89 protein-coding genes (1 of these 89 running past the window's edge) are annotated in these 115343 nt (G+C 62.6%); 44 read left to right on the top strand and 45 right to left on the bottom strand.

All coding sequences use genetic code 11. The annotated features are described in order from the left end of the window. On the top strand, window positions 1–1176 hold the 3' portion of the coding sequence (locus AWB72_RS06620) for an MFS transporter (RefSeq protein ID WP_040053345.1). It extends 132 nt beyond the left edge of the window; only the last 1176 of its 1308 coding nucleotides appear in the window; its start codon lies off the left edge, out of view; the stop codon is at window positions 1174–1176. A 10-nt stretch (window positions 1177–1186) separates the two neighbouring features. Continuing rightward, window positions 1187–2113, top strand: a complete 927-nt coding sequence (locus AWB72_RS06615; protein ID WP_040053346.1) for a 2-hydroxyacid dehydrogenase — start codon at window positions 1187–1189, stop codon at window positions 2111–2113. 241 nt (window positions 2114–2354) lie between these two features. Here AWB72_RS06615 and AWB72_RS06610 read toward each other — a convergent pair whose 3' ends face one another. Beyond that, window positions 2355–3902, bottom strand: a complete 1548-nt coding sequence (locus AWB72_RS06610) for a D-arabinonate dehydratase (RefSeq protein WP_040053347.1) — start codon at window positions 3900–3902, stop codon at window positions 2355–2357. Between the two features lie 565 nt (window positions 3903–4467). Between AWB72_RS06610 and AWB72_RS06605 the strand changes: the two genes are divergently transcribed. Continuing rightward, window positions 4468–5373, top strand: coding sequence for a glutamate/aspartate ABC transporter substrate-binding protein (locus tag AWB72_RS06605; protein ID WP_040053348.1), 906 nt, complete (start codon window positions 4468–4470; stop codon window positions 5371–5373). Window positions 5374–5382: 9 nt separating this feature from the next. Here AWB72_RS06605 and AWB72_RS06600 read toward each other — a convergent pair whose 3' ends face one another. From AWB72_RS06600 to AWB72_RS06590, 3 genes are all read right to left on the bottom strand, one after another. Then, the gene (locus AWB72_RS06600) at window positions 5383–5937 is read right to left on the bottom strand and encodes a carboxymuconolactone decarboxylase family protein (protein ID WP_040053349.1); all 555 of its coding nucleotides are present in this window, start codon (window positions 5935–5937) and stop codon (window positions 5383–5385) included. 49 nt (window positions 5938–5986) lie between these two features. Further along, window positions 5987–7330 (bottom strand): aspartate aminotransferase family protein, encoded by a 1344-nt coding sequence (locus AWB72_RS06595; protein ID WP_040053350.1) that lies wholly within the window; start codon window positions 7328–7330, stop codon window positions 5987–5989. A 93-nt stretch (window positions 7331–7423) separates the two neighbouring features. Continuing rightward, the gene (locus tag AWB72_RS06590) at window positions 7424–8284 is read right to left on the bottom strand and encodes a MurR/RpiR family transcriptional regulator (RefSeq protein WP_040053351.1); all 861 of its coding nucleotides are present in this window, start codon (window positions 8282–8284) and stop codon (window positions 7424–7426) included. A gap of 214 nt (window positions 8285–8498) precedes the next feature. Here AWB72_RS06590 and AWB72_RS06585 point away from each other — a divergent pair, with 214 nt between their 5' ends. From AWB72_RS06585 to AWB72_RS06575, 3 genes are all read left to right on the top strand, one after another. Continuing rightward, entirely contained in the window at window positions 8499–9602 is a 1104-nt protein-coding gene (locus AWB72_RS06585; protein WP_084593133.1) for a purine-nucleoside phosphorylase, read from the top strand. A 201-nt stretch (window positions 9603–9803) separates the two neighbouring features. Continuing rightward, a complete protein-coding gene (locus AWB72_RS06580; RefSeq protein ID WP_040053352.1) occupies window positions 9804–11468 on the top strand; it encodes an alpha-amylase family protein in 1665 nt (554 codons plus the stop codon). A gap of 653 nt (window positions 11469–12121) precedes the next feature. Then, a complete protein-coding gene (locus AWB72_RS06575) occupies window positions 12122–13267 on the top strand; it encodes an NHL repeat-containing protein (RefSeq protein ID WP_052450137.1) in 1146 nt (381 codons plus the stop codon). 81 nt (window positions 13268–13348) lie between these two features. Here AWB72_RS06575 and AWB72_RS06570 read toward each other — a convergent pair whose 3' ends face one another. Next, window positions 13349–14509: an L-talarate/galactarate dehydratase gene (locus tag AWB72_RS06570; protein ID WP_040053353.1), complete on the bottom strand. Its 1161-nt coding sequence runs from the start codon at window positions 14507–14509 to the stop codon at window positions 13349–13351. A gap of 35 nt (window positions 14510–14544) precedes the next feature. Beyond that, the gene (locus AWB72_RS06565) at window positions 14545–15915 is read right to left on the bottom strand and encodes an MFS transporter (protein WP_040053354.1); all 1371 of its coding nucleotides are present in this window, start codon (window positions 15913–15915) and stop codon (window positions 14545–14547) included. Window positions 15916–16105: 190 nt separating this feature from the next. Here AWB72_RS06565 and AWB72_RS06560 point away from each other — a divergent pair, with 190 nt between their 5' ends. Then, the gene (locus AWB72_RS06560; protein ID WP_040053355.1) at window positions 16106–17149 is read left to right on the top strand and encodes a LacI family DNA-binding transcriptional regulator; all 1044 of its coding nucleotides are present in this window, start codon (window positions 16106–16108) and stop codon (window positions 17147–17149) included. A 57-nt stretch (window positions 17150–17206) separates the two neighbouring features. Here AWB72_RS06560 and AWB72_RS06555 read toward each other — a convergent pair whose 3' ends face one another. Continuing rightward, window positions 17207–18100 (bottom strand): LysR family transcriptional regulator, encoded by an 894-nt coding sequence (locus tag AWB72_RS06555; RefSeq protein WP_040053356.1) that lies wholly within the window; start codon window positions 18098–18100, stop codon window positions 17207–17209. Between the two features lie 100 nt (window positions 18101–18200). On the opposite strand from AWB72_RS06555, the gene AWB72_RS06550 reads away from it, so the two are divergent. The 3 genes from AWB72_RS06550 to AWB72_RS06540 are packed head-to-tail and all read left to right on the top strand — an operon-like array spanning window position 18201 to window position 21180. Then, window positions 18201–19505 carry a CitMHS family transporter gene (locus tag AWB72_RS06550; RefSeq protein ID WP_040053357.1) on the top strand — a complete coding sequence of 435 codons (1305 nt, stop codon included), beginning with the start codon at window positions 18201–18203 and terminating at the stop codon, window positions 19503–19505. A 12-nt stretch (window positions 19506–19517) separates the two neighbouring features. Continuing rightward, a complete protein-coding gene (locus AWB72_RS06545; protein WP_040053358.1) occupies window positions 19518–20876 on the top strand; it encodes an acyclic terpene utilization AtuA family protein in 1359 nt (452 codons plus the stop codon). Further along, entirely contained in the window at window positions 20863–21180 is a 318-nt protein-coding gene (locus AWB72_RS06540) for an AtuA-related protein (protein WP_040053359.1), read from the top strand. Before AWB72_RS06545 ends, AWB72_RS06540 begins: the two co-directional genes overlap by 14 nt. Window positions 21181–21263: 83 nt before the next feature. Here the strand turns inward: AWB72_RS06540 and AWB72_RS06535 are convergent, their stop codons facing one another. The 3 genes from AWB72_RS06535 to AWB72_RS06525 all read right to left on the bottom strand — a co-directional run bounded on the left by AWB72_RS06535 (window position 21264) and on the right by AWB72_RS06525 (window position 25875). Further along, window positions 21264–22814: a methyl-accepting chemotaxis protein gene (locus AWB72_RS06535; protein WP_084593136.1), complete on the bottom strand. Its 1551-nt coding sequence runs from the start codon at window positions 22812–22814 to the stop codon at window positions 21264–21266. Between the two features lie 219 nt (window positions 22815–23033). Further along, complete coding sequence (locus tag AWB72_RS06530; protein ID WP_052450140.1) at window positions 23034–24974, bottom strand: alkaline phosphatase family protein; 1941 nt, start codon at window positions 24972–24974, stop codon at window positions 23034–23036. A gap of 529 nt (window positions 24975–25503) precedes the next feature. Continuing rightward, the gene (locus AWB72_RS06525; RefSeq protein ID WP_244285538.1) at window positions 25504–25875 is read right to left on the bottom strand and encodes a hypothetical protein; all 372 of its coding nucleotides are present in this window, start codon (window positions 25873–25875) and stop codon (window positions 25504–25506) included. A 262-nt stretch (window positions 25876–26137) separates the two neighbouring features. Between AWB72_RS06525 and AWB72_RS06520 the strand changes: the two genes are divergently transcribed. Then, window positions 26138–27295, top strand: a complete 1158-nt coding sequence (locus tag AWB72_RS06520) for a hypothetical protein (RefSeq protein ID WP_040053361.1) — start codon at window positions 26138–26140, stop codon at window positions 27293–27295. Between the two features lie 233 nt (window positions 27296–27528). Beyond that, a complete protein-coding gene (locus tag AWB72_RS06515) occupies window positions 27529–32394 on the top strand; it encodes an NAD-glutamate dehydrogenase (protein ID WP_040053362.1) in 4866 nt (1621 codons plus the stop codon). Between the two features lie 126 nt (window positions 32395–32520). Here the strand turns inward: AWB72_RS06515 and AWB72_RS06510 are convergent, their stop codons facing one another. Then, the gene (locus AWB72_RS06510; RefSeq protein ID WP_087127969.1) at window positions 32521–33033 is read right to left on the bottom strand and encodes a DUF3455 domain-containing protein; all 513 of its coding nucleotides are present in this window, start codon (window positions 33031–33033) and stop codon (window positions 32521–32523) included. A 723-nt stretch (window positions 33034–33756) separates the two neighbouring features. Here AWB72_RS06510 and AWB72_RS06505 point away from each other — a divergent pair. Then, window positions 33757–34302, top strand: a complete 546-nt coding sequence (locus AWB72_RS06505) for a Cache 3/Cache 2 fusion domain-containing protein (protein ID WP_040053397.1) — start codon at window positions 33757–33759, stop codon at window positions 34300–34302. 248 nt (window positions 34303–34550) lie between these two features. On the opposite strand, the gene AWB72_RS06500 is transcribed toward AWB72_RS06505, so the two are convergent. The 6 genes from AWB72_RS06500 to AWB72_RS06475 all read right to left on the bottom strand — a co-directional run bounded on the left by AWB72_RS06500 (window position 34551) and on the right by AWB72_RS06475 (window position 40654). Next, complete coding sequence (locus tag AWB72_RS06500) at window positions 34551–34871, bottom strand: DUF4148 domain-containing protein (protein ID WP_040053363.1); 321 nt, start codon at window positions 34869–34871, stop codon at window positions 34551–34553. Between the two features lie 236 nt (window positions 34872–35107). Then, window positions 35108–35677 (bottom strand): hypothetical protein, encoded by a 570-nt coding sequence (locus AWB72_RS06495; protein WP_040053364.1) that lies wholly within the window; start codon window positions 35675–35677, stop codon window positions 35108–35110. 549 nt (window positions 35678–36226) lie between these two features. Then, entirely contained in the window at window positions 36227–37612 is a 1386-nt protein-coding gene (locus tag AWB72_RS06490; RefSeq protein ID WP_040053365.1) for a GntP family permease, read from the bottom strand. Window positions 37613–37669: 57 nt separating this feature from the next. Further along, window positions 37670–38524 (bottom strand): amidohydrolase family protein, encoded by an 855-nt coding sequence (locus AWB72_RS06485; RefSeq protein WP_040053366.1) that lies wholly within the window; start codon window positions 38522–38524, stop codon window positions 37670–37672. Window positions 38525–38578: 54 nt separating this feature from the next. Next, entirely contained in the window at window positions 38579–39874 is a 1296-nt protein-coding gene (locus AWB72_RS06480) for an MFS transporter (protein ID WP_040053367.1), read from the bottom strand. Window positions 39875–39931: 57 nt separating this feature from the next. Further along, window positions 39932–40654, bottom strand: a complete 723-nt coding sequence (locus AWB72_RS06475; RefSeq protein WP_040053368.1) for a GntR family transcriptional regulator — start codon at window positions 40652–40654, stop codon at window positions 39932–39934. A gap of 217 nt (window positions 40655–40871) precedes the next feature. On the opposite strand from AWB72_RS06475, the gene AWB72_RS06470 reads away from it, so the two are divergent. Further along, window positions 40872–41579, top strand: a complete 708-nt coding sequence (locus tag AWB72_RS06470) for a cupin domain-containing protein (protein ID WP_087127966.1) — start codon at window positions 40872–40874, stop codon at window positions 41577–41579. A gap of 44 nt (window positions 41580–41623) precedes the next feature. Here AWB72_RS06470 and AWB72_RS06465 read toward each other — a convergent pair whose 3' ends face one another. Continuing rightward, window positions 41624–41869, bottom strand: a complete 246-nt coding sequence (locus AWB72_RS06465; RefSeq protein ID WP_040053370.1) for a DUF6723 family protein — start codon at window positions 41867–41869, stop codon at window positions 41624–41626. A gap of 460 nt (window positions 41870–42329) precedes the next feature. Between AWB72_RS06465 and AWB72_RS06460 the strand changes: the two genes are divergently transcribed. The 8 genes from AWB72_RS06460 (at window position 42330) to AWB72_RS06425 (ending at window position 51554) form a co-directional block, all read left to right on the top strand. After that, complete coding sequence (locus AWB72_RS06460) at window positions 42330–44126, top strand: thiamine pyrophosphate-requiring protein (protein WP_087127964.1); 1797 nt, start codon at window positions 42330–42332, stop codon at window positions 44124–44126. A gap of 13 nt (window positions 44127–44139) precedes the next feature. After that, entirely contained in the window at window positions 44140–45246 is a 1107-nt protein-coding gene (locus AWB72_RS06455; RefSeq protein ID WP_040049031.1) for an enolase C-terminal domain-like protein, read from the top strand. A 22-nt stretch (window positions 45247–45268) separates the two neighbouring features. Then, a complete protein-coding gene (locus AWB72_RS06450; protein WP_040049040.1) occupies window positions 45269–46186 on the top strand; it encodes a membrane protein in 918 nt (305 codons plus the stop codon). After that, a complete protein-coding gene (locus AWB72_RS06445; RefSeq protein WP_040049030.1) occupies window positions 46183–46830 on the top strand; it encodes a gluconate 2-dehydrogenase subunit 3 family protein in 648 nt (215 codons plus the stop codon). The genes AWB72_RS06450 and AWB72_RS06445 overlap by 4 nt, the downstream gene beginning before the upstream one ends. After that, the gene (locus AWB72_RS06440; protein ID WP_040049029.1) at window positions 46820–48478 is read left to right on the top strand and encodes a GMC family oxidoreductase; all 1659 of its coding nucleotides are present in this window, start codon (window positions 46820–46822) and stop codon (window positions 48476–48478) included. Before AWB72_RS06445 ends, AWB72_RS06440 begins: the two co-directional genes overlap by 11 nt. After that, window positions 48475–49476 (top strand): SDR family oxidoreductase, encoded by a 1002-nt coding sequence (locus AWB72_RS06435; protein WP_040049028.1) that lies wholly within the window; start codon window positions 48475–48477, stop codon window positions 49474–49476. The genes AWB72_RS06440 and AWB72_RS06435 overlap by 4 nt, the downstream gene beginning before the upstream one ends. Before the next feature lie 5 nt (window positions 49477–49481). Beyond that, window positions 49482–51257 carry a glycoside hydrolase family 15 protein gene (locus AWB72_RS06430; RefSeq protein ID WP_040049027.1) on the top strand — a complete coding sequence of 592 codons (1776 nt, stop codon included), beginning with the start codon at window positions 49482–49484 and terminating at the stop codon, window positions 51255–51257. A gap of 111 nt (window positions 51258–51368) precedes the next feature. Further along, window positions 51369–51554 (top strand): hypothetical protein, encoded by a 186-nt coding sequence (locus AWB72_RS06425; protein WP_040049026.1) that lies wholly within the window; start codon window positions 51369–51371, stop codon window positions 51552–51554. A 24-nt stretch (window positions 51555–51578) separates the two neighbouring features. On the opposite strand, the gene AWB72_RS06420 is transcribed toward AWB72_RS06425, so the two are convergent. Both AWB72_RS06420 and AWB72_RS06415 read right to left on the bottom strand, forming a co-directional pair. Continuing rightward, entirely contained in the window at window positions 51579–51899 is a 321-nt protein-coding gene (locus AWB72_RS06420; protein WP_040049025.1) for a DUF1840 domain-containing protein, read from the bottom strand. A 15-nt stretch (window positions 51900–51914) separates the two neighbouring features. After that, entirely contained in the window at window positions 51915–52358 is a 444-nt protein-coding gene (locus tag AWB72_RS06415; protein ID WP_040049024.1) for a universal stress protein, read from the bottom strand. Between the two features lie 217 nt (window positions 52359–52575). Here AWB72_RS06415 and AWB72_RS06410 point away from each other — a divergent pair, with 217 nt between their 5' ends. From AWB72_RS06410 to AWB72_RS06385, 6 genes are read left to right on the top strand one after another with little or no spacing between them, the layout of a single operon-like run. Further along, the gene (locus AWB72_RS06410) at window positions 52576–53427 is read left to right on the top strand and encodes an ABC transporter substrate-binding protein (RefSeq protein ID WP_040049023.1); all 852 of its coding nucleotides are present in this window, start codon (window positions 52576–52578) and stop codon (window positions 53425–53427) included. Window positions 53428–53440: 13 nt separating this feature from the next. Next, a complete protein-coding gene (locus AWB72_RS06405) occupies window positions 53441–54157 on the top strand; it encodes an amino acid ABC transporter permease (protein WP_040049022.1) in 717 nt (238 codons plus the stop codon). 11 nt (window positions 54158–54168) lie between these two features. Next, entirely contained in the window at window positions 54169–54813 is a 645-nt protein-coding gene (locus AWB72_RS06400; RefSeq protein WP_040049021.1) for an amino acid ABC transporter permease, read from the top strand. Further along, on the top strand, window positions 54810–55562 hold the full coding sequence (locus AWB72_RS06395; RefSeq protein WP_040049020.1) for an amino acid ABC transporter ATP-binding protein: 753 nt from the start codon (window positions 54810–54812) through the stop codon (window positions 55560–55562). The genes AWB72_RS06400 and AWB72_RS06395 overlap by 4 nt, the downstream gene beginning before the upstream one ends. Window positions 55563–55573: 11 nt before the next feature. Continuing rightward, complete coding sequence (locus tag AWB72_RS06390) at window positions 55574–56323, top strand: IclR family transcriptional regulator (RefSeq protein WP_040049019.1); 750 nt, start codon at window positions 55574–55576, stop codon at window positions 56321–56323. Between the two features lies 1 nt (window position 56324). Next, entirely contained in the window at window positions 56325–56504 is a 180-nt protein-coding gene (locus AWB72_RS06385; RefSeq protein WP_040049018.1) for a hypothetical protein, read from the top strand. 92 nt (window positions 56505–56596) lie between these two features. On the opposite strand, the gene AWB72_RS06380 is transcribed toward AWB72_RS06385, so the two are convergent. Further along, window positions 56597–57040 (bottom strand): MarR family winged helix-turn-helix transcriptional regulator, encoded by a 444-nt coding sequence (locus tag AWB72_RS06380; RefSeq protein WP_040049017.1) that lies wholly within the window; start codon window positions 57038–57040, stop codon window positions 56597–56599. An 87-nt stretch (window positions 57041–57127) separates the two neighbouring features. On the opposite strand from AWB72_RS06380, the gene AWB72_RS06375 reads away from it, so the two are divergent. From AWB72_RS06375 to AWB72_RS06350, 6 genes are all read left to right on the top strand, one after another. Beyond that, window positions 57128–58660, top strand: coding sequence for a DHA2 family efflux MFS transporter permease subunit (locus tag AWB72_RS06375; RefSeq protein WP_040049016.1), 1533 nt, complete (start codon window positions 57128–57130; stop codon window positions 58658–58660). A 147-nt stretch (window positions 58661–58807) separates the two neighbouring features. After that, entirely contained in the window at window positions 58808–59173 is a 366-nt protein-coding gene (locus AWB72_RS06370) for a BON domain-containing protein (RefSeq protein ID WP_040049015.1), read from the top strand. A 474-nt stretch (window positions 59174–59647) separates the two neighbouring features. Further along, window positions 59648–61588 (top strand): putative bifunctional diguanylate cyclase/phosphodiesterase, encoded by a 1941-nt coding sequence (locus AWB72_RS06365; protein WP_052449724.1) that lies wholly within the window; start codon window positions 59648–59650, stop codon window positions 61586–61588. Window positions 61589–61915: 327 nt separating this feature from the next. Beyond that, window positions 61916–62716 (top strand): DUF4118 domain-containing protein, encoded by an 801-nt coding sequence (locus AWB72_RS06360; RefSeq protein WP_040049014.1) that lies wholly within the window; start codon window positions 61916–61918, stop codon window positions 62714–62716. A 17-nt stretch (window positions 62717–62733) separates the two neighbouring features. Then, entirely contained in the window at window positions 62734–63600 is an 867-nt protein-coding gene (locus AWB72_RS06355; protein WP_040049013.1) for an alpha/beta hydrolase, read from the top strand. Then, window positions 63597–64373: a MipA/OmpV family protein gene (locus tag AWB72_RS06350; RefSeq protein ID WP_087127963.1), complete on the top strand. Its 777-nt coding sequence runs from the start codon at window positions 63597–63599 to the stop codon at window positions 64371–64373. Before AWB72_RS06355 ends, AWB72_RS06350 begins: the two co-directional genes overlap by 4 nt. A gap of 424 nt (window positions 64374–64797) precedes the next feature. Here the strand turns inward: AWB72_RS06350 and AWB72_RS06345 are convergent, their stop codons facing one another. Continuing rightward, on the bottom strand, window positions 64798–66450 hold the full coding sequence (locus AWB72_RS06345) for a right-handed parallel beta-helix repeat-containing protein (protein WP_040049011.1): 1653 nt from the start codon (window positions 66448–66450) through the stop codon (window positions 64798–64800). A 566-nt stretch (window positions 66451–67016) separates the two neighbouring features. Here AWB72_RS06345 and AWB72_RS06340 point away from each other — a divergent pair. Then, window positions 67017–68225, top strand: coding sequence for a carboxylate--amine ligase (locus AWB72_RS06340; RefSeq protein ID WP_040049010.1), 1209 nt, complete (start codon window positions 67017–67019; stop codon window positions 68223–68225). Window positions 68226–68664: 439 nt separating this feature from the next. Here the strand turns inward: AWB72_RS06340 and AWB72_RS06330 are convergent, their stop codons facing one another. The 5 genes from AWB72_RS06330 to AWB72_RS06310 form a co-directional block, all read right to left on the bottom strand. Then, window positions 68665–70131, bottom strand: coding sequence for an oligosaccharide flippase family protein (locus AWB72_RS06330; RefSeq protein ID WP_040049038.1), 1467 nt, complete (start codon window positions 70129–70131; stop codon window positions 68665–68667). A 67-nt stretch (window positions 70132–70198) separates the two neighbouring features. Further along, a complete protein-coding gene (locus AWB72_RS06325; RefSeq protein ID WP_143754586.1) occupies window positions 70199–71227 on the bottom strand; it encodes a glycosyltransferase family 4 protein in 1029 nt (342 codons plus the stop codon). Next, window positions 71220–72413: an O-antigen ligase family protein gene (locus AWB72_RS06320; RefSeq protein ID WP_143754585.1), complete on the bottom strand. Its 1194-nt coding sequence runs from the start codon at window positions 72411–72413 to the stop codon at window positions 71220–71222. Before AWB72_RS06320 ends, AWB72_RS06325 begins: the two co-directional genes overlap by 8 nt. Window positions 72414–72416: 3 nt before the next feature. Further along, window positions 72417–73634, bottom strand: coding sequence for a glycosyltransferase family 4 protein (locus AWB72_RS06315; RefSeq protein WP_040049007.1), 1218 nt, complete (start codon window positions 73632–73634; stop codon window positions 72417–72419). Between the two features lie 49 nt (window positions 73635–73683). Further along, window positions 73684–75906: a GNVR domain-containing protein gene (locus AWB72_RS06310; RefSeq protein WP_040049006.1), complete on the bottom strand. Its 2223-nt coding sequence runs from the start codon at window positions 75904–75906 to the stop codon at window positions 73684–73686. 310 nt (window positions 75907–76216) lie between these two features. On the opposite strand from AWB72_RS06310, the gene AWB72_RS06305 reads away from it, so the two are divergent. Beyond that, the gene (locus tag AWB72_RS06305; protein ID WP_208863119.1) at window positions 76217–77095 is read left to right on the top strand and encodes a polysaccharide deacetylase family protein; all 879 of its coding nucleotides are present in this window, start codon (window positions 76217–76219) and stop codon (window positions 77093–77095) included. A 1388-nt stretch (window positions 77096–78483) separates the two neighbouring features. Here AWB72_RS06305 and AWB72_RS06295 read toward each other — a convergent pair. Further along, window positions 78484–79599 (bottom strand): acyltransferase family protein, encoded by a 1116-nt coding sequence (locus AWB72_RS06295; protein ID WP_084592735.1) that lies wholly within the window; start codon window positions 79597–79599, stop codon window positions 78484–78486. A gap of 670 nt (window positions 79600–80269) precedes the next feature. Between AWB72_RS06295 and AWB72_RS06285 the strand changes: the two genes are divergently transcribed. Further along, on the top strand, window positions 80270–81658 hold the full coding sequence (locus AWB72_RS06285; RefSeq protein ID WP_087128024.1) for a 3-deoxy-D-arabino-heptulosonate 7-phosphate synthase: 1389 nt from the start codon (window positions 80270–80272) through the stop codon (window positions 81656–81658). A gap of 3 nt (window positions 81659–81661) precedes the next feature. Here AWB72_RS06285 and AWB72_RS06280 read toward each other — a convergent pair whose 3' ends face one another. Both AWB72_RS06280 and AWB72_RS06275 read right to left on the bottom strand, forming a co-directional pair. Next, window positions 81662–82015 (bottom strand): response regulator, encoded by a 354-nt coding sequence (locus tag AWB72_RS06280; RefSeq protein ID WP_040049002.1) that lies wholly within the window; start codon window positions 82013–82015, stop codon window positions 81662–81664. An 83-nt stretch (window positions 82016–82098) separates the two neighbouring features. After that, window positions 82099–83355, bottom strand: coding sequence for a PAS domain-containing protein (locus AWB72_RS06275; protein ID WP_084592734.1), 1257 nt, complete (start codon window positions 83353–83355; stop codon window positions 82099–82101). Between the two features lie 606 nt (window positions 83356–83961). Here AWB72_RS06275 and AWB72_RS06270 point away from each other — a divergent pair. After that, window positions 83962–86352 (top strand): beta strand repeat-containing protein, encoded by a 2391-nt coding sequence (locus AWB72_RS06270; protein ID WP_342065419.1) that lies wholly within the window; start codon window positions 83962–83964, stop codon window positions 86350–86352. Window positions 86353–86410: 58 nt separating this feature from the next. Here the strand turns inward: AWB72_RS06270 and AWB72_RS06265 are convergent, their stop codons facing one another. Then, complete coding sequence (locus AWB72_RS06265; protein WP_040049034.1) at window positions 86411–87982, bottom strand: FAD-dependent oxidoreductase; 1572 nt, start codon at window positions 87980–87982, stop codon at window positions 86411–86413. A 164-nt stretch (window positions 87983–88146) separates the two neighbouring features. On the opposite strand from AWB72_RS06265, the gene AWB72_RS06260 reads away from it, so the two are divergent. The 3 genes from AWB72_RS06260 to AWB72_RS06250 all read left to right on the top strand — a co-directional run bounded on the left by AWB72_RS06260 (window position 88147) and on the right by AWB72_RS06250 (window position 90639). After that, window positions 88147–89244 (top strand): acyl-CoA dehydrogenase family protein, encoded by a 1098-nt coding sequence (locus tag AWB72_RS06260; RefSeq protein WP_244285570.1) that lies wholly within the window; start codon window positions 88147–88149, stop codon window positions 89242–89244. Between the two features lie 82 nt (window positions 89245–89326). Then, window positions 89327–89929: an SAM-dependent methyltransferase gene (locus AWB72_RS06255; RefSeq protein WP_040049001.1), complete on the top strand. Its 603-nt coding sequence runs from the start codon at window positions 89327–89329 to the stop codon at window positions 89927–89929. Then, complete coding sequence (locus AWB72_RS06250) at window positions 89926–90639, top strand: glycosyltransferase family 2 protein (RefSeq protein WP_087127955.1); 714 nt, start codon at window positions 89926–89928, stop codon at window positions 90637–90639. The genes AWB72_RS06255 and AWB72_RS06250 overlap by 4 nt, the downstream gene beginning before the upstream one ends. Window positions 90640–90674: 35 nt before the next feature. Here the strand turns inward: AWB72_RS06250 and AWB72_RS06245 are convergent, their stop codons facing one another. The 10 genes from AWB72_RS06245 to bcsB form a co-directional block, all read right to left on the bottom strand. Beyond that, on the bottom strand, window positions 90675–90818 hold the full coding sequence (locus AWB72_RS06245; protein ID WP_208863117.1) for a hypothetical protein: 144 nt from the start codon (window positions 90816–90818) through the stop codon (window positions 90675–90677). Window positions 90819–90903: 85 nt separating this feature from the next. Next, a complete protein-coding gene (gene bcsR, locus AWB72_RS06240; protein ID WP_040048999.1) occupies window positions 90904–91140 on the bottom strand; it encodes a BcsR/BcsP family cellulose biosynthesis protein in 237 nt (78 codons plus the stop codon). Continuing rightward, window positions 91137–92705: a cellulose biosynthesis protein BcsG gene (gene bcsG / locus AWB72_RS06235; protein ID WP_040048998.1), complete on the bottom strand. Its 1569-nt coding sequence runs from the start codon at window positions 92703–92705 to the stop codon at window positions 91137–91139. Before bcsG ends, bcsR begins: the two co-directional genes overlap by 4 nt. A 56-nt stretch (window positions 92706–92761) precedes the next feature. Beyond that, window positions 92762–95281, bottom strand: coding sequence for a UDP-forming cellulose synthase catalytic subunit (gene bcsA, locus AWB72_RS06230; RefSeq protein ID WP_040048997.1), 2520 nt, complete (start codon window positions 95279–95281; stop codon window positions 92762–92764). Beyond that, entirely contained in the window at window positions 95278–96045 is a 768-nt protein-coding gene (gene bcsQ, locus AWB72_RS06225; protein ID WP_040048996.1) for a cellulose biosynthesis protein BcsQ, read from the bottom strand. Before bcsQ ends, bcsA begins: the two co-directional genes overlap by 4 nt. Next, window positions 96042–96254 carry a hypothetical protein gene (locus AWB72_RS06220; protein ID WP_040048995.1) on the bottom strand — a complete coding sequence of 71 codons (213 nt, stop codon included), beginning with the start codon at window positions 96252–96254 and terminating at the stop codon, window positions 96042–96044. The genes bcsQ and AWB72_RS06220 overlap by 4 nt, the downstream gene beginning before the upstream one ends. 2 nt (window positions 96255–96256) lie before the next feature. Continuing rightward, window positions 96257–98146: a cellulose biosynthesis protein BcsE gene (bcsE, locus tag AWB72_RS06215; protein ID WP_087127953.1), complete on the bottom strand. Its 1890-nt coding sequence runs from the start codon at window positions 98144–98146 to the stop codon at window positions 96257–96259. Window positions 98147–98164: 18 nt separating this feature from the next. Beyond that, complete coding sequence (locus tag AWB72_RS06210; protein WP_208863116.1) at window positions 98165–102160, bottom strand: cellulose synthase subunit BcsC-related outer membrane protein; 3996 nt, start codon at window positions 102158–102160, stop codon at window positions 98165–98167. Next, on the bottom strand, window positions 102157–103329 hold the full coding sequence (gene bcsZ, locus AWB72_RS06205; RefSeq protein WP_052449845.1) for a cellulose synthase complex periplasmic endoglucanase BcsZ: 1173 nt from the start codon (window positions 103327–103329) through the stop codon (window positions 102157–102159). Before bcsZ ends, AWB72_RS06210 begins: the two co-directional genes overlap by 4 nt. A 3-nt stretch (window positions 103330–103332) precedes the next feature. Further along, window positions 103333–105615 (bottom strand): cellulose biosynthesis cyclic di-GMP-binding regulatory protein BcsB, encoded by a 2283-nt coding sequence (gene bcsB / locus AWB72_RS06200; protein ID WP_040050226.1) that lies wholly within the window; start codon window positions 105613–105615, stop codon window positions 103333–103335. A 180-nt stretch (window positions 105616–105795) separates the two neighbouring features. Between bcsB and AWB72_RS06195 the strand changes: the two genes are divergently transcribed. Next, window positions 105796–106236 (top strand): diacylglycerol kinase, encoded by a 441-nt coding sequence (locus tag AWB72_RS06195; RefSeq protein WP_040050220.1) that lies wholly within the window; start codon window positions 105796–105798, stop codon window positions 106234–106236. A 284-nt stretch (window positions 106237–106520) separates the two neighbouring features. On the opposite strand, the gene AWB72_RS06190 is transcribed toward AWB72_RS06195, so the two are convergent. Beyond that, on the bottom strand, window positions 106521–109298 hold the full coding sequence (locus tag AWB72_RS06190) for a type VI secretion system Vgr family protein (protein ID WP_087127951.1): 2778 nt from the start codon (window positions 109296–109298) through the stop codon (window positions 106521–106523). 553 nt (window positions 109299–109851) lie between these two features. Here AWB72_RS06190 and AWB72_RS06185 point away from each other — a divergent pair. Further along, entirely contained in the window at window positions 109852–110346 is a 495-nt protein-coding gene (locus AWB72_RS06185; RefSeq protein ID WP_040050221.1) for a hypothetical protein, read from the top strand. Between the two features lie 6 nt (window positions 110347–110352). Further along, entirely contained in the window at window positions 110353–112668 is a 2316-nt protein-coding gene (locus AWB72_RS06180; RefSeq protein ID WP_087127949.1) for a M48 family metalloprotease, read from the top strand. 529 nt (window positions 112669–113197) lie between these two features. Here the strand turns inward: AWB72_RS06180 and AWB72_RS06170 are convergent. The 3 genes from AWB72_RS06170 to AWB72_RS06160 form a co-directional block, all read right to left on the bottom strand. Further along, window positions 113198–113611: a DoxX family protein gene (locus AWB72_RS06170; protein WP_040050224.1), complete on the bottom strand. Its 414-nt coding sequence runs from the start codon at window positions 113609–113611 to the stop codon at window positions 113198–113200. A gap of 28 nt (window positions 113612–113639) precedes the next feature. Continuing rightward, window positions 113640–114242 carry an NAD(P)H:quinone oxidoreductase gene (wrbA, locus tag AWB72_RS06165; RefSeq protein ID WP_040050228.1) on the bottom strand — a complete coding sequence of 201 codons (603 nt, stop codon included), beginning with the start codon at window positions 114240–114242 and terminating at the stop codon, window positions 113640–113642. Between the two features lie 451 nt (window positions 114243–114693). Beyond that, a partial coding sequence (locus tag AWB72_RS06160) for a hypothetical protein (protein WP_208863115.1) occupies window positions 114694–115343 on the bottom strand: 650 nt, incomplete at its 5' end.

Here is a 115343-nt window from a genome sequence, read left to right as displayed (position 1 = left end):
GTCGGCTTCGCGAAGCTGCAGATGCTCAATTCGCTGCATCTGAGCGAAGCCGTGTATGGCCTCGGCGCGGGACTGTTCTTCGTCGGCTATTTCTTCTTCGAGGTGCCGAGCAATCTGCTGTTGCACCGGATCGGCGCGCGGCGCTGGATCGCGCGGATCATGATTACATGGGCGATCCTCTCGATGGCGACCGCCTGGGTCTCGACGCCGATGCAGTTCTACGTCGTGCGCTTCATGCTGGGCGTCGCGGAAGCGGGCTTCTTTCCGGGCATGGTGCTTTATCTGACGTACTGGTTTCCCTCGCATCGGCGCGGCAAGATGGTGGCGCTGCTGATGGCGGGCAATCCCGTCTCGGGGCTCGTGGGCGGTCCGGCTTCCGGATGGATCATGCATTCGATGGGCGGCATGGCCGGACTCGCGGGCTGGCAGTGGCTCTTCATCATCGAGGCGCTGCCGTCGATCCTGCTGGGCATCGTGATCCTGAAGCATCTCGACGATCGCGTCGCGGATGCGGCGTGGCTCTCCCCGCACGAGAAGCGCGTAATCCAGGACGAGATCGCCGCCGACGCCGCGACGCAGACGCACGGCTCGGTGCGCGCCGTGTTCACGTCCGCGCGCGTGTACCTGATGTGCCTGATCCTCTTCGGCATCGTGATGGGCTCGTACGCGATCGGCTTCTGGCAGCCGACCATCCTGCGTTCGACGGGCATCGAGGACGCGTTCGTGATCGGCCTTCTGACGATGATTCCCTACTCGGTCGCGCTCGTCTCGATGATCGTCGTGGGCAAGCACGCGGACCGCACGCGCGAGCGGCGCTGGCACGTCGCGCTGCCTGCGTTGCTCGCGGGCGCGGGCTTCGTGCTGTGCGCGCTGTTCGGCTCGTCATCGGCGATTTCGGTCGCGGGACTCACGCTGGCCACGGCGGGCGTCATCACCGCGTTGCCGATGTTCTGGGCGCTGCCGACCGCGTTTCTCGGCGGCACGGGCGCGGCGGCGGGCATCGCGCTCATCAACTGCACGGGGAATCTCGCGGGCTTCATCAGCCCTGCCGTGATCGGCTGGCTCAAGACGCTCACGCATTCGCTGTCGTCGGGGTTGTTCGTGGTGGCGGCGTCGCTGGCGGTGTCGGCGTTGCTGATTCTCGTCTTCGTGCCGGCGAAGCTCGTCAACAAGTGAGCATCCGACGATGACCATGCCTCCCGTATTGCAGATCGGCGAGTTTCCCGCCGCCGTCCAGACGATGATCGGCGAGCGCTTCGCGCTTCGTACGCTCGCCGAAGTCGATGCCGACGATGCGCTGCGCGCGCGTATCGGCGCGATCGTCACGCGATCGAATTACGACATCGACGAAGCGCTGATCGCGCGCTTGCCGTCGCTGCGGATCGTCGCGACGAGCGGCGTCGGCTTCGACCGGATACCGGTGGCGTACGCGCGCGAGCGTGGCGTCGTCGTCACGAACACGCCGGACCTGCTGAACGCGGCGGTCGCTGAGCTGACCATCGGCCTGATGCTCGCGCTGCTGCGCCGGTTGCCGATGGCGGACCGCTTCACGCGTTCGGGCGCATGGACCAGGGGCGCGTTTCCGCTCGGATCGAGTCTTGCGGGCAAGCGTGTCGGCATCGTCGGAATGGGGCGTATCGGGCGCGAGATCGCGCGGCGGCTGATGCCGTTCGATGTGTCCATTGCGTACTTCGGGCGCTCGCGGCAGGCGCTCGACTTCCCCTACTTCTCCGATGTGATCGAACTTGCGGGATGGTCGGACGTGCTGATCGCGAGTTGTCCGGGCGGACGCGAGACGCGTCATCTGATCGATGCCGCGGTGCTCGATGCGCTCGGTCCGAACGGAATGCTCGTGAACATCGCGCGCGGCTCGGTGGTCGATGAAGCGGCGCTGGTGACGGCGCTCGCGCGCAACGCGATTGCAGGCGCCGCGCTCGACGTATTCGAGCATGAGCCGCTCGCGGATTCGCCGTTATGCGGCTTCGAGCAGGTCGTGCTGAGTCCGCATATCGGCAGCGCGACGCACGAGACGCGCCTCGCGATGGCGCGACTCATGATCGACAATGTCCTGGCCGTGTTTGAAACGGGAAAAGGGATAACCGTGGTCGAGTAAGTGCAGACGGCGTGCGTGCTGGAATTCCAGAGACAACGCATTTCACTCGATCTTCTTTAGCGCCGCGCGGTCCATGTAGCTGATCGCGCCCGCGGTGAATAGCGGGCCGTCACGGACATAGCGGTATTTGCCGGTCTTCGTATCTCTTCTTGACACTTCTATGAAGCGGCCTCGATACCGTTCGAGCCATCGGCCGCGGACGATCGCCTGCCGTGTACGGATGCGTCGAACCTGTTCTCGCTCAACTCATGATGCCGATCTGCCACGGCACGAATTCGTGGTCGCCCAGCCCGAGGAGTTCGCTCTTGCTGCGCTGGCCCGATGCGGTTGCGAGCAACGCATCGAAGATCGCCTGCCCCATGCTCTCGATGCTCGCCTCGCCGTCGAGGATCGCGCCGCAGTTCAGGTCCATGTCCTCGGCAAGACGACGGTACATCGGCGTATTGGTCGCGAGCTTGATCGAGGGCACGGGCTTCGCGCCGAACATCGAGCCGCGTCCCGTGGTGAAGGCGATGAGATTCGCGCCGCCCGCGATCTGACCGGTCGCGGACACCGGATCGAAGCCCGGCGTATCCATGAACACGAGGCCGCGCTGCGTCACCGGTTCGGCGTACCGATACACCTCCATCAACGGCGTGGTGCCGCCTTTCATCGACGAGCCGATCGACTTCTCGAAGATGTTCGCGAGACCGCCGGCCTGATTGCCGGGACTGACCTTTCCATTGATCTGCACGTCGCGCCCGACCGAATACTCTTCCTTCCACCAGCGGATGCGTTCGACGAGCTTCTCGCCCACCGCACGGCTTTGCGCGCGGCGCGTCAGCGTGTGTTCGACGCCATAGACCTCGGGCGTCTCCGACAGAATCGCGGTGCCGCCGTGGCGCACGAGGATATCCATCGCCGCGCCGAGCGCGGGATTCGCGCTGATCGACGAGAATCCGTCCGAGCCGCCGCATTGCAGGCCGATCTTCAGATGGCTTGCATCGACGGTGCTGCGCGTCACGTCGTTCGCGCGCGGCAGCAGCGCCTTCACGGCCTCGATGCCCGCCTCGATCGTCTTGCGCGTGCCGCCGGTGTCCTGCATGGTGAAGGTATGCAGCCGCGAACTTTCGCTCAGGCCTTCCTGATCGAGCAGCCCTTGCAGTTGATTGCGCTCGCAGCCGAGTCCGACGATCAGCGCCGCCGCGAGATTCGCGTGCCGCGCATAGCCCGCCATCGTGCGGCGCAGAAGCTGCATCGGCTCGCCGCTCATCTCCATGCCGCAGCCGATCGAATGACTGAACGCAACCACGCCATCGACGTTCGGATAATCCGCGAGACGCTCGGGCGTGAACCATTCCGCGATCCTGTGCACGACCGTGGCCGAGCAATTCACCGTCGACAGAATGCCGATGTAGTTGCGCGTCGCCACCGCGCCGTCCGCGCGCACGATGCCCTGAAACGTCGCGCGCTTCTCGGCGGGAAGCAACTCGACCGGGCGATAGTCCGCGCCATGCGCATAGTCGCGATCGAAGTCGCGAAATTCGACGTTGTGTCCGTGAACGAGCGTGCCCGCCGGGATATCCGTCGCGGCAAAGCCGATGACCACGTTGTATTTGCGAATCGGCTCGCCCTGGCTGATCGGGCGCGCCGCGATCTTGTAGCCGGCGCTCACCTGGCTGCGGCTGACGAAATCTTCGGCGTCCACGCGCGTGCCGATCCCCACATCCATGCGGGCGATGACGACGTTATCGTTCGAATGCAAACGGATCACCGGGCCGGCTACACGCTTTTCGGACTGCTCGATCATGTGAGTTTTCGCTTGAGACAAAGGCGCAGCGAGTGCGCGCCGTGAGATGTGTGGGAATCGAATGGAGATCGCTCGATGCGCCCATCATACGGATCGGGGAACTGCTATGGCTTGCTTGAGAAGCAAGGATTTTTATCGTTTGAGCGCTTGATCCGCGGGCTTAAGCATGGACAGCAACGCAGGAGACAGACCCATTGGCAGCAGACCGAACGCTATCTCGGCGATCGAGCGGCTTGCAACCGGCTTTCGTTTCACCGAAGGTCCGGTGTGATTCGGCGATGGCCGCTTTCTTCTGTCTGGCGACATCCCCAGTAATCGCATGTTGCGCCGGGTTCGATCTATCGCATCGACGGGGAAACGGGCGCGGCGCGCCTCGTCACCGACGGAGCGATCTCCGGATGTATCGCTGGATCACGCTCCTGCACGGATCGCCCGCCTGCGCGAGTCGTCCCTCACTGGCGCGCCGATGCAACGCGCCGGCGTTCGCCCTAGGGTGATTACATATGTTGCGATTAATATTGGCGTGGCAACATTTGTATCACTCAACCGGAGAATAAAGGACGTCATGAAGACCACATCGCTGTTCGCATCGTCTGTCGCGCTTGCCGCGCTGTCGCTCGTCACGGGAGCAAGCTACGGCCAGGACGGCCAGCCGACGCTCGCGAAGATTCAGAGCGCCAACATGATTGCAATCGGGCATCGCGAGACATCGGTGCCGTTCTCGTACGTCGGCGCGAACAACGAAGTCATCGGCTTTTCGCAGGACCTGTGCAACAAGATCATCGACGCGGTCAAAGCCAGAACGAAGCATCCGGACCTGCGCGTGCGCTTCATTCCGGTGACGTCGCAAAACCGCATTCCGCTCGTGCAGAACGGCACCGTCGATCTCGAATGCGGCGTGACCACCAATCTCACGTCGCGTCAGAATCAGGTCGCGTTCTCCGATACCTTCTTCGTCGCCACGACGCGCCTCTTGACGAAGAAGGATTCCGGCATCAAGGACTTCCCCGATCTCGCGGGCAAGACGGTCGTGACGAATCAGGGCACGACGTCCGAGCGCATTCTTCGCAAGATGAACGAAGAGAAGAAGATGAACATGAGCATCATCAGCGCGAAGGACTACGGCGAAGGCCGCGTGACGCTGGAAACCGGCCGCGCGGTGGCCTACATGATGGACGACGTGCTGCTCGCGGGAACGCGTTCGCTCACCGCGAAGCCTTCGGACTGGGTGCTGGTCGGCACGCCGCAATCGTCGGAGGCGTACGGCTTCATGCTGAGAAAGGACGATCCGGAGTTCAAGAAGCTCGTGGACGATGCGATGAGTCAGGCGATGAAAAGCGGCGAAATCAACGCGATGTACGACAAGTGGTTCATGAAACCCGTGCCGCCGAAGAACATCAACTTCGAGTTCCCGATGAGCGACACGGTGAAGAAGCTCTACGCCGACCCGAACGACAAGGCGCTCGAATGACGACGTAACTTACTCGTCGAAGGGCAGATCGGTCTGCCCTTCCGCGCGCATATCGAACGTATTGAGCGTCATGGCAACGAGCGCGTAATAGCCCAGCAGCCCGACGAGATTCACCACGACCGTATGGCCGAAGCGCGCGACGGCGGCGCCGTAGGTGGCATCGCTGACGCGCTTCGTTTCGTATAGCTCGGTCGCGAAATCGACGATGAGCTTGTCGTCGGCATCGGCGAAAGTTGGCGTCTGGCCCGTGCGCAGCGCTTCGGCGACATCGGCGGGCACGCCGGCATCGAGCGCGATGGGATGATGGATATGCCACTCCGCCTGCGAGCGCCAGCGCGCCGCCGTCACGAGAATGGCGAGTTCCGAAAGCCGCAGCGGCAGGCCCGTTTGGTAGCGGCAGAACGCGCCGAGCTTTTGCGCGTTCTGCGCGAGTTCCGGACTGAAAATCCAGCCGAGAAACGGGCCATTGAGATTGCCGCGCGGGCCGCTCAGAATGTCCTGCAACACGGCTTTCTGTTCATCGGATGCGGTGGCGGCGTTGAAGTCGGGAAGTCGCTTGCTCATGTCGGAATCGATGTTCGTTGAGTGTTGGTGAAGCGTCGCGTCGCCTCGCTCATGCCGCCTTCGCGCCGATGGCCGACAGCGCACCGTCGATGGCATCGGAAAGCCGCTCGACGATGGTTTCGATCTGCGCGCTCGTCGTGATGAACGGCGGTGCGATGAGCACATGATCGCCGATGCGGCCATCGACGGTGCCGCCCATCGGATAGACCATGAGGCCGCGCTTCATCGCCTCGCTCTTGATGACCGCGTGCAGCTTGTGCTTCGGATCGAACGGCGTCTTGCTCGCGCGATCCTGCACCAGCTCGACGCCGGTGAAGAGACCGCGCCCGCGAACGTTGCCGATGAACGGATGATCCGCGTGCCGCTCGCGCAACGCCGCGCGCAGTTGCTCGCCGCGCGCCTTCACGTTGTCGAGCAGCTTGTCTTCTGCGATGACCTTCTGCACTTCGAGCGCCGCCGCGCACGCCGTCGCGTGACCGATATAGGTGTGGCCGTGCTGGAAGAAGCCCGAACCGCCGACGATCGTATCGAATATCTCGTTGCTGACGAGCGTCGCGCCGATCGGCTGATAGCCCGCGCCGAGGCCCTTCGCGATCGCGAGAATGTCGGGCTCAACGCCGTCTTCCTCGCACGCGAAGAGATAGCCCGTGCGGCCCATGCCGGACATGACTTCGTCGAGGATCAGCAGCACGCCGTACTTGTCGCAGACCGCGCGAATCTTGCGAAAATAGTCGCGCACGGGCGGCACCGCGCCCGCCGTCGCGCCGACGACCGTTTCGGCGACGAACGCCGCCACCGACTCCGCGCCGAGTTCGAGAATCTTCGCTTCGAGTTCGTCCGCGAGACGTTGCGCGAAGGCTTCGTCGGTTTCGCCCGCCTGCTGCTCGCGATACGCGAAGCACGGCGAGACATGATGCGCTTCGATCAGAATCGGCAGGAACGGCTCGCGCCGCCATGCGTTGCCACCGATAGCCAGCGCGCCGAGCGTGTTGCCGTGATAGCTCTGCCGGCGCGCGATGAAATGCCGGCGCCCGGGCTGCCCTTTCTCGACGAAGTACTGGCGCGCGAGCTTGAGCGCGGCTTCCATCGCTTCGGAGCCGCCGGACACGAAGTACACGTGACCGAGGTTCTTCGGCGCGGCATCGACGAGCAGGTTCGCGAGATCTTCCGCGGGTTCCGTGGTGAAGAACGATGTGTGCGCGTAGGGCAGCTGCTGGACTTGTCGCTGGATGGCTTCGATCACGCGCGGATGGCTGTGTCCGAGACACGAGACGGCCGCGCCACCGCACGCGTCGATATAGCGCTTGCCGGTGGAATCGACGATTTCGATGCCGTCGCCGAGCACGGCGACAGGAAGCCTCGCGCGCGGCGCGCGATGAAATACCGTGGTCATGGTCACTGCCCGTTGAGTGCGTGCAACACGCGATGTTCGATATTAGCATCGAAACAACATTTGTTGTTGCACTCCTGCGCCGTGATGCGATGTTCAGCTCGCCGCGTAGGCGCCGTTCGAATGAAGCGCGGCTTCGGCTTGTTCCAGATTCGCGATCGCGTCCTTGCCTTCGAGCGCGAGCAGGTGCGCGACGAGCATTTCCGCGAGCGCGGAAGCCGCCACGAGCGACGGGAAGAACGACGGCGATTCATGCGAGAAGACGAGCGTGTGATCCGCGTTCAGCGCAATGGGCGACACGGCGCTATCGGTCAGCGCGATGAGTTTCGCGCCGCGCTCGACGGCCGCCTGCGCGACGCGCACCGCTTCGACGGAATACGGCGCGAAGCTGACGACCACCACGGCGTGCTTTTTTTCGATGCAGCGCAACTGCATTTCCAGCGTGCCGGCCTCGCCGCTGACGAGACTCACCGACGGACGAAAGAGGCGATATCCGTAGAGCAAACCGAACGCAACCGGATAGCACGACCGGAAACCGGCGACGTGGACTTGCGGCGCCTTTTTCAACGTCTTCGCCGTGTCGACGACGCTCGCAGCGTTCTGCGCGAGCGTGAGTTCGAGATTGTGCAATTGAGCCTGCGCGAGATCGCGGCTCAGATGATTGTCGGCACCGCCTTTCACGAGCGAGCGGGCGCGCGTCGTCAGCGGTTCGGGACGCGTGCGCACCCGGCTCACGAAAACATCGCGCAACTCGTTCCAGCCGGGGAAACCGAGCTGCTGCGAAAGACGCACCATCGCGGCGGGCTGGACCTTCGCGCGCTCGGCGACCTTGCGCATCGAGAGGACGGCGACTTCGTCGGGATAGTCGAGAAGGAACGCGGCGCCGGCCTGGAACTGCGGGCTCAGATCGGGGAAGCGGTCGCGAATGGCGGCGGCGAGTTGGTCGAAGGTGGGCACGTTGCGATCGGAAGGAAGGCGGACGCGTTATTTAAGCATGAGTCAGGCGCGACTTCGCGATGGAAAAGGCAAAAAGCCGTGCCATCACGGATGCGCGCCGGCATCATCGACGCCCGTCTCGTGGCCACTATAATCGGTCTCGGTGGCCGCACGGGTCGTCCGACGCGTGCGGCCTTCCTTCGAGGTTCGAACCTTTACGAGGATGATGCCTGCCATGACCAAAGCTGCCGCGTCTCGACCGAATTCCGCTGCCCGCATCTTCTATCCACGCGTTTTGGCCGCCGCCCTGGCGAGCGTCTCACTGTTCACTGCTTGCGCGTATGCGCAGGACGACAACGACCACGACTCCGGGCGGCACGGCGATGGCGGCCGGCACGTCAAAGTGATGATCATTTCGATGTTCGGCCCCGAAGGCCAGGTCTGGCTGGACAATCTCGGCCCGTGGCAAACCGTGAAGGTGCCGGGGCTGTCACCGGACTATCCCAATGTCAATTGCAATCGCGACGACGTCTGCGTGATGACCACCGGCATGGGCCACGCGAACGCGGCGGCGTCCATCATGGCGCTGGGCTTCTCCGAGCAGTTCGATCTGCGGCACACCTATTTCCTGGTCGCGGGAATCGCGGGGATCGATCCGGCTCGCGGGACGCTCGGTTCGGCGGCATGGGCGAAGTATCTCGTCGATTTCGGCATCCAGTGGGAACTCGACGCGCGCGAGAAGCCCGCCGACTGGCCCACCGGGTTCCTCGGCATCAATACGAAAAACCCAACGGAGAAGCCGCCGCTCGATTACCGCACGGAGGTTTTCGCGCTGAACGCATCGCTCGCGGATGCCGCGTACAGCATCTCCCGCAACGTCAAGTTGTCCGACAGTGACGAGGCGAAAGTCGCGCGCGCGAAGTTCAACTATGCGCCGGCGAATCAGCCGCCCGCTGTCATCCAGTGCGACACGCTTGCAGGCGACACCTGGTGGTCCGGCAAATTCATCGGCGAACGCGCGCGTGACTGGACGCGTCTTTTGACCGACGGCAAAGGCGTCTATTGCACGACGCAGCAGGAAGACAATGCGACATACGAAGCGCTCAAGCGTGCGGCGAGCGCGAAGCGGGTGGATCTGTCGCGCGTCGCCGTGCTCCGGGCCGGCTCGGACTTCGACCGGCCGTATCAGGGGCAGACGGCCGCGGACAATCTCTTGAACTATTCCGCACAGGGCGGCTTCGCGCCCGCCATTCAGAACCTGTACTTGACCGGCGGCCCGGTCGTGAAGGAAATCGTCACGCACTGGGGCGCGTGGCGCAAAGGCGTTCCCGCGCATTGACGACGCCCGGCAGGGAGAGACGTCGGCAGTGAACGACGCACTACGGCGCTCTCCCGCGCGGCCGACATTCGCCGCAAACGATCCGCTAGGGACTTGCCTCAAGTTGTCGTGCCCGGCGGTTGACGATTACACTGAATCTTCCGCGCCGGACGGCCTGCCAGCGCGATCGTCCGCTCACCAACCGGCCTTCGATCAACGCGCATGGTCAACGACCTCTGGTACAAGAACGCCGTCATCTACTGCCTGTCCGTGGGCGTATTCATGGACGCGAACGGCGACGGCATCGGCGATTTCCAGGGTCTCGTGCGCCGTCTCGACTATCTTCAAGGTCTCGGCATCACCACCCTATGGCTGATGCCTTTTCAGCCATCGCCGGGCCGCGACAACGGCTACGACATCTCCGATTACTACAACGTCGATCCGCGCTACGGCACGCTCGGCGACTTCACGGAGTTCACGCACGCGTGCCGCCAGCGCGGACTTCGCGTCATGATCGATCTCGTCGTCAACCACACCTCGGACCAGCATCCGTGGTTCAAGGAGGCGCGGCGGGACCCGGCATCGAAATATCGCGACTGGTATGTGTGGTCGAAGAAACGGCCGGCCCGCGCGGATGACGGCGTCGTGTTTCCCGGCGTGCAGAAGTCGACCTGGACGTACGACAAGGAAGCGCGCATGTGGTACTTCCACCGCTTCTACGACTTCCAGCCCGACCTGAACACGGCCAACCCTTTCGTGCAGGCCGAGTTGCTGAAGATCATGGGCTTCTGGACCCAGCTCGGCGTCTCGGGATTTCGCATGGATGCCGTGCCATTCGTCATCGCGACCAAGGGCGCTCAGGTAAAACGGCCGGTCGAGCAGTACGACATGCTGCGCATGTTCCGCGAGTTTCTGCAATGGCGCGAAGGCGACGCGATCATTCTCGCCGAAGCCAACGTGCTGCCCGACGCCGACATGAAGTACTTCGGCGATGCAGGGGAGCGGCTGCAGATGATGTTCAACTTCCAGGTCAATCAGAACACGTTCTATGCGCTCGCAAGCGCGGACACGGCTCCGCTGAAGAAAGCCCTGGAGGCGACCAAGGCGCGAGCGGCATCGGCTCAGTGGGGCGTGTTCCTGAGAAACCACGATGAACTCGATCTCGGCCGGCTGACGCTCAAGCAGCGCGAAACCGTATTCGCCGCGTTCGCCCCCGAACCGGACATGCAGCTTTACGAGCGCGGCATTCGCCGGCGTCTTGCGCCGATGCTCGATGGCGACCGTCATCGGCTGGAACTGGCGTACAGCCTGATGCTGACGCTGCCGGGCACGCCCGTCGTGCGCTACGGCGATGAGATCGGCATGGGCGACGACCTGCGCCTGCCCGAGCGCGAAAGCGTCCGCACGCCGATGCAATGGTCCACCGAGCCGCACGCCGGCTTCACGAAACATGCGCGTCCGGTGTGTCCGGTGATTTCGGGCGGACCATATGGCTTCGAGCGCGTGAACGTCGCGAGTCAGCGGCGCGAGCCGAACTCGCTGCTGAACTGGATGGAGCGCATGATCCGCATGCGCAAGGAAGTGCCGGAAATAAGCTGGGGCGACTTCGACATCCTGCGCACCTCGCGCGACGACGTGCTCGCGCTGCGCTACGCGTGGCGCAACAACTCGGTCGTCTGCCTGCACAACTTCAGCGCGACCGCCTGCACGGTGAAGTTTCAGGTCCGCCCGGATACCGGCGAGAGCGCCACGCTCGTGAACCTGCTGTCGGACGATCACAGCCAGGGCAACGCGAAAGGACAGCACACCGTCGTGCTGGAGCCGTACGGGTATCGGTGGTTCCGGTCCGGCGGTCTCGACTATCTGCTCAAGCGAAGCGAAGTGTGAGCGGCGCTGGAACAGTCGGTTCGACGCGAAAAGCACGACGTATCCGCGATGCACGACCCGCTCGCATCGCGCGATGCTCCTCGCTCTGCCTGTAACTGCCGGACCGTAACTCGCCCGATTACCCCGGTATCCACGCTCGTCGCGCACGTACATCTTGCGGATTGATCAGGCAAAAGCGTCCGGTCGCGTTCAGCGTTCCGTCGATGAGGGAGCGTTTGCACTACTCACACGCCCGAGCGTGGCCCCAGCGCTGAAATGAACGAAACGGTCGTGCGACAACTTGCACCAATCGGTTTGCTCAACCGATGTGAATCCACGGCAAAATCGAATCACTCGATTTGGAGTGCAAACGACACAAATTCCATCTACATTGGTGAGTGCAATGTCTCATCCCGCAAGAGGTAACTCGCGAAACGCGCGACTTCACGCGGCGCTTCATTCACTTCACAGTCCGGAGGATCGTATGCCTGCCCAACAAGCGCGGCGCGCGAGTCGTATTCTCCAGGCCTTCTCGTCCGGCCCCGGCCCGCCATCCTCATGCCGCACGTCGGTCCATCATTTGATTCGTCGGATGGACGGCGTTCGAGCGGCACATATCGTCGAATAGCGTCGTCCGAGTGATTTCTGAAGTTCAGATCAATCAGGAGTCCGTTATGAAGAAGAACACGAGTCAGATCCGGATGTTCACGAGCGTCGCGTTATGCGCGGCTGCCCTTCTTTCAGCTTTCCACGCGCGATCGGACGACAAGAACGCGCAATACGCTCATCAGGCAGGCAACGACGTGCTCGCGATCGGCGACGCCGGACCGTCCGACGATCCGAACGCGCCGCCGCAGCACTCCACGGTCAAGTTCTTCGACGCGCGCTCGGGCAAGCTTCTTTATCAATTGCCGGACGCGAGCGGCGGCCTGGCGGGCCCGACAGGCATTGTCTTCGATGATGGCCGGATGATCGTCGCCAATCAGAACGTCAATCTGCCCTTCAATGGCGAAGTGCTGCAGTACGGACGGGGTATCGAACCCGGCACGCCGCTGGTTTCTCGCGACGATCCCCATGCGCCGCTCGCCCCGCGGGGCATCGTGCTCGTGCAGCGCGGCAGTGGCAAGCGGCTGTTCATCGCCGATATGGGCGATCCGAACAACAACGTCAACGGCAAGCTGCTGGTCTTCGATGTCAGGCACGGCAAAGCCACATTCGTGGCTGACATGAATCCGAAGACCGATGCCCTTGGCACGCAATTCCGGCCGCGCGGGCTGGTGATTGGACCGGATGGCTATCTCTGGGTCACACTCGCGTATCTTCCCGGCGGTTGCGGCGGCAAGGTCGTGCGGTTCAACCCAGCGACACTCGCGTACAAGGACACCGTGTTGTCGAACTCGCCCGATTGCAGCAAGGACGCCAACCATTTGAACCGGCCCGAGGGGCTCGCGTTCGCACCGAATGGCGACCTGTTCGTCACGAGCTTCAAGAACTCCACCGTGGACGCCGACATCGACCGGATACTGATCCTTCGCGCTGAAGATCGCATTTATCGACGTTCCGCGCCGCAGCTCGACTTCATTCCACTCGATGCCCCGGGTCAGCCGCGCACGTCGACGCAGGCGCTCGTGTTCGGTCCGGGCGGTTATCTCTACGTCGCGATTCTGCAGAACGGCGAGGTGCGCAAATACGATGTCGTAACCAAAGGCTATTGGACGATCGTTCAGCCATTGGGCAAGCTCACGGCGCCGTTCTACCTCAGCTTCTTCAGGACCGATCCCGCGACGCTGGCTTACGAAGGGGATGATGGTCGGCGCTAGGAAGCGGCCTATCCGGTTACGCCGCCTTGTTCGAGCCGTTGAAGGTCGCCTTCCGAATGCCATCGGCGGGTTCGCCAGCCCTCAAGCCCGCACGCCGCACTCCGCCTCCTGCGCGGTCCATCCGGCGACCCGATCGCTGAGCGTCAGCCCCAGGCCCGGACGCGTCGGCACGATCATCCGTCCATTGCTCGTCTCGAGCCGCTCGTTGAAAAGCGGCTCCAGCCATTCGAAGTGCTCCACCCACGGCTCGCGCGAATAACAGGCGGCAAGATGGACATGCAGCTCCATCGCGAAGTGAGGCGCCAGCATCAGGCCGGCGTGATCGGCGAGCGTCGCCACCTTGAGGAACGGCGTGATGCCGCCGACGCGCGGCGCGTCCGGCATCAGATAGTCCGCCCCGCGCTGACGAATGAATTCCCAATGCTCCGATACGCTCGTCAGCATTTCGCCCGTCGCGATGGGCGTATCGAACTGCGCGGCGAGCGCCGCGTGGCCCTCGGCGTCGTAGCAATCGAGCGGCTCTTCGATCCACACGAGATTGAACTGCTCGAAGGTGCGGCACATGCGCTGCGCAGTCGGGCGATCCCATTGCTGGTTTGCATCGACCATCAGCGGGAAGCTGTCGCCGAGATGCTTGCGCACCGTCTCGACGCGATGGATGTCCAGCGCGCAATCCGGCTGCCCGACCTTGAGCTTGATCCCGCCGATGCCCTTCTCGCGCGATGCATCCGTGTTCACGAGCAGTTGATCGAGCGGCGTATGCAGGAAGCCGCCGGACGTGTTGTAGCAACGCACCGAGTCCCGTTGCGCGCCGATCAGCTTCGCCAGCGACAGGTTCGCCCGCTTCGCCTTCAGATCCCAGAGCGCGACATCGAACGCGCCGATCGCCTGCGCCGCCATCCCGCTGCGCCCCACCGACGCGCCGGCCCACGCGAGTTTGTCCCACAGGCGCGCGATGTCGCTCGGGTCTTCGCCGATCAGCACCGGCGCAATCTCCTTCGCATGCGCGAACTGGCCGGGGCCGCCCGCGCGCTTCGAATAGCTGAATCCCAGCCCACGATGACCGTCCGCCGTTTCGATCTCGACGAACAGAATGGCGATCTCGGTCATCGGCTTCTGACGGCCGGTCAGGACCTTCGCGTCGCTGATCGGATTGGCGAGCGGCAGAAAGGTCGAGGCGACGCGCACCCATTTGATCGAATCGTTCGATGTTCCGGCGATGAGCGATGACGTTGCTTGCATGATGGACTTCCTTGAATGAACGGTCTGGGCGGCAGTCAGTTGCCGTGACGCGGTTTCAGATGCGGTGAGGTTTCTTCTCGCGGCGCGCTGCCGGGATCATCGAGATCGAGGCGCTGCAGTTTTCCGACGATCAGCAGATACGCGGCCGCGCCCAGCAGCGACAGCCCGCCGATATACGTCAGCGCGATTTCGAAGGAGCCGGTGCTCTTGATCATCCAGCCGATGGCGAGCGGCGTCACGATGCTGGCGAGATTCCCGCACAGATTGAAGATGCCGCCGCTGATGCCCATCGCGTGCTTCGGCGACACATCGCCGACGATGCACCAGCCGAGATTGCCGACGCCCTTCGCGAAGAACGCGACCGACATCACCAGAATGACGACGGCGGTCGAATGAACATAGTTCGCGACGACGATGGTGCTCGACAGCACGAGCCCGCAGATGATCGGCGTCTTGCGCGCCGCCGTCAGGCTGAAGCCGCGCTTGAGCATCCAGTCGGACCACAGGCCGCCGATGAGCCCGCCGACGCAGCCGGCCACCGCAGGCACCGCCGCCACCAGCCCGACCTTCAGGATCGACATGCCCTTCGCTTCGATCAGGTAAGTCGGGAACCAGGTAAGAAAGAACCAGGTGATCGACGTGAGACAGAACTGGCCGATGTAGATGCCGATCATCATGCGGTTGGCCGCGATCGCGCCGACCTGGCTCCAGCGGAACGGCTGAGGGCTGTCGCCCATCGTGGGCAGTCCGCCGCCCGACGCGATGTAGTCCAGTTCGGCCCGGCTCACGCGATGGTCGCGCTGCGGTTCGCGCACCGACCGCAGCCACAGGAAGCCGAGCACGATCCCGACCGCGCCCGTCGTGAAGAACACGTAATGCCAGCCCCACGCGCTGACGGTGAACGTCATGATCGGCGTGAAGACGGCCAGCGCGAAGTACTGCGCCAGTTGAAAGACCGAAGTGGCAAGCCCGCGCTCGGCGCTCGGGAACCACATCACCGTGAGGCGGCTGTTGCAGGGAAACGCGGGCGATTCCGCAATGCCCATCAGAAAGCGCAGCGCGAAGAGCGCAATGAATGCGGACGCGAACAGATGCACGAAGCCCTGCAAAAACGTGAGCGCGGACCACAGGATGAGGCTCACGCCGAGCACCATGCGCGCGCCGAAACGATCGAGCACGAGGCCGCCCGGTATTTGCATCGCGGTGTACGCCCAGCCGAAGGCGGAAAACGCGATGCCCATCGTCAGCGCATCGAAGCCGAGTTCGTGCCGCATGCTGGGCGCGGCGATGGAAAGCGTCGCGCGGTCCACATAGTTGAAGACCGTGACGATGAAGATCATCGCCAGGATGAACCAGCGGACGTTCGTGCGCTTGCCGCCTGTTTGTGAATCCGGTTTTAGAACCATCGATGTCTCCTGTCGCGTGACTCGATCATACAATGATTGCGCAATCATTCAAGCGCTTCGTGCCGGAGCCGATGCTGTGGTTTACACCGATTGGACGAGCGGCCGCGTGCCGCTGACGTCGCCGCCGTTCATGGTCTAATTCGGATGTCGCGAACGACGACGATCACCCCGGCACCCAGATTTCAGCGATATGGCAAAGAAGAACGGCGGCACTTCCTCATCCGAAGCTGGCGAGACGCAGAGCGTCACGCTGATCGACGTTGCACGCGTGGCGGGCGTTGCGCCGATGACCGTGTCGCGCGCCCTGAACCGCCCCGATCTCGTGCGCAGCGCGACACAGAAGAAAGTGCTGGAGGCCGTGCGCGCCACGGGCTATGTGCCGAACATGCTGGCCGGCGGGCTTGCGAGCAGCAAGAGCCGGCTCGTGGCCATTCTCCTTCCGACCATCGCCAATTCGATCTTCGCCGATACCGTGCAGGCGCTCGTCGACCGGCTCACGGCATCGGGCTATCAGACCCTGCTCGGCTTGACCGCTTATTCGGCCGCGCGGGAGGAGGCGCTCGTCGAAGCGATTCTCGGTCGCCGTCCGGACGGCATCGTGCTTGCGGGCGCCACGCATGCGAAGCCGACGATCGACCGGCTCCAGCGCGCGAACATTCCTGTCATCGAAATCTGGGATTTGACCAACAAGCCCATCGACACGGTCATCGGCTTCTCGCACGAAGAGGTCGGCAAGCGCGTCGCGCAGCATCTCGTCGAAAAGGGATACCGCGACTTCGGCGTACTGTCCGTCGACGATCCGCGCGGCCTGCGCCGCTGCAAGAGTCTCATCGCGGAGCTGGGCCGTCAGGGCATCGACGACGTGCCGTTCGAAGTGCTTCCCGCCCCGGCGACCTTGCAGGCGGGCCGCGAAGGCGTCGCCCGTCTTCTGAAGGCCCGCTGGCCGCGCGTCGTCGTATGCAGTTCCGATACGCTGGCGCAAGGCGTTCTCGCCGAAGCCGCGAGCCGGAAGATGAAGGTTCCAGGCGATATCGCGGTAATGGGATTCGGCGATCTCAGCACGGCCGCGCACGTGTACCCCGCGCTCTCGACGGTGCGAGTCGATGGCGCGACCATCGGCATGAAGGCCGCCGACGCACTTCTCTCACGCTTTTCGCAAGACCGCGGCAGTCAAAAACCGGCACGCGTGAAGATCGATACAGGTTTCACGATCATCGACCGGGAAAGCACCTGAGGCTGGCAAAAATGATTCCGCAATCATTTTGCGGTCCATTTCGTACCCGCGCCAGGCTCACCGCGTCCTGACGCCCTGACGCATCCGCTGTACGAACTTGTCGGTGATCGCCGGCAAGGTCCTGCCCCTTTTCTTCACGATCGCGATCGACCGCACGAACGCCGGATGGTCGATCTTCTTCACGACGAGTCCCGGTTCTGCGCCCACCTCGCGCGCGGTCTCCGGCAGGATGGTCACGCCCAGACCGGCGCGCACCATCGCCACGGCGGTCATCATGTACGTGGGTTCGCACGCGATATCGAGCGGCCCGCTCGACTGGCTGAGCGCCGCATCGACGACCGCCCGCACGCTCGTTCCCGGCGCGGTGAGCACGAGCGGCAGCCGCGCCAGATCGCTCAGGCCGATGCGACGCTTCCTCGCAAGCGGATGTTCCTTCGGACAGACCGCAACGAGCCGGTCCACGCCCGCATGCAGCACTTCGAGCATCGGGTCGAGCACTTCGCCGCCGGTGAGGCCGATGTCCGCTTCCTCGTCGCGCACGAGCGCATTGACGGTGCTCGCCACGACATCGCGAATCTGGAACACCACGCGCGGCACGTCGCGTTTCATGTCGATGATCAGTTCGGGCAACACGCTCGCCGCGAACGTCGGCAGGCACGCGATGCGAATCGTGCCGCTCTCGCCGATGCCCAACGCGCGCGCATCGCGCAGCACGCTTTCCATGTCGCGCAGCGATTTGCGCAGGAGCGGCAGCAGCTCGCGGCCCGTCGGCGTCAGCGCGACATTGCGGCTGTTGCGATCGAAAAGCCGTGCGCCGACCGCCTCCTCCAGCCGGCGTATCTGCACCGTGAGCGCCGGCTGCGACAGATGCAGCCGCTCGGCCGCGCGCGTGAAGCTGCCCGCCTCGGCCACGGCGACGAGCGCGCGAATATCGCGAAGATTCAGATCCATTATGGTTCGTGATAGCTGCGATCAAATCATTTCAATTGTGTTATCGCCGCATCGAACTTACTCTCGGCTACATCAAAAAACAAGATTCGGAGACAGACTCATGCTGCCGTTGCTCGGCTTGGCCACCATCGTCGTCCTGCTCGGGGCGATCCTTTCGAAGCGCATGTCGCCGCTCGTCGCGCTCATCATCGTGCCGATCGCGGCGTCGCTGATCGGCGGCTTCGGCTTGCACACGAGCAAGTTCGTCATTGACGGACTGAAGAGTCTCGCGCCCGTCGTCGGCATGTTCGTGTTCGCGATTCTCTATTTCGGCACGATCACGGACGCGGGCACGCTCGATCCGATCATCGACCGCATCCTGCGCGCGGTCGGCACGAAACCGACGCGCATCGTGATGGGCACGACGCTGCTCGCGCTGCTCATCCATCTCGACGGCTCCGGCGCCGTGTGCTTTCTCGTGACGATTCCCGCGATGCTGCCGCTCTACGATCGCCTCAAGATGGACAAGCGCGTGCTCGCGGCGGCCGTTTCGATGGCGGCGGGCATCAACTTCCTGCCGTGGACCGGGCCGATGATCCGCGCGTCTGCCTCGCTGCATCTGCCGATTTCATCGCTGTTCAATCCGCTGATTCCGGTGCAGGCCATCGGCCTCGTGTTCGTGTTCGGCATGGCGTGGAGGCTCGGCCGCCGCGAGGAAAAGCGCCTCGGTTATTCGAGCGCGAGCGGCGCGATTCCCGTTCCGAAGCGCGAACTCACGCCGGAGGAACAGGCGCTGCGCCGCCCGCAGAACTTCTGGTTCAACATCGTGCTGACGATCGTCGTGCTCGGCACGATGGTCGTGATGGGCGAGAAGATTCCGCCCGCGATCATGTTCATGGTCGGATTGTGCATCGCGCTGATGGTGAATTACCCGAACGTCGACATGCAGCGCAAGCGCATCGACGCCCACGCGCGCGCCGCGCTGATGATGGCCGGCATTCTGCTCGCGGCGGGCGTGTTCACCGGCATCATGCAAGGCAGCGGCATGCTGAAGGCGATGGCGCAGGCGGCCGTCGGCTTCGTGCCGCCCGCGATGGCGGGCCACATTCCGGTTGCGCTCGGCCTTCTGTCGATGCCGCTCTCCATGCTCTTCGATCCCGATTCGTTCTATTTCGGCGTGCTGCCGGTCATTGCCGAAGTGGCGTCGCAACTGGGCGTGCCGGCGGTGCATGTCGGCCAGGCCGCACTGCTCGGCCAGATGACGACCGGCTTCCCCGTGAGTCCGCTCACGCCCGCGACGTTTCTCGTCGTCGGCCTATGCGGCATCGATCTCGCGGATCATCAGAAGTTCACGTTCCCGCTGCTGTTCGGCGCGTCGATCGTCATGACGATTGCGTGCGTCGTGCTGGGCGTGTTTCCGTTGTAAAGGAAAAGCATCATGAAAGACACCATCAGAATCGGCGCGGGCGCGGGTTATTCGGGCGATCGCATCGAGCCTGCCGTCGAACTCGCCGAGCACGGCGCGCTCGACTATCTCGTGTTCGAGTGCCTCGCCGAACGCACGATCGCCATCGCGCAGCAGGCGCGGCGCGGCGATCCTTCGCTTGGTTACGATCCTCTGCTCGAAGCGCGCATGCGTGCCGTGCTGCCGGTCGCGGCGAAGAACGGCGTGCGGATCATATCGAACATGGGCGCGGCCAATCCGCGGGCGGCGGCCAGAAAGACGGCGCAGATCGCGCGAGAACTGGGCCTGCACGGATTGAAGATCGCAGCCGTGACGGGCGACGACGTGCTCGATGTCGTCCTGCGCTCGGCCATGCGTTTCGAGGAATCCGGCGACGACGTGGCCGCATATGCGGATCGGATCGTGTCCGCGAATGCGTATCTCGGCGCGACGCCCATCGTCGATGCGCTCGCGGCCGGCGCGGATATCGTGCTGACCGGACGCGTCGCGGACCCGTCGCTGTTCACGGCGCCGCTCATCCACGAATTCGGCTGGCGCATGGACGACTGGAACACGCTCGGGCAAGCGACCGTCGTCGGTCATTTGCTCGAGTGCGCGGGACAGGTGACGGGCGGCTATTTCGCCGATCCCGGATACAAGGACGTCGGCAATCTCGCGCGCTTAGGTTTTCCTATCGGCGAGGTGAGCGCGAACGGCGCGGTCGTCGTGACGAAGGTGCCGCATGCGGGCGGCTCTGTGACCGAGGCGACGTGCAAGGAACAACTGCTCTACGAAATTCACGATCCGGCGCGTTACTACCAGCCCGATGTGGTGGCGGACTTCTCGCAGGTGCGCGTGATGCAGGAGGCGCATGACCGCGTGCGCGTGTCAGGCGGACGCGGCCATGCGCGCACGAATACGCTGAAAGTTTCGGTCGCGTATGCCGACGGCTATATCGGCGAAGGACAGATTTCCTATGGCGGACCGGGCGCGGTGGCGCGTGCGCGGCTCGCGCTCGATATCGTGCGTGAACGTCTCGCGATAACGGGCGTCGATACGAGCGAGTTGCGCTTCGATCTGATCGGCGTGAATGCGCTTTATGGCGATGCGCTCGCTTCCCGCAGCAACGAGCCTTCGGAAGTCCGCGTGCGCGTGACGGGGCGCACATCGAATGCGAAGGAGGCGGCGCGCATCGGCAATGAAGTCGAAACGCTCTATACCAACGGCCCGGCGGGCGGCGGCGGCGTGAGCAGGACGACGCGCGAAGTCATCGCCGTGCAATCCGTGCTGCTCGCGCGCGAGCATGTAAAGCCCGTTTTCGAATTCGTGGAGGTCAACGATGAAACTGCGTGAACTGGCGCACGGCCGCACCGGCGACAAGGGCAACACGCTGAATGTCTCGGTGATCTGCTTCGACGCGAAGCACTACGCGCATTTGCGCGCGCAACTGACGCCCGAACGCGTGAAGGCGCATCTCGCCGATGTCGTGAAAGGCGATGTCGTGCGTTACGAGTTGCCGCTGCTCGATGCTTTCAACTTCGTGCTCGGTCATGCGCTCGGCGGCGGCGTCACGCGCTCGCTCGCGCTCGACGCGCACGGCAAGTCGATGAGCTCGGCGCTGCTCGATATCGACATCGAGGCGCCGGTCGCGGATTGAGTCGCGTGAGCCGTCGCAAAACGGGCCACGCCATGCAAAAGTCCGCGACATGCGCGGACTTTTGCGGTGGTCGCTGCTACTTCTTACTGGACCTTGAATCGCTTCACCTTCGAACTCAGTTCGTCGGCCTGAGACTTCATCGAAAACGCGGCAGCCGATACCTGCTCCACGAGCGCCGCGTTCTGCTGGGTGACCGCGTCCATCTGGGTGACAGCCAGATTGACTTCGCCGATGCCCTTGCTTTGCTCGGCGGAGGCGGCGGCGATCTCGCTTACGATATCCGTCACGCGCTTGACCGATTGCAGGATCTCTTCCATGGTCGCACCGGCGACATCCACGTAGCCGGAGCCCGCCTTCACGCGGTTCACCGAATCGTCGATCAATGCCTTGATTTCCTTCGATGCCGCCGCGCTGCGTTGCGCGAGCGACCGGACCTCAGAGGCGACCACCGCGAAGCCGCGCCCTTCTTCACCGGCGCGCGCCGCTTCGACGGCGGCATTCAGCGCGAGGATATTCGTCTGGAACGCAATGCTCTCGATGGTGCCGACGATCTCGGCGATACGGTCCGAACTCGCGTTGATGCCGTCCATCGTTTCGACCACCTGCTGCACGACGCCGCCGCCGCGCTGCGCGGTCTCCATCGCCGTCGTGGCGATATGGCTCGCCTGCTTGGCGCTTTCCGCGTTGTTCTTCACGGTCGAGGTCAGTTCTTCCATGCTCGAAGCGGTTTCCTCGAGCGATGCCGCCTGCTCTTCGGTGCGCTGCGACAGGTCCTGATTGCCCGCCGCAATCTGCGATACCGCCGAGACGATGGACTCGCTCGACACATGGATTTCGCGGATCATCGCTTGCAATTGCTGCTGCATGCGTTTCATCGAATGCAAGAGGCTGCTTTGATCGGTCGAAGCCGTTTCGACCACCACGGTCAGGTCGTTATCCGCAATGCGGCTGGCGATCTGCGCTGCGTATGCCGGATCGCCGCCCAGCGAACGCAGGATGCCGCGATTGATCCACACGACGATGGCGGCCATCGCGGCAGCCGCGAGCAGCAGCACGGCCACGCTCTGATACAGCGACGTGCGGAATGCAGCGTCGATGTCATCGACATAAGCGCCCGTTTGCAGAATCCAGCCCCACGGTGCGTAGCTCGCGGCGTAGGCCGTTTTCGGGAACACGCCGGAGAGTCCGGGCTTGGTGAACGAGTAGTTCACGAATCCGCCGCCGTCGTTTTTCACGCGGGCGACCGTGTCGTGATAAAGCGCGACGCCGTTGGGGTCGGTATAGCTATCCTGGTTCTTGCCCACCAGTTCCGGATGGAACGGGTGCATCAGGATCACAGGCTCGAAGTTCATCACCGTGAAATAGCCCGTGCCGCCTTGTCCGTAGCGCGTGCCTTTGATCGCATCGAGGGCGCGGGCCTTGGCCTCGTCTTCAGTGATCTTTCCCGCAGCGGCTTGGTCCGCGAAGGCCTTCACGGTCGAGAGGCCGACTTGCGTGGCGTGAACGAGGTCGTTCTTGCGCTCATCGAAGCGCACTTGCCGAAGGCGGTATGCGTCGATCAAAGTGACTGAAGCGGCGAGCACGATGCTCAGGATAAGGGGAAGCCAGAGTTTCTGGCTGAAGGTCAGTTTCACGGTGTCTCCGGTCATGTCGTTGCGTCTCTCGGCTTTTAACGACGTACTGCAGAAATTCTTGAGTGCCGTTATTCAAAGCCGCTCTATCGCGGACGTATTTGCGCGCGAAATCGCCCGAATCCCGAAGAACCGAGGACTACCATTCATCTCCTTTCAGAACCGTAAGTAACGCATGCGGCGAATCAGGGCCACCGAAGCGGCCCCGACCGGTTGCGCGACTCAGAACGGCATCATGCCCTTGCTGCCCGGCGCGTCGTCATCGTCCTTCGAATCATGGCCGTGGCCGTGGCCGTGGTCGTCGTCGTCGTGACGGTGGTCATGGTCGAATCGGAAGGACTGGAACAGATCGCCTATTGCGGGGGCATTGACCGGAACATAAGGACTATCCGGCTGCTGCACGGGATTCGGCAGGTTGTCGCGGCTGCGCGATGTGATCGGCGAAAGCTTCCAGTTGCGGTCGATGAACTTCACGATCGACGCATGATCCGCATACTCGTGAACCACCCGCCCGCCGCGCGAATAGGGCGACACGACGATCAACGGAATGCGCGGGCCGTCGCCGAAGAAATCGACCGGCTGGATGTAGCCCGAGTCGTAGTAGCCGCCGCCCTCGTCCGTCGTGATGAAAATCGCCGTGGATGCCCACAACGCCGGGTTGCTCTTCACGGCATCGACGAGCTTGTGCGTGAAGGCTTCGAAGAGACCGAACTTGGACGATTCCGGATGGCCGTCGAGCAAACCGCCGGGTTTCACGAACGACACCGCGGGCAAGACGCCCTTCGAGATGTCCGCATAGAGATCGCTCGTGTCCTGAAGATGCGCCTTCACGATATCGGGCTTCGTCATGATCGCCGATTCATACAGGAACGGATTGCAGATGTTGCAATACACGCTGGTCGGCGATTGCGCGGCGAACGTCTGCCATCCTTCACCGTAGTACTTCCAGGAGATGCTCTTTTCGAGCAGCGTATCGCCGATGGTGCGCACAGGCGACGGCGGGATCGTGAATTCGCTCGTGTTCACGCTGCCGTTGCCGTTATAGCCCGGGTTGTAGTTGTTGAGCAGATACCACTTGCCCGGCGAGCAATTCGCATCCGGATGATACGGCAGCGAATCCAGATAGCGACGCACCGCGCCGACGCCCGGCTGGCCCCTGTCGGAGCAGTTGCTGTACGAGCCGCCGGAATAGCCGTCTTGCGTGTACCAGTTGTTGGTATTCGCCTGCGGGCGCGGATTCTCGATCTGAAGCTGCGGTGGCCGCGCGGCGTTCCCTTTTCCGTCGGTGTAGTAGAGCGCGTCCGCCGTGCCGATCATGATGCTGTTCGCGCCCGTGCCGCCCATCACCGGTTGATGGTAGTTGTCGCTGATCGTGTATTCACGCGCGAGTTGATAGAAGTACGGCATGTCGCCCGTATTCACGTTGTAGTAGCCGAGCGCGGTCGCGCCCTCGCCCGTCGACTGATCCGTGAAGTTGGCCGGTATCGGGCGGCCGTTCGATCCCGCGCCTGCCGACGTTTCGACCCACGCGAAGAGATCCATCTTGCATCCGCTCGGGTTGTCGCGGGTCGCATGCGCCACGTTGCAATCCGACTGCTGCCAGTTCTGATAGAAGCGGTGCACGGGGCTGTTCATGTACTGGTTGTAGTCAGGACCGACACGGGAGATCTGATACGGCCCATTGGGAAGCGCGAACGTGTTGGCGCCGAAACGCGTGTCCGGAACCTTCTGCGGCAACCCTGTCGCCCCGTAGGTCAATTGCTTGATGTCGTCCGGATAGAGCACGGCGCCTTCCCGCTGCTGCGCCGCCGCGTAGGTCGCGAAGGGCGGCGGGCTCGTGTCGGCGGTGGTGGGCGTATCGCTTGCCCTGGTCGCCGTCGAGCCGGTATTCGGCGCGGGCAGCACGCTGTAAAGGCGCTTATCGCGCGGGCTCAGATCGAAGCGATTCGGGTTTTGCGCAACCGCCGTGTACTGCGCGGCGAGCGAGAAGTTGGGGCCGGGCTTGCCGTCTTCCGTGACGATGCCCTTGGACAGCAGATTGGACACGCTCTGACCGTGGCGCGGCTTGTATGCACCGAATACATGGTCGAAGGTCCGGTTCTCTCCGACGATGACGATCACGTGCTTGATGGGCGATGCCGTGTCCATCGACGCATCGGGCATCGGCGACTGACTGCTTGCGAGGCCCGGGTGGACCGCGAGTGCGATCGTCGAGGCAAGGCCGGCGACGCTCAATGCGCAGCGGCCCAGCGAAAGCCTGTCTCTTTCTACGTTCATGGGAGCTCCTTGCGAACTTGCCGTTTGATTTCGCTTGTAATGCGGCTTTCATTCGTTACCGCGCATTACCGGGAGCACCTTAGAAACAGACGATGACGCTGGTTGGAAGATTCGATTGCGAAACGCCTGCGCTTCGCTGACGCACGAGAACGAGTTGCGTTCAGGCCGCGTTGCACGGCGTTTCGTTTTGACCGCGTCGCGCGCGCGGCGGTGAATAGCGGCGGTAAGCGCTTCTTATGAAACGCTTAACGGCATTGGAATGGTGTAATGAACCGGAGAAATGAGACCGGATTGGATATCGAATGCCATCGGCAATCGTGAGCTTGCCGTAAGGCATTTCGCATATCGATGACAGGCAAGCATCGCCGAAAGCCAGCGCTTTCTTTTCGTCGAAGGCAGGCGAAGCACTTCCGGTTCAATACCCGTAGTAGGCGCGCCGACGCTCGTACTCCTGGCGCTCACGCCATTCCCTTCGCTCGCGCCACTCGTGCTCTCGCCACGCGCGCTCGCGCCAGTCCTCGCCATAGACGACGGGCGCGGGCACCGTTTCATACACGACGGCGGGCGGCGGAGGCGGCGCATAGTAGACCGGCGGCGGAGGCGGCGGCGCGACATACACAGGCGCCGGCGCATACACCGGCGGCGCGAAACCGAACCCGATACCCACGCTCACGTGAGCGGACGCATCGGCGTGCGCGAAAGAGAGACCGACCGCGAGTGCGACGGCAAGCGAACCGGAGATGCGTTTTGCGCGGGATGTCGAGTGCGCGTTTTCAATGTTGGCCATGTCGGCTCCTTTGACAGTGAGCACATAACGCGGCTAACCCACGGCTCGTGCACAAGGAATGTGTGACTTATGTAACTCCGCGGTCGACACCCGGCTCCAAGGCGGCAGCCGTCCCATACGCACGAAGGCGGATTTCGAAACATTAGACAAATTCACCGCGATAAGTTGACCATCGCACACTCGCTTCGCGTCCCATTCGATAACCTCAGGCCTCATCGCCTCGACAGCAGGCGAGTCACGGCCAAAAACTACGGGGAAAGACATGAAATCACGGATGGCGGTTGCATTGAGCGTTGTGCTGGCTGCATGCGGCGGCGGCGGTGGCGGCGGCACGAGTTCGACGTCCGCGGCATCGGCCGCGCCCGCGTCGAGTTCGGCGCCCGCAGCGTCGGCTACGCCGGCATCGGCCACGCCCGCATCGGGTTCGACTGCCGTCGTATGTTCGGGCGGTCCCTTCACGACGGACGCGACGAAGGTCTGCTCCGACGCATCCGGCAAGGTCGTCACCGCCTACGTCTACGCGCAACCGCAGACGGTGATTCCCGATGGCACCGTCATCTCGTCCGACACGACGTGGCCGGCCAGCGGTTCGCCGTATTACCTTGCCGGCACCGTGCAGGTCGCCAAGGGCGCTACCCTCACGATTCCGGACGGCGTCACCGTGGAGGGATTGAAGCCCGTGCCGTGCACGTCCGACTGCATCGGGAAGATTCCGACCACCGGCATCATCGACGTCGCCGGGCAACTGAACGTGGGCGGCACCGATCAGGTCCAGCTCCTCGGGGTGACGGTCAGCAACGTGGACGCCAACGTGGGCGGCGGCACGGTGAGCATCCAGCATGCGCATCTGGAAGACGCGTTCGTGCAGATCAGTCCCGCCGCGCCGTTCTCGATGACCTACAGCCAGGCTTACCGTCTCAACGTGACGCCCATCGTTCGCGCCGGCGTGACCACGTACCAGGCGGGAACGAACGGCTATCCGAGCTTCAAGAACTCGACGCTCAAGTTCAACACGTTCGTCGATTCGGCTTCTTTCGCCTTCGATCCTTCGGTGGTCATGCAGAACAATCTGTTCGTCAACATGGTCGATTCGCTCGTGCTCATCGACGATTTCCCGGCCAGCGGCGCGCCGACCGGCATCGCGAAGAACAATTCTTTCCTGTTCAAGCAGAATTCGCCCAATACGAACCGCATGGTGATCGCGGCTCACGGCATCTACTCGGCTTCGACCCTCCACACGCTCGACTTCTCGAACAATTTCTGGGGCGTGACCGACAACACGACGATCCAGTCGCGCATTCTCGACAGCACGGATACGAGCAATCCGCAACTGCCGAACGTGATCAGCTACGCGCCGGCTGCCGCGAGTGCGGACCCGGCGACGCCCGCCGATCCGCAAGGCAACGTGCCGAACGAGTAACAGCAACAGCGTTGGAACGGATGGGCGCGGCGGATACGTCCGCTGCGTTCATCGCGCGAATCATCTATCCGCATCAATACGCGAATTCGCCGGCACGGACAGCATTCGCGACGCCCTCCCGTTGTGCAAACGCACATGGCCATCGCAAGGCCAAACGCGCCGCGCGGCGCATAATCAGCATGCACTCGAAGCACGCAAGGCCCTAATGAAGCGCCAAGCCTCGGGAGGACATCATGCTGGTCAGGAACGAAGCGCGAGTCGAACACCTCATCAACGATCTCCTGGACTTCGCACGCGGGCGATTGCCCGAGCCGGCCTTCCAGGTCATCGAGCCGCTGCTGCGCTATTACTACGAACAGGTCGATGTCGAAGACATCGCGAGCCGCGATGTCGCCGATCTCTACGGCGCCGCCATGGCGCACTGGCAGACGGCGCAGAAGTTCGTGCGCGGGCGCGAGGTGCTGCGCGTCTATAACCCGAATCTGGAGCAGCACGGCTGGCATTCGGATCACACGGTGGTGGAAATCGTCAACGACGACATGCCGTTTCTCGTCGATTCGGTGACGATGGAGCTGAACCGCCTCGGACTCGCGCTGCATTCGGCGATTCATCCGGTGTTCCGCGTGTGGCGTTCAGCCAAGGGCGCGCATGCGGGCGAGATCGAGCGCATCGGGCAAGGCCACGCCGAAGCGGGCGACGGCAATTCCGAACTCGAATCGTTCATTCATTTCGAAGTGGATCGATGCAGCGACGCCGAGCGCCTCGACGAAGTGCGCGACAACATCGCGCGCGTGCTGGGCGATGTGCGCGCGGCGGTCGAGGACTGGCCGAAGGTGATCGACGCCGCGCGCGCCGCCATCGGCGAACTGAAGGCGCGCGATACCACGCCCGACGGCATCGAATCGCGCGCGTTCCTCGAATGGATGGTCGCGGACCATTTCACCTTCCTCGGCAGCCGCGATTACGATCTCGTCGAACACGAAGGCGGCTTTGCGCTGCGCGGCGTGCCCGGCTCCGGAACCGGCATCCTGCGCGAGAATTTGCGGCCGACGCCGCCCGGCGATCTCACGCCGCTGCCCGCGGGCGCGGCCTCGATCATTGAAAGCGCGTCGCCGATCTTTCTGACCAAGGCCAATTCGCGCGCAACGGTGCATCGGCCGGGCTATCTCGACTATGTCGGCGTGAAGCGCACGTCGCCGGACGGCAAGGTGACAGGCGAGCGGCGCTTTCTCGGGCTATACACCTCGACTGCGTATCTCGTGCCGACATCGGAAATACCGATCGTGCGGCGCAAGTGCGCGAACATCGTGCGGCGCGCGGGCTTCCTCGAAAAAGGCCATCTCGCGAAATCGCTGATCACGGTGCTGGAGCAATATCCGCGCGACGAACTCTTTCAGGCCGACGAAGACGTGCTCTTCGAAATCGCGCTCGGCGTGCTGCGTTTGCAGGAACACCAACGCACGCGCCTGTTCGTGCGGCGCGACCGCTTCGACCGCTTCGTGTCCTGTCTCGTCTTCGTGCCGCGCGACAAGTTCAACACCGACCTGCGGCGGCGCATCAGCAAGGTGTTGATGGACGCGTTCAATGGCAAGAGCATCGAGTTCACGCCGCTGCTGTCCGAGTCGCCGCTCGCGCGCATTCATATCGTCGTGCGCGCGGATCGCGGCACCATGCCCGAAGTCGATACGCGCGAACTCGAAACGCGCATCGTGCAGGTGGCGCGCCGCTGGCAGGACGATCTCGCCGATGCGCTCATCGACAGTCACGGCGAAGAAGCGGGCAATCGCCTGCTGCAACGCTACGCCGATTCATTCCCGGCAGGTTACCGCGAGGATTATCCGGCGCGCACGGCGGTGCGCGACATCGAATTGATCGAGGCGGCGCACACGCGGCCCGGCGGCTTGTCGATGAGTCTGTATCGCCCGATCGAAGCGGGACGGCGCGCGTTTCGCTTCAAGGTGTATCGCGCGGGCGATCCGATCGCGCTGTCGCACAGCCTGCCGATGCTCGAACATCTCGGCGTGCGCGTGGACGAAGAGCGGCCGTATCTGATTGAGCCGACCGGCGCGCCGAACGCCTGGATTCACGACTTCGGCCTCGAATTGCAGGACGATGTCGATTTCGATATCGACCGCGTGAAGCCGCTGTTCGAAAACGCCTTCGCGAGCGTGTGGTCGGGCGAGATAGAGAACGACGATTTCAACCGGCTCGTGCTGCGCGCGGAGTTCGGCTCGCGCGACGTGACCATCATGCGCGCGTACGCGAAGTATCTGCGCCAGGTCGGCTCCACGTTCAGCGACGCGTATATCGAACGCGCGCTGATCGGCAATCCGCTGATCGCGAAGAAGCTGCTGCAATTGTTCATGATGCGCTTCGATCCTGCGCGCGGCGGGTCCGCCGAAGATCGCGACAAGGCCGCCGAACGCGTGCTCGCGGATATCGAAGCGGCGCTCGATCAGGTGCCGAACCTCGACGAGGACCGCATCCTGCGGCAGTTTCTCGGCGTCATCACGGCGACGGTGCGCACGAATCATTTTCATCGCGATGCGAACGGGCAGCCGCTTCCGTATGTGTCGTTCAAGCTCGATCCGTCGAAAGTGCCGGGCCTGCCCGAACCGAAGCCGATGTTCGAGATCTGGGTCTACGCGCCGCGCGTGGAAGGCGTGCATTTGCGCGGCGGGCGCGTGGCGCGCGGCGGGCTGCGCTGGTCGGACCGGCGCGAGGATTTCCGCACGGAAGTGCTCGGCCTGATGAAGGCGCAAATGGTGAAGAACACGGTGATCGTGCCGGTGGGATCGAAAGGCGGCTTCGTCGTGAAGAATCCGCCGCCCGTGACGGACCGCGAAGCGTTTCTCGCCGAAGGCGTCGCGTGCTATCGGATGTTCCTGCGCGGCCTGCTCGACGTGACCGACAACCGCACGCCCGACGGCATCGTGCCGCCGCCCGATGTCGTGCGCCACGATCCCGACGATCCGTATCTCGTGGTCGCCGCGGACAAGGGGACGGCCACGTTCTCCGACTACGCCAACGCGATCGCGCATGAATACGGCTTCTGGCTCGACGATGCCTTCGCGTCCGGCGGTTCGGTGGGCTACGACCACAAGAAGATGGGCATCACCGCGCGCGGCGCGTGGGAGTCCGTGAAGCGCCACTTCCGCGAGATGAACTTCGATACGCAGACCACCGACTTCACCGTGGTCGGCATAGGCGACATGTCCGGCGACGTGTTCGGCAACGGCATGCTGCTTTCGCGCCATATCAGGCTGATCGCGGCGTTCGATCATCGGCATGTGTTTCTCGATCCGACGCCCGATGCGGCGACGAGCTTCGAGGAACGCGCGCGCCTCTTCGCATTGCCGCGCTCCAGCTGGGCCGATTACGACGCCGCGCTCATTTCGACGGGCGGCGGCGTGTATCCGCGCACCGCGAAGTCCATTCCGGTGTCGCCGCAAGTGCAGGCGGCGCTGGGCATCAACGCATCCGTGCTCGCGCCGAACGAACTGATTCGCGCGATCCTGCTCGCGCAAGCGGACCTGCTCTATAACGGCGGTGTCGGCACGTATGTGAAGTCGAGCGCGGAGACGCATCAGCAAGTCGGCGACCGCACGAACGACGGCGTGCGCGTGAACGGCGCGGAACTGCGCGTGAAGGTCGTCGCGGAAGGCGGCAATCTCGGCCTGACGCAACTGGGGCGCATCGAGTTCGCGCAGCACGGCGGGCGCATCAACACGGACGCGATCGATAACTCGGCAGGCGTCGACTGTTCGGATCACGAGGTCAACATCAAGATTCTGCTCGGCCTCGTGCTGGCGGACGGCGAGATGACCGAGAAGCAACGCAACGCGCTGCTCGCCGAGATGACCGATGAAGTCGGCCTGCTGGTGCTGAAGGACAACTACGCGCAGACGCAGGCGCTTTCCATCGCGAAGCGCCATGTCGCCGAAACGCTCGATGCCGAAGCGCGCATGATGCGCTATCTCGAACGCGCGGGGCGGCTCAAGCGGCGCATCGAGTTTCTGCCGAACGACGATGAGATCGCCGAGCGCGCGGCGGCGAAGTCGGGGCTGACATCGCCCGAACGCGCGGTGCTGCTCGCCTACGGAAAGATGTGGCTCTACGACGAACTGCTGGAATCCGACGTGCCGGAAGACGCGCTCGTCGCCGACATGCTGCCCGATTACTTTCCGAAGCCCTTGCAGCAGCGCTATAGCCAGGCGATGCAGCGGCATCCGCTCAAGCGCGAGATTCTCGCGACGCATCTGACCAATGCGCTCGTGAATCGCGTGGGCTGCACGTTCGTGCATCGGCTGATGGAAGAAACGGATGCGCGCCCGAGCGATATCGTGCGTGCCGCGCTGATGTCACGCGATGTCTTCGATCTCGACGACCTGTGGCGCTCTATCGACGCGCTGGACAATATCGTCGCGGACGAAGTGCAGGCCCGCATGTTCGTCGATGTCGTGCGTCTGCTCGATGAAACGTCGCTGTGGTTCCTGCGGCAACCCAAGCGCGGCGGCGCCGGCGCACAGGAAGCGAAGGGCCTGCTCGCGCGTTGCCGCGAGGCGGCGCAGCGGCTCACGCCGCAATTGCCGGCGCTTCTGCCTGCGGCGCAACTCGACGCATGGTATGGACGGCGGCGCGAGCTGGAGGATGCGGGCGTCGAAAGCGGCATCGCGGCGCGCGTGGCGAGCGGCGAGATCGCGACGGCGGTGCTGGACAGCGCGGAAGTCGCGGCATGCTCCGGGCGCAGTCTGGAGCTTGTGGCGAGCGTGTACTTCGGCATCGGCACGCTGCTGGATTATCGCGGCATCGCCGAGCGCGCGATGGCGCTGCCGATCTCGACGCACTGGGACCTGCTGGCGCGTGCTGCGGCGCTCGAAGAACTGGCGCGTCTCAAACGCGCGTTGACGGTGAATGCGCTCGAAGAATCGCGCGGCATCGATGCGGCGGATGTGATCGTCGAAAGCTGGCGCGCCAAGCGGCAAGATGCGCTCGATCGCTATACGCGCCTGCTTGCGGAACTGCGCGCAAGCGGCGCTGCGAGTCTTTCGATGCTGCTGGTGGTGGTGCGCGAGATGGCCGTGCTGGAACGGGCCTAGGCGGTTCAGCGACCACGCGCGCCGCCGTCGCTGAAGTCCGTTCGAATAGTGGTGATCTGATGCACTCAGCGCTTGAGTGACAGGCCGACGCCATCGCGGCTCGATGCCTGCAGAAAGCGCGTGCCGCTACCGATAGAAAACATAATCGGCAAAATAAGGCGAGCTACCGTTTTCGTGCTCAGTCAGACACGGCGCGGTCGGCATCAATCCACCAACGGTGTGCACTCGCTGAACATACCGGACAACGGACAGCATGCCCATGCCCGACGTGCTATGAGCTTCGAGCAAGAGCTGCGGTATGCTCGCCGGCGTTTCGCTGGCACGCTGCGCGACCACCTGCCCTACGATCCGGCTTCCATCTTGCGCTCCCCAGGTCGGTCCAGCGATGTGCCAGACTGCCGCGCGGCCGCTCGCATCGTACAGCGTCGCCTGCGGGCTTCTGAACACCCAACCCAGTTGATGCTGCGCGTCGAACTCACACGAATAAGTCTGTACGCCAGTCGCTACCAGCGTCATGACGCGCTCGGCCTGAGGCGGGTCGATGGAAGAATTCGCTGGGCCTTCTGGCCCCGTCGCACAAGCCGCCAGCATCGATGACACGAAGATAGAGAAGTAAGCGTGCAAGCGATTCATTAACATGGCTCTCTCCTTCGAGGCCTTGGTGCTCAGGGCGCCATTTATTTCGTGGGAGGTTGCGACACAGCCTTGCCATCGAAATCAGCGCGCGATACGTGAACGTTCGTTTCGACTGGATAGGTGTTCGAGCGATTCGGTGGGATTTGAAGCGAGCGGGCGTATCAGACAAACGCTCGTTGCATAGGGAAGTCAATGCGAATCCGTCGCGTATTGTGCTGAGCGTGCCTTTCTCATCCCGCGGAATCAGCGGCCGCCAACAATTTAGCCGAGCAGACGGCGCATGAGCACACGAGGGCGAGAACATGATGAACTCTTTTCAGAGCGCTTCCATGCAGGTTCTCACTGACATTACACGCCCCTTCGACACGTCGATTGATCCACGTCAACCAGGTTGCGTTCGATGCTTCGCGGCGGGCGGATGAGTCTAACGCACGCCTCGTCACGCGGCTGCCGGACCTGCCCTTCTCTGCATGAAAGCGGCGTACAAGATCTAGTTGCACAGTTGGGTCAGTGAGCTAAACCGAACCTCTACCAGCGGTCGCGCCATCACAATCTCATGCGCAGAAACAAAACCCATTTGCACCGCGAAGTAAATTTCGATTGAGGCTCGCATCGACTGATAAAGATCAAAGCCTTTGGAAAACTTCGAGCACTCAATAGATTGACTGCCCGGCATGGGCAGGTCTCCGCCTCACGGATCCGTAACTCCAATTGGAGAACGACATCATGGAAACCAGGACAGGTAGAACGTTTCTTTTGCGCATGCTTCTTGTGGCCATGTACTTAATGGCAACATCCGTTTTCTTATTCCATACGGGTAGTCGTGCGCAATCACCAGAGTCCGTTAAGCAAGCCATGGCTTTGCTCAAGAGTAAGACGGCAGAATTGGGCGCACCGGTCGTAAAGGGCGAGGACGCGGTTGCCGGAAAGCCGGCTCCCGCGTTGTACTTCGGTGCAACGAAGATGAATAACAACTTCACTGTGGTCGATGAGGTCAAGCAAGCGGTGGGCGGCACTGCGACGTTGTTCGTGAAAAGCGGCGATGACTTCGTTCGCGTGGCAACCAACGTGCAGAAAAGCGACGGCGCGAGGGCCATCGGGACCGTCCTCGATCCGAAGGGCAAGGCGATTGCCGCCATTCGCAGCGGCGGCGCCTACTATGGCGATGCTGACATTCTGGGCAAACCCTACGTGACGGGCTATGAACCGATACACGATTCGAGCGGAGCCGTCATCGGTATCTACTACGTAGGCTACCCAAGAATGCAGTGAGCGCGGGCTGACTGTGACGCTTCGCGGTATGAGCCGCCTGCAAATATGCCGGGCGGCCCGTTCCGTCGAAAGTGCATGTCTTCAAAGAAGCTCAACGCTACGAAACACATCGGGAGGCCACGCTTCAACAATATCCGTCGATTCGTGGTGCAGGTAACACGCTACATAAGTGGCGCTGCCCACACGGGTATATCGAATGCACCGGCCATTACTTCCGCTTCGGCAAACGAGCGAGCATCGTCACGCTGCTACTGTCCGCCGAAATAGAGTTGCTTCATTTCCTCTGGCGAGGCCGCACGTGTGATGACGCGAGAGCCGGATTGCGTTGCACCCGACGGCACGCCGCCATAGGAAGTCGCGCCACTCGAGGCGCTCACGCGTGCTTCCGCAGCCTGGATGTCCTGCGGATAATACGGATCCTCTCCTTTGGACGGTGCATAGCCGGCCCGTTCCAGCTGCTGCAAATCGGCGCGTACTTGAGCACGCGTCAGTGGGGAATCCGTCTGGGCGAGCGCGGCAAGCGGTAAAGACAGCGCCGCCGTAGCGAGCATCATCGCAAATGATTTCATGACGACCTCCTAAAGAATGCCAGGTCGGTTCTCTGATTCGAGGCTCGGCTGCTGGCAATGGAAGTCTATGCGCCCAACCCTTCAACTTCGATACGGTAGAGAATGAAAGTCGATCGGCGCGACGCACAATGGAACGCATGCATCGCGCCATGACAGCTTCTGCTTGAAGATACCCGAAAGTGCTGGACATGCGCGGTCGTTTATATTGTCGAGCGGACCGGGCGCAGTAAGGCTGACTAACGATAACCGTAGAAAGAAACCTTCCTTCCCTCAAAGCTCTCTTGGACGCCTTGCTCACAATGCGGCGGGCACGATACCTTCCCATCCGCACTCGACCCTCCTGCGGTCACGGCCCGGTACACGACCGACTCGACGAGCGTGCCTTCGGCTGCCACGACGATGTTGAGGTCCGTCTCGACGCCGGCAGGCACCGCTCCGCCGGCTTCATAAACAATTCGCATCGTGCCGGTGCAGTCGGGGTTCACGGCGTACGTGCCGCTCTGGAAAGGATTGAATGTCGTCTTTCCTCCTTTCGGTAGCCCGCCGATCATACCGAAGTCGGTACGCAAGAAATGACCCATTCCGTCGAACGTCACCAGTGCAACGTCGTCGAGGATCGATGGAGCCGGGTACGGATGCAACTTGCCATCGGGGCCAATGAGTCCGAGGATTTCCCCGTGACCGATAAAAGCAAACGGACCCCTTAGTGTTTCGTTCGAACAATGCCCACCTGCCTGCGCGACATCACTGAACGCGAGAAGCGCAACGACTGCTGCCGACGCAATGCTTAAATGCTTGGTGTTCATGGTCGTCTCCTTGCCAGCGAATCGAGTGCGCGACTGGGTACGTCCGAGCGGGTTCCTGCCCGGCTCTCCGGCACCCGACCCAGATTGAAAGCGACGAGGCGGCAATGCAGCTCGACTGCCGCCGCGTGACTGAGCAAATGCGAGATGGTGATGGCCGTCAGGAAGCCTGCGTTTTATGCAGTGCCAGACGAGAAACAAGCGTGCAGGCCATGACGAACGGCGAAACACTTTCGCCAGGCAGTGGGTTGTGGCCTGGCGTTGGCGGACGCGCGCAGAAGCGCTGCACGAACGTCCGACGAGAATGACTTGATAGGTCTGCTACGCATAAAGGTCGCATAGCAAACACAGTGTAATTCACGAACTCCGAAGGTCCAAATGGAGTACGTTGCGCTTCGTGATGACATGCTGCCGTTGATCGGCGATATACAGCGCACGCTGCTGAAACGTAGCCGCTTCGAAGACGCTCGCAGTGCCGGACGATGCGCACCGCTCGCCTTCGCTCGTCGTTCGGAACGCAAGACGATTGGTGCTTCGTTTCAGAAGTCGGACTCAGTGAACGTGGATCGCCGCGTTGAAAACAAGCGCCATGATCAGCCCAACCACAGCCACGATGGATTGAACTACCGAGATGGTCTTCGTGGCTTCGCCCATCGTCATGCCGAACGATTCCTTGACCATCCAGAAGCCGGCATGGTTTGCATAGTTGAAGAACAGCGACCCGCAGCCAATCGACAAGGCCAGCAACGGCAAGTTGAGGCTGGGATCGGCACCGGCCAGCGGGGCCAGCAAACCCGCCGCGCCCACGATGCCCACAGTGGCCGATCCGGTCGAGACCGACAGCAACATGGCGATCAGCCATCCCAGGATCAGCGGGGGAAAGGCAAAGTGCTGCGTCAGATGCACGATGGCCTCGCCCACCTTTGCACTCGTCAGCATTTCCTGGAAGGCGCCGCCCCCGGCGATGATCATGATGATGGAGGCGATCGGCTTGAGACTGGTGCCAAGCGCGTGACGCAGCCTCTCGGCATCGCCGCCACGGGCGAGGACCAACGCGACAACGGCAAACAACACGCCCAGCAGCATGGCGATCAGCGGATTGCCCAGGAAGCTCGCGACATGCAGCATCGGTGCGCCCTTCGGCAACACCATCTCCGCGACAGCATGAACCAGCATCAGGATGGCGGGCAGCAAGGCCGCGAGCACACCGAGACCGACGCCCGGTCGCGGGCCACTATCGGCCTGTTCGACGACGGTGAATTGATCGAGTAAGTTTTGGTCAGGTCTGGTGCTCATACGCGGCGCAATGAACGCGCCATAGAGCGGACCGCCGAGAATCATTGCCGGAATGGCCGCCAGAAAGCCATACAGCATGGTAGGACCAACCGAAGTCTTGAGCGTGGCGATCGCCGTCAAAGGACCCGGATGCGGCGGCACCATGCCGTGCATCGCGGCGAGCGCCGAAATCACGGGCACCCCGACGTACACATAAGCCGAGCCTTTGAAGCGCGCGTGGCTTTCCAGCTTGCGCGCCACGCTGAAGATGAGAGGCAGCATGACGACCAGCCCCACTTCGAAGAACATCGGAATGCCCACGACAAACGCCACGAGCGTCATGGCCCATGGGATCATCCGGTCAGAGGCACGCTTTAGAATGGCTTCGGCGATTTGCTCGGTGATACCCGCATCGGCGAGTATCTTGCCGAGCATCGCACCAAGAGCGATAACCACTCCCACCGCGCCCAACGTCTTGCCCGCGCCGTTGGTCAGGTGCTTGACGATACTGCCCGGCTCCATGCCGGTTGCGAAACCCACGCCAATGGAAACGACGAGCAAGGCGAGCAGCGGATGCATCTTGATGCGCGACACGATGAGCGCGACTAGCACCAACACGCTGATCAGCGCGGTCAGCAACAAATCAATATCTAGAGTGGTCATGAAAGGTATCTTTGGTTTGAAATACTTTGCTGCGGGTACTTGTCGATGCGTTGCCGCTTAATCATCGAACATATAGAGGCTCGCTGGCGTGTCCGCCATGACGACGTCGCGTTCTTTCTGGTCTGAAACTAGCGCGTGCAACAGTTCCAGCGATCTCGTGAATTGATCGGATCTCTCGAACTGCGTATGAGGCCAGTCACTGCCCCACATGAGTCGATGCATGCCGAAGGCTTCCTTCAAAAGATCGAATGCCTTGCGGGCCTCGTCGTCACGCACGCGGTTATCCGGCCAGTTCCGATATGCCCCGGATATCTTGACCCAGACGCGCTCTGATCGACCAAACTCGAGAAGGCGGCGAAAGCCTGGGTCGCTCGCACCGAGAGCGGGATCGGGCCTGCCGAAATGATCGACGACGACATTGACTCCCGCATCCACAAGCGGCGCGACAATGCCGTGCAGTCTCGTTGCTTCCGCGTGCACTTCAACATGCCATCCGAGTTCGCGAACATGAGCCAGCGTGCGGGCGCTTACCCAGTGGTCGAGCGGGTGATCGGCCCTTCCGATCAGATTTAGCCGGATTCCCACGATGCCCGCTTCAGCCATGTCGCTCAGCATGTCCTGCCCGCAATCGCGCTCGATCACGGCAACGCCACGCAACCTGTCACGCGCGCCGCTCAACGCATCCAGCAGATAGCCGCAATCGGTGCCGAGAAAGCTGGGCTGCACGAGCACGCCGCGTGCTATCCGGTGCGCATCGAGTTGCGCGAAGTATGCATCGAGCGGCGCGTCGTAATCCGGCGCATACCGGCGATACTTCGCAAGCGGAAGGCCACGCCTGAACACATGAGCATGCGTATCGATACGACGCGCATCCTTCTGACTACTCGCGTCTGTCCCCGGCTCAGAGAGCATTGAATCATTTCTCCATCAATGGTTGCACCGGGCCGCAAGCGAAGCGCCGGCCCGTCAATGCCTTCGCGCGTGAGCAAGCGGGCCTGCGTCCGCTGTATCGGGGGCAGCTTCGCCCAGCACGCGGCCTCTTGTTTCCGGCAGCATCAGCACGGACAGCACGACGATTGCGTATGCGAGACCCGCATCGATGCCGATTGCCGTTCCAAGCGACATATTCGTGGACATATGCCCGACCAGCACCGGAAATCCTGCTGATACGACGCGACCGAAGTTGTAGCAAAACCCGACACCCGTGCCGCGCATCCCGCGCGGATACAGTTCGTTGAACAACGCCCCCATGCTCGCCGGAATGCCCGCCGCAAAGAAACCTAGCGGAAAGCCGAAGAACAGCATTGCGGTATCGCCGAGCGGAAGAAACAGGTACGCGACCACCGTTATCACGCAACAGATCGCAAACGTGAGGATGGTTTTACGACGACCGATACGGTCGAGTAATTGCGCGCTCACGAGACATCCGCAAAAGAACGCGACGATCACGACAGCGAGATAGCCGCCGGTACTCAGCACGGAAAGATGTCGCTCGCTTTTCAGGAACGTCGGCAGCCAGGTCATTAGCGCGTAGTAACCGCCGTGCGCACCGACGCCCAGCAGCGCGCCGATCAACGTCATGCGAAGCATGCCCGCTGAAAAGATGCCGGCCACCACGCCAGGCGCTGTCTCAGTGCGACGCACTCGCGCCGAATGCGCCGATTGCGCCGACGGGCCCGGTTCCTGCACGCCGCGTCGAACATAAAGAATGAGAAGCGCGGGCACGATTCCGATTGCGAACATCACGCGCCATGCCGTGGCCGCGGGCATCAGGGAGAACATCAACGCATAGAGCAACACGGCTGCGCCCCAGCCGACCGACCATGCGCTCTGCACGCTGCCCATTGCCTTGCCGCGATGCTCGTTGCGGATGGTCTCGGCCATCAGCACGGCGCCTGCGGCCCATTCCCCACCGAAGCCGAAACCCTGCAACGTCTTCAGCACGAGAAACTGCGGATAGTTCTGCGCGAACGCGCACAGGAAGGTGAACACGGAGAAGCACGCGACCGTCCATTGCAGCGTCTTGACGCGTCCGAAGCGGTCCGACAGCATGCCCGCGATCCATCCGCCCAGCGCCGACGCAACCAGCGTGACGCCGCTGACCAGACCCGCTTGCGTGCGGCTAATCGACCACTCGGCGATGATCGCGGGAATCACGAGGCTGAACATCTGCACGTCGAGCGAATCGAGCGCCCATCCGCCGAAGCACGCCCAGAACGTCCGGCGTTCATTGCCCGAAATTTCCCTGAACCAGTTGAACATGCCGTCTCCCGTCGCGGTTCTAAATTCGAATCGAGTGTTTCCGTTAGCGTTCAGTGGCTACCGGATCTCCGCTTGATAGATGAATTCGCTGGCGGGACCGCGCGAACGGCGCCATTCGAGCGGCTGGCGATCGTAGCCGAATGCGAGACGCTCGATGACGACCGCCGGCGTGCCCGGTTCGATGTTCAAGAGCCTCGCGTGCCGTGCGCCGATGGCTTCGACGGTGAGCGTTTCCGTGGCGGACGCCACGATCTGATTGCAATGCGTCTCGTACACCGGATAAAGGAGGTCACCGACCTCATCCAGGTCCATCTTCGCGAAGGCAGCAAACCGCGCGTAGGGCAGCCAGATCTCCTCGGCGAGCATCGGAACGCCGTCGATCAGCCGCAGACGCGACATCTGGATCACGCGCGCCGTGCGCGATATCTGCAGTGTTGCCGCGACCGCCGAGGGCGCGTCGACCACCTCGCGCCGCAATATGCGGCTCTCCGGAATGCGCCGTTCGCCTTGCCGCGTCTGAAAGCGGAAGAAGCGAAACAGGGAAGCGTCGAAGTTCGCGCGGCGCACGAACGTCCCTCTTCCCTGAAAGCGCTCGAGCAGGCCTTCCGCGACGAGCAGATCGACCGCCTTTCGGACCGTGCCGACAGCCAGGCCGTAGCTTTGGGAAAGCGCTTGCTCGGTGGGAATCGCTTCGCCCGGACGCCAATGACGAGCCGCGATGAGGGCGACCATTTCATCGCGCAGGCGCTGATAACGGGGTAACCGGCCATCTGCCTGCATGATCGTCTCTCCATCAAATTCATATATATGATTACATGTTTTCGTTCGAAATGGATGGGGGATAACCCTGCCGACGAGACGGTGACAGAGGAACTACTCTGCGCATCGTTTATCGCGCGTCGCCATGCACGCACGTTCGAGTAACTTGCGAAAGCCACATCGCCGTCTATGATTCAAACGGCAAGCGAGCACGCGGTTTTCTTCGATGGGGGCCTCGATGGAAGCATTCGTGTCTTTCCGAAAAAGGGTTGGCAAAGCGTTTGCAGCCGCAACGAGCATCGCGTTCGTCGTACTAGTAGGTTTCGCCGCGCCGCGTGAGTTGCTCGCGCAAACAGGCGGCGCCTGCATTCCCGTGAGCGAACGGACAACGGAATTCGGCTGCTTCGTGCATGCCGAAGAGCATCTTCAGGAAGCGCCTGCCGGGCCGGTCTATTGGCACATCGATCGGTTCCCGGATCGCGCGTCGGCGCAAGCAGCGAAAAGCGCGAATGGAACGGTCGTCGAAATTCTCGGACACGTATGGCTCTTCACGATCGCAGAAGAGTCCTGGCGACCATCGGCGGGAGAACATGTTGCGGATGTCGGCCCATTGGCGCTTCCCCGGGCCAGTTCCTTGATGGCCACCTACATGGAAGGCAACTTCAAACCCGGGATGCAGTCCACCGTTCACCGGCATCCCGGCACGGAAGCGTGGTTCGTTCTCAGCGGCGCGCAGTGCCTAGAAACGCCGCACGGCCAGCAGATCGGTCGACCGGGCGCCGCGCCGGTCATCGTTCCTCCGGATGAACCGATGCTGCTCACCGGAATCGGCGAGCAGCAAGGGCACTGGCTGGTGCTTATCCTGATGGATGCGACGATGCCCCGTGGATTGCCTGCAGACGACTGGACGCCGAAGCATACATGTGAACGCATCAATGCCGGCTGATGGTTCATGACGCACCGTCTCCCCTGAGCGGGTTACGTGCGCGACTACAACTCCGGATGCCGGAGGTCGCCAGCAACGATTCCCTCGCCGAGCGCCTGCGCTGCGGTGACCGCTTCGTCGATAGTCGAGAAGGGGCCGATCTTCTCCGCTCCGTCGTACGGAAATAACATGCGTCCGTCCGTGGTCCTGACGACCTTCAGATTGCCGAAGAACCCGGCCGCCCTCGAACCGTAATACGACGCATAGATTTGAAAGTCGTCCGGTGTCTCGCCGGGCGACGGCGATACCATTCGCGCCGGGAAGAAAACCAGTTTGGGGCGTTTTCCGTTGCTTGGCTTCTTCACAACAACCTCCGGCGAATAGCGACAGTTTCATCGAGACGTACGGGTGTGTATTCGAATAGACCAGGCATCGGCCCGTGCGAACTTGTATCACGTCGTGATATTTTTTTCAAACGTTTGAAAAGCTTGCCAAGCGGACGTTGCACCGAAACGCGAATCGCTCCTTTGCTCGCGCATTACGACTGCGCGAGTTGAAATCACCCGAGTGAAAAGGCGAACGACGTATGGACAAGCCCAATTTCATGCATCTGAACGAAATCAGGACGTCCGTGTCTTGCAGACATCTGACATTCCTCACGCCGAGCTTTCGCAACGAATAAGGGCGTGGGCGCGGCACGAGCGTTGCGTCACGGTGTGACATATCCGTAGCTTGTCTGGAGTTCTCGTCGAAGCATTCGAGGAGCAAACCATGTCTACCACTGTCGGCGACTTTCTGGTCGACCGTCTCCACGCCTGGGGCGTGCGCCGCATTTACGGCTATCCCGGCGATGGCATCAACGGCATCCTGGGCGCGTTGAATCGCGCGAAGGGCAAGATCGAATTCATACAGACGCGGCACGAGGAAATGGCCGCGTTCATGGCGTCCGCGCATGCGAAGTTCACCGGCGAACTCGGCGTGTGCATCGCGACGTCCGGCCCTGGTGCCGCGCATCTCATCACCGGTCTCTACGATGCACGGCTCGATCACATGCCCGTGCTCGCCATCGCGGGTCAACAGGCGCGCGCGGCGCTCGGCGGGCATTACCAGCAGGAAGTCGATCTACAGTCGATGTTCAAGGACGTCGCCGGCGCTTTCGTGGAACAGGCGAGCGTGCCGTCGCAGGTGCGTCATCTGGTCGATCGCGCGGTGCGCACGGCGATCGGCGAACGCAAGGTCACGGCGCTCGTGTTTCCCAACGACTTGCAGGAGCTTGAGTACGAGCCGCCGCCGCGCAAGCATGGCACGCTGCATTCGGGCGTCGGTTATCGTGAGCCGAAGATCGTGCCTTACGCCGATGATTTGCAACGCGCAGCCGATGTGCTGAACGCAGGCAAGAAGGTCGCGGTTCTCGTCGGCGCGGGCGCGCTTCAGGCGACTGACGAAGTCATCGCCGTCGCCGAAAAGTTGGGCGCGGGCGTCGCGAAGGCGCTGCTCGGCAAGGCCGCGTTGCCCGACGATCTTCCATACGTGACGGGATCGATCGGCCTGCTCGGCACGGAGCCGAGCTACAAGCTGATGACCGAATGCGACACGCTATTGATGATCGGCTCGGCCTTTCCGTACTCCGAGTTTCTGCCGAAGGAAGGACAAGCGCGCGGCGTGCAGATAGATATCAAGCCGGACATGTTGTCCATCCGTTATCCGATGGAAGTGAATCTCGTCGGCGATAGCGCCGAGACCTTGCGTGCGCTTCTTCCGCTGCTCGAGGAAAAGACCGATCACGCATGGCGCAAGGACATCGAAGGCTGGATGGGTGACTGGTGGAAGAAGCTCGAAAAACGCGCGCTGGAATCGGGAACGACCGGCGTGAATCCGCAACGCACGGTATGGGAACTGTCGCCGCGCGTGCCGTCGAACGCAATCGTCACCAGTGATTCGGGATCATGCGCCAATTGGTATGCACGCGATCTCAAAGTGAAGCGCGGCATGATGTGCTCTTTGTCGGGCGGTCTTGCGTCGATGGGCGCGGCGGTGCCGTATGCGATCGCGGCAAAGTTCGCACATCCCGAGCGGCCCGTGATCGCGCTCGTCGGCGATGGCGCCATGCAAATGAACAACATGGCCGAACTCATCACCGTATCGAAGTACTGGAAACAATGGTCCGATCCGCGATGGATCTGCATGGTGCTCTATAACGAAGACCTGAATCAGGTCACGTGGGAGCAGCGCGTGATGAACGGCGATCCCAAGTTCGAAGCGTCGCAGGACATTCCGTCGGTGCCGTATCACCGGTTCGCGGAAATGATCGGACTGCGCGGCTTCTATGTCGACGATGCCGAGCGCATGGCCGCCGTGTGGGGCGAAGCGCTGGCGTCGGATCGCCCTGTGGTGATCGAGGTGAAGGCCGATCCGAACGTGCCGCCGCTGCCGCCGCATATCACGCTGCAACAGGCGAAGGCGTTCGCGACGACGCTGTTCGAAGGCGATCCAAACGAAGGCAACGTGATCGTCGATACCGCGAAGCAAGTGCTCGGCGCATTATTGCCGGTACATAAAGACAAATGAACGAAGCCGCGCCATGCATCTGACCAAACGCGAAGCGCCGGTCGAAGCCATTCGGGCACGCGCCTACACCATCCCGACCGACCGTCCCGAAGCCGACGGCACTTACTCCTGGACGTCCACCACGCTCGTCGTCGCGGAAGTCACGGCGGCGGGCAAGACGGGCATCGGCTATACATACAACGACGCAGTCACCGCGCGTTTCATCGAATCGACGCTCGCGCCGACGCTCATCGATGAAGACGCATGGAATATCGATGCGCTCTGGATGCGCATGCAGCAGCGCGTGCGAAACATCGGCCGCTCGGGCATCGCCGCGTGTGCGATATCGGCGCTGGATTGCGCGTTGTGGGACGTCAAGGCGCGGCTGCTCGACATCCCTCTCGCGCGTCTGCTCGGCGCCGTGCGCAGCCGCGTGCCGCTCTATGGCAGTGGCGGCTTCACCACGTACACCGACGACGAAATCCGTGACCAGCTCTCGAGCTGGGTGCATGAAGACGGATGCCGCTGGGTCAAGATCAAGATCGGCACGGAGCCGTCGCGCGATCCGCATCGCGTGGCCGTCGCGCGCGAAGCTATTGGCCATGATGCCGGCCTTTTCGTCGATGCCAACGGCGCGCTCGATCGCAAGCGGGCGCTCTTTTACGCGCAACGGTTCGCGCAATACGGTGCCGAGTGGTTCGAGGAGCCGGTGTCGTCGGACGATATCGCCGGCCTCGCATCGTTGCGCGACGCGCTGCCCGCGCATATCGAACTGGCGGCGGGCGAGTACGGCTTCACGATCGACGACTTCCGCGCGCTGCTCGCGAACCAGGCCGTCGATGTGCTCCAGGCCGATGTCACGCGCTGCGGCGGCATCACGGGCTTTCTGCGCGCAGCCACGCTGTGCGACGCGTTTCATGTGCCGCTGTCCGCGCACTGCGCGCCCGCGCTGCATCTGCATGTGGCGTGCGCCGCGCCGCGTTTGCGGCATCAGGAATGGTTTCACGATCACGTCCGCATCGAGTCGATGCTCTTCGACGGCGCACCGCATGCGCGCGACGGCGCGATCTCGCCGGACTGGTCACGGCCCGGTTGCGGACTGGATTTCAAACATGCGGATGCCCACCGGTATGCGGTCTGAGACGCGCGGAAAATTGGACGACATGACGCAAACCAGAACCATCGACATCGCCATCGGCTGCGGAATCGCTGCGGCGGGACTCGCGCTCGTGCGTCTTGGCGGACGCAACGCGCATCGCCCGGCGCTGCAGACGCATATCGATACGGCGCGCACGTTCAATCGCAGCTCGGCGCTGCTCGCGCTTTCCGTGCTGACGGACAGCGCAATGGAGCACTATCGCGGCTCCTTCGACAATCCCGCGATGTACACGCCGCTCGTCGTCTCGACGCTATCGCTGTTCGCCGGCCTGCACGGCGGCTCCGATCACGAGCCCGCGCGTCATCCGGTGCGCGATGCGGTATATGTCGGCGCGGCGCTCGCGGGCGTCGCCGGGACGGGGTTTCATCTGTACAACATCACGAAGCGCCCCGGTGGATGGAGCTGGCACAACCTCTTCTATGCGGCGCCCATCGGCGCGCCGATGGCCTTGCTGCTCTCCGGCGCGCTCGGCGCGGTATCCGAACGGCTGCGCGACGAACCCGCGCACGAGCCGCGTCTTTTCGGCATGCCGGCGGGACAGGCGCTCGCGCTCGTCACGAGCGCCGGACTGCTCGGCACGCTCGGTGAAGTCGCGCTGCTGCATTTTCGCGGCGCGTTCCAGAACCCGGCCATGTACGCGCCGATCGTCATTCCGCCGGTCGCATCGGCGCTGCTCGTCGATGCCGCCCTCGCCCGTCCGCGCGAACACGGGTTCACGCGGCTATGGCTGCGCGTGACGACGGCGCTCGGGTTCATCGGTGTCGGCTTTCATGCACGCGGCGTCGCGCGCGCGCGCGGCGGCTGGCGCAACTGGAGCCAGAATCTGTTCAACGGACCGCCGCTGCCCGCACCGCCGAGTTTTTCGGCGCTCGCACTCGCGGGACTCGCGGCGCTGCGTCTTCGGGAGACCGAGAAGAAATGAAGCACCTGCCCCGCTATCCCGACTATGACGTGATGAACAAGCGCGACACGCCCTCATGGGACGACGTCACGCGCCATGTCATCGACGAACGGCTCGCGACGCCCGACGGCCCGCGCTTTCTCGATGCCGTCGAATGGCGCGCGCTCTGCGCGCTGTGCGCGTGCATCGTGCCGCAGGACAGGCAGCGCCCAGCGGTGCCCGTCGCCGCGCTCGTCGATGCGCGCCTCGCGAAGAACACCGGCGACGGCTATCGCGATGCGCGTCTGCCGCCCATGCGCGATGCGTGGCGCATCGGCCTTCGCGCGCTGGATGCGGAAAGCCGTGCGCGTCATGAACTGCCGTTCGCGAGCATCGACGATGACGCGCGTCATGCGCTTCTCATCGACATGCAGCAAGGCAAGCTCGACCACGCCGAATGGAAACGCATGCCGCCCGCGCTCTTCTTCGCGGAGCGCGTGCTGCACGACATCTGCGGGATGTACTACGCGCATCCGCATGTGTGGAGCGAGATCGGCTTCGGCGGCCCGGCCAATCCGCGTGGCTACGTGCGCATGGTCGCGAACAGGCGCGATCCGTGGGAGGCGGCCGAAGCGAAACCCGGCCACGAGGAAGCCGCGCAGAAGGAGAATCGCCGTGTCCGCTGATTCGCCCAACGACGCGCAGCACGTCCCGCGCGGCAAGAACGGCCGCGCGCCCGACGTGTTCCGTCCCGGCGCATGGATTCCGATGCGCGAGTATCCGCAGGACGAAGCGGTGGACTTCGCGATCGTCGGCACGGGCGCGGGCGGCGGCACGCTTGCCTGCCGTCTCGCGGAGAAAGGCTTCAAGGTCGTTGCGTTCGATGCCGGCGCGTGGTGGCGTCCGCTCGAAGAGTTCGCGTCCGACGAGACGCATCAGGGCAAGCTCTTCTGGACCGACGAGCGCATCTGCGACGGCGACAATCCGCTCAAGCTCGGCAACAACAACAGCGGCAAGTCCGTGGGCGGCAGCACCGTTCACTTCGCGATGGTCTCGCTGCGCTTCCGGCCGGAATGGTTCAAGTCGCGCACGCTGCTCGGCTACGGCGCGGACTGGCCGATCGACTGGCGCGAGATGTGGCGCTATTACGGCGAAGTCGAAGAGGCGCTGAAGATCGCCGGGCCGGTGAACTATCCGTGGGGACCGAAGCGGCCGCGCTATCCGTATCGCGCGCATGAGCTGAACGCGGCGGCACTCGTGCTTGCGCGCGGCTGCGAAGCGCTCGGCATCGACTGGGCGCCGACGCCGCTCGCCACGGTCTCCGCACCGCGCGGCGAGGCGCATCCGTGCGTGTATCGCGGCTTTTGCGTGTCGGGTTGCGCCACCAACGCGAAGCAAAGCGCGCTCGTCACGTGGATACCGCGCGCCGTGCGCGCCGGCTCGGAGATCCGCGATCTCGCGATGGTCGGCCGCATCGTCATGGGCGACGACGGGCGCGCCACCGGCGTCGAATATTTCCGCGAAGGACGCTGGCAGTTTCAGCGCGCACGCAATGTCGTGGTCGCGGGATACGCGATCGAAACGCCGCGCCTGTTGCTCAACTCCGCGACGGACCGTTTTCCCGATGGCCTCGCCAATCGCTCCGGTCTCGTCGGCAAGAACCTGATGGTGCAGACCAATCAGGCCGCGTGGGGCACGATGGACGAAGAAGTGCGCTGGTACAAGGGGCCGCCGTCGCTTGCGCTGACCGAGCACTGGAATTACGAGGACAAGGGCAAGGACTTCTTCGGCGGCTATTGCTACATGAGCCAGGGACCGCTGCCGGTGGCGTGGACATCGACGCAGAACGGGCGAGGTCTGTGGGGGCAGCAGCTACTCGACGAGATGCGGAAGTACAACCATCAAGCCGGGCTGAAGATCGTGGGCGAGACCATGCCGCAAGAGCGCAACCGCGTGACGCTCGCCGACGAGAAAGATCAGTACGGCCTGCCCGTCGCGCGCGTGACGTATTCCCTGTGCGATAACGACAAGCGGCTCGTCGCGCATTCGCTCGACTTCATGAGCCTCGCGCTCGAAGCGGCCGGCGCGCGCGACGTCTGGCGCGAAAGCGACGACACGTGCCACCTGAACGGCACCGCGCGCATGGGCGACGACCCCGCGACGAGCGTCGTCAATGCCGATTGCCGAAGCTGGGACATCGACAACTTGTGGATTTGCGACGGCTCCGTCTTTCCGACGGTCGGCGGTGTGAATCCGTCGCTGACCATACAGGCGATCGCGCTGCGCACCGCCGACCGCATCGAGGCGCTCGCCGCGCGTGGAGATCTCCGATGAGCGAGACACGAAAAATCGCGGTCATCACCGGCGCGGGCGCGGGTGTCGGACGCGCGGCTGCCGATGAATTCGCCCGCCACGGCTATGACGTCGCGCTTTTATCGCGCGATGCTGAACGGCTTTCGCGAGCCGCCGCGCGGATCGAGGCGCGCTTCGGCGTGCGCGCGCTTGCCATACCCACCGATGTCGCCGATGCGCGCGCCGTCGAGGCGGCGGCTTCGCAAGTGGAAGACACGCTCGGCCCGATCGATGTCTGGGTCAATGTCGCGATGGCCACCGCGTTCGCGCCCGTCTCCGCGCTCACCGCCGACGAAATCGAGCGCGGCACGCGCGTCACGTATCTCGGTCAGGTCCACGGCATGATGTCGGCGCTCTCGCGCATGCGCACGCGCAATCGCGGGACCATCGTCAATGTCGGATCGGCGCTGGCGTATCGCTCGGTGCCGCTGCAATCGGTGTATTGCGGCGCGAAGTTCGCCATTCGCGGCTTCACGGACTCACTGCGATCCGAGATCATTCACGACAAGCTGAACGTTCACCTGACCGTGGTAGAACTTCCCGCGATGAACACGCCGCAATTCGACTGGGCGATGAACAAGACCGGCAAGCGCGCCCGCCCCGTCGCGCCGATCTTTCAGCCGGAAGTGGCCGCGCGCGCGATCTATTTCGCGGCGACGCATCGCAGGCGCGAAGTGTGGCTCGGCTTCTCGACCGTGAAGGCGATTCTCGCGAATCGCATCGCGCCCGCGCTCATCGACCGATATCTGGCGCGCGCAGGCTATGCAGGCCAGCTCACCGACGAGCCGCTCGAACGCAATGCCGCCGGCAATCTGTTCGATCCCGTGCCCGGCGACTTCGGCGCGCACGGCCGCTTCGACGACGAAGCGCGAGAGCATAGCTGGGAGATGTTCACCGACCGGCATCGCTCGGTTTTCTGGGCACTCGCGGGCATCGGCGCGGTGGGCTTGCTGCGCCTTGCCGCCAAACGGCGGAGCTGAGTGGAATGAGCCGCCCCATCGAGGACTATGCGCTCATTGGCGACGGCAACACGGCTGCGCTCGTCAGCCGCGACGGTTCCATCGACTGGCTATGCTGGCCACGCTTCGACGACGACGCGTGCTTCGCGGCGCTCCTCGGCACGTCCGATAACGGCTGCTGGACGATCGCACCGGCCGGGCGCATCGTGCGCCAGGCGCGCCGTTATCAGGAGGACACGCTCGTCCTCGAATCGGACTTCGAAGTCGATGGCGGCGCCGTGCGCGTGACCGACTTCATGCCCGTCGGCGACGGACCCCGCTCGCTGGTGCGCATCGTGACCGGTTTGGGCGGCGTCGTCGATATGCGCTCGGAATTGCGGCTGCGCTTCAACTACGGCGAACTCGAGCCGTTGATCGAACGCATCGGCGGTGAATTGCACGCGTGTATCGGACCGGATCGCGTGGTGCTTCGAACGGGCATCGGCATGGACGTGAGCAACGGCGCGATGCACGCGCGTTTCATCGTCAAGGCCGGTGAATGCGTCAGCTTCGCACTGAGCTATGCGCGCGCGCACGAAGCGCCTCCCGCACCGCTCGACGCGCTGCCCGCGCTGCGCGACACGCAACGCTTCTGGCGCGACTGGATCGCCCGGTTCGACGACAACCGGACCGCGTGGCCGCAGGCGGTGCGGCGTTCGCTGCTGACGCTGAAAGCGCTGATGCATCATCGCACGGGCGCGATAGTCGCCGCCCCGACGACTTCGCTCCCCGAAGCGCCCGGCGGACGGCTCAACTGGGACTATCGCTATGCGTGGCTGCGCGATACGAGTTTCGCGATGGTCGCGCTGCTCAACGCCGGGTACCACGAAGAAGCGCGCGCATGGCGCGACTGGCTGTTGCGGACCATCGCGTCCGCGCCGGAACACAGCCGAATCATGTATCGCGTGGACGGCGGGCGTCATTTGCGCGAATGGACCGTGGACTGGCTACCGGGGCATCGATATGCGAAGCCCGTGCGCGTCGGCAATGCGGCGGCGCATCAGCATCAACTCGACGTATTGGGCGAAGTGATCGACTGTCTGGACGTCGCGCGGCGCGGCGGGCTCGCACCCGCGGATCACGAAGGCCTCATTGAAACGCGCATCGTGGAGCATCTCGAGAAGGTGTGGCGTTTGCCCGGCGCGGGCATCTGGGAATCGCGCGGCGAACCGCGGCACTACACCTATTCGCGCGTGATGCTGTGGGTGGCGCTGGACCGCTTCCTGAATCATCGCGCGGCCGAAGGCGGTCCTTCGCCGCTCGTCGAACGGATGGCCGCGCTGCGCGAGCATATCCGCGATGAAGTGCTTCGCGAAGGCTGGAACGCGGGGCTCGGCAGCTTCACGCAGTACTACGGCAGCGAAGCGTTCGATGCCAGTCTCTTGTTGATGCCGCTCGTCGGATTCCTGTCCGCCGATGATCCGCGCATGGCCTCGACGATCGAGCGCATTCGCCGCGACCTCTGCGAGGACGGGCTGATCCGACGCCGCAAGCGGCATGCCGGCGATTCGAACGAAGGCACTTTCCTCGCGTGTTCATGCTGGACGGCCGACTGCCTCAACCTTCAGGGACGCAGCGAAGACGCGCGGCAGCAATTCGAGCGCGTGCTCGCTACTGCCAATGACGTCGGCCTGTTCTCGGAGCAATACAACGCACAGCGCCGCGAACTCGCCGGCAATTTCCCGCAGGCGCTCAGCCATCTTGCTGTCGTCAATACGGCGCTTGGATTATGCGGGCGGACATTGCAGCGAGGGGGCGGGTGAACTTATTGTCGATGGAACGACATCCGTCGCTGCGAGGACCGCTTTTCGCGTCATCGCTTGCATGTGTCACATCATGATATATATTGAAGAAGTGTCGAAGCGGGAGGTGCCATGTTGATCGACAACGATTTCGAAATCGGATATCTCATCGTCGTCTTTTCGCTGCTGGGGATTATCTTCGTCGGAGCGCTGTTCGCGACGCTGCATCTCGACCGCTGGCATCCGCGACTGGTCGGCGCGATGCTCGGCGCGCTGATCGGCCTTGCGCTGATCGAAGCCGTGCCGATCATCTTGTAACGGCCTCGCGCGGCACTAGCGCTCCTACGCGCTCCAGATGATGTCGGCGTCCTTGCGCCTGGCTTCGCGCAACATATCGAGGAAAGGAAGCGCGCGGGACTGCAGCCCCATTCCGCTCGGCTCGGCCGTACGCGACAGCGGATGATAGACCGCACCGTGCTCGTAGGCGATCCGCTCGTCTTCCTTCAGGACCGTCTCCAGGCGATCAATGGCGGTGCCTACCTCGTCATGCAGGATGACGCCTCTAGACCCAATACGCTTGCCGATGATGCCCAGAAGATAGCCCGCGAGGTCGCGCAGCATGACGACATCGGGCGTGGCGTTCGAATGAAATTTGACTAGCATGGTCGTGCTCCCTTCTTATAGCTCTTGCGGTTCCATCGCCACGAGCACGCTGCAGGAGACGCGATCCAGCAACCGGCCATCATCCTGACCGGTCCACCAGCGGTAGAGAAGACCGCTCGGGTGATGCCCGACGACGATGAGATCGATATCGAGCGCTTTCGCAAACGAAGGAATCTGCATCATCGGATTGCCGATCGCCAGATGGCCCTGCGCGACGACGCCGAGATTCGCAAGCTTGCTCACGCCTTCACGCAGCACCTCTTTCGCGGTCTCCTGCTCGAGTTCGAAGGGGACGGCAGGAATGACCTCGAGGCCTCGCGTCCACTCCGCGTCGTCGAGGACGGCAAGAAGATGTGTTTGGGCGTGAAGCTCGCGGGCGAGCTGAGCGCCGAGACGAAGCGCGCAACGCCCCTCGGCGGTGGCGTTGTAACACAACAGGATCCGACGATAGCTGGCCATGATGCCTCCGCCTCGGGGATTCTCAATATATCACACTGTGATGTAAATGCGATAAGGCGATGGCATTCATAGAACAACAAAATTCCCGATGCAATTAGGGTTCTGGCTGCTTGCGCGGCGCTTTTTAGCGTCCAACACTTTGCCATCAATCCGGCTCGCCAGATAACTGTCCGATATACCGGACATCCGAGTGTCAACCCTCGATCAGGATCTGAACATGAAGCTCGCCACCAAGGGCGCCAAGGCCGCCTTGCTGTTTGCCGCAACTGCCGTGAGCGGACTCCTCGCGCTCTCCGCCTGCACGAAGGTGGCGACGCCCGAGCAGGGCCCAGCGGCAGCGGCGCCTGCATCGACGCTTCAGGCCGTGCTTCAGCGCGGCACGCTGCGCGTGGGCGACTGCCTCACGTTCGCGCCGTTCGGCTTCTACGATAAGGACGGCAACCCGGACGGCTACGACGTCGACCTCGCCAAGGAACTCGCGAAGCAAATGGGCGTGAAGCTCGAAGTCGTGAACACGACGAGCGCGAACCGCATCCCGAACCTGCAAACCGCCAAGGTCGATGTCGTGTTCTGCAACTTCACGCGCAACCTCGAACGCGCGAAGGTCGTCGAGTTCACCTCGCCGTACGTGGTCGCCAGCGAAGCGATGCTCGTGAAGAAGAGCAGCGGCATTCAGTCGGCGAAGGACATGAGCGGGCGCACCATCGCCACGGTGAAAGGCTCGACCAATGGCGACGAAGTCCGCTCGATGGGCATCCCCGTGAAGATTCAGGAATACGACAGCTCGCAGGCGGCCATTCTCGCCGTCAAGCAGGGCCAGGCCGATGCGATGATCGAAGACAACAACTTCCTTGCGTATCAGGCGAAGCTCGATCCGGAACTGGCCGTGACGAACGAAGCGCTCGTGCCGCTCGAGTACAACGCGTTCGGCGTGAAGGCCGGCGATCAGGCGTGGCTCAACTATCTGAACCTGTTCCTGTTCAACATCAATGCGTCGAAGCTGAATGCGCAGTTGTACAAGAAGTGGTTCGGCGTCGATCCGAGATATCCGCTCAATCCGCAGTTCTGAAGCGGAGGCGCAGATGAGCTATCAATGGCTGACGTTATGGGGCTACGTCCCCGAGTTTCTCAAGGCCGGCTGGCTGACCTTGCAGATCACGTTGCTGTCGTTCGTGCTGGCGCTCGCGCTCGGTCTGATCGCGGCGCTTGCGAGCATGTCGCCGTCGGCCATCGTGAGGTTCATCGCGCGAGCTTACGTCGAAGCCATCCGCAATACGCCGGTGCTCCTGCAGATTTTCATCGTGTTCTTCGGCTTGCCGTCGATGGGCATTGCGCTCGATGCGTATTGGGCCGGTGTTATCGCGCTGGGCGTGAACGTGGGCGCGTATCTCTCTGAAGTGTTTCGCGCCGGCATGCAATCGGTGCCGCGCGGACAGATCGAAGCAGCGGGCATTCTCGGGCTGGAACGCGGGCAGATCTTCAGAGAGATCGTGCTGCCGCAGGCTGCGCGTGCGGTGTATCCGGCTATCGTCAATTATCTGATTCAACTGTTGCTCGGCACGTCGCTGTTGTCGGCCATTGCGTTGCCCGAACTCACCGGCACCGCGACCGTCATCAATTCGCGCACGCTCCTGTATGTGCAGACATTCGCGGTCGTGCTCGTTGCGTATCTGGTGCTGAGCAATGTGCTCTCGTTCATTGCCAGCCAACTCGGCGCACGCATGTTTCATCCGCCGCTGATCGTGAGGCCGGGCGCGCGTTGGACCGGATTCACGCTGCGTCGTGCGAACCGTGCATGAGGGATTGAGTCATGTCACTCGAACTGCTGAAAAACAGTCTGTCGATTCTGCTGCAAGGTCTCGTGACGACGCTGCTTCTCTCTGTCGCGGCGATCGTCGGCAGCACGCTCATCGGCCTCTTCGCCGCCGTGTTGCGGTCGTTCGGGCCGTGGGGCACGGACCGCATCGCGAAGTTATATACGGAGTTGTTTCGCGGCACGCCCGTGCTCATCACGCTGATGTTCATCTACTTCGGCGTGTCGTACTTCGGCTATGCAATCGATGTCTTCGCAGCGGGCGTCATCGGCCTGAGCGTCTATCAGGGCGCGTATATCGCGGAAGTCTTTCGCTCGGGCATCGAGTCAGTGCCGAAGGGACAGTGGGAAGTCTCGCAGATTCTCGGTCTCTCGCGCATGCAGACCTTCGCGTCGGTCGTGTTGCCGCAGACGGGGCGCATCGTGTTGCCGCCGCTCGTCGGCCAGTATCTGTCGCTCATCAAGGATACGTCGATCGTCAGCATGATCGGCATGTCCGAACTGATGCACGGCGGCCAGGCGATCGTGGATCGCATCGGCAAGCCGGTCGAGATCTACGGGCTCGTCGCGCTGATCTATTTCGTCGTGTGCTTCCCGCTTTCGCAATGGGTGCGCCATCATGACCGCCGGAGACTTACGTGAGCGATTCCATTCAGAACAAGCCCGTCATTTCGCTGTCGGGGGTGAGCAAGGCATTCGGCGCGACGCGCGTGCTCAACGAGATCAATCTCGACGTGCGCGCGGGTGAAGTGCTCGTGCTGATCGGCGCATCGGGTTCGGGCAAGAGCACGGTGCTGCGCATCATGGCCGGATTGGAGACGACGGACTCCGGCGAAGTGTGGGTCAACGAAGTGCCCCTGCACGATCCGAAGCGCGCGCGCGAAATCCGCGGTCATGTAGGCATGGTGTTTCAGCAGTTCAACTTGTTCCCGCACAAGACCGCGCTCGGCAATGTCACGCTCGCACTCATCAAGGCGCGCGGCATGTCGCCCGCCGATGCCCGCAAACGCGCGATGGAAACACTCGACCGCGTGGGTCTCGCGGACCGCGCATCGCATTATCCGAGCCAGTTGTCGGGCGGACAGCAGCAGCGCGTCGCCATTGCGCGAGCGCTGGCCGTCGAGCCCGGCATCATGTTCTTCGATGAAGCCACGTCCGCACTCGATCCCGAACTTGTCGGCGAAGTGACGGAAGTGATGCGCGGCCTCGCGCGCGACGGCATGACGATGGTCGTCGTCACGCATGAAATGGGCTTTGCGCGCAAGACGGCGGATCGCGTCGTGTTCATGGACAAGGGCGTGATTGCCGAGCAAGGCGATCCGGAGCAGATCTTCGTCAACCCGTCGAACGAACGCACGCGGCAGTTTCTTAGCCGTGTGCTCGACCATTGAAGGGTGAACGAATGGCAGTGACGGAATCGTCGCGCGCGCGAGGCGTGGATCGTGTCATCGATATCTTCAGGAAGCTGCATCACGCGCAGCGCCCCATGACCATGCGCGAGCTGATCGAAGCGACCGGTGCGCCGCGTTCGAGCATCTACGAACTCGTCGCCATTCTCACGGAAGTGGGCTGGCTCGAAACATCGGCGGACGGCAGTGTGTTCTTCGGGCGCGAGATGCATTACTACGGCTCGGACTACGCGACGCACAACGACCTCATCAGCCGCGCGCATCAGTCGATACTCGCGCTCGTGCGCAAGTACGACGAGACCACGCAACTGTGCATGCTCGAAGGGAACAAGTACACGGTCGTGCTATCGGAGAACAGTGCGCGGCCGTTCAACATCAGTTCGGATATCGGCGTGCGTGTGCCGATTCCGTGGACCGCGACTGGACGCCTGCTGCTCGGTCACATGAACGCTGACGCCATCCGCGCGCTCATTCCCGCCGATGACTTCGTGCTCGACAACGGCGTGCGTATCGATTTCGATGAATTCATGCGCGATGTGCAAAACGCGAAAGAACTCGGCTATTGCTGCACGGAAGGCCTGTCCAACGCGTTCCGGCTCTGCATGGCCGCGCCCGTTCGGGACCGCGCGGGCATGCCGATCGCAGCGCTCTGCTTCATGACGGGCCGCGACACGAACCCCGAACGCCGTCAGTCGATGCTCGACGATCTGCTGCAATCGGCGCAGGCGCTTTCGCATCGCTGACATGGACACGCGGCGCAAGCGCATCGATGAACTGGAACAGGAGAACGCGGCGCTCAGGGAAGTGAACGACATCCTGCGCAAAGCGGTGGCGTATTACGCGCGTTCGCTCGGCGGAATGGCGAACGAATGCGCTCGCATGCAGCCTTCATCTTGCACGGACGTGGCGCATGACGATGAATAGGCTCCTTGTTTCCCTCCCAAGCATCAATAGATTCGGCCTGGTTGCCGACATCGACGACAGCTGAGCCTCATACGAAGCAAAGCCGCGATCCCTCACCGATCCACGATGCGGCTCAAGTTGCCGCGCACGCGCTGCAACAGCGCGATCAGTTGCTCCCGTTCCTGCTTGCTCAGCCCCATGAGCGCCTCGGCGGTGATTTCGTCGCCCACGCGCCGCGCACGGTCGAGCGCCTTCTCGGCCTTCGCGGTCATGCTGACTTGTCTCGCACGCCGGTCCTCAGGATCGTCATGGCGCTTTATCCAGCCGCCCTCTTCCATCCGGTCGAGCAACCGCCCCGCCGAAATCGGCGCGACTTCGAGCAGCCCCGCGAGCCGCGCCTGATTGACCTCGCCGTAATGCGACAGATACGCGAGCACGCGGCATTGCGCGCGTGTGAGATCGAGCGACGACTTCGCGAGCGCGTCGAAGCGGTTGCCGCACAAGCGGTCCACATCCGCGACCAGAAAGCCGAAGCGTTTGTCGAGTTGAGTTTCCATCGGGCGATTATAGGGAAGTTCCCCGCCTCGCCATTATGATAAGCTGGCTTATTATCTATGCACGCCGCGACACACGTGGCGCATCTTATGTCTCCACGACCATCGACGGAAAATGCGCCGCTGAACCGCACCATGTTGACCGTCTCGATCATGCTTGCGACGCTGATCCAGACGCTCGACAGCACCATCGCCAACGTGGCGCTGCCGCACATGCAGGGCACGCTTTCGGCATCGCAGGACGAGATCACATGGGTGCTGACGTCGTATATCGTCGCGGCAGCCATTGCCACGCCGCTCACCGGATGGCTCGCGGATCAACTCAGCGTGAAGCGCCTTCTTTGCATTGCTATCGCCGGCTTCACGGTGGCGTCGGCGCTGTGCGGCTTATCCGAGACGCTCACGCAGATCGTCGCGTCCCGGCTGCTGCAGGGCGTTTTCGGCGCGGCGCTGGTGCCGCTCTCGCAATCCATTCTGCTCGACATCAATCCGCCCGATAAACAAGGCCAGGCGATGGCCGTCTGGGGCATGGGCGTGATGGTCGGCCCGATTCTCGGCCCGACGCTCGGCGGCTGGCTCACCGATAGCTACAACTGGCGCTGGGTCTTCTTCATCAACGTGCCCATCGGCGCATTTGCCCTCTTCGGCGTGTTGACGTTCTTGCCGACGCAGGCGGCGCGCCGCTCCGTCAAATTCGATGCCTTCGGCTTCGCAACGCTCGGCCTCGCTATCGGCGCGTTTCAGGCGATGCTCGACCGCGGCGAGCAGCTCGACTGGTTCGGCTCGATGGAGATCCGCATCGAGGCGATCATCGCGGCGTTGAGCTTCGTATTCTTCGTCGCGCATACGGCCACCGCGGGCGCGCGCTCGTTTTTCAAATACGAACTGCTGAGAGACCGCAACTTCGCGACGGGCACCTGCTTCATCTTCGTCATCGGCGCAGTCATGTACGCAACGCGCGCGCTGTTGCCGCCGATGTTGCAGAACCTGATGAACTATCCAGTCGCGACCACGGGCCTCGTCACCGCACCGAGCGGCGCCGGGACGATGGTCGCCATGCTGATCGCCGGGCGCCTGCTCAAGCGTATCGATGCACGGCTGTTGCTCCTCGCGGGCTTTCTCATCTCCGCCTTCGCGCTCTGGCAAATGATGCAATACACGATCGTGCTGTCTGCGTCGGACATCGTATGGCCGGGCGTGATTCAGGGCTTCGGGCTGGGCTTCGTGTTCGTGCCGTTGTCCGCGCTGACGTTCTCGACGCTCAACGCCGCGCTGCGCGCAGACGGAACGGCCACGTACAGCCTGATGCGCAACATCGGCAGCAGTATCGGCATTTCGATCGTGCAGACGTTGATGACCCGGAACACGCAGGTGGCGCACTCGGACCTTGCCGCGCACATAACGCCCTTCAATCCGGCGATGCAGTCGATGCTCGCCACGGGGTCGATGCGGGACATGGCGCTATTGAACGAGACGATCACGCAGCAGGCGGCGATGATCGCTTACCTGAATGACTTCAAGCTGATGTTCGTCGCGACACTGCTCGTGATGCCGCTGATTCTGCTCATCCGGCCGTCGCGCCGCGCAGCGGATGAATCGCTGGCGCATGCGGCGATGGACTAGTGTTGGCAGCGGGCGTTTCGACTTTCCTCTTAAGCACATCGAACGTTCGTTTATTAAAAGGCCCGAACAAGAACCGCTTGGATGCCGCGCATGGCCGACTAGAATGAATGATGCCGGCATGACCTCCAAACTAACCGGAGCCAAGCGATGAAGACGATCAATGCGCTCAAAGTCACTGCGATCGCGTTAGCGACCGTGTTCTCCTTTAATGTGTGGTCGCAAACGAGCGATACCGCTGCGCCTTCTTCAGGCACAACGTCGACGAGTGCGGGCATGTCGAAGAAGGAGATGCGAAAAGCCAACAGGGCGCTGAGCAAGAAGGTGTCTCAAGCGTTGCAAAAGGGCGGAGTCAACATGAACGGCGTACAAGTGATCGCGAAGAACGGCGCGATCACGCTCGCCGGACACGCAAGCGATCAGACGCAGATCGACAAGTCCGCTGCAATTGCAAAAAACGTCGATGGCGTTAATTCGGTGAAGAACGTCCTGACGGTTGAGTATGGCGGTCAATAACGGCCTGCCTCCAAAGTCCGCGCGAGTCAGTCAAGTTCATTGGAAAGCAATTCGATTGCTGAAAAATTCCATTGAATGCACGATTTTCGCGCGACCGACATGCCTGTTTGAATAGTTCGCATCAACGTTGGCTGACTCTGCGACAGCACGTAGCCACGGACGCACGCTCTCATCTGCTGAAAGACTTCTCATTTGAACGCGCTTGTGCGGTATTGAAGGCGACTTCAGTGCCCCAGTGCGTTTTATTTTCACGCGCAAACGATAGCGCGAACGTCATTGCCCTAATGCTTCCGTCGAATCGGCCGATAACCTTAGAGACGACTCCCTTCAATCCAATGTTGGGCGCGAAAATAAGAACACCGGAAAGCCTGGTATGCGTTTGAATCAGAATTCGGTCCCGGCCGGGCCGACTGTCACCTTCGGTTCGCTCACACGACTGGTCGTGTCGACGAACACGGGTACGGGCATTAAGCGATGACCTTTCTCCCTTTCTTTCGCCAGTTGCGATCGCTGGCTTCCATCCCTCGTGATAACGCGCCGCTGCTCATCGCGCAGTTCGAAGCATTCCGGCACCAGATGCCACTCATGTATCTGGTGCTCATCGCGAATACATGGGCGCTCGCTGTCACCCATTTCGCTATTGCGCCAACCTGGCTGAGCGTTTATGTACCTTGCGCTTTCACGGTGATAGGCGTGCAGCGATTATGGCGATGGACACGCGCGGAGCGCCGGCAGACTTCGGCCGACACGGCGGAGCGGGCGCTTTCGAGGGCCACGTGGCTGGCGGCGGGCCTGACGATCGTCTTCACGGCGTGGGCGCTTTCGCTGGTCCGCTACGGCGGCCCTTACGCGCAGGCGCACGTTGCTTTCTATATGGCCATCACGGTCATCGGCGTGATGTTCTCGCTCATGCATCTTCGGGCGGCTGCGATCATCGTCGCCGTGACCATCAACGGTGCGTTCTTCGGGTACTTCGTGTTGTACGGGAACAGCGTGTTCCGTGCGGTTTCCGTGAACGTGGTGCTTGTCTCCGGTGCGATCCTCGTCATCCTGATGAAGAACCACCGCGATTTCACGCGCATGGTCGAGGCGCGGGCAGAAAATGAACGGCTCGCGCATCTCGACAGCCTGACGGGCCTGCCGAACCGGCGGTCGTTCTTCCATGAACTCGATGCGACCTATGCGGCGGCCGTTGCACGCAGGAAGATGCTCGCCGTCGGCATTGTGGATCTCGATGGCCTCAAGCCGGTCAACGACACTCACGGCCACGCAATCGGCGACCGGGTCTTGAGTCAGGTAGGTGAGCGTCTGGCACGGCTTGTTACGCCGCAACTCCGGCTAGCGCGTCTTGGTGGCGACGAATTTGGTCTGCTGGTCGTGGACATCATCTCCACGGAGGCATTAACGGCTTTGGGCGAACATGTTTGCCGGATGCTGCGTGAGCCTTTCATAGCCGGCGACGTCAACATACAGATATCCGCCTCATTGGGTTTCGCGGTGTACCCCGCGCACTGTGCCACGGCTGCGGAACTCTATGAATTCGCCGACTACGCGCTCTACTCCGGGAAGCGGAACCGCCGCGGGAGCGCAGTCCTGTTTTCCGCGGATCATCACGCTGCGATCCGGCGCAGTGCATTGGTCGAGCAGGCGCTACAGATGGCCGATCTTGAACGCGAACTCACGGTCGCATTTCAGCCGATCGTCCACGTCGCGACGGGCCGCGTTCATGGTTTCGAGGCACTCGCGCGCTGGACGAATCCCTCGCTCGGCAGCGTACCGCCCGATGAGTTCATTTTGGTCGCCGAACGTGCCGGAATCGTTAGTGACCTGACCTTCATCTTGTTGAGGAAGGCGCTATCCACCGCGCTGCGTTGGCCGCATCCAGTGCGGTTGTCGTTCAATCTGTCCACGCTCGACCTTGCTTCGCCCGAGACGGTGTCGGACATTCTGACGCTGGTTGCCGATAGCGGTTTCGATCCATCGCGGCTCGATTTTGAAATCACCGAAACCGCAATCGTTCGGGAGTTCAAGGCCATACAGTCCGCGGCTTCGCGGCTGCGCGCGCTCGGGTGCGGGGTATCGCTCGACGACTTCGGTGTCGGCTATTCGAGCCTCTCGTATCTTCATACGCTGCCGCTCACGAAGATAAAGATCGACCGCAGCTTCGTTCGCGGGATGCATGCCGTGCGAACAAGCTACAAGATCGTCAAGTCGCTGCTTGCTCTGGGACGAGACATGGGTGTCGAAACCATCGTGGAGGGCGTGGAGACAGAAGACGAGCTAAGGGCGCTCGAGTCTGCGGGTGGAGAGTTGTCTCAGGGGTTTCTCTTTTCGAAGCCGGTCGAGCCCGAGGAGACCTATGCGTTGGTGGAGGTCGGGCTGTTGCCTGGTCGTGGGAGTGCGAACGTTTCATGATGCCGGTCCGTTCGCCGCCGATTGGTCGCGCCTCGGCTTATTCAAGCGAGCAAGTTCGTGAACGCCGGGCAACACGATCGTTCGGACACCGAAGGTTTCATCAAGTAATGTCACCGGAAATTACATACAAGTACCTTTCGAATTCGTTACCGCCCTTTCTCTCACCGTTTGTCGCCTTGCAGTACCATTGCGACCTTGCACCCGCTGCTCGAAGATGGCCGACGCAACACCCTGTTTGCGCCCCCCTTTACGCACCGACGCCTCGAAAGTCCGGCTTCCAATTTTGTAGCCGTTGCTCAAGATGATCGTTAATAAACTGTCAAGCAAATGCAAGTAAGCAATTCCCGTCGATGGGCGCCTCGCGGCCCCAGACGATGGCTCATCGCAGCGGCCGCGCTCGCTGCGGCCTTCATCGTGCGGTCATTGTTACATCCGCTGCTCGGTCCGGTCATGCCCGGCACTGCATTCTTTCTGGCCGCCGTGCTCGTCGAATCCTATTGCGGCCTCGGGCCCGCGCTCTGCCTGATGCTGGCCGGCCTCTGCCTCGCCGACTATCTATTCGTGCCTCCGTACGGCCGCTTCGACGTCATCGACGCCTCGGACGTTCGCCTGCTCGTCTCTTATCCGCTCATCACCATCGCCATCATTGCGCTCGTCGAGCGCTTGCGACGCGCGCAGTATCGCGCCGAGCTGCTGGCCGCGGTGGCGCAGTCGCGCTACGAAATGCTGCTCCGCCACGACAACGAGCGGCTGCTCAACCGCCGCGCGACAGACGATATGCATCGAATGCTGCATCACATCGCGCAATATCACCACGCACTCGTTCTCATCAAGGCGCTCGATCCGGCGAACAGCGCGTCGCCTGGCAGCCTCGTGGCCGCAGCGGCGACAGCCACGTCGAACGGCGTGATCGACGATACCCCGTTCAACACGGGCATCGCCTATGGCGCGATGCATGCGCACGTGCACCGAGAAGATCTCGCGCGCGTCAGCGATCGACTCACGCCGGGCCATCATCGCATGCGATTTTTATCTGCAGACCGAAATAATTGGCGATCGATGGAATGCATCTGTGAGCGCTTCATCACGCCATCCGGCGAATTCCTCGTTCTGCGAGCGGAAGACTGACCTTGAACACGCCACCCATGCCCGCCGCAAACGGCAACAGCCACGCCGTGCTTTTGCTTCACGGCCTGTCGAGCTCACCGCTCGAATTGCGCTTTCTTGCGCGACTGCTCTCCGACGAAGGATTCATCGTCCACACACCCACGCTGAGCGGCTACAGCGCCGGCAGTGGACACGAGAACATGGAGCATTGGATCGACGCGGCCGTCGCCGAATTCGACACACTCGCCTCACGATACCGCCACGTGTCCGTGTGCGGCCTTTCGATGGGCGCGACGCTGGCCGCCGCCGTGGCCCACGAACGGCCCGCCGCTCGCGCGATGCTGCTGCTGTCGATCACGCTCAACTACGACGGCTGGGCAATCCCCTGGTACCGCTTCTTGCTCGACTACGTGTATTACACGCCGCTGCGCTCGCGTTATCGGTATCGCGAGCGCGAACCCTATGGCTTGCGCAATGAAGCATTGCGCCTGAAGATCGCGCGCGCCATGCAAAAGAATCAGATCAGCGAAGTCGGGCCTGCATCCATCTCCATGCCCGCGCTGCACGAAGCGAGCCGCCTCGCGCGCTCGGTGCGCAAGAAGCTCAAGAACATCAGCGCAGACTGTCTTCTCATTCACGCCATCGACGACGAAACGTCGAGCCCGCACAACGCGCGCTTCGTCGCGGCGAATGTCGGTGCGTCGTTCATGCGCACGATCTGGCTCGACGATTCATATCACATGATCACATCCGATAACGAACGCGAAGCCGTTGCGCGGGAATGTGCGCTCTTTCTGCGCGAAAGCGCGGCGGCATCGGACTCGAGTAACAATCCCACGCCGGTCGTGTCGCGCGCGCTTGCGCGTCGCTTGAGGCAACTCGCGACCGTGGCGGAGAAAGCATGAAGCGCAAGCTCATATCGGCAGCCGTCATTGTCTTTGCGATGTCCGGCCTCGGGAGCGTAGCGCACGCAGATGAAGCGCAAGCCGCGAGCGACTGGAAGGTATCCATCGGGCCGGGCCTGTATGTGTTTCCGAAGTTCCCCGGTTCATCGCAGCTTCAGTTCCTGCCGTTTCCGGCGCAGGACATCTCCTGGAAGGACCGCGTGTTCTCGCAAGGTCCCGACGTGCTCGGCGTGAATGCGCTGCGCGGCGAAAATTACCACGTGGGTGCGTCGCTGAGTTTCGACTTTCAGTCGCGAAGTGCATCCGACGATGCACGCCTTAAGGGCCTTCCCGATGTGCGCTATGGACCGAAGCTGAGGCTCTTCGCCGAATACACCTGGTGGGCGTTCACCGGCGCAGCGGCAATCTATCAGGACATCGCCGGCACCGGACAAGGTCTCACCGCAACGGTCGATGCGCTCGCATCGGCGCCGCTCGGCAAGCTGCTGATTTCCGTGGGACCGGGCGTCACGTGGGCGAACGCGACCTATACGAAGACCTTCTTCGGCGTGAACTCGCAGGAAAGCGCGGCGTCGGGTCTGCCTCAATATGCGACGAGTTCCGGCTTGCGCGATGTTCACATGAACTTGAACGCCACTTATCAATTCGATTCGCATTGGTCGGCGAACGTCACAGCGGTGATCGGACGCCTCGAACACTCGGCAGCCAATAGCCCTATTACTGAGCGCCGCCTCGATCTCAACGGCATGGCGTCCGTGCTCTATCGGTTCTAGGCCCGCGCGATAAAGGCTGCATCCGCTTACATGATCTTGTCCGACTCTATTCACGCACAACTCCGACGCAGCGACCTGACGAAGCGCTCATCTCGGGCAGGAGCGACATCGAGCGCGCGATACAAGCGGACTTCGGTCATCGCGCGACGCACGAGACCGCGATCACGCGATTGCTGACGCTCGTTAATGGGATCGACTATTTACAGCGGCGTCTGCAGCGCTGGATGCGTTCCGAGCGGCATTGTGGCGCCGTGTAACTATCCGTTTTCGTTAGCGCTGATGCCCGCGGATCATCGGAGTCGGCAATCGACATCGCGATGCACCCGATGTCATGCGCAAACTCGCGCCGGTGCTCATCACCGGCGTGACCGATGAAAGCACCGTCACTCACTGCGGTTGAGTGCGCCGTTGACCGGGCAAACGGCTACTCGGAAGTCCAGTCTGCCACCCCGCTATTACCGCGCAGCACTGACCGGCTCCTTCGCGCTCCATGGTCGTACTTTCGGTATATGCCCGAAGGTAAGGCGTTCTTCTCAATCAGGAAATTACTGGTAACGCCCGAATTCCTTCCAAAATTGTCTGTGATCAGGTCGATACTGAAGCCCATGATCCGGTTCCCAGAAACATGAAAGTTCGCATCGTAGTTATAATCGTCTGACCACAGATAAAGCGCCGGCGTCGAACTTTGCTGAACGACGCTGGAAACAATTGAGTTCCTTTCGACAACGACCTGGCCTCCGTTGTGAATCTGACCGATTTCCACTGCGCTTGATGGCGTCGGAATCGGTCGCGTGAAAGTCATGACGTTATCCGCAACTGTTATCCACCGAAGATTGTTGGCGACGAAGTGGATTCTCGTGTCAGCTAGCTGGTTCCCAGTAAAGTTCAGCGATTCGACGCAGCCGTGGTCAGTGTCCACGGATCCTACGGCGCCGTTTGTCGAGAATTTATTCTGCTCGACGTTTAGTGACCGATTTTCCACCCCTTGAGTTTCGTTATAGACGCGCAGGTGCGGGAAATTCGACTGGAACTGCGTCGAGGTGTTTCCGACCATCGTAATCCGCAAATTCAGGCCAAAAATCGTAAAGTTACCGTTCGCGCACCGGCTGACCTCGTTCTCGCTGGCCACACAGTCCACGCAGCCTTCGAAGTCAATCCCGACATCCGTGGCATTTTCGACGTTACAACGCGACACCGTCACACCTTGGCCCATCGATCCCCAAACACCGGCAATACAATTCGCTGTCTTTACGTTCGTTACAGTTCCATACATGCACTTGCGTTGCTTGGTCGAAGCGCCGTCGAATCGAGGGTTAGAATCGCCTCCCCACCACTGCACTCCAAAAGGCACGTCAAGGAAAGTGCAATCGACGACCGACCACCGAGTACAGTATCGCAAAAGTACCGCCGCGCGCGGCGAATCGCTTCGCGCGACATCGCGGGCATTGCATTGACTTACCGCCAACGACGCACTGCCGTTGAAGCGGACGTCGTTCTCGTCGATATTTACCCTGTCATACGAATCATACGCGTCGCGCGCCGGCATAAAGGCGGCGACTGCCATGCCTGTCGTCGACACTCGCGCGATAGTCAACTGTCTCACGTTGTAACCCACCACAACATATCCGCCAACCGAACCGCTCACGTCGGCCACGGAGAAGTCTGTCATTTGAATTCTAGTTACGCGTTCGGCAAGAAACATGGAGAAGACGTCCGACGAATGTACCGACCTCGTCCAAATGAGCACGGTGCTATCACCTTCTCCCGCGATAACCGTGCCGCTCGGAATATAAACCGTGTCATCGACGCGGAAGCGACCCGACGAAAGACTAACTGGTGCGCCGCTAAGTATCGCAGCCTGGATCGCACAAAAATCGATCTCTTGCATGAGATGCGCAGCGAACGGATAAACAGATCGCGCTGCGGCAAGGGTGGCGTATCGGCTGGATAAAGGATGCGAAGCGCCGTCCGCTATTGCACCGAAGTCTCTAGGATTTGCCCATTGGGCTCTGGAAGTATCACTCTCCGTCGTGGCAGCGCTGGCGAACCGATTGGTCAGGGGGAGCATGACGACCATCCCTACTATCGGTAGACGAAATATCCACCTGCGCCTCCGCGTGCGCGAACCAGAATCTATCATATAAAATTTCCTCACAGCCACATACGCTAAGGTGTACGGACGGCCTGGTGTTACTTTACTCCGTATCGCGGCAGTAACTGAGAAACTTCGCTAACTAAAATAGCTGTCGTGACAGGCAGACGTGCATGCCGTAGTAAGTTTGATGTCTCGATAAGGACTGTCAATCGAAGGTGAACTTCGCGGAAGGGCGCCTTTTCCATCGGGTCTTCATAAAACGTTCTAGCTGAGCTTGCTCCGCAACTCCCGCAAGGCGAATCAGCGCGGCAAACGCCCGACGGTGACGATCGATCGTTCGGATTGTTTAAACAAAAACGAATCGAACGATGTCAATCGTACGGAGTTCTTTATATCTCGCCTAGTGAATATTGCTCGAGTATAGTTCGTCCTGGTGCTCTCTGTCTTATCGATCACACGAGTTCTGGACGAAATCCTCGATCGCATCGCTTGGTCGTCTTTGCATCGGCCTCTCTCAACATCCGGTGTCACAAACAAAGGATTCGGCTATGGCAACAATGAGAACGTCCTTTTCGCGCGAGGCAGTGGTACTTGGCTGCTCCCTGAACGGGCTCGGCGTTGTCCGGTCCTTAGGAAGCGCAGGAATTCGCACGACGGTTGTCGGGACGAGATACACCGGCGCCGCACTTTGGTCCCGACACGCATCGTCTCGACTGATCAGGAGCTATACCGGCGATGACTTCGTCGAGGATATGGTCGCTTTAGGAAAAACATTCTCTCAGCCGCCGGCGCTCTTCCTTACGCTCGAGGAAACAGTCCACTCTGTTTCTGAAAACCGGGAAGAGCTGTCCAAGTGGTTTCGTTTCACCCTGCCCGACCGGTCATGTGTCGAAGATCTAAGCGACAAGTCGACGTTTCACCGGTTCTGTCTAATCCATGGGTTCCCTGTGCCTCGATCAGTTGTGCTGGAAACGCCACAGGACGTCGAAATGCTAGCCGACTTCACTTTTCCATGCGTATTGAAGCCCGACGACAAACGCGCTGCATTGAGTGGAAAAATAGATAGGGCCGTTCGGGCGGACACATTGGCAGACGTACGCGAACGGGTTAGTTCAACGCTCGACGCCGGGACGCGTATCGTCGCACAGGAATGGATAAATGGGCCCGACTCCAACATATACTTCACGCTGTTCTATCGCAGTTCAGACGGACGAGTGGCCGCTGCATTTACGGGCCGTAAGCTGTCGAGCGAGCCGGTCAATGTGGGCAGCACTGCCATATGCGTCGCTGCGCCGGAAGCACGTTCCGTCCTCGAGCCGATAACGTTGGATTTTGCGGAGCGAGCTAACCTTGTGGGTATGGCGAGTATGGAATATAAGTGGGACGAATCTAAAAAGCAGTTCTTCATGGTGGAGCCGACCATTGGCCGGACCGACTGGCAAGAAGAGATCGCCACACTTTGCGGCACGAACATTCCCGCTGCGGCATTTTTCCATGATCTCGGCATTCCACTGATTCAGGGAGGTGTGGCGCTAGAGAATGTCGCATGGCGCGCCACCATCAGTGAAGTCCTTCCGAGTCACTTGCGTAGCTCTGTGAGTCGATTTGTCGACGGATATTTCCGTTGGGATGATCCGCTGCCAGCCTTGCAGCACTACCTGTTGGTCAACCCGCTGCGTAGACTAATGATCACTTCGGGTAAAAGAGCACGCTTGCCTCAACAGAAAAAAAGTTTCGGCGGCAAGGCCATCGGATGATATTGTCGCGCCCGTAGCGACGCAATCCGGGGACGGCTTGCGCCATCGCTGCGATGAAGTCATGGTCGCCCGTTCCGCAGGCGCCTTCTCTAGCTTCCTATCCGAGGAAAGAACGTCGCCTCCGACTCTTGCGTATCGATCGCCACCTCGCGTTCGCATGAATTGCCAGCGACCCGAAGTGCTCGTTGCGCGCTGACGCTCTCACACAGCCTCAGGAGATGGCGTAAATCCTTGACGGGGACAGCCACCATCTGCAAGCGCAAGGCGTCTGCCCGCTCGACCAGCACCAATACCTTCTCATAGGACCCGTGCTCGGGCCTCATCGGACCTGTTATCTTCATGAGCTTTCTGCGCTCCCGGAAGCGATCATCGTCTTCTGTTTGAACCTATAAAGGGCGTTGCCACCGCTGACAAATATCCATTACCGCGTCGCTCTCATTCATATTCGGCGTCTCATCGACAACCTGCCGATGGAGCCTTTAGCAAGACTGCGGAAAGCCGACGACGTGGACATTGAAAGAAGCAGACTCATCGCGACACACCCGGCACCGGAGATTAATCCAGCAACATTTCCTAACGCCGCGTTCGTAACCGGAAGCGTGATGAGCAGTATGGCGAGTTGCGCAAGCATAGGGAAAATGGTGCTTCTCGATGCGACGTGCGACAAGTGAACGAGCAGCAGATACTCGAACATCGCCCTGATGACGGTAGCGACAGCGGCGCCTAGCAGGCCAAATTGTTGTATCGAGAACCATAGAAGTAAGAAATATGCCGTCAATTGGATAGCCGATACTCGCGCGGCCACGGCTGCACTCACCTGCGACTGAACCAGAATTCGGGTGACGTCTGCCTGCCCCCCCAGCCACATTCCAATGACTAGCACGCGGGCGATTGGCGCCGAGACAGACGCAAGCCCCTCTCCGACCCAGACTTGAAGAAATGGGCCAACTGCGATCATCGATATGATGGCGATGGGGGTGAATATTGCATTCAACAAACCCAGCGATTGCTGTGTGATGGTCCTCGCTTGCTCTCCGTTAGAAGCGGAAAGGCGCGGAAATAACGAACGGCCTAGCGCTATTGAAACGATGTTCAAACGCATGACCAGGTTTTTCGGCACGGTGTAAAAGGCAACAAGCCGAGGACCGGACATCGCACCCACGACGGTGCGGTCGGCCGAGTCTGTCACTAGGGTGAGGATAGTCGTCGCAAACATCCATCCGCCGAAATTGGCAAGGCCCTTGATTACCGCCCATTTCGGCAAACGCACTGACCCGGCATCGAGGACACCGGCTACTTCACGGAACATTCGAATCGCGGTGAGCGAACGAATCAACAACGCAGATGCCAGCAAGACATCTACCGTCGCCCCGAACAGCGACATGCATACGAGCGGCAGCACCTGGAACAGAATAATGCCGGACGTCTGTATGGTGTTGAAGGCAGCAAAACGTTCGGCCCCAGAAAGTGCGGCAGCGGACACTGCCAATCCGTTGGCGACAGGAACAGCTAGCGAGAGCCAAGGCAGCCCTGCAAGAAGTTCCGGTCTGAGCGTGGACCCAGGGTCCATAAAATAATTGATATATGCTCGTCCAGACGCATAGACCAAAATCCCAACTAAAGTGCCGATAGCAAGATTCGACCAAAGCGCGGTCCAGACGAGATCTCGGCAAAAATCGAGTTCGTTGCGCGCGTAGGCCCTCGACAGCTGGTTCTGTACTGCAACACTCAAGGCAAAGCCAAGAACACTGAAGTAATCGATTAAGACCCATATAAATGCCACGGCGCCGAATCGCTCAAGTCCGAGCGTATGAATGTAAAGCGGCACCGTCGCTAGCGATACGAAAGTAGGCAGCACCAAGCCGACGAGATTGATGGCAGTGTTCTTATAGATGGCCTTGTCCATCAGCATCGCTCCGCCAACAAGAAACGGGCACGGTGACCGGATGCGTGCGTTCCCGGAGACGTCGCGCTCATGAGAATTTCCCTCTCTCGGGAACCTCGACACCGATGCGAAGCATGGCTAACGCGGCGTGAATCCTGGTACCGACATCTGCCCATCTGAAATCTCCGGCACGTACCACGCCTTTCTGCGCCAAGCTATTACGGAGGTCTCGGTCATCCAAAAGCTGGGTTGCAGAGGCTGCAATCTGCTCGGCCGAAAGCGGATCCACCAGGAGCGCGGCGCCACCAGCGACTTCTGGCATTGCCGTGCAATTCGACGTGATGACGGGCGTACCGCAGGCCATGCTTTCGACGATCGGCAGGCCAAACCCCTCGTAAAGCGACGGAAAGATCAAAGCAACGGCTCCACGGTACAGTGAAGCAAGCTCCACATCCGACACTTTTCCCATGAACCATATCGACTCGTGTGCACGTAGCTTGCTGACGAGAGCGGCGACCTGTTGAGACGGTGCACCGACGAATATCAATTTAGCTTTGTCTCCTAGTTTTGCGTCCAGAAAGCCCTTGATCACAGTTTCAGTATTTTTGTGATGTTTGCCGTTCGATATCGCCAGAAAGTAGAGCTCGTCCTCGCCCAGGCTGAAGATCGGTCCGTCCACGGAAAAAACGCTTGAGACGCCGTTACCTACAACGACCACTTTTTCCGGATCGACTCCAGCAAAGGCGACTATGCGATCGGCTGAGAATTGAGAAACCGTCAGCACCAAGCTAGCCCGCCGACAGGCGTACCGTAGAACGCTAGAGCAGTAAATCTTCTTAATAAAGGAGTGTGGAGCTGGAACGTCGAAATGTATAAGGTCATGCACAACCAACATGCCCATCCCGTGGTACAGCAACGGATAGTTAAAGCCGGGCGAAAAGAAGATTCCGTTCTTTGTCAATAAAAGCTTAGCGCTGAGATAGACACAGTCTAATGGCGATGCGGGATTTCCCCGCAAACCGGCATCTCTTAAGCATAACGCTTTCTCGACTTCCGTCGCGAACCGGCCGATTCCGTGCGCACCTCTCCAACGACCGTCGAATATAACGTCATACACGATTTGTTCTCCTATCTAGAAAGCCGATCCAAACAACAAGCCAGAAAATGAACATAGTCGGAATGTAGTTGGCCGCAGCATCGACGAAAGAGCAGAGAATAAAATTAACTACACCTATGAGCGCGCATCGCTGCAGATCGAATCCAGGAGATAGGCGTCTGATGCCCACGAGAATCATCGTGAAGAGACCGCCGAAAAGGAATAGGCCTATCAGCCCGCCGAAGTACGCGACGGAAACCCACAAGATTTCGGATACGTAGTCGAAGCTTTCCCTCGGGAATATCGACACTCGCAATTCGTCGACTACTTGCGTTCGTCCCCCCAGTGTGAGATCCGTCAGGAATCCAGCGTCGGTACCCATCACCTGCAGCGACGCAACGATGCCCAATATTCCTATCGCTAGCATAAGCATTCGCTGCCACACAGGCCTCTTGACAAAGACCGCCTCGTGAAACAGCAGTACAGCCCACACGGTACGTGACAGCGTAAGTAACAAAGCGACTCGAGCCAATATCCTCATCAAGGAACGACGTTCGACAAGGTCGTAAAGAGGAAGCAGCATCAAGATGCAGACGCCGAAGATATTCCCGTTGTTATAGGTCGATATGAGTTTCGAAAGATTGTCGGAACGCTGGATATACTTGGTTCCTAATTTTCCGACGTCGTCCGCGTTCACGGTCACATAAGGGATTTCAATGAATTCGCCGGTGCTCAGCTTGTAGAAAAATAGCAATATGCCGTAAGTCACCGCGAAGCGGACGCTCCAGACCAAGTACGTCTCCAACGCTCGTATCGTCGACGGATCATTCGGCATGCTAATTATTAAAGCGACAGGAAGAACGCAAAATCCCAGAATTATTGACAGAAAAAAACCCATGTTTCCGATGCCACAAAAAGATGCCGCCAGTAGCATGAAAACAAAAATGAAGCTGCAGTACGCCACGACTCCAGCGGTTTGTTGCCTCTCGTTGAAAAACCGCGCTAATCCCGATGGCAAGCAGACCACGCCTAACAGCAGTGCGTACATATAGCCAAAGGTGATAGGTACATCTCCAACTTTGAAGCCGGCTTTAGGTATCGCGATGTTGAGTACGAGAAGCAGGCCAAACAACGGGGCGTTTGGCGCCATGGATCTCCCAACACTCGGCCATTGACCAACAGGGGTTTCCAGCCGGTTCGGCTTCATCGGTCATGCCCTCCGCATCCGGATCACTTCTTGGTTCAAACTAAGGTACCTTTCAACCCAGGCCGACACATCCAAATACTCCGCGGCCGACATCTTGGCCGACGCGGCCATCGTCGTCGAGTCCACCTTGCCCTGCACGAACGAGGCCATCAGGTGAGTCAACTCTCCCTTCTTGCTAGGATCGAACAAGAAGCCGTTCACTCGATCGTTTATCATCTCGGGGATTCCGCCCCGCCTCGATCCGATGACGGGCACGCCAAAGGCGAACGCTTCTGCGACGACCATCCCGAGGGCCTCATCGCACAGGCTTGGAACAACGAGCACATCGAGATACGGATAGAAGTCCGCTTGCTTCTTGAAGCCGAGAAACCTGAGGCGCGGGCTAGCGTAGCGTGACATCAAGTAGGCCTCGTATTCTGGCTTGCCGATGCCTGCTATCCACAGTTCGGCGGACGGCTCATCCAGCGATAAAAACTCCTGAATTAGTAATTCAGTTCCCTTGGCTGGACTCACAGTGCCTATGAAGCCAAATCTCACTCGGCGTCGCATCCCTGCATCGGCCCGTGGTTTTTTTTCGTCGCCCGTCGGAGCAATATCGCGCGCGTTGTGGATTGCAACGCGCTGTTTCGCTTTCGAGAAGTATCCCCTCGAGAGATGTTTTTCAAGAATGAATCGGCTTACACCTACAACGGCATCAGCACAATCCGACATTGATCTATGCCCCAGCCGAAGCATCGTGCAGCTTGCACAACGAGTCTTGCATGGATTGCCGTTGCGGAACATATTGGAGTTGGGACAAAGAAAGTTGCTGCTGTGCAGTACTTGTATCGTTGGTATTTTTAGCGACTTTCCTACCTTCAGGATCCCTGCTGACCATCCCTCGATGGCGTGTACGTTCAGCGCGTCCGGCCGTTCCTCCTTGAGAAGCGCAAACGCGACGGACATCATTCTTCTGTTGCACGAGTCGAAAGCATGCCACATAGCCCGCTTCAGCACGCCCGGGCGTTCTCGCCGGCCATGCCAATAAACGTTACTGATCGGAACGCGAATGACTCGTACGCCGTTGACCGAATCGAGTTCGAGTTGGCCGCCTTCCTTCGTGGTCAGGACTACCACCTCATGACCTCGATCTTTTATCCCTTCTACCAGCGTCTGCAGCACAATTTCGGCGCCACCGATAACCGCTGGCGGATAAAGCCCGCTGACGAATGCAATCTTCATCCATTCCTCCAACCGGCAGCATCGCCATTGATCGAGAGAGATATATTGACTAACGCTTTTTTTGTGGATCCAACTGATAACTGTCGGCCGCGTACCGGTATCGGCCGTACCCGTAACTTCCGTGGCCCGGTCTGAGCTGCACGCCGTTCATCACAACGCCTTGCACCGTTACGCCTATCCGTTCAAGCTTGCGCACGACTTCCCGTAATTCGCCAAGGCTTGTAACGCCCTGCCGGGCAACGAGGAAGGTAGAACCAGCCAGGGCCGCCAGGTGCGCCGCCGCATCGGTAGGAATGAGGGGTGCACCATCGCAGAGAACGACGTCGTAGTCGACCGACAGTTGATTCAGCGTATCTGCAGCATTTCGGGTGGCGAGAAGGTCGGTAAAGGTGGGCGTCAGGGTTCCCGTCGGCAACAGGTCGACACCTTTCAGCACGTTACGCCGAATCACTTCTCTCACATCGCAAGTACCGCGCAGCAGATCGGACAGCCCCGGACACTGGACGGCTTTAAGGCGCTCATGTAGCACCCCGCGGTGAAGGTCCGCATCGACTAGCAAGACTCGCATACCCGACTCACCGAGAATTGCTGCAACATTGAGAGCGAGGAACGACTTTCCGACGCCCGCAGTGGCTCCAGTAATCGCGACGATGCGATTTGGCGCATTTCCCATCGTGTACAACAACGCTGTTCGGAAACCTCGCAGGCCTTCTACCGCCGGATCAACGCTCCAAAGGCCGGCGAGAACCGGCGCTGCCGAAGGGTTCTTTCGCACGAGACGTCTTAGCTTTGACTCCTGGCGGCTATAAGGCACGCTTGCGTGTACCTTTAAACCGGTAGCGTCTTCAATCTCGGACGGGTCATTGACTGCATCTAATAGATGTCGCCGGCAAAGTGCCGCCGCAATACCGCAAAACAGCCCGAGGAGTAATGCCGCAATGATAATGAACGCCCGCTTTGGCCAGATGGTCTTCTCTGGAACAACGGCGGTGTCAACCACTCGGGCATTCGCCGCCTTGCCTGCCTTGATCACGCGCAACTGCTCATATGTACCTCTCAGCGCCGTATAGACGGAACTGTTGACCTGGACGTCTCTTTGCAATGCGAGCACGTCCTGCTCTAGAGGTGGCAACATCCCTGTCTGCTGCGAGATATCGCTCAGTTCGTCCTGTGCCACTTGCAGTTGTGACTCGATCGAGCGAACGGCGGGGTGGTCCTTCGTGTAGAGTACAAGCAGTTCCTTGCGTTTTTGCTCCAACTCAACGCGCCGACGTTGCGCCTCTACCGAGCGCCGCAACAACGTATTCGCCTCTTCCCCAAGGCTCACGGTACGGTGTCTGGCTCGATAGGTGTTGAGTGCTTCTTCTGACTCCTCTACCTGCTTCTTCAGTTGCGGCAGCTGGAGTTGAAGGAAATCCAGCGAGCGGGCGACTTCCTCGGACTTGCGCTGAATGTCTTGACGAACGTATGCGTCCGCGATTGCGTTCAGGATGGCTGCGATACCCGCTGGGTCGGTCCCGTCGTAGGATGCCCTGATCACATCGGCATCTTTGCCCTTGTCTCTGATCGTTAATTTGTCGCGGACTGCATCGACTACCGAGACCCGCGATAAGCGCTTCACGACAAACTTCGCTCCAGGCTCGGCGTCGATCTCGTCAACGCGTACTTCGATGGGACCGAACGGTGTTGCAGCGAGGAGCTTCTTCCCGACGATCCCGGCGATACGCAGGTCACCCACAAGCAGCTCGAACGTTCTCAACGTAGACACCTTGATTTCCAAAGGACGTCCGTAGAGAGATGGCGGCACATCTAGTTCCGTCACCACAAGTTCGTTCCTTGTCGGTGCGGAAACACCAGGCCAAATACTGTAGATCTGACGCTTCAAACGAGAAATCACTTCGCCTAAGACCGGGAAGTACTTCGGCGAAACCTCTACTGCAAGGTTCAACTTATCTACCGCTTGGCCGACGACAAGCCGTGAACCAATGACCTCGACCTCACCAGACGAGTCGGGTTTGGAGTCGTACATCGAGGACACTTCGTTGAATAGGCTCTTTGAACCACTTTGGTCCCGTTTTTCCAGCTGAACCAGGATATCAGCCCGATACACGGGCTTGGACAAGAATGCATATCCCGTCCCTATAAGGATGAAAGTCAACGCGACTGCCAGCACGACCTTCCGATTATCGTAAATTGCGTCCAAGTGCGACATCACATGACGGGGCGCCGACCGTTCGGAGACTGCTTGTACGACTGCAACATCGTGTCCCATTGCTACTCCAGTATCGATCTACTTCCCATCGCATAACAGGTCAAAGTCGAGGGAAGCGAAGGCGTACTCCGATGCCCCATACGAATTAAGAGAATAGCGATCCACCGAGTCCTGCTCAACGCTGTATACCCTTATTCTCACATCGCGTAGGATGCCTGATGTTACTGATGATCCTCTTCCTATTTAATAAGGCATTTTTACATCACAGGAATCACCGCGCACATTTTGTACTCCTATGCATGTCCGTGCGTCATTGTCTTCTCGGTCACTCTATCGATACCGAATTACTTGCATGGAGGTCTAGATTAAGATGAACAAAGCGACGCTTAAGTCGGCATTGGCTCAGTGTATCGTTCGTCTCGGCGTGGACCGCGTGACCCGAGCGCTGTTGTGGCGAGATCGCACGGCTGTGCTGGTCTACCACGACCCAAAACCAGCTGTACTCGACCAACACCTGGCGTTTCTTAAAACCATTTGCGACGTAGTCCCGCTTGGCAATGTGACGAAGCCGGGGAATGGGCGACCTCGTGCAGCCGTTACTATTGACGATGGGAACATAGGAAACGCCGCGCTTCTGCCCGTCTTTGTCAAGCATCACGTTAGACCTACCATTTTTCTGTGTAGTCGGTTTGTAGCGGCATCAACAATGCACTGGTGGCTGTACCCCGGCGCGACACCGCAGGAGGTTGAACGACTCAAGCGCCTCCCTAACAGCGAGCGGTTATCCGAACTGGCTAGGTACGGATACTCACAGCATCACGCTGATCAACCCAGCGGTTTGACTGCAGATCAAATAGAAACAATGAAACCATACGTTGACTTCCAGGTTCATACTCGATTTCATCCGATCTTGACGCGATGCGACGACAACGAATGCCGCGCGGAGATCGTCGACAGCAAGAAGGAATTGGAGGAACTTCTAAGCACCCCGTGTGAGCACTTCGCTTATCCGAACGGCAACTACACGAGGCGAGAAATTCAGATCCTTCGTGCAGCGGGCTATAAAACAGCACGGACTTGCAATCTGGGATGGAACGACTGCCATACCGATCCCTATCAGCTCAAGTGCATGGTCATTGAGGACGATGCCACTGCGGTGTGCTTCGCCGCGCAACTCACCGGAATACCCGTTTTTTTGCGGTACGTCAGACATGCGCGAAATCTTTCGGGCCGTTCACCACAATTTTGATGCCCGACCGAAGCAGGTCCAGATTCATCTGCGAAAGAAGAGAGGACCGGGACGGCTTGTCGTCAGGGGCACCGCTAGATACTAAGCCGATTAGCGATGACACCCCTTACGACCCAATGCTGCACCTAGCGAGCACAAGGCTTTGTTAGGCACCCCACATATCGATAGCAGGCCTTCGAGGGGTGGAAATTTTTAGGTTCTTCTTACCGGTTATCGCTGAATAACCGCTTCCTTAGATTTGTTCCGAGGCCTAGATAATTCGCATTCCGGATTGTTGTTATCGGATGAAAAAGGACAAGCAATGCTTGTTTTAAATCTAATCAAACGAACGATCATCCTTCACACTTGCTCTTCATTGCTAAGATAATTCGCATTACCGACATTGATCGTTGCACTCAGAAGTTACGGCTCGTCGCTGCGTTGCCGTCTGCGGAACAAACATAAAATTACGGAGATGGGCAGACCAGGCCCCGATAGACACAAAGCAAAAGGTCACAGGCAGTTGAGGAGTTTTGATTGATAACCGATCACACACACGGGGGCGCCTGCTTCGATCCGAGGAGGCGGTATGGAATCTCCTCTGGAGTTGATCTGTTATGCAGAGGAGCGACTCAATCGGCGGGTTAAGAGATGATTCAGCAGATGAGGTCCGCGAGAACGTTCGTGCACCGCGTCCGAATTGGCATGACGGAACTTACTGCAATAACGTGGCTTCCACGCCTGCTATCCACTACCGAGACTGAATGTTCAGACGTACGAATCGAGGCGGAAGCGATCCCTAATGCGACGCGAAGGGCGTCGTTCTTTAGGCGGTGGAAAGAATATGAGTCTCATTGCGCCGGTCGGCCTTGCGCTGTTGGGTTCATCGATGAACACGTCTTGGTAGGTCTGCCGACCCGTCCAGAACCGCCGCCCGCGAAGTGCATCGCAATGCGCCGCAGCGATGGCGCCCACTCGCAGGGCGTGGCGATCGCGCGTCCAGTTGTCCAGTCGTGCGATTTCACATCCTTCCTCCTTCTCCGGAACATAAGAGTCGTTTCGCGGGGATCTGGATGTGGCTGAAGCCGGTTTCCGAAGCGGTGTCCGTTACTTCAATTGGTGGGGAGTACGTTGGACTCTCGCGACCGTTATAGACGGTGACCGCACTACGCAGCAAAGTGATGTCCGGCACTTCCGATTTGATAGACGATACTTTGTTCGAATTCTCTGACCATTCGCATTACCCACGGGAGCCTCGGAACCGACTCTCGGCGGCAGCGTGCCAGCCGGGTGTCCCGGCAGCGAGACGAGCCCGTGAGAATCGCATCAACACGACGCAGACCTTGCTGGAAGGATCCACGCTGCCTGTGCTGCTTTCGCATTGAGTCGCGGCGTATCGGCGCGAGGGGTCAGGCCGGCACCGAACCAAGGGCGCGTGAACGACGCTGATAGTGAACGAGCCGAAGCATCGGCTTCTCGATTGCGACGTACGTCAGCGACGATGCCGCCACCGTAGCGATCGTGCCGGCGATGCATAACACGTCCGCATTGACGCTATGCCCGAAGCCGCGCTTGAGCGCACTGCCTGCGAGCATCGAGAGGAAACCGTGCGTCAGGTAGATCGAATACGACGCGTTGCCGACGAACAAGAGCACCTTCGATGCAACGGGACGCACCATGTCGTAGACCACCACGCCGAGAATGATCGCGAAAGCCGGCACGCCATAGATCAGCACGCGGTACTTGTCGAGCCTCACTTCGTAGTAGGCGGAAGTCACCATCGCCACGAATGCGATGACGGCAACACCGATAGCCGCATAAGCTATTCGCGACTGGATGATCGACCGCGACAATGCCTTCGCAATTTGCGCTGCAATCATGCCGAAGACGAATTCGCAGATCAGCGGCGAGCCGGTCAGATGCAGCACCGATGGCTCATGCGAGAAGGCACGCGCCAACAGATAAAGCGCCGCATACACCACGCAGAGAAACGGCGCCATCAGGCGATTCGGTACGCGCGCCAGAATGGCCACGGCAAAAAACACGTAGAAATAGGCCTCGAACGAGAGCGTCCAACCTTGCGAGAGGATCGGCTGATACGGTTCGATCACGTTTTTCATCGGCCATAACAGCAGCGATCCGATGATGGTCGTCGAATCGGGAAACGCCACAGACTTGTGGACGAATCCGAAGTACCAGAGTGCAATGAAGATCGTGGTCCAGAACCAGTAAAGCGGCATCACGCGCTGGAAGCGGTGCTTCAAGAAGGTCGTCGCCCCTTTGAAACCATTGGCGCTGTCCTTGCGCGTATAGAACATGATGAAGCCGCTGATGACGAAGAAGATATCCACGCCCGCCTGCCCGACCGGATAAGTCGAGAAGAACAACGACGTTGCGCCGCCGCCGTGATAGGTAAAGACCGCCGTGGCGATGTGGAAATAAACGACGAGGACTACTGCGAATGCACGAAGCGCCTGCAACCCGCCCAGTTTGGTTCCATTCGATCGCTGAGGATATGGCGGCATCGCGTTCCCCTTTCGATAACGTTTGCGTGGGCTATACGGTAGGACACCTGCGCAATTCGCTTATGTGGTGTTCCGCACATTGAGCCGGCACTCGGTGCTTGTTTACCACTATCAAATAAAAAAGGGTCGAACGTGCGAACCGAAATCGGCCGTTATGTGCGCTTCGTCATAGGAAAGGAGTGCGTATCTTCGGAAGGTACGGTGCATTACTTCCCCGCGCCGGTCGACGGCACGCATGTCAGCACCAGAACGCCTTCGTTGTCGACAGCGGCGCTGACTTCGGCGCGATGGAACTCGCCGCGCCCGCAAGACCATTCCGCGACGAAATCGGCCCGGCACGCGCGCGGTTTGTGAAGGTCCGCCGGCAAGGCGACAGGATAGCGGCATGTGTCCACCGAGTCGCATCGCTGCGCCAGGTCGTGCGTCGCATTGCCGTGGTATGCACCGCAATTCGCACCGTATGTTCCGGATTCGATGCGTATGGCATCGGCCAACCCGTGAGTCGCAGCGCCGCAAAGAACGAGTGCAAGTAACGTCGAAGTCGTTCGCAACATGATGACCTCCCGTGCGACAGCAACGCCGTGCATAAAGGTACTATATGCCCGACTCAACGCATACGGCGCTTCTGCAGTGCGTCATTTTCGGCGCGCCGGCTATGCTGCGTGGACGCATGCACTCCCTTCATTCAATGCCGCCATCCTCTTCTCTTCTTGATAGAACATTGAGCGCTATTGCGCGACGTTATCGTCTGCCGGAATTTCAAATCGACTCATCGCAGATTCAGGAACTCAGTCCCGAAACGGCGCTTGCGCTCATCATCGAACAAGCGCGCATCGAGAAGACGCGCGACAGCACGGCGGTCGCCGCGCTGCAACAACGCTTCATCGATTCGCTCGCACGCCTGATCGCTTCCGCGATGCACCCGCGAACCGGCGACGCCGTCTTCCAGGCCACGTTGCTTCGATACCGCGAACCGACGGTCAGCGAATACGCATCGCTTTCATCCCAGGCCGAACGCGATCGGCGCTCGATTCACGCCGCCGTCAACTCGATGGCACATCCGGAGAGGCATCAGCGCATGCCGCCCGGCGAGCAGCGCGAATGGCTCGGGCGGTTGTACGAGGCGGCGGCGGCATCGTCGTGGGCGCAAGCCGAAGACATCGCGCGACGCCTGCTCGATCTCGCTGACGCCGATATCGAAACGTCCGTGAAACGCCGCACGCAACAGCTGCTCGACAGCGGAGCGCTGGCGCGCCTTCAACGTCTGCAAGCATTGGAGGACGATGAGCTTGTACGCCGATATCGATCGCTATGGGACCGGCACGGCCCTCGCTCGGGAAGCGCAGCAGCCGCCGCGCAAGGTGTCGCTTCGAAGCATCGCGGCGCCGAGGTCGAAGCGCTCGCCACGCGTGCGCTCGAAGCGTTCGCCGAGCGTCTCGGCAAGGAAGAGGCTCACACGTCCTATCGCGTCGTCACGTCGATGCGCGTGCCCGCATCCATTCCTTCGAGCCACGAGCACGCCAAGACCGAATGGGACGTCGTGCTGTTGCGGCATGCCGGAACATCCGGTGACACGGCCACGTGGGACATCCGCTTGCTGGTCGAAGCGAAGGCTTCCGTCGATGCGGCATCGACCGACTTGCCGAGGCTCTTGCGCGGCTTGCGCCTGCTCGCGCACGCGGATGCAAACGCGAACTATGCGTTCGAAACGCAACAGGGCGCGGTTCATGTGCGCGGTGCATCGCTGACCGCGCTGCCGACAGAAGGCGATCGTCTTGCGAACACGGTGCTCTATTGCTGCGACGCGCCCGCCGATTCTTCCCCGCGTCTTCTCAACGCGGCGAGCAGGATGCAGCTCTTAAGCGCGCCCGAGAGCGTCGCTTACGCAAGCATGTTGACCGACAACCCACACGCCGACGCATGCACGCTAGAACCCGTATGGCATGCGTTGCTCGAATCGCCGCGATGGCGCGTGATACTGGATCAATACGCGATACTGCGCCAGGCGCGCGACCTGATGGTGCATACCGACGACCTGCTCGCCGCGATGCGAAGCTGAAATTCAGGACTCGACGTTCAGCATGTCCGCGAGGCTTTCGCGAAGTTTGTCGAGCGCGACGGGCTTGCGCATCACCGTGGTATGCACGTTCGTCAGGTCCTCGGCCCCGGCCCATCCGGTAATGACGATGGTGGGAATATCGCGCCGGCGCGCGGCGAGTTGCTCGATCAATTCCCTGCCGCTCATGCGCGGCATGGTCAGGTCGGTCACGACGGCATCTGCCGGGTCTTCTTCGTCGATCTCGAGCGCTTCCATGCCGTCATGCGCCACGCTGACCCGAAAGCCCTCCCACTCCAGGAACAGTTTCATGACCTGTGTAATGGAGCTTTCGTCATCGACAACAAGAATGTGCTTCATCGGTATTCGTTTCGAAGCGGCCCGGGACGTATCGCATGACGTTCCGGACGAGTGGGTTGATCACATGCGGGCTTGTCGAACGGTCAGCCAGCAGACAAAGGAAAGATCATCTTGATGATACTGCCCTTGCCAACAACGCTCTCTATCTCCAGCCGGCCATTCGACTGCTGCACGAATCCGTGGACCATCGCAAGGCCCAGGCCCGTGCCCGGCCCCTTCGTCGTGAAGAAGGGTTCGGCCGCGCGCCGCATGGTGTCGGCATCCATGCCCACGCCTTCATCGTGAACGCAGAGAGTCACATACCGACCGGGCGAGAGATGCCTTTCCGGCGCGCCTGTCGCGAGGTTCAGTATCGACGTCGCAACAGTCGCCCTGCCGCCGTGGGGCATCGCATCGCGTGCGTTGATCAGTATGTTCAGCAGCGCCATCTCCAGATGCTCCGCATCCAGCATGCATGACGGCAAACCCGGCTTCAGATCGAGACGAAGGTCGATGTGCTTGCCCAGTGTGCTCGCGAGCATGTCGCTGAATTCGAGCACGAGCTGGTTCAGGCTGACGTTTCTCGGCGTGAGCTGCTGCTTGCGCGCGAAGGTCAGAAGCTGTTGCGTCAGCCGGCCGCCGCGTTCGGCCGCGCGCTTTGCGTTGTCGATGAGCGTATCGAGCAGCGCATCGCCGTATGCGGCTGTTTTTCTTTTGGCAAGTTCGAGGTTCCCCGTGACGACCTGAAGCAGGTTGTTGAAGTCGTGCGCAAGGCCGGCGGTCAATTGGCCAATCGACTCCATCTTCTGGGCCTGCCTGAATGCCTGTTCCGATACGCGCCGCCGCGTGATATCCATTTGCGACGCGAAGAAATTGACGAGGTTATTGTCCTTGTCGAATATCGGTCCGAGAAAGAGCGCATTCCAGAAGGGCGTGCCGTCGGCTTTGTAGTTGAGAATCTCGACGGCCACCGCGCGCTTTTCGCTTATGCCCGCGCGCACTTCCGCGATCGTCTCCGGATCGGTCTCCGGGCCTTGCAGAATCCGGCAGTTGCGGCCGATGACCTGCTCCTCCGCGTATTGCGTGAGGTCCAGAAACGCTCCGTTGACGAATACGATCGGGTTGTCCGGCAGCCTGGGATCGGTGACGACCATCGGCATGCGCGTCATTTCCACGGCCGCGAAGAACACACTGCTGCGATCGTCGAGGCCGGGGCGCGATATATAGCCCGCCTGCCAGTGCCGTCGGTCCGATGCGCCTGTCGGAGTGAACGAATGGTTGTCGAGTTCGCCGGCAGCGGGAATGCCCACGCTTTGTCCGCCGCCTCGTATATCGAGTGTTTTTTCTTCTCTTCCTGACATGGGGACCTGATGTTCCTTGCAATCTTTGGCTGCATCAAAAGCAGACGAAGATGAGCGATGACTCGCGGTTCTGAACGTTTCACCGCATGAGCAAACACGGTGCCACGTCCTTCAATCGAAGCGCTCAGCGATGCGAATTAGCGCTTCAAAGCCTTCGTATCAAAGACGAACCCGCGCGAACCTCGCGGAACAGGTGCGCACGGCGGTCGAGATGACGCAGCTCACAATCGCTCGATGAACAAGGCGCGTCATCTGACGCAGGCGGTGTCGTTCTTCCGGCTCGCGACGGCCACAAGCGGTCGTGCGGTGCCGTCATGGCCTGCCCGCGCGGGCCATGACTCACGACACAGGACGAATGCTGGACACAGCGTTTTAGTGCATCAGCTTTGCGTTCCGGGAAGCTGCGGAAAACCCTGGCAAGGCGCTCATCCCGCGCTTAGCGTGCTCTGCTAACGAATCAAGCACACAAATAACACTCGCGCAACAAACGCATGTTGCCTCGCTCAGGAATACATCGCCCCCTTCTTGAGCGCTGCTACACTGCCCTGCCACTAGAGCGCTCCAAACATAAAAATACGGGGAATGTCACAGCCCAAAGGGGGGCATATGCGTCATTCAGTGAATCTTCTCGCGAGCGCCTTCCAGACCGGTCACCATGCCGGCACCGCAAGCACTTTTCCCAACACGTACGCGCCCGGCTTCAAGATGCGCGCCCTATCCGTGCTCGTCGCCATTGCCTCGGGTTCGTTCGCACTCGCGGCAATGGCCGCGCCGCCGTTGCCGCAAGGCGGCCACTTCGTGGCCGGCAGCGGGACCATCGCGCAGAGCGGTGCGAACATGAACATCACGCAGTCGGGCTCGCGCGGCATCATCGACTGGAACAGCTTTTCTATTGGCTCGGGCCGCACCGTGTCGATTAACAACGGTACCGGCGCGACGCTCAACCGCGTCACCGGTAACGATGTCTCCTCCATCTTCGGAACGCTGCGCGGCACCGGTACGGTCTACCTGATCAATCCGCATGGCGTGGTGATCGGACCGCAAGGCGTGGTCTCGACGGGCGGCCACTTCGTCGCCTCGACGCTCGATATCAACAACGACGACTTCGCCGCCAGCTACCAGACCACATTCACGGGCAACTCGAATGCGGACGTGATCAACCTGGGCAAGATCAGTTCGACGGGCGGCAACGTCTTCCTCATCGGCGCGAACAAGGTGGTGAACGCGGGACGCATCGACGCGCCGCAGGGTTCCGCCGGCCTCGTTGCGGGCCGTTCGGTTTCTCTCGTGGATACCGGCTACGACCAGCAGATCGGCGTCGCCGTGGGAAGCCACGGCACGGCGGCGAACGCGGGCGAGGTTCAGGCGGCGGTCATCAGCCTGCAGGCGGCGGACGGCAATATCTTCGCGCTGGCGGGCCACACGGCGGCGTTGCGCGCAACCGGCACCGCGACGCGCGACGGTCACGTCTGGCTCGTCGCGGAGAGCGGCACCGTCGATGCGCGCGGCGCGAACATCAGCGCGCACAATGGCGACGGCAGTCCGGCGAGCGTCGACTTGAACGGCAAGGACGTGAGGATCAGCGGCGCGACCATCAGCGCGGACAAGCTCAATATCACCACGGGCGAATTCACCGCCGACGCCGCGACCGCCAATACGCTGGCCTCGAATCTGAATCGCGGCACGTCCATCACCGTGAACGCGGACGGCACCGACGGCACATCCGGCGCGAACGGCAAGGGCGACATCGCGGTGCAATCGAATGTGCGCTGGAACGGCGCGTCGGCGCTGACGCTCAATGCCGCGCACTCGGTCACCATCGCGCCGCAAGTGACCATCGCGAACGCGGGATCGGGATCGCTCAAGCTGTATGCGGACGCGCACGCGTTCGACAACGGCGGCAGCGTGACCAATCGCGGCACGATCGACTGGTCGCGCAGCACGGGCGCGGTGGCGGTGCTTTTCGACATGAACGGATCGAACACGCCGGGGACCGTGCGTGTCAATCCGTCGTGGAGCGCCGCGCCGTACAGCGGGCTCGTCACGCAGTACACGGCGTACCGGCTCGTCAACTCGGTCGCGGACCTGCGCGCCGTGAAGAGCGATCTCGCGGGCACCTATGCGCTCGGTTCGAGCTTCGCGCTCGACGGCGCGGCCGACGTGGGCGACATCGGCACGGCGGCGAAGCCGTTCACCGGCCAGTTCGACGGCATGGGCCACGTGCCCGTCGGCCTCGACCTGACGGGCAACGCGTCCGGTCTCTTCGGCGTGGTCGGCGCGGGCGGCGTGCTGCGCAATTTCGTGCTGGCGGACACCACGGCGACGTCGTCGAGTGCGGCGCTCGGGCTGCTCGTCGGTGTCAACTCGGGCTATCTCGTGAACGTCGGCGCAACGGGCGTCGTCCGCTCGACGGGCAACGCGACGTCGGTGGCGGGCGGCCTGGTCGGGGAAAACCACGGGCGCATCGAGCAATCGTGGGCGGGCGCGAACATCAGCGGCGCGAACGAGACTGGCGGACTCGTCGGCCGCAACGATGGCCGCATCACCACGTCGTACGCGCTCGGCTCCGCGACGGGCGGCGCGCAGGGCGCGGTCGGCGGGCTCGTCGGCGTGAACAACGGCGCGATCGTGCAGTCGTATGCGCAGGCGTGGCTGAGCGGCGGCGCGGCGATGGGCGGGCTCGTCGGCAGCAACACGGGCGGCATCGGCCAGTCCTATTCGAGCTCGACCCTCACGGTCGGCGCGGGAAAGGCGGGCGGCATTGCGGGATCGAACCGCGGCAGCATCGACGCGAACGTGTTCTGGAACAAGCAGTCGTCCGGCGCGCTGGCGGCCGTCGGCGCGGGCACGGCGGTCGCGCCATCGACCGGACTCACCGATGCGCAAATGGGCGATCGCGCGAGCTACGGTCCGACGTGGGACTTCAGCACGCGGGGCGCGTGGTCGATGCCGGATGGCTCGTTGACGCCGGCGTTGCGGTGGGCGTCGGGGTCCTGAGGACGTTAGATGAGAGGCCCGCCAGAAATGGCGGGTCTTTTATCCGCCTTGCCGCCCCTCACTCCGCCTCGACAATCTCCTTCGCCTCCTCCACCGACAACGTCCGCCGCATCGCTTCGGCAAGCGCGCTCATCTGCGTGCTTCGCTCGCATCCCACGGCCGCGACGAGCTTGCCCTTCTCTCCGAACAGCGCGACGAACTCGAACTTCTCCGGCGATCCCGTCATCACCGTCTCGTCCCACGACCGCGCGTGCCCGAGATACTCGAAGTTCTTGCCGAAGTGATACGTCCAGAAGAACGGCACGAACGGCTCTTTCGGCGATGACCCGAGCATCGCGTGAGCCGCGATGCGCGCGTGCTGCTGCGCAAGCCGCCAGTGCTCGACGCGTATGCGCCCGCCCGGCTCGATCGGCAAATCGAAGCGCGCAATGTCGCCCGCCGCGAAGAGACCATCGGCGACGCGCATCGATGCATCGACGTTCAGGCTGCCGTCGTCGTTGCGATCGACGCCCACGATAAAGTCCGTCGCCAGCCGAATGCCCAGCCCCGCGACGATGAAATCGCATTCCACGATCGCGCCGTCATCGAGCGTCACGCGCAGGCGCCGCTCGCCGCCTGCCTCGTTGCGCGCGACCGCAACCGCATGCCGCCCCATGCGGAACGTGACGCCATGCGATTCATGCAGCCCTTGCACGAGCCGCGCGATGTCCGGCCCGAACTGCTTTTCGAACGGCACGTTGCCGGGCGAAACCACCGTCACCGCGACATCGCGATTGCGCAACGCAGCCGCCACTTCCAGTCCGATGAAGCTCGCGCCCAGCACGAGCGCGTGACTTCGCTCGACGGCGCTTTCGACGAGACGCCGTGCATCGTCACGCCCGCGCAGCAGACGGATGTGCTCCGCGACGTCTTTCGCATCGCCGCCCTGCAACGATGGCCGCTTCGGCACGCCGCCCGTCGCGACGAGCGCGGCATCGTAATGAATCGACGGCGCGCTGCCGATGTCGATGCGCTTCGCCTGCGCATCGAGCGTCTGGACCTCGGCCTGAATCACGTCGATGGACTCGCTCGCGAAGAAATCGTCGGGCAGCAGCGCGGGCACGTCGTCCGGCGACATCTCGCCCGACGGCACGAACTTGCTCAGCGCGGTGCGATCGTACGGCGTGCGCGGCTCGCGATCGATCACCACGATGCGCCCCGCAAAGCCGCCCTGACGCAACGCCGAACACGCGGCAGCGCCCGCCGCGCCCAAGCCGATGACAGCGAAGGTTCGCTCGTCGCCGGGCTTCGATTCGGCGCGTTCTTCCATCGGCACGGCGCTCGCAAGAATGTCGTCGCCGTCGACTCGCACCGGATAGCGCTTGAGCGGCATCAACGGCGGCGGTTCGACGAGCGCGCCGCTTTCGATATCGAACGTGCCTTTGTGCCACGGACAAATCAGCCGGCCGCTGCATAGCGCGCCCTCTTCCAGCGGTGCGCCCGCGTGCGGGCAATTCGCCTCGTAGGCGAGCACGCGATCGCCCGAACGAATCAGAAGAATGGGCGTATCGCCGATTTCCACGCGCTTCATCGCGCGCGCGTCGAGGTCGGAGAGAACCGCGACTTTCTGCATGGAGGGATCGTTGGTCATGGTCGTGATCGGCGCGCGCTTCGATGCTTGCACGCATGCAACGCACATGCCAAGCGCGGCGTTTGGTCGGGCAAAACACGGGCACGCTCCTTGCCCCATGACTAATGAACGATGTCCTGTACGAGCGCGCCGTCGCGCCATCCACGGAGAAATGCGTGAACGATATGACTCAAGGGCTGCGAAAACGCGCGATCCCCGACTGGTGGCGCGTGGAGGAACGCGAGCCACGTAACGCACGCGAGGACCATCGCATCGCTGTCCTCGACGATCACCTCGCGGCCATCCATTTCACCGACGAAACCTGCGCGAGCCGCACGGGCGTTCTTCGCCAGTTGATCGGCACGGAAGGACTGCTCACGGCCGACCTGCCGCTGCCCGGCCGGGGAAATACTGCAACGCGTTGGCGCGCGCTGGGTGCGGTCGCCGCTTGCGATCTCTCGCTTGCGAAGCTCTACGAGAGCCATGCCGATGCGCTCGCCATCCTCGCCGAACTGCATCGCGCCGAACTCGGGCAGCGCGGCACGTGGGCCGTGTGGGCCGCCGAGCCGCCGAACGCGCGGCTCACGGCGCGTGCGGGCGATGGACAAAGGCTGGTCCTCGAAGGCACGAAAGCATGGTGCTCGGGCGCGCGTCATATCACGCATGCGCTCGTCACCGCATGGCGCGACGACGTTCCCGTGCTGGCCGCCGTCGAGTTGTCGCAGGCGTGCATCGCAATCGATGAAAGCGGCTGGCAGGCCGTCGGCATGCGCGCGACGGGCACGGCGAGCGTGCGTTTCGACGGCGCGCACGCGGTGCAGATCGGCGATGCCGGCGCGTACGTGAGCCGTCCCGGCTTCTGGCAAGGCGGCGCGGGCATTGCCGCGTGCTGGCTCGGCAGCGCGGCGGCCATCGCGACGACGCTTCTGGACAGCAGCGCGCGCCGCACGGAACCGCATGCGCGCGCCCATCTCGGCGCAGTGGATGCGGCGCTCGCCTCCGCCGCCGCGTTGCTGCGCGAAACGGCTGCATGGATCGACGCGCATCCCGACGCCAACGCGCAGCAATGGGCGTTGCGCGCGCGGCTCACCGTGGATCGCGTGGCGAGCGACGTCATGCAGCACGTGTCCCGCGCAATGGGCCCGGCGCCCTTCTGCACCGACGCGTGGTTCGCGCGCGCACTCGCGGATCTCCCCGTCTTCCTTCGGCAAAGCCACGCGGAGCGCGACGAAGCCGCGCTCGCGCAAGCGATATTGGACGACCACGCGGGAGGCGCGCGATGACCGGCGGCGGCGTCATCGACTGATAAGAGCCGCGCGACAGCGGCAACGAAAAGCCAATAACGAGGCAACAGCAAGGATGCCCATGTCCACACCGCGACGGTATTTCGACGATCTTTATCGCCACGACGAAGACCCCTGGCGCTATCGCACGAGCTGGTACGAGCGTCGCAAGCGCGATCTCGTGCTCGCCAGCCTTTCGCGCGAGCGCTACGAATCCGCCTTCGAGCCGGCATGCTCGAACGGCGAACTTTCCGCGATGATCGCCCGCCGATGCAGCCGGCTGCGCGCATGCGACGTGAGCGAAGCCGCCGTGCGCGGCGCGCGCGAGCGCCTTGGTGATGCGCCCAACGTCACGCTTGAACAGCGCGCCGTGCCCGACGAATGGCCGGACGATGCGCGCTTCGATCTCATCGTCGTCAGCGAGCTTGCGTACTATCTGTCGCCGGAAGCCACGGCCAGGCTCGCGCAACGCGCATGGCACTCGCTTGCGGACGACGGCGAATTCGTCGCGTGCCACTGGCGTCATCCGTTCGAAGGCAAATTGCAGCGCGCGGAAGACATCCACGCCGCATTCGACGCAGCGTTCGACGGCACGCGCACCGTTCAGCATGCGGAAGCCGATTTTCTCCTCGATGTGTGGTCGAAAGATGGCCGCTCGATCGCACGGCGCGAGGGGATCGCATGATCGGCATCGTGATTCCGGCGCATAACGAAGAAGCCTTCCTTGCCGATTGCCTCGAAGCCGCGCGGCTCGCCGCGACGCATCCGGCGCTGCTCGGGGAAGCGGTCGAAATCGTCGTCGTGCTCGACAGTTGCACCGACGATTCGCTATCCGTCGCACAGTGCTTCGGCGTGCATCGTTTGACGCTCGATGCGCGCAACGTGGGCCGGGCGCGCGCTGCCGGCGCGGACTTCATGCTCGAACGCGGCGCGCGCTGGCTCGCGTTCACGGATGCGGACAGCCGCGTCGCGCCCGACTGGATCGTCGAGCAGCTCGGGCTGGAGGCGGACGCGGTGTGCGGCTGCGTGACCGTCGATGACTGGAGCATGCACGCATCCGCCACGCGCGAGGCGTTCTATCGCAAGTACACGCACGCGGACGCGCATCGGCATGTGCATGGCGCGAACCTCGGCGTGTCGGCGAGTGCGTATCGTCGCGCGGGCGGGTTCATGCCGCTTGCATGCAGCGAGGATGTCGCGCTCACCGTGCAACTGGCCGAGAGCGGCGCGCGCATTGCGTGGAGCGCGGCGCCGTGCGTGGTGACGAGCGCGCGCACTGCATCGAAAGCACGGGGCGGTTTCGGCGATACGCTCGCCGCGATCGCCGAACGCGAAGCGCGTGAAGCGCTCGCGGACGCGGCGGCGCTCCCCGATGCGCAACGCGAGGAAGCGTAGCCGGTCGCTTCCTTTTGCAAGGCGGTGTGGCGTGACTACCGTTGCGCGGCCGCCTGCTCGTCGTCCTCCCATCCGTCGCCGAGCGCCTTGTACACGGCGATGAAATTCGTCGTCACGTTCACCGTCGACTGCGCGAGCTGCGTGCGCGTTTCCGCAAGCTGGCGTTCGGCGTCGAGCACGGTGACGAACGGCGAACAGAAAGCCGGTGCCGATGGACTGCGCGCTGCGCATCTTCGCGGAGTGCGAAGGCGGACGTGTCGCGGCTCAGAGCGAGCGCGCAGGCTCGTGCACTTCCCCGACGCCCTCATGCACGGAAAGCGGCGCACACGGCGCGAGCTTCATCAGGCGCGCGAGGACCGGCCAGCGCGTGAGGGCGGCGCGATATTCTTCGTCGGCCTGAAAGTCGAAGTAACGCGCGGCATCGAGACCGGGCAGTTTTTGCGCGAGCGCGGCCACGTCGTGCACGGCGCGCGCTTCCTTTCGGGTTGGCGTATCGCTCATTTCTGATCCACCCATACGCCGTCCGGCGTTTTCACGACATAGCCCGTGGCCGTCTTCATCGTCACGGTGCCTTCGTTTTCGCCGACCATCGGCGTCTGCGGCAAATCGGCCGCATATTGGGACAGCGTGACGCCCGGCTTGAACGGACTGTTCGACACGAGATTCGACAGCAGTTGCGCCACCGCGAGATGTCCCGCCGGCTGATCGATGACCGTGGTCGGCCCATGACTGCCGCTAAAGCCGACGAGCCGCACGCCCACCGGACCGTGGATCACGCTCGGCGTCGGGATTTCGCGCAGGCCCGCGATCTGGTTGCTGTCGCCGCGCAGCGCCGCGCCGTGCTCGGGCACGAACACGATCACCGCGCGCCGTCCCGATTGCGCGATGAGATCCGCGAACTTGTCGAAGTCGCTCATGAGCTTGTTGACGCGCATCGGATACGAATCGAGGCTCGAGAGCTTGTTGTCGGTCAGGCGGTTGCCGTCGTGCAGGCTGATGGTGTTGTAGTAGAGCGCAACCGGCCCCGGCGTCTGCGCGCGCTGTGCGTACCAGTTCGCGAGCGTGCCGTAGTCGTCCATGATCGCGGAGCCGTCGAAGGCGTGCATCGCGACGGGCGCGGCGGCGTTCGAGACGAACGGCACGTTCGGCACGCCGACGTTGTCCTTCACCAGCTGCGTGAAGTTGTCGAAGTGGCCGTCGTGATTGAAGGTCACTTGCGGCGTGTAGCCCGCCTCCGCGAGATCGGCCATCAGATGACATTGCGCGGGCGCGTCCTTGTAGAGATCGGCGTGCGCTTCCTGTCCGCACGACGCGCGCAGCACGCGGATCGCCGCCGGGCCGCTGTAGCTCGCGGCGGTGCTGAAGTTCGTGAACAGATAGTCGAAGTGCGCGAGGAACGGATGATTGCGCGCCTTCGATACATCGAGGTCGTCCCAAGACAGCGAGCACACATGCAGCACGATCACGTCGAACTGCTCGCTCGCATCCGCCGACAGATGCCCGAAGCTCACCTGCCGCTGCGATTCCTTCGTCCGGAACGCGGCGAGCGTCGCGTTGTAATCCAGCGGACCGGAAGCCTGACCCTGAGCGCCCGCGTTCGCGTTCGCACTCGCGCTGACTCGCGGCGCGGCCTGGATGCGCGCGAGCACGGCGTTCGCGCCCTGCCACATCGGCAGGACGAAGAGCGCGAGCATCACGAAGGTCGCGACGCGCAGCCATCGGTTGACGATCAGATACACGGCCAGCCCGCACAACGCGATGCCGATCAGCATCGGCGGGAGAAAGCGCGGCAGCAGTTCGAGCCAGTAGCCGAAGCTGAAGGTGCCGAGATTGCCGAATTCCTCGACGATGCGCGCAAACGGCGGCACGTTCGCCTCGCGATACATGAGCGGCAACCCGACTGCAAGCCCCGCGGCGAGCCGCACCGCGCGCCAGAGACGCGAGCGCAGCGGCGCGCTCATCGCGAGCGCCAGCGCGAATGCGATGTTCGCGAACCAGAGCGGTTGCAGATGCCCGGTCGAAAACAGCGCCAGCTTGATGATGAAATACAGGTTCCAGAAGGTCATCGTGATTCGTTTTTTTGCGATCGTCGCCCGTAGAACGGCACGAAGACGACCCGGCTTTAGCGGCGTTGCGGCGAAAGTCCCGCGATGAGCGCGCGGCGCGCGCCGTCGAAAAGGCGCGCGTAGCCTTCCACGCCCATCAGCAGCACTTCTTTCAGGCCCTTGAGCGGCGAATCCTTTTCGGTGCGCTCGTCCCATTCGATCCACGCATCCGCGCGCCCGAACGTGCATTGCACGAGACGCCGCTCCTCTTCGAGCGTCAGCGAATCGAAACGCACGCCGAGATGCGCGCCCGCGAGCCGCGTCACGCGCACCGGAAAATGGAACTGCCGCTCGCCCCGGCTCACGACGACGCCGAGCGTATCGTCGGCGTTCAGCGCGAGCGCGCCCGGCTCCACGGTCAGGCCGAGGCCGCCCGTCGAATAGTCGCTCGTGGTGCAGGCGAGCGTGCTGCCGTCGTTGAGCACGAGCGTCGCGGGCATCGTCATGGCGATGCGGTGCGTCACGCGCACCTGCTTCGCCTCGCGCGCCACGCTCACCGCCGCGCCGAGCATTACGAGGTTGTAGAGCGTCCAGAACACGTTCATGAGGATGGTCGGGGTTTCGTCGCCCGCGCCGAACACGAGCCGCACGACGCCCACGGACATCGCCACCGCGTTGAGGGCGAGCAGGATCAGATACGGCTTGCTCATCGCCCAGTCGATGTACGTTTCGTCGATGCGCCCGCCCTTGTCCGTCACGTTGAACTTGCCGTGCTTCGGGCTGATGAACGCGATGGTCGTCGGCAGCGCGATATACCACGCGAGCACGGACTCGTAGACTTCCGCCCAGAACGAATGCCGGAACTTGCCCTGCATGCGCGAATTCGCGATATTCGCGATCACGATGTACGGCAGCACGAAACTCGCGATGGTCGAAGCCGCCGCGTTGATGAAGTACATCTGGAAGAAGAGGTACCACATCGGCATGGTGAGAAAGACGAGACGCGGAATGCCGTAGAAGAAATGCAGCATCGCGTTGCCGTAACAGAGGCGCTGGAAGAAGTTCAGCCCGCGCCCGAGGAACGGATTGTCGATCCGGAAAATCTGCGCCATCCCGCGCGCCCAGCGCGTGCGCTGCTTGATGTGGCTCGCGAGGCTTTCGGTAGCGAGACCGGCGGCCTGCACCGTCGGCAGATACGCCGTCGTATAGCCGCGCCGATGCAGCTTGAGCGCCGTATGCGCGTCTTCTGTCACGGTTTCCACCGCGATGCCGCCCACTTCCTCGAGCGGCGCGCGCTTGATGACCGCGCACGATCCGCAGAAGAACGTGGCGTTCCACAGGTCGTTGCCGGCCTGCACGAGACCGTAGAACAGGTTGCCTTCGTTCGGCACGCGGCGGAACGTGCCGAGATTGCGCTCGAACGGATCGGGCGAGAAGAAGTGATGCGGCGTCTGCACCATCGCGCATTTCGGATCGGCGAAAAAGGTGCCCATCGTCGCCTGGAGGAACGAGCGCGTGGGAACGTGATCGCAATCGAAAATGGCGATGTACTCGCCCGTGGTCTTTGCGAGCGCGCGGTTGATGTTGCCCGCCTTCGCGTGCCGGTTGTCGTCGCGCGTGATGTAGCCGATGCCCGCCTCGCGCGCGAGCGCTTCGAATTCCGGGCGATGCCCGTCGTCGAGCAGATACACGCGCAGCTTGTCCGCCGGCCAGTCGATACCTTGCGCGGCGAAGAGCGTCGGCTTCACGACGGCGAGCGGCTCGTTGTAGGTCGGAACGTAGATGTCGACGCTCGGCCAGTGCGCGGGATCGTCGGGCAGCTTCGACGCCGGGCGCTCCAGCGGCCAAGCGGTCTGCACGAAGCCGAAGAGCAGGATGATCCACGTGTACGCTTCCGCGCCGTAAAGCGCATAACCGACGATGCCTTCCATCGGCGTGCGGAAGTCGAGCGTCTGCGTGGTGCGCCACCAGATATAGCGCACGGTCACGAGCATGGCGAGCGCGGCGAGAATCAGCACCGGCAGGCGCCCCGGCACGCGTCGGATCACGAGCGCGACGCCCGCGAGCACCGCGAAGAACGCGAACTGCCCGCCCGCGCCGAGCGGCGACGTGCCGACGACGAGCCACGCAATCCCGCCGATCACTGTGAACGCGGGCAGCGCCCAGCGCACGCGCGCGATGCGGTTCGCGCCGCCTTCCAGCCGCGCGCCGAAACGCGCCCACGGCAGGCGTTCGATGCGCGCGTCGATCGCGCGTCTCACCGCGACGATCGCGTCGGCGAGCGGCGTCAGCATGCGTTCGATGAAATCGAGCACGATCGTGGCCCGCGCGATCATCGACCGTCCGCGTTTGCGCGGCGCACGCACGAACGCGCGCAACAGCCATGCCGACGGATTGCGCACATCGGCGACGCCCCATTCGCGTGCCCACGCCAGCAGGAAAGCCCGCAGCATGTCGCGCGCGATATCGCGCCGGCCTTCGCGCGGCGGCTTGAAGAAGAGGCGCACGCACCAGTCGAGCGCGGTGCGTGAAACCGGCAGGCCGAGTCCTTGCGCGATCCAGTCGATAAGGCGCGCGCGCCGTGGTTTCGTGTTCATGCGGCGAGACTCGCTTCGAGCGCGGGCAGCCAGGCATCGACGTGTTCGGCGAGACCGTGCAGATCGTGCGACGCCTGCGATTGCGGCGCTTCATCGACGATCCACCCGCCGCGCGCGAACGCCTCGGGCAACGCCGCTTCCATGTGGATGCGCTGCGCGACGGGCAAGCCGGCCGCCGCCGCGCGCAGCATGGCGAGGACATCGCGCTGCATTTCGCGCGCCGGATTCAGCCGGTTCACGACGATGCGCACATCGGCGCACGCTTCGCGCAGCGCGGGCAGATGCGCGACGAAGCCCCCGCAGGCGGCGGGTTCGGGCGGACACACGCACAGCACGAGATCGGCGGCGCGCGCGGCCTGTTGCGCCTGACGCGACGGATAGCGCGGCGTGTCGATCAGCACGACGCCGGACTCCGGCAACGCGATCTCGCCGATCGCGCGTTCGAGCCACTGCGGATGCGCGGCGAGATGGGCGTCGCAGGCGGCGGCTTCGTCGAGCGTGACGTTGCCGTGCGGCACGAACAGCACGCCTTCGTCGCTGCGCCACGTGTGCGTGTGCCATGTTTCCGATGCGTCCGTCAGCGCTTTGGCGATGCCGCGCGGCGCGAGCGTGTCGAGACCGAGCCACGCGCCGAGCATGTTCTGCGGATCGAAGTCGAGCGCGACGACTTCGCGGCCGCGTCGCGCCAGCAGCACCGCGAGCGTCGCGGCGAGCGTGGTGCGGCCCGCGCCGCCGGCCATCGAAATGACAGCGATGGTTTTCATCGGCGCACCTCCGCATTCGTGTTCACATCCACATCCGGCAGCAGCCGTCCGTTGAGCGCGACCGCTTCGATGCGGCACGGCGTAGCCTTGCGCGGATCGAAATGCCGGGCGGCGATCAGCCCGCCGCGCGCGCCGCGCCGCTGCCACACGAACCACACCGGCACGCCCGCAAGCGCGCCCAGCACGGCAAAAATCAGCAGGGTTTCCATGTTCAGTTCCTCGGTTCGGCGAGCGGCATGCGGGCCGGCACGGCGCGGCGCACGCGTTGGGCGCGCGGCGCGGGTTCACGCGCGATGGGCGCATCCGCGCCCTGCTTGCGCGCTTCGCTGTCCAGCGCGGCCTGAAGCGCATCCAGTTCGGCCCGCGCTCGGCGCACGGATTCAGGCTCTTGCGCCGCTTCGGCGGGTTTCGCGGCCGGGCGCGCGGCGTTAGCGAACAGGTCGCTGTAATCGGCGGCGGGCGCGCGACGGTTCGCGGCATCGAGCGCGTCGAGTTGCGCGGCGATGCCGTCGTTCGACAGATACGTGACGTCCATCGCCACGCGTTCCACCGGCTCGGTGAAGATGCGCCCGAGCGCGGCCTCGGCGTCGGCGAGCCGGCAGCCGAAGAGGAACACGTAGAGATGCGTCGCGTCGGCGGTGAACACGTCGCCCGCGCGGCGCGGACGGCAGCAGCCGAGGGCATCGACATGGGCGAGCGTCGGCGGCAGCGTGAGCCTGGCCAGCACGTGCGGCAGACGCAGCACCGCGCCGCGCGCGAGCGCGCCTTGTGCCTGCGCGCAGAACGCGCCGACGTTGAGATAACCGAGCGCGGCATCCGCGAGCGACGCGGCGAGGGCGGTGCGGTAATCCGGCACCAGCGGCCGCGTGTAAAGCTGGCCCTGCACCGATTGCAGCAGCGATTCGAGCCGCGAGAACGGCACGTCGCGCCCGATCACCACGTTTGCGCCGAGGCTCAGCATCAGCAGTTCGTATTGATGACGCAGCACTTCGCCGCGCTCGACCACCGCGATCTTCAGCGCGCGACCGCAGCGGCGCCGCAGCGCATGCACCGCTTCGCACAGCGGCTCGAGCTGCGCGCCGTCGTGATGCGCGAGCACGACCGTCGCGCCGCGCGCGTCACGGCACGCGGCGACCACGGCGTCGCGGCCGTCGAGCAGTTCCCAGTTGCGCGGCACCCACGGCTCGTCGCCGGTCACGGACCGGCACACGACGACGCGATCTTCATCGGGCGCAATCCGCATCGCGCGATGCGACGCGTCCCGCACGCCGCTTTCCGCTCCCGGCGATGCGACGCTCAAGCGGCCATCGTCGGTGAAACGCAGCGCGCGCACGTCGCCGGTGACGAACGCGCTGCCGGTGCGCCAGAAATCGACTTGCCACAGCAGTTCGCCGTGCGAGCGCCGCATGCGCGCGACGCCCGCGCACGCGCCGTTCAGCTCGCGTCCGCCAGGCTTGTCGGCGGCTTCGTCAAAATCGGGCGACAGGTCCGATTCGGGCGCGGCGGCATCGTTGCCGAGGAGGAGGATCATCGTGATGCCGCGCGCCGCGCACCAGTCCGACAGCAGGCGGCCTTCGCGCGCGAGCGCCGCCGTGTCGCCCCAGGCGAACCAGCGTTGCGCGCCTTCGACGATGAACAGCGCATGACGGCGCAAGCCGAAGCGCTTGAGCGCGCGCAAGCCGCCGTAAAGGCGGGCGAGCGCGAGCGGCGGTTCGGCGGAAGGCGCATCGTCGGGCATCGCGAGCACATTCAGACGACGCGCCCACCCCGCCGTCGACGCTCCCGCGAAGCCCACTTCACGCAGCCGCGCGGCGGCCTGCGCCCGTTCGCGCGCGAGCACGACGGTCACGGACCGGTCGCCCGCCGCGCGCGCCGTTTCCCAGATCAGCGCATCGCATTCGGGCGAACGCGGCGCGACCTGCACCGCGTACAGCGCGCCGGGCGCGAGCGTGGCGAGATCGGCGGGCAGCGCATCGATGCCGAGGCGGCCGGTCACGTCGTCATCGCGCGAAAAACGCGTGCGCGCGAACTGCGCGAGCGCGGACAGCACGCCCGGTGTGCGGGCGGCGGCGCGTGGCGAAGGGTTCAATTCAGTGCTCATACGTTCTCTCGCCGCCGGTCAATAACTCGAATACAGCCGCACCGGCTGCGGGCTGATGCGGTAATCGTCCTTGCGCGCCGAGAAGGCAAAGCGCGCGTAGACCATGCCGGAACTCGGCGCGTAGTCGTGCGAATGATCGATGCTCACGCGCGCGCCCACTGCCAGTTGCGGACTCATCCGATACTCGACCGTCGCCGCGAGTCCATAGGAAAAGCTGACGCCGCGCGTGGAACTGCCGCTGAACTTCAACTGGCTGAGATCGGCGGCCGAAAGCCCCGCCACCGCCGGCAGTCCGTTCGGAAAATACGGCGAATCCTTTTCGTACGCGTTCGAAACGCCCGCCGTCGCCGTGACGTCCCACATGAAGCCGTTGCGCTTGCCCATGAACTCGAGCGGCACGCCGAGCGACAGATAGCGCTGCGGGCTGTAATAACCGCCCTGCCCGAACGTGTAGTAGCGCAAATTCTCGGTGTAATGCCACGCATTGCCGACGAGACCGGTCAACACGCGCATCGTCGCGCGCTCGTACACGGGCACGTTGAAGCCGGTGCGCAGCGTGAATTCCTGATTGCCCGCGACATTGCGCCCGCTCAGTTCGGCCACGCCGATATCCGCGAAGGTTTCGATCCTGCCGAAATCCGCGCCCACGTGAACGTCGATGCCGTCGCGCCGCACGCCGCCCCAGACGGTATGTGTGAGCGGATCGGCGAGTCCCGCGTAGGACAGTTCGCTGCTCGTCACCGCGCGCCGCGATGCGGACACGGACAGGCTCGCCGGTCCGGCATCGAACCGGTAGCGCGCGCCGCCGACGAGGTAATGCACCGGAAAGCCGATGGGCGTCGAGCCGAGGTCGAATCGCCATGCATCGGATACATAGCCGAATCCCCCGCCGAGTCCGTTCGCATGCTGATGCAGATCGCCCGGCGTCACGGGCGCCGACGCGAGATGATTCTGCAGCGCCGTGGTGTTCGCGCTGTCGTAGAAGCCGGCGGTCGTGCCGAACTGGCTCACCACGCTGGAAGGCGTCTGCCCCGCCGCGACGTTCGACGGATTGAAGAAGCCGTTGTCGTCGAGCGTCCCGGCATCGAGATGAACCGCGTCCGCGTGAATGAAGAAGTGGCCGTCGTAGCGATACGGAATCTGCACGTAGATCGGCACCTGCTGCGCGTGATACTCGGACACGCCGGCATCGCCGGACTTGTACGCCGGAATCCACGCCGTCTCGACTTCCGGATTGCGGCGCTGGTTCAGATCGTCGAAAGCGGACTGCGCGGGCGTCGGGCGGATGGCGCCCGCAGGCGCGCTGAACGCCGGCGCGACGCCTGCCGCGCGCTCCTGATCCATCGACAGCCGATACAGCGACGCCGCATCCGCGTAATCGCCCAGATCCTCGGCGACGCGTCCGGCCTGCAAGGTCACGTCCGGCCGCGCCGGATACGCGACGCGCAGCGGTTCGGTGATGTGCTGCGCATCGCGCGGACGGCGCAGCGCCGAGAGACGGCGCGCGGCGGACAGGCGCGTGTCGATGTCGTCGGGCGGCGCGGTGTCGACCACGCGCTGCACGATCGCGAGCGCGTCGCGGCGCTTGCCGCTGTCGCCCAGCACGCGCGCGAGCGTGAGCTGCGTCTCGAAGTCGTCGGGCGATGCGGCCAGCACCGGCGCGAGCGCCGCGCGCGCCGTGGCGTAATCGCCCTGCACGCGCGCGAGGTCCGCGACTTCGAACGCATAACGCTTGTCGCGGCGGCCCGCTTCGCTGACCGTGGCGAGCAACGCGCGGGCGCGCGCGTAGTCGGCGGCGGCGATGGCGTCGTCGGCCCGGCGCAGCACGCCGCGCAACGATTGATCTTCGAGCCGCTCGCGCTGGCGCGGCGTCAGTGCGTCGTCGCCGCGAAGCTGCGCGAGCACGCCCGCGAGTTCGGTTTCGCGCCGCGCCGCGCCGAGCAGATCGCCGTAGCGCAGGCGCACGTCGGCGTCGGTCTTCTCGGGATGCGCGGCCATCCAGTCGCGCAACAGCGCGAGACCGCGCGCCGCATCGCCATGATCGATGTACAGCGCGCCGATCGACGCGAGCATGTCGGCATCGTCCGTCGCGTCCGATTGCGCGCGATCCAGCGCGGCTTGCGCGGCGGCGGCGTCGTTTCGTGCATACGCGGCGCGGGCATCGCGCAGCGCTTGCTGCGCATTCAGATTGCGGGCGAGCGCGCGCATCGCGTCGGTGCGCTCGGCGTCGGGAACAGAACCGAGCGCGGCTTGCGCGCCCGCGAGATCGTCCGTCGAATTGCGATACAACGCGCTCGCGTAGCGCATCTGCGCATTCGGCGTGCGCGCGAGGCCGTCGTCCATCACGGCGCGGCCCAGTTGCGGCAGGCCGAGGTTCTGATAAAGCCGCGCGAGCGCGAAGCGCGTCCACGGCTGATTCGGATCGATCCGCAGCGATGCTTCGTACGCCTGCGCCGCCGGACCGTTGCGGCCGCTGTCGGCAAGCTGCTGCGCCTTCGCGGCGACGAGATCCGCGCGCATCGCGACGAGGCTTTCGCGATCGTCGGCGGCGGTGAAGCGGCTTTGCAGCGCCTCGATGAGCGGTTCGACTTCGTTCGCGCGCCCGGTACTTTCGAGCAGCGTGCGCGTGCTGCGCAACGCCGACAGGCTCGGCGCGGGACCGGCGAGTTGCGCGCGCAGCATCGGTTCGGCGGCGCGCCAGTTGCGTTGCGCGAGGAGCGCATCGGCGAGCAGGAGCTGGGCGTCGGCGTTGCCCGGCTGCATCGCGAGCGCCTCGCGGGCGAAGCGTTCGGCATCGGCCGGCTTGGCCGCGTTGGCGGCATCGCGTGCGTGCGCGAGCGTGCCCCAGAACTGCGCGGTGCGCGCGAGGCCCTGCCATTTCGCGCGGTTGTCGGGCGCGAGCGCGGCAGCGCGTTCGAACAGCGCGCGCGCCTCGTCGCGCTGGCCTTCGCGCATGCGGGCCATGCCGAGTCCGCCGACCGCTTCGGCATCGGTCGGACGAGCGGCGGCGGCGCGCGCGAGCAACGGCGACGCCGTCGCGACATCGCCGTGCGCGAGCGCCGCGAGGCCGCGTTGCTGCGCGATGTAATCGGGATCGCGCGCGAGCTTCTTCTGCGCCTCGACGCGCGCGTCGAGCAGCGCGACGCGGTCGCTCAATTCGCTGTCGTCGGGAACGAGCGCGAGATACGCGCGCAACGCGGGCAGATACGCCGTGTCCGCGCCCGCCGCTTGCAGCACGCGACGCCAGAGGTCGAGCGCGGTGCCGCGGTCGGCGTCGGTGCGCGCGGCCAGATTCCACGCGATGCGGTTCGCTTCCGCGCGCGTCGCGTCGCTGGCGTTCAGCAGGCGCGCGAGCGTGAGCGCGGCGTCGATGTCGTCGGGATCGGCGGCAACGCGGCGATGCAGCGCATTGAGCGCCTCGTTCCGGCGTGCGGGCGTCGCTGCGATGATCTGGTAGTACTCCGCGCCCAGCGCCCCCGACGGCGCGCCATGCGGAAACAGCGCCGACACGCGGCGCGCGGCTTCTTCCGACTGGCCGCTTCGGAACAGCAGCCGCACGGCCGCCATTTCCTGACGGCCGCTGACGGCGACGCGGTATTCGTCATCGACTTGCCGCGTGAGGAGCGCATCGGGCGCGGCGGTTTTCATGCGCGCGAGCGTCGCCGCCGCCTGTTGTGCCTGGCCGAGCCGCAACTGGATGCGCACGCGTTCCGCGAGCAGGCGCGGCTCGTCGGGCGCGATCAGCAAAGCCTTGTCGATGGCCTGCAACGCGAGATCGTCGCGATGCTTGTTCGCCCACGCGCGCGCGGTGGCGTAAAGGCGCGCGGGAATCGGTTGAAGCGGTTGAAGCGGTTGCAGCGGCGCGACTTCGCTTTGAGCGATGTTCGATGCCCGCACGTTCGCCGCATGCGCGGGCATCGCCGGCCATGGCGACGCGCAGACGATGCTCGCCGAAATCAGCGCGGCGCGCAGCGGCCCGGGCGTCGCGCGTCTGACACGAAGCGCGCGCGTCATCGGACACCTCCGCATTGCGATGCCGCCGTCTCCAGCGTGCCGTTCGCCGCGAAGCGATACCGTCCCTCGCGAAAGCCGAGGCCGAAGAGCGTCAGCACGCTCGTGTAATAGCCCGGCGCGGTTTCGGCTTCGGCGCGTGCAGCCTGCGCATCGGCGAGAGCGGATTCGCCGCGCGCCGCGAGAAACGGCACGGCGGCGGCGGAGAAGCCCGCGTTGCCGTCGTTCAGTCCAGGGCGGCCGGTGCGCGTATCGACGCGCTCGGGCGGCGCGCCGTGCTCCGCGATGTACGCGGCGAACGGCGCGAAACGTTGCAGCAGACCCGCGCGCGCAGCGTCGGACGATGCCAGCATGCCCGCCCACAGATAGACACGGATCGCGTTGTAGGCGCTTTCGGCTTGCGTGTCGGTATCCGGCTCGAAACCGCGATTCGCGCGATACAGCGCCCAGTCCGGCGAGAATCCGCGCGGCGCGGTATCGGCCAGCATGCGAGCCGACGACGCGGCGAGGCGCGGCCAGCGGGCATCGTCGGCAAGACTTGCGCCGATGCCGCGAATGACTTGCAGCGGCGCGTAGCTCGGATTCACGCGCCAGACATCGGCGGCCGGATGGAAACCCGCCGGGCCGGGCAAAAGCGTGAGGCCGAGACCGGGCACCGTCGCCGATTCCTCGTCGAGCACGCGCCGCGCGAGCGATGCGCCGCGCGCCGTGTAGCTGCGCTCGCCCCACGCGCGGCCCGCCTCGATCAGCGCATACGCGATCCACAAATCCGCGTCCGACGCGGCGTTCGTATCCAGCACGCGGAACGCGCCGGACGCGTCGCGGCCCCAGAGCCACGCGGGCAGGCGCGCGGTCAGGTCGCCCGCCGCGAGATTGTTTTCGGTCCAGCGGAGAATCGTGTCGAAGCTCGCGCGGTCGTTCGCGACGAGCGCGAAGAAAAGCGCGTACGACTGCCCTTCCGACACCGTGCGCTCATCGGCCGAACCGGCGTCGATCACGCGGCCTTCCTTCGACACGAAATCGCGCTTGAACGCGTCCCAGCGCGGCCACGACGAGCGGCACGCGAGCGGCGAGGTGGCGTCGGCATCGACATCGGCGGCGCTGGCCGGGAACGATGCGAACAGCGCCGTCATCGCCATGACGCCGGCCACGCGGCGGAGAACCGGAGTCATCGCTCAGATACCCTTGCGGCGCGCGGCCAGTTCCTGAAGCCCGGCGAATGCGCCGACGGCGAGCAGCAGGCCCGCGATCGCGCCGACCAAGCCGAGCAGCACCGGATGCGCCACCGCGTGACTCCACAGCTTCGCGTACCACGGCACGTAGCCGACGATGTACGTCTCGCCAACGCGCATGCTGTCCACGCCGCCGCGCCGCACGAGCGCGACATCGCCCTGCACTTGCGTGACGCGGTCGGACCGCTCGAGCACGTCGAGCAGGTCGTCGAGATGGCCTTCTCCGGTCGCGGCCAGCGCGATCACGCTGCGCCCCTTCGTGCCGGGCGACTGGAAGCCCATGAGCGCGGCAAGCGGGCCGTTCTGATCGAGCGACGCGCCGCCGCGCGTGACGAGCTTGCCGTCGCGCCACTGTTCGTGGACCGAGAACGACGCACGCGCGATGCCGGCCTGCGACGCCGCCGGATTCGCGATGGAAAGCGGCAGCGCATCGCGCCAGCGCGCGAACACGGGCGACGACGGCGCGCCGCCGATCACGAGTAAATCCTTTTGCGCGAGGCCGGGGACATCGCCGGGACGCGCGATGGTCACGCGCAGGCTCGGCAGGCCGGTCCACTGGCCCATGTGGCCGAGCATCGTGAGCATGGCTTCGAGTTCGGCGGGCGCCGGACGATCGGGAATCACGATGGCCGTCTGCGCGAGATCGGCGTATCGCGTGAACGGGAAGCCGCTGTTGGCGAAGTACGCCAGATTCGGCATGCGCGCGTAATGCACGAAGCCCGAGAAGTCGATGGTCGAATCCGGGTCCACCGCCGCGCGCGCCGTGTTGGTCGCCACGCCCGCGCACAGGCCGGTCTTCTGCGAATCGATGTTGAAGCGCAACTGCAACTGGTTCGAGCTGCCGACGCGAAACGCCGGAATGTCGAGCGTGTTCGCCGCGCCGCTATTCGTGCCGGACAAGAGCGGCAACTGGATGCGCCCTTCGCTGTCGTCGGCCTTGGCGGCCGGCAGATGGAACGACTTCACCAGCTGGTCGTTGATATCGACGGCGAGCGCCGAGTTGTTCTGCACCGTCGGCGCGGTGTAGCGGTATTTCAGATTGAGCGGCACGCCCGCCGCGTTCCACGAGAACAGATCGGCGGGCACGCGCAGGTTCAGGCGGATGGCGTCGGGTGCGCTCCCCGACACTTGCAGGCGCGAAGGATCGTCGACGAGTTCCTTGAAGCTCACCGGGCGGTTCGTCGGCATCCAGCGCGGCGCGTCGTAGGGCTCGCGCGGCTTGCCGATGTCCACGTGCGTGACCTTCGCGAACGCGCCCGACATGGCCGTGCGGCCGAGCACGAGCGCGTAGACGGCGTCGTCGACTTCGGCGGCGTCGCGGCCCGTCACGACGAGCAGCTTGCGATCGGCGGACGCGGGATTATCCGCGACGAGGATCGTCGGCCCGTCGATGCGCGGCAGTTCGATGCCCGGCGGCAACTGCGCCCGCGTGCCGACGATGACCGCGTGTTCGTTCGCGGGCAGCGCGGACAGCGCCGTCGCCACCGGAAAACGCGCGCCGCGATAATCGGCGAGCGCGCCGAACCACGACGCGAGCACGCCCGCGCTCCTGAGCGTCGCGCTGTCGGGCGATGCGGGCAGCAGGAACGGCAGCGTGAGCCGGTTGACGTCGCGAGCATCGAAGAACGGCGCGGGCAAGAGCGCGAGATCGCTCGGCAGCTTGATGGGCGCGGTATCGAGGATGAATTCGCTCGCCGGACTGACGTCGGCCCAGAGCGCGGTGTTCGCCGGGTCTTCGCAATGGTCGAGCGTGTAATGGCCGATGAAGCGCAGCCCGAACTGGTTGTAGTCGGTGAAGAGGCGCGGATCGAGCGGGATGTCCTGCGTGACCGTCGATCCGGCGTGCTCCTTGTCGAACGGCACGGTGGCGATGACTTCATTGTTGATCGACACCTTCACGTGCGACATCGCGAACACGAGCGCCGGCGAATACGTGTAGCGCAGACGCAGGCGCGCGCCGGTCACGACGCGGTCGAGCCGCACGCCGAGCGACACCGAGCGGGCGTCTTCGAGGCCGCGCAATTGCAGCGGCTGCCACGCGCCGAGCGCGGAGAACGGGATGTGGGTCGTCGTGGCGTTGGCGGGTGCGTCGGCGGGTGCGTCGGCGGCTGCCGCGGACGCTTCCGGGACGGACACGGGAGCGGGAACGGCGGCGGGCAGCGCTGCGGCGTAGAGTGCGCTGGCTGCCATTGCCAGCGACAGGCAGAAGGAGACGGCGGGTTTCATCGGCAATTCCGGGAAGCGGTGCGTGGCATGGCGGCGATGGCCGTCGTCTCGCATGCATTGATGTGGAGATTTACGGACGCGCGCTGCCGACACTGTCGAGAAGCGGCCGGAACAAACGCATAATGTCGGGCAGATCGGTTCAACTCAGCATCCTTCAAACAAAAACCGCCACGTCGCGTCATGGTCCGGCCAACTTCGTCATCGAATTCGTCTTCTTCCGCCGGCACGCCTGCCGCCGTCAAACGGCGCGGACTGCTGCGCGGCCTCTTTGCGCTGCGTCACTCGTGGGACGGCATTGCCGTCACCTGGCGCGAGGAAAGCGCGTTCCGTCAGGAGGCGTGCGTGGCGGCGGTGCTGCTGCCGATCGCGTTTCTCGTGCCGGTGAGCGCGGCGGAGCGCGTGCTGCTGGCGGCGTCCGTGCTGCTCGTGCTGCTGGTCGAGCTGATCAATTCGAGCATCGAGGCGGCCATCGACCGCATTTCACTCGACCGCCACGAGCTGTCAGGCCGCGCGAAAGACTGCGCGAGCGCCGCAGTCACCGTGTCCATTCTCATTACCGCGATGACCTGGGGCGTGATCTGCGGACCGGTCGCGTGGCACTGGGTGGGCACGCATTTGTGACACACGCGTGACGAGCGCCTGATGGGTATGTCGGCGGGGAATGGGGAATCTTGAGGGGGTGGGAAGCGAGGAACCGAGGCGGTGGTGGGGACGGATGGAGGCCTTTAACGAAGCAATCGACCCATTGAGAACCTCGCGCCGACGCGGCTTCGACTACCTGGCAGACCGCGTTGCGGCTGATACGACTGAAGCGCCTTGCACTGGTTGAACGATATCTGGCGCGGCGCCGGCTTTTGTGATGTTTCGGGTGTTGCCATGTTCTTCGTGGTTGTTATGAGGGACGTTTATTGCGAAGCGAGGGATTTGGCGAGCGCAGGCGTCGACGGTTGCTCGAGTTGCTGCCCCATCGACCCGATGACGGCCTGCGTCGCTGTCTGAGTAGCGGCCTTCAGCGCGGCTCCCCCGCCTCCCGTGATCGCGGCTTGCGCAACGGACAACGCGGGCGCGGCCAGCGCGGGCAGTTCGGTCATCGCAGCCGTCTGAGCGGCAGCCACCGCCGGCCCCGTCAGGCTCGGCAGCGCCGCATCGGGCGAGCCGTCTGCCTGCACGTTCGCTGCGCCGTCGGGCTCCGCCCACTTGCGCTCGTCGTCCTTGATCGGATACCCGTCCTCGAAATACTTGATGCTCCCGCCGCCGCGCGGCACGTTGGCGAGCATCCCCTTGCCGTTCTCATCGAGCTTGCCCCACCGGAATGAGCCGTCGGGATAGTCCACCCGGTACGACGCGTTCTTGACAGGCTCGCCGTTCGGATAGACGTGCCACAGCTGCATGCCGGTCGGCTCCTGCTTGGGCATGAGCGGCAACGCACTCTGCTTGGTGGCCGACCCGCTGACCCGCAGGGGTCCTTTCAATCTGACATCGCTCGGGCTTCCGATTTCCACGCCCGAACTGTTCAGCTTGATGTACGAGCCGCCGCAATACAGCGTCAATTCAGACTTTGCGTTGAGCGTGATGGCGTCCTCGGTGCTGGCGATGGTCACGCCCTTGAGCGCGGCAAGATTCAGCGCATCGCCTTGCGCCTGCACGTCCACCTTGCCCTCTGCGGCGGTGACTTTCACGCCCTGCGCGTTAGCGAAGATCGACACGGCGTTGCCCGCCGCAACCGTGTAATTGCCGCCGATCGCGGCATCGGCGTTGCCACCTGTAGTCGTGAATAGATGGCCGCCCGCCGACAGTTGCATGTGCTCGCCGCTCGTAAGGGCGACGCCATGCGGGGCCGAGGCGAGCAACACCGCCTGCTGCAAGTCCTTCAGTTGCGTCTCCAGCAGCGCCTTCTGCGCTTCGCAATCGGCTACGATGGCCTTGGCCTTGCTGACCGCCTCGGACAAGCTCTGCATCCGTCCCTGTGCTGTCTGCAACTGCGCGAGCGCCGCGCTCATGTCGAGCGTCTGACCGCTGGCAGCCTGTTGCGCATCGGCACTCAGGAACAGGCCTTTACCTGCACGCAGCGCACCCCACGAATCCGAGCGCAACTCGAATCCTTCACCTCGCTTCTGGCGTCTGGAATCGACGATATAGCCCAGGTTCAGTTGCGTCTTGCCGCCGTATTCGGTGGCGAGCTTGGCGCCTTCCTTTCCCTTGGCGTCTTCGAGCCTGAGCTTGTTGTTGCTGACCGTGCGAATGGCGTTGCGCGTGTTCCACCCGTCGAGACCGTGGATCAGGTCGCTCGCATAAGCGTGGTGATGGATGTGGGCGATGTAGGGGCAGCGGGGATCTCCCCCGGCGAAGGCGATGGCGACCTCCGTATTGCGCAACAAGGGGAAATGAAAGCCCGTCTGATGCGCGCCCGCGAAGGGCTTCGCCAGGCGCAACGGCACGCTTTCACCGCCCGATGGCCACTCGTCCGTATCGAAGTCGAAACGCGCCGTATAAAGGCCGTGCTCATCCATTTCGGCGAACTCGGCATCTTCATCGCGCGTCGTGACTCGCGCGCTCAACGTACCGGAAATTTTCGGCCACGAATCCTCGCGAAGCGGGATCCGATAGGGCCGGTCCGCCGGAATCGCGCGAAACGTGTTGTGATACGACTTGTCGCGCGCGGCTTCGTGAATGACTTCGGTGAGCATGAAACCATGCGGCGCATCGGGCAGCTTTTCGTCGGTGCGCACGACCAGCCCCGTGCAGAAAGCTGACACGGTGCTCTTGCCTTCGAACCGAATTTGTCCCGACAACGCTTCTTCGTGACGCAGGCGCGCTTCCCATTGAGCGCTGTCGGCATCGAGATGATGACTGCCCCACGTGTAGGTCTGGCCGTAAGTGGTTTTGTCGTCGTGCGCGAGGTTGACCTGCGCTTCGAACGGTTCCCATGACTTCGCGGGGTTGTAGTTCCTGACGCGCACCGATTGAGCGAAGGCGACGCTATGGGTCTGCAGCGAGAGGATCGCCTCGTTGCCGGTCTCTAGCCCCGACGTTTCGCGCACCAGGACCGGCGTGCGCAACTGGTAGTCGTACCCGTCTATGTCGTCCGCGAAGATTACCTGATCGCCGAAATCGCCGGGGCGGGTATAGCAGAAGAGGCCTGACTGACGCATTAAGAGATGGATGAACGCCCAGTCCGACATTTGATGCTGCATGTGGAAGGCGAGCGTCGGAAACTCGCGACGCAGCCTGAACGCGAACTGATGCGTAAGAAAACCGTGCGACAACAGGATCGCCTGGATCATGTCGGGCACGGTCTTGTTCTGATAGACGCGGGAGCGTTTGGTGATGCGCAATCGCGCAAGCGGCGATTCCACCACGATCCGATACGCGCAAAAATCACGCGTCTTGCGGGTACGTATAAAGCGGGTGACGACGCCGTTGAACTCGCGCGGCGTGCCCTCGTCGGGCGCGGGCTCGATGCTGAACGTCGCACTGCGTCCGAGGTAGTCAGCGAGCGCCAACTCGGCGTTGGCCGTCAGTTCGAGCGTGATGTGATACGGCTCGCCCAAGCGTTCAATGGCCTTGACCGAAACAATAGAAAGGCCATCGGTCGGGGCCGCGCCTCGAACCTTGAGGAAATAGGATTGGCGCCCCGTGATCCAGCGTGCGAGCACGCTGGGACGCGTAGTTTGTACGTCCATGGAGAATTCTCATACATGAAGGAGGATTTCAGGTTGCACACCTGACGATCACCCCGTGAATGAAAACAGCGATACTGCTTTTAATGAGGATTGCTGTTCGACGCAATTGGGAAATTTCTGAAAAGGCCACGTGGTGTGAAGAACAAAGCGCCGACGAAGCAGCACGCATTTCGTCACGCGACCCGAATATGCACCCTTCAGAACGGCGCTCGGTCCGCCCTGCCTGCCTGTGGCGGACATTGCGTCAACTTGATTCCGAGCCACTTCAGAATCTTCGGCGCGAAGCGCGCGCCGCCACGAACTGACGGTTTGGAAGTTGAGAACACTTGCAAAAAGCGAGCACTGTTTCGTCCTCTAGAAAACGCGTATGCCGAACGGCAGTTCAATCGCGACGGTTCGGCCCCGCCCGATGATGTGCAGACTGTTTTACTCTGCGATGGAGTTCATCCGCCGATACCTTCAAATTCAAAAGTGGTTTGCATTCAAAGACCGTTAGTCGCGTATTGACCGGAACCACGCTTCCTTCGCGGACCTACCCGGAGAGCCCCGCCACATGGACACCGCCATCGACCGCACTCTGATCCGTGACATCTCGCGCGATGTCCTGACGCAGCTCGCGCCCGAGGAGCTTCCGCTCTTCACGACGATCAGCGACGCCTGGTTCGCCGATCCCGCCGCCGCGCAGAAAGCATCGCGCAACCGCGACGCAGCGCTCGGCTTCGGCGCGGACACCGTCGCGCTCTTCACGCCCCTCATCCTGCAAGTGGTCTCCGAAATCCTGCCGATGCTCGGCAGCATCGCGCGCAAGGCGACGGAAACCGCAGTCGGCGAAGAAGTGTCGATCGTGATTAAGAACATGTTCCGGCGCAACGACGGAAGCGCGGACGTTCACGCCAACGCAGAAGCCGCGCCGGCTCTCACGACGCAAGAGCTGGGCGAAGTCCACCGGAACGTGATCGCGGCGGGCAAGCGCCTGCGCCTCGCACCGGCTGAAACGCAGCGGCTCGCCGACGCCGTCGTCGCCCAGTTCGTCTTGCCGAGGAAGTGACGCATCGTGCCGGCATCCGACGTATCCGGGCAACCGAAGCCGCGGCTCAATCCGCTGCCCTTCCCGTCCGACATCACGCTGCGATTCGATTTGCTGATCGTGCTCGTCGTCTGCGTCAGCAGCCAGTTTTACGGGCACTTCTGGGAAAGCATCCACGTCGAGCAACGGGATGCGCTCGCGGCGTGCGCGTCGGGCGTGGTCACGCGCGTCTTCGATGCAGGCGCCAACGTGACGGAGCAGTCGGCGCAGTCGGCGCAAGCGGTCATGCCGCAGGTCGCGACGTGCATGGCGCTGCTCAGGCCGCAAACGACGTGGAAGATCGCGGGGATCGTCGTCACGCTGGCGCTCGGCGCGCTGTTCTACTGGCTGTTTCCGCTCTGGAAGCTGAAGACGCAGCGGCTTGCGCCCATCGCCCGCGACGATCCGCCCGGCCTCTTCGATGCCCTCGACGCCCTGTGCCGCGAAGCGCAACTGACGCCCGCGCCGTCGTTCGTCTGGAATCCGCTTGCGAGCGGCCTGCCCGTGACGTTCGGACGCCGCCGCGATTACTACGTCGCGCTGAGCGGCGCGTTCGTCGCCCGCTACTTCTATGCCGACCGCGCCGCGTTCCGCGCGGTCATCCTTCACGAACTGGCGCACATCCGCAACCGCGACATCGACAAAACCTTCATGACGATCTCCGCGTGTCTCGCGTTCGTCATCGTGAGCGTGGTTCCGCTGCTCGGCATCGGCGCGTTCGGCGCGCGTACGTGGCATCAAAGTCTCTTTCTGCTCGGCAAGACCGCGCTGTGGAGCGCGCTGGTGCTGCTGTCGGGCGCGTCGGTGCTGCGCGTTCGCGAGTTCTACGCGGACTTGCAGGCGTCGCAATGGGATGAATCGCCCGCACAGGTCGATCGCGTGCTCGCGCGTCTCGCCGCCGCCTCGCCGCACGGACACAGCGCGTATCCGAGCCTGCATCCGCGCGGCGAGGCGCGTCGCGCCGTGCTCGTCGATACCACGCCGCTCTTTCGCCTCGACAAATGGGATGCGCTCGGCATCGGCTTTGCGGCGGGCGTCGTCATCGAGACGATCAACGGCTTTCTGATCGGCTTCGTGCCGGCGGGGTCGGCGAGCGCGGTCGCGCGCGTGTCGGTCGTCGTGTCGATCGTGACGCCGCTCGCCGTGATGATCCTCGCCATCGGCGCGCTCAGCACCGGCATCTGGCGCGGCGCGTACGCGGCCGTGATGAACGGGCGCGATCCGGTCAAGGGCACGGCGGCGGCCGGCGCACTCTTCGCGCTCGGCTACTTCCTGAATCAGGTGTTGATTGGCGCGGAGTTCGTGCTGGGCGGAGAATCGGCGCCTCGGCTTGCGGCGGATCATGCGCTCAGGCTGCTCGAGATTCATGTGATCGCGCTCGTCTTCGCGATCATCGGATGCTGGCTGATCTGCAACTGGATCGCGCGCGCGGCGGCGGCGTGGGTCGGCGTGACGGTGAAGAGCGCGTCGCCGCTGCCGGTGCTTAAGCTGACCGGCGCGATCTCCATCGCGGTCGTCGCGGCGATGTTCGCGTGGGGCGCGTTCGCGTCCGCGTCGCTCGGGTCGCTCGGGCCGGACAACAACTTCTACACGTCGCTCGTGATGATCGCGCCGCCGCTCGTCGTCGGTGCGCTCGCGGCGTGGCTCTTTCCGTGGTCATCGCGATGGTTCGCGCGCCTGCGACACGACTTGCCGCTATCCGGCTGGGTATTTCTCGACGATACGATGCCGCGTGTCGATACGTCGCTGCGGCTTGCTGAATTCCGGCCCGCGCGGGCGATATCGACGGGCGTGCTCATCGGTCTCGTGTTTTGTTTGTGGATCGAACTGCTGCGGTTTCGCCGCTTGCTGCCCCCGGATGCGGAGGCGGCGATCCATGCGTCGTTCACGCCGCTCGTTCGCATCGCACAGCGCGCGGGCAGCAGCGGCTTCGCGCTCGTCATGCCGATTGCGTTCGCGGCGGCGCTGGCGGCGTTCATCGCGGCGTGGCGGCGCGGCACGTTCAATGCGCTGTATGGGCTATGCGCGGGGTCTGTCGCGGGAATCGTGATGAGCGTGGGCGGGCTCGTGACCATCGAACTGAACGCGCAATCGACGCTGGATTCCGCGCTGACATCGGTGCTGCTTTATCTGTGCGTGGCGTCGGTGGCGGCGCTTCTTGGGGCGATGGCGGGGGCAGTCGTCGGGAGGATGCGAGGCAGCGTGGAGCCGCAGCCGTCGGTTTCGGTGATGCGCAGAGGCGTCATCGTTTCGCTCGCCGCCGTGGTCATCGCGGGGTGGGTCAAGTCGATTCTTGACATTTGATGAGGGGGCGTATGACGGTAGGGCTCGGCAGTGAAGCTCAAGACGTCACTTGAGAGTCGGAGTCAGCTTCGTTCGTAAGCGTTCTTATTCAAAACTACAGGGGATAAACGACTCCTTTGCGACGGTCGCATTTTCAGTAGCGAAGTCGGGTCATGCAGCAGTCCGGGACGTTGGGACGGGCGCTCTGAGACAGCAGATCGGCCGTTGCCGACCTCACGCGTACGATCAAGTCAACGGGGACAGCGATAAACCAGCTCATCGCCCACGCGCTTCTCAGAAGTGCGACGAGTGAGTTGAAGGACTCTGGCATAGCCATCTCAGGGACTGGAACGAGGCGAGCCCTCGACCGGAAAACGCTCGCTCGTGAGTCGCGGCTCTGGTGTAAAGGTGGCCGATACCGAAGAAGTCCAAGGTCTGCCTCCTCATCATGGGCAGAAGACTTGTCCTGCGCTCGACGAGCATGGCGAGCCAAGTCTCGCTATGCAGAACCGCACCGATTGGCGCCGCCTCGTCAGCCACGCTCCTTACGTCACTTCCTGTCTAGTGAATAGCGCCCGGGGCCAGTGACCGCGAGCAACAGTAGACCTCCTATGATGCTGAGATTCTTGTAGAAGTTGATCATATTCGCGTACTGCTCCGTTCCCGTCATGGTCCAGTAGTGATGGCCGACGAAAGCAGTGCCCAGCGTATAGAGCGCGAGCAGCAAGGCGAGGGGCCGGGTGTAGAAGCCGATGACAATTGCGATGCCCACGAGGAGTTCCATCACGACGGCGACGATCGCAGCAAGCGTCGGCGCGGGCGCGCCGACCGAACCCATATAGGCAACCGCTCCGGAAAAGCCCATCAGCTTCTGCCATCCGAAGAGGACAAAAAGAAGCATCAGGAGCAAGCGCGCAAGCAGAATCAACGCGTCCTTGCGTTGCTCGAGAGAGAAGTAGCGCATGGCATCGACTTTGAATGAAGGCGGGAGATCATTGGAAGAGTCTGGCAGCCAACTCGGCGACGTGCTTTCCCTGATAACGCGCAATGTCGAGTTCGTTCTTCGACGGTTGCCGGCTTCCGTCGGCTCCGGCGAGTGTGGTGGCGCCATACGGCGTTCCGCCCGTTATCTCGTTCATATTCGTGAGTCCGGCGCACGCGTAAGGTACACCAACGATAACCATGCCTTGATGAAGCAACGTGGAATGGAACGACGTGATCGTGGTTTCCTGGCCGCCATGCTGCGTACCGGTTGACGCGAATACGCTGCTGATCTTGCCAATAAGAGCGCCATTCATCCACAGACCGCCGGTCTGGTCGAGAAACGTACGCATCTGCCCGGCCATGTTCCCGAACCGGGTCGGGGTGCCGAAGATGATCGCGTCGTAGTCTCCGAGTTCGCCGGGCGTCGCGATCGGCGCTACCTGGTTCAGCTTGACGCCGATCGCCTTGGCCTGTTCGTCGGGAATCGTTTCAGGCACCCGTTTTAGCGTCACATCCGTACCCGGCACGGAGCGGGCACCCTCGACCACTTCATTGGCCATCGTTTCGATGTGGCCGTACATCGAGTAATACAGAACCAGTACCTTCGCCATTTTCTCTCCCGGTAGATGTGCCGCGATCCCCGCGCCCATTTCAATAACGCGTCACATGACTTTCTGTGTTGGATCAGCGCGGCTGTTCCGGATCACCGCCCTAAAGCTCGTACTTCCCCCCTTGCAAGTAAGAGCCGAACGCTCCCAGCTTGCATGGCCGGTTAAATACGAACTTACCTAGCACGCTCTCTCCCAAACTTTTGCTTCCTGCGCGAATGCAGTGAAACGGGTATGACTGCCCAAATCAATATAGTCGATCTGTCGGCGAGTGACAGGAATGCCTCGCTTAATGCCTTCCAGAGAGCTGTTAAAGCCCCAAAGGTTGGATCGGCATCCAACCTTTGGGGTGCACGTCGATGCTTCACGCCGCGGAGGTACTCGGCTCTCACGAGCTTTGCGCCCTCCACCATAAAAAGGCTACGTCGCGGCGCGTCGTTCGGGCGAACTTGGCTCAGTTAATGTGGATAGGAATGTATGTGGCGTTATTGCTCGGTATGTTATCCGGCACGACGCTATCGATGTCTACGATCGTACCCAGCCAGTAGTTCGTGTTGGTGCGTAGATCGGCCGGGATCGTCAAGGTTCTTCGATAAGTGAGAACATCGTTACGAACGAGCGTCATACCAGTATTCACTGCGATGCGCCTGTCCGTTCTCTGGATGAAGTCGTCGTCTGATATGTACCATCCGGTATTGACCGTCTGCGGGCTTTTGCCGTTGTTTTCGTACGTGAATTCGACTTGCACCGTCTGGCCGCGGTTGACACGATAAGCTGCCTCTCCATTCACGGACACGGTCGGTAGTACCGTCCCTGCTGCATCATAAACGCCCGTCTTGACGTGATGAGAGTACTGCCCGGCCGCACTGGCATATTTCCAGTGCGCCACGCCGAGATCCTCATAACTGGCGGACCACAGGCCGTACAGCGCGACAGCGCCGTCGCTCGCGTCCTCGCCAAGATAGCCTCTCGCCGCTGAGCCGTTGGCCCAGATGTGCTCGAAGTCTGTGCCCATGATGTTGTACTCTGGGCCGGCCCCCGCAAACACCGGACATGCGGCAACGCTTAAATTTTGAGGTAGTCTTCTGCCTATGTTTAAGCCTA

Source organism: Caballeronia concitans (genome assembly GCF_001544615.1).
GTDB classification, from domain to species: Bacteria; Pseudomonadota; Gammaproteobacteria; order Burkholderiales; family Burkholderiaceae; genus Caballeronia; species Caballeronia concitans.
The sequence above is the reverse complement of the archived record's forward strand: the minus strand, read 5'-3'. Positions and strand labels throughout refer to the sequence as shown.

What these genes read in the sequence shown, in the direction of transcription:
- AWB72_RS06170 (WP_040050224.1), bottom strand. Translation starts at nt 113,611, where the DNA reads ATGCGCTACTTCTCTCTCGAGCAACGCAAGGACGCGTTGATTCTGCTT.
- AWB72_RS06385 (WP_040049018.1), top strand. Translation starts at nt 56,325, where the DNA reads ATGGACACGCGGCGCAAGCGCATCGATGAACTGGAACAGGAGAACGCG.
- AWB72_RS06280 (WP_040049002.1), bottom strand. Translation starts at nt 82,015, where the DNA reads ATGAAGCACATTCTTGTTGTCGATGACGAAAGCTCCATTACACAGGTC.
- AWB72_RS06330 (WP_040049038.1), bottom strand. Translation starts at nt 70,131, where the DNA reads ATGGACAAGGCCATCTATAAGAACACTGCCATCAATCTCGTCGGCTTG.
- AWB72_RS06610 (WP_040053347.1), bottom strand. Translation starts at nt 3,902, where the DNA reads ATGATCGAGCAGTCCGAAAAGCGTGTAGCCGGCCCGGTGATCCGTTTG.
- AWB72_RS06510 (WP_087127969.1), bottom strand. Translation starts at nt 33,033, where the DNA reads ATGTTAATGAATCGCTTGCACGCTTACTTCTCTATCTTCGTGTCATCG.
- AWB72_RS06565 (WP_040053354.1), bottom strand. Translation starts at nt 15,915, where the DNA reads ATGGTTCTAAAACCGGATTCACAAACAGGCGGCAAGCGCACGAACGTC.
- bcsB (WP_040050226.1), bottom strand. Translation starts at nt 105,615, where the DNA reads ATGAAACCCGCCGTCTCCTTCTGCCTGTCGCTGGCAATGGCAGCCAGC.
- AWB72_RS06455 (WP_040049031.1), top strand. Translation starts at nt 44,140, where the DNA reads ATGCATCTGACCAAACGCGAAGCGCCGGTCGAAGCCATTCGGGCACGC.
- AWB72_RS06400 (WP_040049021.1), top strand. Translation starts at nt 54,169, where the DNA reads ATGTCACTCGAACTGCTGAAAAACAGTCTGTCGATTCTGCTGCAAGGT.
- AWB72_RS06345 (WP_040049011.1), bottom strand. Translation starts at nt 66,450, where the DNA reads ATGGTCGTCATGCTCCCCCTGACCAATCGGTTCGCCAGCGCTGCCACG.
- AWB72_RS06570 (WP_040053353.1), bottom strand. Translation starts at nt 14,509, where the DNA reads ATGCAAGCAACGTCATCGCTCATCGCCGGAACATCGAACGATTCGATC.
- AWB72_RS06270 (WP_342065419.1), top strand. Translation starts at nt 83,962, where the DNA reads ATGCGTCATTCAGTGAATCTTCTCGCGAGCGCCTTCCAGACCGGTCAC.
- AWB72_RS06480 (WP_040053367.1), bottom strand. Translation starts at nt 39,874, where the DNA reads ATGTTCAACTGGTTCAGGGAAATTTCGGGCAATGAACGCCGGACGTTC.
- AWB72_RS06360 (WP_040049014.1), top strand. Translation starts at nt 61,916, where the DNA reads ATGCAAGTAAGCAATTCCCGTCGATGGGCGCCTCGCGGCCCCAGACGA.
- AWB72_RS06380 (WP_040049017.1), bottom strand. Translation starts at nt 57,040, where the DNA reads ATGGAAACTCAACTCGACAAACGCTTCGGCTTTCTGGTCGCGGATGTG.
- AWB72_RS06420 (WP_040049025.1), bottom strand. Translation starts at nt 51,899, where the DNA reads ATGCTAGTCAAATTTCATTCGAACGCCACGCCCGATGTCGTCATGCTG.
- AWB72_RS06305 (WP_208863119.1), top strand. Translation starts at nt 76,217, where the DNA reads ATGAACAAAGCGACGCTTAAGTCGGCATTGGCTCAGTGTATCGTTCGT.
- AWB72_RS06515 (WP_040053362.1), top strand. Translation starts at nt 27,529, where the DNA reads ATGCTGGTCAGGAACGAAGCGCGAGTCGAACACCTCATCAACGATCTC.
- AWB72_RS06465 (WP_040053370.1), bottom strand. Translation starts at nt 41,869, where the DNA reads ATGGTATCGCCGTCGCCCGGCGAGACACCGGACGACTTTCAAATCTAT.
- AWB72_RS06490 (WP_040053365.1), bottom strand. Translation starts at nt 37,612, where the DNA reads ATGACCACTCTAGATATTGATTTGTTGCTGACCGCGCTGATCAGCGTG.
- AWB72_RS06390 (WP_040049019.1), top strand. Translation starts at nt 55,574, where the DNA reads ATGGCAGTGACGGAATCGTCGCGCGCGCGAGGCGTGGATCGTGTCATC.
- wrbA (WP_040050228.1), bottom strand. Translation starts at nt 114,242, where the DNA reads ATGGCGAAGGTACTGGTTCTGTATTACTCGATGTACGGCCACATCGAA.
- AWB72_RS06195 (WP_040050220.1), top strand. Translation starts at nt 105,796, where the DNA reads ATGGTCCGGCCAACTTCGTCATCGAATTCGTCTTCTTCCGCCGGCACG.
- AWB72_RS06250 (WP_087127955.1), top strand. Translation starts at nt 89,926, where the DNA reads ATGATCGGCATCGTGATTCCGGCGCATAACGAAGAAGCCTTCCTTGCC.
- AWB72_RS06185 (WP_040050221.1), top strand. Translation starts at nt 109,852, where the DNA reads ATGGACACCGCCATCGACCGCACTCTGATCCGTGACATCTCGCGCGAT.
- AWB72_RS06435 (WP_040049028.1), top strand. Translation starts at nt 48,475, where the DNA reads ATGAGCGAGACACGAAAAATCGCGGTCATCACCGGCGCGGGCGCGGGT.
- AWB72_RS06605 (WP_040053348.1), top strand. Translation starts at nt 4,468, where the DNA reads ATGAAGACCACATCGCTGTTCGCATCGTCTGTCGCGCTTGCCGCGCTG.
- AWB72_RS06405 (WP_040049022.1), top strand. Translation starts at nt 53,441, where the DNA reads ATGAGCTATCAATGGCTGACGTTATGGGGCTACGTCCCCGAGTTTCTC.
- AWB72_RS06265 (WP_040049034.1), bottom strand. Translation starts at nt 87,982, where the DNA reads ATGACCAACGATCCCTCCATGCAGAAAGTCGCGGTTCTCTCCGACCTC.
- AWB72_RS06520 (WP_040053361.1), top strand. Translation starts at nt 26,138, where the DNA reads ATGAAATCACGGATGGCGGTTGCATTGAGCGTTGTGCTGGCTGCATGC.
- AWB72_RS06260 (WP_244285570.1), top strand. Translation starts at nt 88,147, where the DNA reads ATGACTCAAGGGCTGCGAAAACGCGCGATCCCCGACTGGTGGCGCGTG.
- AWB72_RS06340 (WP_040049010.1), top strand. Translation starts at nt 67,017, where the DNA reads ATGGCAACAATGAGAACGTCCTTTTCGCGCGAGGCAGTGGTACTTGGC.
- AWB72_RS06470 (WP_087127966.1), top strand. Translation starts at nt 40,872, where the DNA reads ATGGAAGCATTCGTGTCTTTCCGAAAAAGGGTTGGCAAAGCGTTTGCA.
- AWB72_RS06295 (WP_084592735.1), bottom strand. Translation starts at nt 79,599, where the DNA reads ATGCCGCCATATCCTCAGCGATCGAATGGAACCAAACTGGGCGGGTTG.
- bcsG (WP_040048998.1), bottom strand. Translation starts at nt 92,705, where the DNA reads ATGACCTTCTGGAACCTGTATTTCATCATCAAGCTGGCGCTGTTTTCG.
- AWB72_RS06530 (WP_052450140.1), bottom strand. Translation starts at nt 24,974, where the DNA reads ATGCCCGATGCGTCGATGGACACGGCATCGCCCATCAAGCACGTGATC.
- AWB72_RS06575 (WP_052450137.1), top strand. Translation starts at nt 12,122, where the DNA reads ATGAAGAAGAACACGAGTCAGATCCGGATGTTCACGAGCGTCGCGTTA.
- AWB72_RS06370 (WP_040049015.1), top strand. Translation starts at nt 58,808, where the DNA reads ATGAAGACGATCAATGCGCTCAAAGTCACTGCGATCGCGTTAGCGACC.
- AWB72_RS06475 (WP_040053368.1), bottom strand. Translation starts at nt 40,654, where the DNA reads ATGCAGGCAGATGGCCGGTTACCCCGTTATCAGCGCCTGCGCGATGAA.
- AWB72_RS06430 (WP_040049027.1), top strand. Translation starts at nt 49,482, where the DNA reads ATGAGCCGCCCCATCGAGGACTATGCGCTCATTGGCGACGGCAACACG.
- AWB72_RS06255 (WP_040049001.1), top strand. Translation starts at nt 89,327, where the DNA reads ATGTCCACACCGCGACGGTATTTCGACGATCTTTATCGCCACGACGAA.
- AWB72_RS06275 (WP_084592734.1), bottom strand. Translation starts at nt 83,355, where the DNA reads ATGTCAGGAAGAGAAGAAAAAACACTCGATATACGAGGCGGCGGACAA.
- AWB72_RS06485 (WP_040053366.1), bottom strand. Translation starts at nt 38,524, where the DNA reads ATGCTCTCTGAGCCGGGGACAGACGCGAGTAGTCAGAAGGATGCGCGT.
- AWB72_RS06550 (WP_040053357.1), top strand. Translation starts at nt 18,201, where the DNA reads ATGCTGCCGTTGCTCGGCTTGGCCACCATCGTCGTCCTGCTCGGGGCG.
- AWB72_RS06500 (WP_040053363.1), bottom strand. Translation starts at nt 34,871, where the DNA reads ATGAAATCATTTGCGATGATGCTCGCTACGGCGGCGCTGTCTTTACCG.
- AWB72_RS06410 (WP_040049023.1), top strand. Translation starts at nt 52,576, where the DNA reads ATGAAGCTCGCCACCAAGGGCGCCAAGGCCGCCTTGCTGTTTGCCGCA.
- AWB72_RS06600 (WP_040053349.1), bottom strand. Translation starts at nt 5,937, where the DNA reads ATGAGCAAGCGACTTCCCGACTTCAACGCCGCCACCGCATCCGATGAA.
- AWB72_RS06285 (WP_087128024.1), top strand. Translation starts at nt 80,270, where the DNA reads ATGCACTCCCTTCATTCAATGCCGCCATCCTCTTCTCTTCTTGATAGA.
- AWB72_RS06355 (WP_040049013.1), top strand. Translation starts at nt 62,734, where the DNA reads ATGCCCGCCGCAAACGGCAACAGCCACGCCGTGCTTTTGCTTCACGGC.
- AWB72_RS06365 (WP_052449724.1), top strand. Translation starts at nt 59,648, where the DNA reads ATGACCTTTCTCCCTTTCTTTCGCCAGTTGCGATCGCTGGCTTCCATC.
- AWB72_RS06555 (WP_040053356.1), bottom strand. Translation starts at nt 18,100, where the DNA reads ATGGATCTGAATCTTCGCGATATTCGCGCGCTCGTCGCCGTGGCCGAG.
- bcsE (WP_087127953.1), bottom strand. Translation starts at nt 98,146, where the DNA reads ATGAGCACTGAATTGAACCCTTCGCCACGCGCCGCCGCCCGCACACCG.
- AWB72_RS06210 (WP_208863116.1), bottom strand. Translation starts at nt 102,160, where the DNA reads ATGACGCGCGCGCTTCGTGTCAGACGCGCGACGCCCGGGCCGCTGCGC.
- AWB72_RS06460 (WP_087127964.1), top strand. Translation starts at nt 42,330, where the DNA reads ATGTCTACCACTGTCGGCGACTTTCTGGTCGACCGTCTCCACGCCTGG.
- bcsQ (WP_040048996.1), bottom strand. Translation starts at nt 96,045, where the DNA reads ATGAAAACCATCGCTGTCATTTCGATGGCCGGCGGCGCGGGCCGCACC.
- AWB72_RS06220 (WP_040048995.1), bottom strand. Translation starts at nt 96,254, where the DNA reads ATGGAAACCCTGCTGATTTTTGCCGTGCTGGGCGCGCTTGCGGGCGTG.
- AWB72_RS06615 (WP_040053346.1), top strand. Translation starts at nt 1,187, where the DNA reads ATGACCATGCCTCCCGTATTGCAGATCGGCGAGTTTCCCGCCGCCGTC.
- AWB72_RS06415 (WP_040049024.1), bottom strand. Translation starts at nt 52,358, where the DNA reads ATGGCCAGCTATCGTCGGATCCTGTTGTGTTACAACGCCACCGCCGAG.
- AWB72_RS06350 (WP_087127963.1), top strand. Translation starts at nt 63,597, where the DNA reads ATGAAGCGCAAGCTCATATCGGCAGCCGTCATTGTCTTTGCGATGTCC.
- AWB72_RS06545 (WP_040053358.1), top strand. Translation starts at nt 19,518, where the DNA reads ATGAAAGACACCATCAGAATCGGCGCGGGCGCGGGTTATTCGGGCGAT.
- AWB72_RS06540 (WP_040053359.1), top strand. Translation starts at nt 20,863, where the DNA reads ATGAAACTGCGTGAACTGGCGCACGGCCGCACCGGCGACAAGGGCAAC.
- AWB72_RS06320 (WP_143754585.1), bottom strand. Translation starts at nt 72,413, where the DNA reads ATGAAGCCGAACCGGCTGGAAACCCCTGTTGGTCAATGGCCGAGTGTT.
- AWB72_RS06505 (WP_040053397.1), top strand. Translation starts at nt 33,757, where the DNA reads ATGGAAACCAGGACAGGTAGAACGTTTCTTTTGCGCATGCTTCTTGTG.
- AWB72_RS06445 (WP_040049030.1), top strand. Translation starts at nt 46,183, where the DNA reads ATGAAGCACCTGCCCCGCTATCCCGACTATGACGTGATGAACAAGCGC.
- AWB72_RS06190 (WP_087127951.1), bottom strand. Translation starts at nt 109,298, where the DNA reads ATGGACGTACAAACTACGCGTCCCAGCGTGCTCGCACGCTGGATCACG.
- AWB72_RS06495 (WP_040053364.1), bottom strand. Translation starts at nt 35,677, where the DNA reads ATGAACACCAAGCATTTAAGCATTGCGTCGGCAGCAGTCGTTGCGCTT.
- AWB72_RS06425 (WP_040049026.1), top strand. Translation starts at nt 51,369, where the DNA reads ATGTTGATCGACAACGATTTCGAAATCGGATATCTCATCGTCGTCTTT.
- AWB72_RS06560 (WP_040053355.1), top strand. Translation starts at nt 16,106, where the DNA reads ATGGCAAAGAAGAACGGCGGCACTTCCTCATCCGAAGCTGGCGAGACG.
- AWB72_RS06525 (WP_244285538.1), bottom strand. Translation starts at nt 25,875, where the DNA reads ATGGCCAACATTGAAAACGCGCACTCGACATCCCGCGCAAAACGCATC.
- AWB72_RS06315 (WP_040049007.1), bottom strand. Translation starts at nt 73,634, where the DNA reads ATGAAGATTGCATTCGTCAGCGGGCTTTATCCGCCAGCGGTTATCGGT.
- AWB72_RS06595 (WP_040053350.1), bottom strand. Translation starts at nt 7,330, where the DNA reads ATGACCACGGTATTTCATCGCGCGCCGCGCGCGAGGCTTCCTGTCGCC.
- AWB72_RS06450 (WP_040049040.1), top strand. Translation starts at nt 45,269, where the DNA reads ATGACGCAAACCAGAACCATCGACATCGCCATCGGCTGCGGAATCGCT.
- AWB72_RS06375 (WP_040049016.1), top strand. Translation starts at nt 57,128, where the DNA reads ATGTCTCCACGACCATCGACGGAAAATGCGCCGCTGAACCGCACCATG.
- AWB72_RS06580 (WP_040053352.1), top strand. Translation starts at nt 9,804, where the DNA reads ATGGTCAACGACCTCTGGTACAAGAACGCCGTCATCTACTGCCTGTCC.
- bcsR (WP_040048999.1), bottom strand. Translation starts at nt 91,140, where the DNA reads ATGAGCGATACGCCAACCCGAAAGGAAGCGCGCGCCGTGCACGACGTG.
- AWB72_RS06585 (WP_084593133.1), top strand. Translation starts at nt 8,499, where the DNA reads ATGACCAAAGCTGCCGCGTCTCGACCGAATTCCGCTGCCCGCATCTTC.
- AWB72_RS06310 (WP_040049006.1), bottom strand. Translation starts at nt 75,906, where the DNA reads ATGGGACACGATGTTGCAGTCGTACAAGCAGTCTCCGAACGGTCGGCG.
- bcsA (WP_040048997.1), bottom strand. Translation starts at nt 95,281, where the DNA reads ATGAACACGAAACCACGGCGCGCGCGCCTTATCGACTGGATCGCGCAA.
- bcsZ (WP_052449845.1), bottom strand. Translation starts at nt 103,329, where the DNA reads ATGACTCCGGTTCTCCGCCGCGTGGCCGGCGTCATGGCGATGACGGCG.